The sequence below is a fragment of the Idiomarina sp. X4 genome (assembly GCF_002808045.1).
Classification (GTDB): Bacteria; Pseudomonadota; Gammaproteobacteria; order Enterobacterales; family Alteromonadaceae; genus Idiomarina.
The window spans coordinates 1,552,926-1,668,268 of sequence record NZ_CP025000.1; the positions used below are offsets into that span (position 1 = coordinate 1,552,926).

102 protein-coding genes, 1 tRNA gene and 1 pseudogene (2 of these 104 cut by a window edge) are annotated in these 115,343 nt (G+C 47.9%); 55 read left to right on the top strand and 49 right to left on the bottom strand.

The features are described 5' to 3' along the window. The 5 genes in view from CWC33_RS07430 to panP are tightly spaced (at most 8 nt apart) and all read left to right on the top strand, a layout consistent with a single transcriptional unit that may run on beyond the window. Window positions 1-49, top strand: partial view of a flavin prenyltransferase UbiX gene (locus tag CWC33_RS07430; protein ID WP_088767419.1) — the end only. 572 nt of this gene lie to the left of the window's left edge; 49 of the gene's 621 nt are visible here — the last part of the coding sequence; its start codon lies beyond the left edge, outside the window; the stop codon is at window positions 47-49. 8 nt (window positions 50-57) lie between these two features. After that, window positions 58-987, top strand: coding sequence for an ABC transporter ATP-binding protein (locus CWC33_RS07435; protein WP_100691424.1), 930 nt, complete (start codon window positions 58-60; stop codon window positions 985-987). Beyond that, window positions 984-1,760, top strand: a complete 777-nt coding sequence (locus tag CWC33_RS07440; protein ID WP_088767421.1) for an ABC transporter permease — start codon at window positions 984-986, stop codon at window positions 1,758-1,760. Before CWC33_RS07435 ends, CWC33_RS07440 begins: the two co-directional genes overlap by 4 nt. After that, the gene (gene trmB, locus CWC33_RS07445) at window positions 1,760-2,434 is read left to right on the top strand and encodes a tRNA (guanine(46)-N(7))-methyltransferase TrmB (protein WP_100691425.1); all 675 of its coding nucleotides are present in this window, start codon (window positions 1,760-1,762) and stop codon (window positions 2,432-2,434) included. Before CWC33_RS07440 ends, trmB begins: the two co-directional genes overlap by 1 nt. Beyond that, window positions 2,435-4,084: a pyridoxal-dependent aspartate 1-decarboxylase PanP gene (gene panP / locus CWC33_RS07450; RefSeq protein WP_100691426.1), complete on the top strand. Its 1,650-nt coding sequence runs from the start codon at window positions 2,435-2,437 to the stop codon at window positions 4,082-4,084. It begins immediately after the preceding gene. Between the two features lie 13 nt (window positions 4,085-4,097). Here panP and panC read toward each other — a convergent pair whose 3' ends face one another. The 7 genes from panC to sfsA all read right to left on the bottom strand — a co-directional run bounded on the left by panC (window position 4,098) and on the right by sfsA (window position 9,874). Next, on the bottom strand, window positions 4,098-4,943 hold the full coding sequence (gene panC, locus CWC33_RS07455; protein ID WP_100691427.1) for a pantoate--beta-alanine ligase: 846 nt from the start codon (window positions 4,941-4,943) through the stop codon (window positions 4,098-4,100). Continuing rightward, on the bottom strand, window positions 4,940-5,734 hold the full coding sequence (gene panB / locus CWC33_RS07460) for a 3-methyl-2-oxobutanoate hydroxymethyltransferase (protein ID WP_100691428.1): 795 nt from the start codon (window positions 5,732-5,734) through the stop codon (window positions 4,940-4,942). Before panB ends, panC begins: the two co-directional genes overlap by 4 nt. A 19-nt stretch (window positions 5,735-5,753) precedes the next feature. After that, a complete protein-coding gene (folK, locus tag CWC33_RS07465; protein ID WP_100691429.1) occupies window positions 5,754-6,260 on the bottom strand; it encodes a 2-amino-4-hydroxy-6-hydroxymethyldihydropteridine diphosphokinase in 507 nt (168 codons plus the stop codon). Continuing rightward, window positions 6,247-7,569, bottom strand: coding sequence for a polynucleotide adenylyltransferase PcnB (pcnB, locus tag CWC33_RS07470; protein WP_198511849.1), 1,323 nt, complete (start codon window positions 7,567-7,569; stop codon window positions 6,247-6,249). The genes folK and pcnB overlap by 14 nt, the downstream gene beginning before the upstream one ends. 148 nt (window positions 7,570-7,717) lie before the next feature. Continuing rightward, entirely contained in the window at window positions 7,718-8,569 is an 852-nt protein-coding gene (gene gluQRS / locus CWC33_RS07475; protein ID WP_100691430.1) for a tRNA glutamyl-Q(34) synthetase GluQRS, read from the bottom strand. Window positions 8,570-8,575: 6 nt separating this feature from the next. Beyond that, window positions 8,576-9,028, bottom strand: a complete 453-nt coding sequence (gene dksA, locus CWC33_RS07480; RefSeq protein ID WP_053953875.1) for an RNA polymerase-binding protein DksA — start codon at window positions 9,026-9,028, stop codon at window positions 8,576-8,578. A gap of 141 nt (window positions 9,029-9,169) precedes the next feature. Continuing rightward, on the bottom strand, window positions 9,170-9,874 hold the full coding sequence (sfsA, locus tag CWC33_RS07485; protein WP_100691431.1) for a DNA/RNA nuclease SfsA: 705 nt from the start codon (window positions 9,872-9,874) through the stop codon (window positions 9,170-9,172). A 55-nt stretch (window positions 9,875-9,929) separates the two neighbouring features. On the opposite strand from sfsA, the gene pepB reads away from it, so the two are divergent. From pepB to mrcB, 3 genes are read left to right on the top strand one after another with little or no spacing between them, the layout of a single operon-like run. After that, on the top strand, window positions 9,930-11,228 hold the full coding sequence (pepB, locus tag CWC33_RS07490; RefSeq protein WP_100691432.1) for an aminopeptidase PepB: 1,299 nt from the start codon (window positions 9,930-9,932) through the stop codon (window positions 11,226-11,228). A 6-nt stretch (window positions 11,229-11,234) separates the two neighbouring features. Continuing rightward, entirely contained in the window at window positions 11,235-13,703 is a 2,469-nt protein-coding gene (gene hrpB / locus CWC33_RS07495; protein WP_100692303.1) for an ATP-dependent helicase HrpB, read from the top strand. Beyond that, a complete protein-coding gene (mrcB, locus tag CWC33_RS07500) occupies window positions 13,700-15,961 on the top strand; it encodes a penicillin-binding protein 1B (protein WP_100691433.1) in 2,262 nt (753 codons plus the stop codon). The genes hrpB and mrcB overlap by 4 nt, the downstream gene beginning before the upstream one ends. Before the next feature lie 34 nt (window positions 15,962-15,995). Here mrcB and hemL read toward each other — a convergent pair whose 3' ends face one another. The 4 genes from hemL to CWC33_RS07520 form a co-directional block, all read right to left on the bottom strand. Continuing rightward, window positions 15,996-17,279 carry a glutamate-1-semialdehyde 2,1-aminomutase gene (gene hemL, locus CWC33_RS07505; protein WP_100691434.1) on the bottom strand — a complete coding sequence of 428 codons (1,284 nt, stop codon included), beginning with the start codon at window positions 17,277-17,279 and terminating at the stop codon, window positions 15,996-15,998. 15 nt (window positions 17,280-17,294) lie between these two features. Beyond that, window positions 17,295-18,308: an aspartate carbamoyltransferase gene (locus tag CWC33_RS07510; protein WP_100691435.1), complete on the bottom strand. Its 1,014-nt coding sequence runs from the start codon at window positions 18,306-18,308 to the stop codon at window positions 17,295-17,297. Window positions 18,309-18,378: 70 nt separating this feature from the next. After that, window positions 18,379-18,810 (bottom strand): protoporphyrinogen oxidase HemJ, encoded by a 432-nt coding sequence (hemJ, locus tag CWC33_RS07515; protein WP_088767434.1) that lies wholly within the window; start codon window positions 18,808-18,810, stop codon window positions 18,379-18,381. After that, complete coding sequence (locus tag CWC33_RS07520; RefSeq protein ID WP_100691436.1) at window positions 18,807-20,495, bottom strand: chloride channel protein; 1,689 nt, start codon at window positions 20,493-20,495, stop codon at window positions 18,807-18,809. Before CWC33_RS07520 ends, hemJ begins: the two co-directional genes overlap by 4 nt. Before the next feature lie 94 nt (window positions 20,496-20,589). On the opposite strand from CWC33_RS07520, the gene CWC33_RS07525 reads away from it, so the two are divergent. The 3 genes from CWC33_RS07525 to pepQ all read left to right on the top strand — a co-directional run bounded on the left by CWC33_RS07525 (window position 20,590) and on the right by pepQ (window position 23,143). Next, complete coding sequence (locus CWC33_RS07525; RefSeq protein WP_100691437.1) at window positions 20,590-21,336, top strand: DUF6776 family protein; 747 nt, start codon at window positions 20,590-20,592, stop codon at window positions 21,334-21,336. 55 nt (window positions 21,337-21,391) lie between these two features. Continuing rightward, a complete protein-coding gene (gene erpA / locus CWC33_RS07530; RefSeq protein WP_053953885.1) occupies window positions 21,392-21,742 on the top strand; it encodes an iron-sulfur cluster insertion protein ErpA in 351 nt (116 codons plus the stop codon). An 81-nt stretch (window positions 21,743-21,823) separates the two neighbouring features. Next, window positions 21,824-23,143 (top strand): Xaa-Pro dipeptidase, encoded by a 1,320-nt coding sequence (gene pepQ / locus CWC33_RS07535; RefSeq protein ID WP_100691438.1) that lies wholly within the window; start codon window positions 21,824-21,826, stop codon window positions 23,141-23,143. A 3-nt stretch (window positions 23,144-23,146) separates the two neighbouring features. Here the strand turns inward: pepQ and CWC33_RS07540 are convergent, their stop codons facing one another. Both CWC33_RS07540 and CWC33_RS07545 read right to left on the bottom strand, forming a co-directional pair. Then, a complete protein-coding gene (locus CWC33_RS07540; RefSeq protein ID WP_100691439.1) occupies window positions 23,147-24,253 on the bottom strand; it encodes an anhydro-N-acetylmuramic acid kinase in 1,107 nt (368 codons plus the stop codon). Beyond that, window positions 24,253-25,569: an OapA family protein gene (locus CWC33_RS07545; RefSeq protein WP_100691440.1), complete on the bottom strand. Its 1,317-nt coding sequence runs from the start codon at window positions 25,567-25,569 to the stop codon at window positions 24,253-24,255. Before CWC33_RS07545 ends, CWC33_RS07540 begins: the two co-directional genes overlap by 1 nt. A 203-nt stretch (window positions 25,570-25,772) precedes the next feature. Here CWC33_RS07545 and tyrS point away from each other — a divergent pair, with 203 nt between their 5' ends. Next, window positions 25,773-26,978 (top strand): tyrosine--tRNA ligase, encoded by a 1,206-nt coding sequence (tyrS, locus tag CWC33_RS07550; protein ID WP_100691441.1) that lies wholly within the window; start codon window positions 25,773-25,775, stop codon window positions 26,976-26,978. A gap of 76 nt (window positions 26,979-27,054) precedes the next feature. On the opposite strand, the gene CWC33_RS07555 is transcribed toward tyrS, so the two are convergent. The 7 genes from CWC33_RS07555 to lptD are packed head-to-tail and all read right to left on the bottom strand — an operon-like array spanning window position 27,055 to window position 35,685. Continuing rightward, a complete protein-coding gene (locus CWC33_RS07555; RefSeq protein WP_100691442.1) occupies window positions 27,055-29,055 on the bottom strand; it encodes a methyl-accepting chemotaxis protein in 2,001 nt (666 codons plus the stop codon). A gap of 38 nt (window positions 29,056-29,093) precedes the next feature. Further along, a complete protein-coding gene (locus tag CWC33_RS07560) occupies window positions 29,094-29,906 on the bottom strand; it encodes a symmetrical bis(5'-nucleosyl)-tetraphosphatase (protein WP_100691443.1) in 813 nt (270 codons plus the stop codon). Between the two features lie 2 nt (window positions 29,907-29,908). Then, the gene (gene apaG / locus CWC33_RS07565; RefSeq protein WP_088767444.1) at window positions 29,909-30,280 is read right to left on the bottom strand and encodes a Co2+/Mg2+ efflux protein ApaG; all 372 of its coding nucleotides are present in this window, start codon (window positions 30,278-30,280) and stop codon (window positions 29,909-29,911) included. 3 nt (window positions 30,281-30,283) lie between these two features. After that, the gene (gene rsmA, locus CWC33_RS07570) at window positions 30,284-31,102 is read right to left on the bottom strand and encodes a 16S rRNA (adenine(1518)-N(6)/adenine(1519)-N(6))-dimethyltransferase RsmA (protein ID WP_100691444.1); all 819 of its coding nucleotides are present in this window, start codon (window positions 31,100-31,102) and stop codon (window positions 30,284-30,286) included. Next, window positions 31,095-32,087 carry a 4-hydroxythreonine-4-phosphate dehydrogenase PdxA gene (gene pdxA, locus CWC33_RS07575; protein ID WP_088767446.1) on the bottom strand — a complete coding sequence of 331 codons (993 nt, stop codon included), beginning with the start codon at window positions 32,085-32,087 and terminating at the stop codon, window positions 31,095-31,097. The genes rsmA and pdxA overlap by 8 nt, the downstream gene beginning before the upstream one ends. Further along, on the bottom strand, window positions 32,084-33,382 hold the full coding sequence (gene surA, locus CWC33_RS07580) for a peptidylprolyl isomerase SurA (RefSeq protein WP_100691445.1): 1,299 nt from the start codon (window positions 33,380-33,382) through the stop codon (window positions 32,084-32,086). Before surA ends, pdxA begins: the two co-directional genes overlap by 4 nt. Before the next feature lie 11 nt (window positions 33,383-33,393). Continuing rightward, window positions 33,394-35,685, bottom strand: a complete 2,292-nt coding sequence (gene lptD, locus CWC33_RS07585; RefSeq protein ID WP_100691446.1) for an LPS assembly protein LptD — start codon at window positions 35,683-35,685, stop codon at window positions 33,394-33,396. On the opposite strand from lptD, the gene CWC33_RS07590 reads away from it, so the two are divergent. The 3 genes from CWC33_RS07590 to djlA are packed head-to-tail and all read left to right on the top strand — an operon-like array spanning window position 35,677 to window position 38,317. Beyond that, window positions 35,677-36,813 carry an aminoglycoside phosphotransferase family protein gene (locus tag CWC33_RS07590; protein WP_232709772.1) on the top strand — a complete coding sequence of 379 codons (1,137 nt, stop codon included), beginning with the start codon at window positions 35,677-35,679 and terminating at the stop codon, window positions 36,811-36,813. The two genes, lptD and CWC33_RS07590, sit on opposite strands and share 9 nt — an antisense overlap. After that, window positions 36,810-37,484 (top strand): N-acetylmuramate alpha-1-phosphate uridylyltransferase MurU, encoded by a 675-nt coding sequence (murU, locus tag CWC33_RS07595; RefSeq protein WP_100691447.1) that lies wholly within the window; start codon window positions 36,810-36,812, stop codon window positions 37,482-37,484. Before CWC33_RS07590 ends, murU begins: the two co-directional genes overlap by 4 nt. Then, the gene (gene djlA, locus CWC33_RS07600; RefSeq protein WP_100691448.1) at window positions 37,481-38,317 is read left to right on the top strand and encodes a co-chaperone DjlA; all 837 of its coding nucleotides are present in this window, start codon (window positions 37,481-37,483) and stop codon (window positions 38,315-38,317) included. Before murU ends, djlA begins: the two co-directional genes overlap by 4 nt. A 3-nt stretch (window positions 38,318-38,320) precedes the next feature. Here the strand turns inward: djlA and CWC33_RS07605 are convergent, their stop codons facing one another. From CWC33_RS07605 to rapA, 3 genes are read right to left on the bottom strand one after another with little or no spacing between them, the layout of a single operon-like run. Continuing rightward, a complete protein-coding gene (locus tag CWC33_RS07605; RefSeq protein WP_100691449.1) occupies window positions 38,321-39,112 on the bottom strand; it encodes a DUF3530 family protein in 792 nt (263 codons plus the stop codon). Window positions 39,113-39,158: 46 nt separating this feature from the next. Next, the gene (locus CWC33_RS07610; protein ID WP_100691450.1) at window positions 39,159-39,815 is read right to left on the bottom strand and encodes a pseudouridine synthase; all 657 of its coding nucleotides are present in this window, start codon (window positions 39,813-39,815) and stop codon (window positions 39,159-39,161) included. Then, complete coding sequence (rapA, locus tag CWC33_RS07615) at window positions 39,815-42,475, bottom strand: RNA polymerase-associated protein RapA (RefSeq protein ID WP_100691451.1); 2,661 nt, start codon at window positions 42,473-42,475, stop codon at window positions 39,815-39,817. Before rapA ends, CWC33_RS07610 begins: the two co-directional genes overlap by 1 nt. Before the next feature lie 147 nt (window positions 42,476-42,622). On the opposite strand from rapA, the gene CWC33_RS07620 reads away from it, so the two are divergent. Further along, on the top strand, window positions 42,623-44,011 hold the full coding sequence (locus CWC33_RS07620) for a PhoH family protein (protein ID WP_100691452.1): 1,389 nt from the start codon (window positions 42,623-42,625) through the stop codon (window positions 44,009-44,011). 12 nt (window positions 44,012-44,023) lie between these two features. Here the strand turns inward: CWC33_RS07620 and CWC33_RS07625 are convergent, their stop codons facing one another. From CWC33_RS07625 to CWC33_RS07650, 6 genes are all read right to left on the bottom strand, one after another. Beyond that, window positions 44,024-44,992: a hypothetical protein gene (locus CWC33_RS07625; RefSeq protein WP_232709773.1), complete on the bottom strand. Its 969-nt coding sequence runs from the start codon at window positions 44,990-44,992 to the stop codon at window positions 44,024-44,026. Window positions 44,993-45,012: 20 nt separating this feature from the next. Next, window positions 45,013-45,303, bottom strand: coding sequence for a hypothetical protein (locus CWC33_RS07630; protein WP_088767455.1), 291 nt, complete (start codon window positions 45,301-45,303; stop codon window positions 45,013-45,015). A 37-nt stretch (window positions 45,304-45,340) separates the two neighbouring features. After that, the gene (gene ruvX / locus CWC33_RS07635; RefSeq protein WP_100691453.1) at window positions 45,341-45,775 is read right to left on the bottom strand and encodes a Holliday junction resolvase RuvX; all 435 of its coding nucleotides are present in this window, start codon (window positions 45,773-45,775) and stop codon (window positions 45,341-45,343) included. After that, window positions 45,772-46,329, bottom strand: coding sequence for a YqgE/AlgH family protein (locus CWC33_RS07640; RefSeq protein ID WP_100691454.1), 558 nt, complete (start codon window positions 46,327-46,329; stop codon window positions 45,772-45,774). Before CWC33_RS07640 ends, ruvX begins: the two co-directional genes overlap by 4 nt. 61 nt (window positions 46,330-46,390) lie before the next feature. Further along, window positions 46,391-47,335 (bottom strand): glutathione synthase, encoded by a 945-nt coding sequence (gene gshB / locus CWC33_RS07645; RefSeq protein WP_100691455.1) that lies wholly within the window; start codon window positions 47,333-47,335, stop codon window positions 46,391-46,393. 10 nt (window positions 47,336-47,345) lie between these two features. Continuing rightward, window positions 47,346-48,077, bottom strand: a complete 732-nt coding sequence (locus CWC33_RS07650) for a 16S rRNA (uracil(1498)-N(3))-methyltransferase (RefSeq protein ID WP_100691456.1) — start codon at window positions 48,075-48,077, stop codon at window positions 47,346-47,348. Window positions 48,078-48,192: 115 nt separating this feature from the next. Between CWC33_RS07650 and metK the strand changes: the two genes are divergently transcribed. The 10 genes from metK to tgt all read left to right on the top strand — a co-directional run bounded on the left by metK (window position 48,193) and on the right by tgt (window position 59,971). Beyond that, on the top strand, window positions 48,193-49,338 hold the full coding sequence (gene metK, locus CWC33_RS07655; protein WP_088767460.1) for a methionine adenosyltransferase: 1,146 nt from the start codon (window positions 48,193-48,195) through the stop codon (window positions 49,336-49,338). Between the two features lie 90 nt (window positions 49,339-49,428). Next, window positions 49,429-51,429, top strand: coding sequence for a transketolase (gene tkt / locus CWC33_RS07660; protein WP_100691457.1), 2,001 nt, complete (start codon window positions 49,429-49,431; stop codon window positions 51,427-51,429). Further along, a complete protein-coding gene (gene epd, locus CWC33_RS07665) occupies window positions 51,430-52,449 on the top strand; it encodes an erythrose-4-phosphate dehydrogenase (RefSeq protein WP_100691458.1) in 1,020 nt (339 codons plus the stop codon). It begins immediately after the preceding gene. Between the two features lie 27 nt (window positions 52,450-52,476). After that, entirely contained in the window at window positions 52,477-53,658 is a 1,182-nt protein-coding gene (locus CWC33_RS07670) for a phosphoglycerate kinase (protein WP_100691459.1), read from the top strand. Between the two features lie 32 nt (window positions 53,659-53,690). Then, complete coding sequence (fba, locus tag CWC33_RS07675) at window positions 53,691-54,755, top strand: class II fructose-bisphosphate aldolase (RefSeq protein ID WP_100691460.1); 1,065 nt, start codon at window positions 53,691-53,693, stop codon at window positions 54,753-54,755. 11 nt (window positions 54,756-54,766) lie between these two features. Further along, complete coding sequence (locus tag CWC33_RS07680) at window positions 54,767-55,552, top strand: DUF481 domain-containing protein (RefSeq protein ID WP_100691461.1); 786 nt, start codon at window positions 54,767-54,769, stop codon at window positions 55,550-55,552. A gap of 146 nt (window positions 55,553-55,698) precedes the next feature. After that, on the top strand, window positions 55,699-56,379 hold the full coding sequence (locus tag CWC33_RS07685; RefSeq protein WP_088769333.1) for a TIGR00153 family protein: 681 nt from the start codon (window positions 55,699-55,701) through the stop codon (window positions 56,377-56,379). Window positions 56,380-56,393: 14 nt separating this feature from the next. Next, the gene (locus CWC33_RS07690; RefSeq protein ID WP_100691462.1) at window positions 56,394-57,665 is read left to right on the top strand and encodes an inorganic phosphate transporter; all 1,272 of its coding nucleotides are present in this window, start codon (window positions 56,394-56,396) and stop codon (window positions 57,663-57,665) included. A gap of 102 nt (window positions 57,666-57,767) precedes the next feature. Beyond that, window positions 57,768-58,823: a tRNA preQ1(34) S-adenosylmethionine ribosyltransferase-isomerase QueA gene (gene queA, locus CWC33_RS07695; protein ID WP_100691463.1), complete on the top strand. Its 1,056-nt coding sequence runs from the start codon at window positions 57,768-57,770 to the stop codon at window positions 58,821-58,823. 32 nt (window positions 58,824-58,855) lie between these two features. Further along, window positions 58,856-59,971, top strand: a complete 1,116-nt coding sequence (tgt, locus tag CWC33_RS07700; protein ID WP_100692306.1) for a tRNA guanosine(34) transglycosylase Tgt — start codon at window positions 58,856-58,858, stop codon at window positions 59,969-59,971. Here the strand turns inward: tgt and CWC33_RS07705 are convergent. After that, window positions 59,947-61,263 carry a serine/threonine-protein kinase gene (locus CWC33_RS07705; protein ID WP_157803484.1) on the bottom strand — a complete coding sequence of 439 codons (1,317 nt, stop codon included), beginning with the start codon at window positions 61,261-61,263 and terminating at the stop codon, window positions 59,947-59,949. The genes tgt and CWC33_RS07705 overlap by 25 nt on opposite strands. A 204-nt stretch (window positions 61,264-61,467) precedes the next feature. Here CWC33_RS07705 and CWC33_RS07710 point away from each other — a divergent pair, with 204 nt between their 5' ends. The 9 genes from CWC33_RS07710 to CWC33_RS07750 all read left to right on the top strand — a co-directional run bounded on the left by CWC33_RS07710 (window position 61,468) and on the right by CWC33_RS07750 (window position 69,867). Continuing rightward, the gene (locus CWC33_RS07710; protein ID WP_100691465.1) at window positions 61,468-62,202 is read left to right on the top strand and encodes a PilZ domain-containing protein; all 735 of its coding nucleotides are present in this window, start codon (window positions 61,468-61,470) and stop codon (window positions 62,200-62,202) included. 80 nt (window positions 62,203-62,282) lie between these two features. Beyond that, window positions 62,283-62,498, top strand: coding sequence for a 30S ribosomal protein S21 (gene rpsU / locus CWC33_RS07715; RefSeq protein ID WP_006954239.1), 216 nt, complete (start codon window positions 62,283-62,285; stop codon window positions 62,496-62,498). A gap of 114 nt (window positions 62,499-62,612) precedes the next feature. Continuing rightward, window positions 62,613-64,358 carry a DNA primase gene (gene dnaG, locus CWC33_RS07720; protein ID WP_100691466.1) on the top strand — a complete coding sequence of 582 codons (1,746 nt, stop codon included), beginning with the start codon at window positions 62,613-62,615 and terminating at the stop codon, window positions 64,356-64,358. Window positions 64,359-64,459: 101 nt separating this feature from the next. Then, on the top strand, window positions 64,460-66,292 hold the full coding sequence (rpoD, locus tag CWC33_RS07725) for an RNA polymerase sigma factor RpoD (protein ID WP_088767472.1): 1,833 nt from the start codon (window positions 64,460-64,462) through the stop codon (window positions 66,290-66,292). A gap of 25 nt (window positions 66,293-66,317) precedes the next feature. Next, window positions 66,318-67,106: an amidohydrolase family protein gene (locus CWC33_RS07730; protein ID WP_058577032.1), complete on the top strand. Its 789-nt coding sequence runs from the start codon at window positions 66,318-66,320 to the stop codon at window positions 67,104-67,106. 19 nt (window positions 67,107-67,125) lie between these two features. Further along, window positions 67,126-68,541, top strand: a complete 1,416-nt coding sequence (locus tag CWC33_RS07735; RefSeq protein WP_100691467.1) for a sensor histidine kinase — start codon at window positions 67,126-67,128, stop codon at window positions 68,539-68,541. A 46-nt stretch (window positions 68,542-68,587) separates the two neighbouring features. Continuing rightward, window positions 68,588-68,663: transfer RNA gene (locus tag CWC33_RS07740), tRNA-Ile, on the top strand. A gap of 128 nt (window positions 68,664-68,791) precedes the next feature. Next, window positions 68,792-69,361 carry a tellurite resistance methyltransferase TehB gene (tehB, locus tag CWC33_RS07745; RefSeq protein ID WP_100691468.1) on the top strand — a complete coding sequence of 190 codons (570 nt, stop codon included), beginning with the start codon at window positions 68,792-68,794 and terminating at the stop codon, window positions 69,359-69,361. A 38-nt stretch (window positions 69,362-69,399) separates the two neighbouring features. Next, window positions 69,400-69,867, top strand: coding sequence for a cytochrome c (locus tag CWC33_RS07750; RefSeq protein WP_100691469.1), 468 nt, complete (start codon window positions 69,400-69,402; stop codon window positions 69,865-69,867). An 85-nt stretch (window positions 69,868-69,952) separates the two neighbouring features. Here the strand turns inward: CWC33_RS07750 and CWC33_RS07755 are convergent. Continuing rightward, a pseudogene (locus CWC33_RS07755) lies at window positions 69,953-72,014 on the bottom strand (TonB-dependent receptor domain-containing protein). 185 nt (window positions 72,015-72,199) lie between these two features. Here CWC33_RS07755 and CWC33_RS07760 point away from each other — a divergent pair. Continuing rightward, window positions 72,200-73,375 carry an APC family permease gene (locus CWC33_RS07760; RefSeq protein ID WP_100691470.1) on the top strand — a complete coding sequence of 392 codons (1,176 nt, stop codon included), beginning with the start codon at window positions 72,200-72,202 and terminating at the stop codon, window positions 73,373-73,375. Here CWC33_RS07760 and CWC33_RS07765 read toward each other — a convergent pair. From CWC33_RS07765 to CWC33_RS07785, 5 genes are all read right to left on the bottom strand, one after another. Beyond that, window positions 73,365-75,557 (bottom strand): OsmC domain/YcaO domain-containing protein, encoded by a 2,193-nt coding sequence (locus tag CWC33_RS07765; RefSeq protein ID WP_100691471.1) that lies wholly within the window; start codon window positions 75,555-75,557, stop codon window positions 73,365-73,367. The two genes, CWC33_RS07760 and CWC33_RS07765, sit on opposite strands and share 11 nt — an antisense overlap. Before the next feature lie 64 nt (window positions 75,558-75,621). After that, window positions 75,622-76,167 carry a DUF3750 domain-containing protein gene (locus CWC33_RS07770; RefSeq protein ID WP_100691472.1) on the bottom strand — a complete coding sequence of 182 codons (546 nt, stop codon included), beginning with the start codon at window positions 76,165-76,167 and terminating at the stop codon, window positions 75,622-75,624. A 14-nt stretch (window positions 76,168-76,181) separates the two neighbouring features. Next, window positions 76,182-77,033, bottom strand: coding sequence for a glutathione-dependent disulfide-bond oxidoreductase (gene yghU / locus CWC33_RS07775; protein ID WP_100691473.1), 852 nt, complete (start codon window positions 77,031-77,033; stop codon window positions 76,182-76,184). Window positions 77,034-77,053: 20 nt separating this feature from the next. Then, a complete protein-coding gene (gene kynU, locus CWC33_RS07780) occupies window positions 77,054-78,295 on the bottom strand; it encodes a kynureninase (protein WP_100691474.1) in 1,242 nt (413 codons plus the stop codon). After that, window positions 78,292-79,122 carry an alpha/beta hydrolase gene (locus tag CWC33_RS07785; RefSeq protein ID WP_100691475.1) on the bottom strand — a complete coding sequence of 277 codons (831 nt, stop codon included), beginning with the start codon at window positions 79,120-79,122 and terminating at the stop codon, window positions 78,292-78,294. The genes kynU and CWC33_RS07785 overlap by 4 nt, the downstream gene beginning before the upstream one ends. Before the next feature lie 177 nt (window positions 79,123-79,299). On the opposite strand from CWC33_RS07785, the gene CWC33_RS07790 reads away from it, so the two are divergent. Next, a complete protein-coding gene (locus CWC33_RS07790; protein WP_157803485.1) occupies window positions 79,300-79,512 on the top strand; it encodes a hypothetical protein in 213 nt (70 codons plus the stop codon). A 52-nt stretch (window positions 79,513-79,564) separates the two neighbouring features. Here the strand turns inward: CWC33_RS07790 and CWC33_RS07795 are convergent, their stop codons facing one another. Continuing rightward, window positions 79,565-80,059 (bottom strand): Mpo1 family 2-hydroxy fatty acid dioxygenase, encoded by a 495-nt coding sequence (locus CWC33_RS07795; protein ID WP_100691477.1) that lies wholly within the window; start codon window positions 80,057-80,059, stop codon window positions 79,565-79,567. Window positions 80,060-80,080: 21 nt separating this feature from the next. Beyond that, entirely contained in the window at window positions 80,081-80,953 is an 873-nt protein-coding gene (locus CWC33_RS07800; protein WP_100691478.1) for an MBL fold metallo-hydrolase, read from the bottom strand. Window positions 80,954-81,119: 166 nt separating this feature from the next. Between CWC33_RS07800 and CWC33_RS07805 the strand changes: the two genes are divergently transcribed. Then, window positions 81,120-83,006: a hypothetical protein gene (locus tag CWC33_RS07805; RefSeq protein WP_100691479.1), complete on the top strand. Its 1,887-nt coding sequence runs from the start codon at window positions 81,120-81,122 to the stop codon at window positions 83,004-83,006. 10 nt (window positions 83,007-83,016) lie between these two features. Then, window positions 83,017-83,595: a gamma-glutamylcyclotransferase gene (locus CWC33_RS07810; protein ID WP_100691480.1), complete on the top strand. Its 579-nt coding sequence runs from the start codon at window positions 83,017-83,019 to the stop codon at window positions 83,593-83,595. On the opposite strand, the gene CWC33_RS07815 is transcribed toward CWC33_RS07810, so the two are convergent. Continuing rightward, the gene (locus tag CWC33_RS07815) at window positions 83,588-85,204 is read right to left on the bottom strand and encodes an EAL domain-containing protein (RefSeq protein ID WP_198511815.1); all 1,617 of its coding nucleotides are present in this window, start codon (window positions 85,202-85,204) and stop codon (window positions 83,588-83,590) included. The two genes, CWC33_RS07810 and CWC33_RS07815, sit on opposite strands and share 8 nt — an antisense overlap. A 171-nt stretch (window positions 85,205-85,375) precedes the next feature. Between CWC33_RS07815 and CWC33_RS07820 the strand changes: the two genes are divergently transcribed. Continuing rightward, entirely contained in the window at window positions 85,376-86,449 is a 1,074-nt protein-coding gene (locus CWC33_RS07820) for an AI-2E family transporter (RefSeq protein ID WP_100691482.1), read from the top strand. Here the strand turns inward: CWC33_RS07820 and cfa are convergent. The 3 genes from cfa to CWC33_RS07835 all read right to left on the bottom strand — a co-directional run bounded on the left by cfa (window position 86,446) and on the right by CWC33_RS07835 (window position 89,171). Beyond that, on the bottom strand, window positions 86,446-87,561 hold the full coding sequence (gene cfa, locus CWC33_RS07825) for a cyclopropane fatty acyl phospholipid synthase (RefSeq protein ID WP_100691483.1): 1,116 nt from the start codon (window positions 87,559-87,561) through the stop codon (window positions 86,446-86,448). The genes CWC33_RS07820 and cfa overlap by 4 nt on opposite strands. 71 nt (window positions 87,562-87,632) lie before the next feature. After that, window positions 87,633-88,820: an ammonium transporter gene (locus CWC33_RS07830; RefSeq protein ID WP_100691484.1), complete on the bottom strand. Its 1,188-nt coding sequence runs from the start codon at window positions 88,818-88,820 to the stop codon at window positions 87,633-87,635. A 12-nt stretch (window positions 88,821-88,832) separates the two neighbouring features. Continuing rightward, on the bottom strand, window positions 88,833-89,171 hold the full coding sequence (locus tag CWC33_RS07835; RefSeq protein ID WP_088767495.1) for a P-II family nitrogen regulator: 339 nt from the start codon (window positions 89,169-89,171) through the stop codon (window positions 88,833-88,835). Between the two features lie 215 nt (window positions 89,172-89,386). Here CWC33_RS07835 and CWC33_RS07840 point away from each other — a divergent pair, with 215 nt between their 5' ends. Beyond that, on the top strand, window positions 89,387-90,439 hold the full coding sequence (locus tag CWC33_RS07840; protein ID WP_100691485.1) for a cysteine synthase A: 1,053 nt from the start codon (window positions 89,387-89,389) through the stop codon (window positions 90,437-90,439). After that, window positions 90,432-91,463, top strand: coding sequence for a glycerophosphodiester phosphodiesterase (gene glpQ, locus CWC33_RS07845; RefSeq protein WP_100691486.1), 1,032 nt, complete (start codon window positions 90,432-90,434; stop codon window positions 91,461-91,463). Before CWC33_RS07840 ends, glpQ begins: the two co-directional genes overlap by 8 nt. On the opposite strand, the gene CWC33_RS07850 is transcribed toward glpQ, so the two are convergent. Further along, window positions 91,438-91,899 (bottom strand): GNAT family N-acetyltransferase, encoded by a 462-nt coding sequence (locus tag CWC33_RS07850; RefSeq protein ID WP_100691487.1) that lies wholly within the window; start codon window positions 91,897-91,899, stop codon window positions 91,438-91,440. The two genes, glpQ and CWC33_RS07850, sit on opposite strands and share 26 nt — an antisense overlap. Before the next feature lie 19 nt (window positions 91,900-91,918). Next, entirely contained in the window at window positions 91,919-93,382 is a 1,464-nt protein-coding gene (locus CWC33_RS07855) for a RimK family protein (protein WP_100691488.1), read from the bottom strand. A 130-nt stretch (window positions 93,383-93,512) separates the two neighbouring features. On the opposite strand from CWC33_RS07855, the gene CWC33_RS07860 reads away from it, so the two are divergent. After that, the gene (locus tag CWC33_RS07860; RefSeq protein ID WP_100691489.1) at window positions 93,513-94,019 is read left to right on the top strand and encodes a DUF2062 domain-containing protein; all 507 of its coding nucleotides are present in this window, start codon (window positions 93,513-93,515) and stop codon (window positions 94,017-94,019) included. Window positions 94,020-94,021: 2 nt separating this feature from the next. Then, window positions 94,022-95,773: a TIGR03545 family protein gene (locus tag CWC33_RS07865; protein WP_100691490.1), complete on the top strand. Its 1,752-nt coding sequence runs from the start codon at window positions 94,022-94,024 to the stop codon at window positions 95,771-95,773. A gap of 13 nt (window positions 95,774-95,786) precedes the next feature. Here CWC33_RS07865 and CWC33_RS07870 read toward each other — a convergent pair whose 3' ends face one another. From CWC33_RS07870 to CWC33_RS07880, 3 genes are read right to left on the bottom strand one after another with little or no spacing between them, the layout of a single operon-like run. Further along, window positions 95,787-96,965 carry an E22 family MetX-like putative esterase gene (locus CWC33_RS07870; RefSeq protein ID WP_100691491.1) on the bottom strand — a complete coding sequence of 393 codons (1,179 nt, stop codon included), beginning with the start codon at window positions 96,963-96,965 and terminating at the stop codon, window positions 95,787-95,789. Further along, window positions 96,962-98,590: a long-chain fatty acid--CoA ligase gene (locus CWC33_RS07875; protein WP_100691492.1), complete on the bottom strand. Its 1,629-nt coding sequence runs from the start codon at window positions 98,588-98,590 to the stop codon at window positions 96,962-96,964. The genes CWC33_RS07870 and CWC33_RS07875 overlap by 4 nt, the downstream gene beginning before the upstream one ends. Before the next feature lie 23 nt (window positions 98,591-98,613). Next, the gene (locus tag CWC33_RS07880; RefSeq protein WP_088767504.1) at window positions 98,614-99,906 is read right to left on the bottom strand and encodes a GntP family permease; all 1,293 of its coding nucleotides are present in this window, start codon (window positions 99,904-99,906) and stop codon (window positions 98,614-98,616) included. 215 nt (window positions 99,907-100,121) lie between these two features. Between CWC33_RS07880 and CWC33_RS07885 the strand changes: the two genes are divergently transcribed. Next, complete coding sequence (locus CWC33_RS07885; RefSeq protein ID WP_100691493.1) at window positions 100,122-102,332, top strand: TonB-dependent receptor; 2,211 nt, start codon at window positions 100,122-100,124, stop codon at window positions 102,330-102,332. A 99-nt stretch (window positions 102,333-102,431) separates the two neighbouring features. Continuing rightward, window positions 102,432-103,088, top strand: coding sequence for a response regulator (locus tag CWC33_RS07890; RefSeq protein ID WP_100692307.1), 657 nt, complete (start codon window positions 102,432-102,434; stop codon window positions 103,086-103,088). On the opposite strand, the gene CWC33_RS07895 is transcribed toward CWC33_RS07890, so the two are convergent. Further along, window positions 103,053-106,400: a PAS domain-containing hybrid sensor histidine kinase/response regulator gene (locus tag CWC33_RS07895; protein ID WP_100691494.1), complete on the bottom strand. Its 3,348-nt coding sequence runs from the start codon at window positions 106,398-106,400 to the stop codon at window positions 103,053-103,055. The two genes, CWC33_RS07890 and CWC33_RS07895, sit on opposite strands and share 36 nt — an antisense overlap. A 2-nt stretch (window positions 106,401-106,402) precedes the next feature. Further along, complete coding sequence (locus CWC33_RS07900; RefSeq protein ID WP_100691495.1) at window positions 106,403-107,020, bottom strand: trimeric intracellular cation channel family protein; 618 nt, start codon at window positions 107,018-107,020, stop codon at window positions 106,403-106,405. 108 nt (window positions 107,021-107,128) lie between these two features. Here CWC33_RS07900 and CWC33_RS07905 point away from each other — a divergent pair, with 108 nt between their 5' ends. The 9 genes from CWC33_RS07905 to ribH form a co-directional block, all read left to right on the top strand. Continuing rightward, window positions 107,129-108,643, top strand: a complete 1,515-nt coding sequence (locus CWC33_RS07905; protein WP_100691496.1) for a sigma-54-dependent transcriptional regulator — start codon at window positions 107,129-107,131, stop codon at window positions 108,641-108,643. Between the two features lie 139 nt (window positions 108,644-108,782). After that, entirely contained in the window at window positions 108,783-109,118 is a 336-nt protein-coding gene (gene yajC, locus CWC33_RS07910) for a preprotein translocase subunit YajC (protein WP_088767508.1), read from the top strand. A 30-nt stretch (window positions 109,119-109,148) separates the two neighbouring features. Next, window positions 109,149-110,993 carry a protein translocase subunit SecD gene (secD, locus tag CWC33_RS07915; protein ID WP_100691497.1) on the top strand — a complete coding sequence of 615 codons (1,845 nt, stop codon included), beginning with the start codon at window positions 109,149-109,151 and terminating at the stop codon, window positions 110,991-110,993. Between the two features lie 15 nt (window positions 110,994-111,008). Then, entirely contained in the window at window positions 111,009-111,947 is a 939-nt protein-coding gene (secF, locus tag CWC33_RS07920) for a protein translocase subunit SecF (RefSeq protein WP_100691498.1), read from the top strand. Window positions 111,948-111,982: 35 nt separating this feature from the next. Further along, entirely contained in the window at window positions 111,983-112,759 is a 777-nt protein-coding gene (gene yaaA / locus CWC33_RS07925) for a peroxide stress protein YaaA (protein WP_100691499.1), read from the top strand. Between the two features lie 11 nt (window positions 112,760-112,770). Then, a complete protein-coding gene (locus tag CWC33_RS07930) occupies window positions 112,771-113,640 on the top strand; it encodes a DUF3014 domain-containing protein (protein ID WP_100691500.1) in 870 nt (289 codons plus the stop codon). Between the two features lie 3 nt (window positions 113,641-113,643). After that, window positions 113,644-114,249: a lysophospholipid acyltransferase family protein gene (locus tag CWC33_RS07935; RefSeq protein WP_100691501.1), complete on the top strand. Its 606-nt coding sequence runs from the start codon at window positions 113,644-113,646 to the stop codon at window positions 114,247-114,249. Continuing rightward, window positions 114,243-114,890: a GNAT family N-acetyltransferase gene (locus tag CWC33_RS07940; RefSeq protein WP_232709774.1), complete on the top strand. Its 648-nt coding sequence runs from the start codon at window positions 114,243-114,245 to the stop codon at window positions 114,888-114,890. The genes CWC33_RS07935 and CWC33_RS07940 overlap by 7 nt, the downstream gene beginning before the upstream one ends. Before the next feature lie 70 nt (window positions 114,891-114,960). Next, on the top strand, window positions 114,961-115,343 hold the 5' portion of the coding sequence (gene ribH, locus CWC33_RS07945) for a 6,7-dimethyl-8-ribityllumazine synthase (RefSeq protein WP_053953707.1). It continues 82 nt past the right edge of the window; 383 of the gene's 465 nt are visible here — the first part of the coding sequence; it begins with the start codon at window positions 114,961-114,963; the stop codon falls past the right edge of the window.

The following is a 115,343-nucleotide window of genomic DNA, read 5'->3' on the forward strand; positions in this document are numbered from 1 at the left end:
ACTGGAACAGAAGCTGGTCGCGCGTTGGGGCTACTCAAAGGAGTCATAGTACAGAGTATGAAAGCGCTAGAAATTAAAGGGTTAAGAAAGGTCTATCGAGGCGGTTTTGAAGCACTCAAAGGTATCGACCTGTCAGTAGAAGAAGGTGATTTTTACGCATTGCTTGGGCCCAATGGTGCCGGTAAGTCGACCACTATTGGCATTATTTCTTCACTGGTGAATAAAACGTCAGGCAAGGTCAGCGTGTTTGGCTACGATCTGGATACTCAGCTAGCTGATTTGAAACGCCAAATTGGGCTAGTACCACAGGAATTCAATTTCAACCAGTTCGAAACAGTTCAGCAAATTGTGGTGAACCAAGCTGGCTACTATGGTGTGCCCAGGCAACTTGCCAAAGAGCGTTCGGAAAAATACTTGAAGCAATTGGGGTTATGGGACAAACGAAATGAGCCAGCGCGTTCTTTGTCAGGTGGCATGAAGCGCCGCTTAATGATTGCCCGGGCGTTATTACACGAGCCGAAGCTATTGATTTTGGATGAACCTACTGCCGGCGTTGATATTGAACTGCGTCGCTCAATGTGGGATTACCTGACCAAAATTAACGAGCAGGGCATTACCATTATTTTGACGACGCATTACCTTGAAGAGGCGGAAATGCTGTGTCGTAACATTGGCATTATCGATGCAGGGCAAATTGTTGAAGACACCTCTATCAAACGACTGCTGGCAACCTTAAGCCGGGAAACTTTCATTCTGGATGTTGAGCCGGGGCATAATGGTGCAACCATTGACGGCTTTAATCACCGTTGGACAGACGACCATACGATTGAAGTCGAGGTCGATAAGGACGCCGGTCTTAACCGCGTGTTTGAGCAACTGAGCGAGCAACAGGTAAAAGTATTATCCATGCGAAATAAAGCTAACCGACTTGAAGAGCTCTTTGTCTCAATGGTTGAACAGGGTCGTCAGAAGGAGACTGCGCAATGAGCCACTCAGCATCTAACTTTATCGCATTGAAGACTATTTGGATAAAAGAGTGCACCCGCTTTTTAAGAATTTGGGTGCAAACCCTGGTGCCACCAGCCATTACCATGACGTTGTACTTTGTTATTTTCGGTAGCATCGTTGGCGAACGTATTGGTGAAATGAGCGGCGTTGGTTACATGGAGTTTATTGTACCGGGTCTGATTATGATGTCGGTTATTACGAACTCTTACTCAAATGTCGCTTCTTCGTTTTTCAGCGCTAAATTCCAACGCAACATAGAAGAAATGTTGGTGTCGCCTGTACCTACCTCGGTTATTATTGCCGGTTACGTTGGCGGCGGCATGGCGCGCGCGATGATAGTGGCGGTTATTGTCACTTGTGTGTCGTTTTTATTTGCCGATATTCAAATAGCGCACGTGGGTTACGTTGTCTTAACGGTGGTACTAACCTCGACATTATTCTGCTTAGGCGGTTTGATTAACGCCGTTTATGGTAAAACTTTTGACGATATATCCATAGTGCCCACTTTTGTGCTGACGCCGCTGACTTACTTAGGTGGGGTATTCTACTCCGTCAGTTTACTGCCCGAGTTTTGGCAAAAAGTGTCTATGGCGAACCCTGTTCTCTACATGGTGAACGGTTTCCGCTATGGCTTTTTAGGTCAGTCGGATGTGGGTATTGGGGTTGCCGTGTCTGTGCTTGTTGGTTTTAACGTTCTGTTTTTTGGCGTTGCTTACTACATCCTTGAAAAAGGCATAGGAATTCGCTCGTAATGAATGAAGCAAGACCGGTTAGTAGTAACCAACATGGGCCGCACGAAGACACGGTAGCCGTGGTTGAGCGTCATTTAGGCAACACGTTCAAAAAGCCATTTCAGGAGCATAACCTCAGGGCATTTGAAGATATTAATGCGCAAGTTGAGGATTGGAATGGACCGATTATTTTGGACTCTTGCTGTGGTGTCGGAGAGAGCACGGCGAAACTGGCTGAGCAGCATCCCGATGCCATGGTTATTGGTATTGATAAGTCAGCACACCGGTTGGCGCGTCATAGTCATTACCAGAATAATGAAAAAGGCCAGCGCTACTGGGTCGTTCGGGCTGATCTTATCGACTTTTGGCGTCTGGCCAACCAGGCCAACTGGACGCTTGAAAAACATTGTATTTTATACCCAAATCCCTGGCCCAAAGCATCACACTTGTCTCGGCGCTGGCATGGTAGCCCGGTATGGAAAGACGTCGTTGAGCTTGGTGGGCACTTACATATGCGCTCCAATTGGAGCCTTTACTTGCTGGAAGTAACACAAGCGCTTATGGTGAGTGGTTGTCAGGCACAGGTATCACTTGTTAAAAACGACGAAGAGGTTATGACGCCGTTTGAGCGCAAGTATAAAATCAGTGGCCAGCCGTTGTGGCAGCTTGACGCAGATTTATCGAAGGAGACGTAATTGAGCTCTAAACCCGAAGTGGCTGAGGTTAGTGAAGAATCGCTTTATCGCATTTTCACCATTCCGGAAGCGCCCGACTCGACACTGAGTAAAATCGAAAAGCATTTGTCCGAGAACCTCATGGGGTTTTTGGGTGATCATATCGTTGCGCGCGAAAAGCCTCTGCAGGAAATTGAGCGAGACTTCGACCGGTCACAAATTCCAGAAGAACCGCAGTTTGTTTCTGACCATACTGAATTTCTGCTCGACAAATTGGTGGCTCACTCCGTACATACGGCCTCCCCACGCTTTATTGGTCACATGACGTCAGCATTACCCTATTTTTTATTGCCACTGGCGAAGCTGATGGTTGGCTTGAACCAGAACCTGGTGAAAATAGAAACATCAAAAGCATTTACGCCTCTGGAGCGTAATGTCATTGGTATGCTGCATCACTTGGTTTACCGCGAAGAAGCGACGTTTTATAACCGTTGGATGCACAGTGCACAGCACTCATTGGGCGCCTTTTGCTCAGGCGGGACTATCGCCAATATGACGGCATTGTGGGTAGCACGAAACCGACTATTACAAGCCGACGGTAATTTCGGGGGCATTGCTGCGGACGGTATTGCTGCTGGCTTGCAGCATTATGGCTATTCACGATTGACGGTGGTGGTTTCTGAACGCGGGCACTACTCGTTGAGCAAAGCTGCTGATGTTCTGGGTATTGGTCGGCGCAATTTAGTGGCAGTGCCCACAGACAGTAATAACCGGATTCGTATCGATAAGCTTCGTGAAACCTGTGAAGCGATATCTGCAGAGGGCGGCAAAGTACTGGCACTGGTTGGTGTGGCTGGTACCACGGAAACGGGACACATTGACCCGCTAGACGAGATGGCCGATGTCGCCGAAGATATTGGCGCGCATTTTCATATTGATGCTGCATGGGGTGGCGCAACCCTATTATCTGAGCAGCACCGGTCACTATTGCATGGTGTTGAGCGTGCCGACAGCATTACCATTGATGCCCACAAGCAAATGTACGTGCCGATGGGAGCTGGCTTGGTATTGTTTAAGAACCCATCATTGGTGAAATCGATAGAGCACCACGCCGAATACATTATTCGACAGGGTTCCAAAGATTTAGGCTCTCATACCATGGAAGGCTCCCGGGCGGGCATGGCCATGATGGTTTTTTCCGCTATGCACGTGATAGGGCGCCGGGGTTATGAGCTGCTAATTAACAACAGTATTGATAAAGCGCGTTACTTTTCGAAACTTATTAGTGAGCAGGATGACTTCGAGGTCATTACCGAGCCGGAGCTGTGTATATTGACTTATCGCTTTGTGCCACCAAGAGTCAAAAAGGCACTTGAAAGCGCAACACCGGAGCAGCTGGCGCGTTTAACCCCGCACTTAAATGCGCTAACGCGTTATATTCAAAAACGTCAGCGTGAAACCGGGCGTTCATTTGTGTCGCGGACCAAGCTGACACCAGCACAGTACCATCACGAGCCGACGGTTGTCTTCCGTGTTGTGCTGGCAAATCCGCTAACGACGCACGACATGCTCGAGGAAGTACTGGAAGAGCAGCGTGAAATCGCTTCTAAAGCCACGAGCCTTAGAGGAGCGTTGCATACCGAGATGCGTGAACTCGGTATGCTGAACTAAGCCGAAAAGTGAGTTAAGTGGCCGCTGGGTTATCAACCTGAAGGTTATCTATCAGGCGGGTTTTGCCGAGAAAAGCAGCGGCCAATATGACCCACTTTTCATCTTTTTCTGAGGCGGGCTGTAAGTCATCGGAATTGCGGATGCTAAAGTAGTCCACTTTAAAGCCTGCTTTTCCTAATTGTTGCACCGCCTGAGACTCTACTAGTTCAAAGTCTTCCTGACGTTCAAGCCCCGCCTTCGCATCTTGAAGGCTTTTGTAAAGAGCGGTTGCTTGAGTTTTCTCTTCCGCTGTTAAATAACCGTTGCGTGAGCTTAAAGCTAAACCACTGGCTTCTCGCTGTGTTGGCACGCCGACAACGTCTACCGGCAAGCTTAAATCCTGAGTCATTAGGCGAATAACTTGCAGCTGTTGGTAGTCTTTCTCACCAAAAACAGCGACTTGTGGTTGCACCATATTGAACAGTTTACAAACAATGGTCGCGACACCTTCAAAATGGCCCGGGCGGCTGGCGCCACAGAGAATATCGCTAATGCCGGGCACGCTAACCTTTGTTTGTTGCTCCAGTCCGCGCGGGTAAACATCGTTGACCGTCGGGGTAAAGACAGCACTAACCCCCAACGTTTCTAATGCGCTGCAGTCGGCCTCTAAGGTTCTGGGGTAGCTGTCGAGATCTTCGTTAGGGCCAAACTGCATTGGGTTTACAAAAATACTCACCACGACAGTGTCGCAATGTTGTAGCGCATTTTTTACCAGCTGTAAGTGCCCGTCATGTAAATTGCCCATGGTCGGAACGAGTGCAACCTGCTGCTGCGCACTACGCCACTCACGAAGCTCCTGTAAGCTTTTTAGTACCTTCATTTATAGCAGTGCTCCGGAGCCGGAAATTCGCCCGAGCGCACTTGCTCGGTGTATAAACGAAACGCGTCGGCAAGAGAGCCTCCCGGCGCCAGAAAGTCTTTGGCAAATTTAGGCAAATAGTCACTGTTCATGCCCAGCATGTCGTGCATTACCAATATCTGGCCGTCGGTGTCAGGGCCTGCGCCAATACCAATGGTTGGAATGTTTAAAGCATCGGTAATACGTTTGCCTAAACTGGATGGAATACATTCCAGAACCAACAGTTGAGCACCTGCCGCTTCAAGCGCTTTTGCCTGACGCAGCGTATTTTCTGCCTGTTGCTCTTCTTTGCCTTGTACTTTGTAGCCGCCTAATACATTGACGGACTGCGGCAGCAAACCAAGGTGTGCACAAACCGGGATACCACGGGTATGTAGACCTTTAATGGTCTCTTCCAGCCACTCACCGCCTTCCAGTTTCACCATATTGGCGCCGGCTTGCATAAGTACTGCGGCATTATCGTAAGTTTGCTCCGGTGTTGAGTAGGTCATGAACGACATATCGCTAATCACGAAGGCATCGGGTGCACCGCGGCGCACGCACTCTGTATGGTAGACCATGTCGCCGAGTGTGACAGGCACGGTCGAATTGCGACCCTGAACAACATTACCTAAAGAGTCGCCGACAAGCATAAAGTCGACACCTTGTTCGGTCATTAATTTTGCGAAGCTGGAGTCGTAGGCGGTTAACGAACTAATTTTAACGCCTTCGCGCTTCATTTTTTGCAATGTAGCAATACTGGTTGTAGCCATTATGCGACCTTTAGCAACGTTATAAAGAAATAGATGACTGGTAGACTAGCACGTCAAGGCCATTTTCGGTAAGTGCCTTGGTTTGTTCAGTCACTGTTTTTCCATTGGGCAAGACAAGTGACGGTGCTATTTCAAGCAGAGGATACAAGACAAAGCTGCGCTCATACAGGCCCGGGTGAGGAACCGTCAAGTCTGAGTTTTGGTGCGTCTCGTCATCGAATAATAACAAGTCGAGATCTAATGTACGCTCCCCCCAGTGACGAACTCGTTTGCGGCCGAATTCATCTTCAATAGCATGAAGTGACTGCAGTAAATCGTAGGCGGGCAGGTTTGTACTTAACTGACAGACTGCATTGACGTAGTCTGGCTGATCTTGCGGTCCCATGGGCTTGCTGCCGTACAGTGACGAATAGCTGACAAGGCGCCAGCTATTGGACCGATTTAATCGTGAAAGCGCACTGAGTAAGTTATTGAGTGGGTCGTTTAAATTACTCCCCAGTGCGACATAGGCTTTATGCTGAGCCATTATCTGGATTGTTTTGTGGCTTCTTCTTACGCGGCCCGCGACGACGGCGTCTGGGCTTGCCGGTAGGTGCGCCGGACTTGCCAGTTTTCAGCTTCGCCGGATTATTCTGAGCTTCTGTCCAGAACTGTGCCAGTTCAGCCAGCTTTTTCTCATCTGGCTGGGCGTGGGCACGTAGCAGCATAAAGTCATAAGCGGCACGGAAGCGTTTGTGCTCAAGCGCTTTCATGGCACGACCACCTTTTGTGACTTGCAAACGTCTTTGCAGCTGCCAAATTTCACGAGCGGGTAGACTGAAGCGTTTAGGAATCGAAACACGCTGAGACTGCCTGTGTACCACATCGGCAGCTGCAATGTTTATTGCATCCATCGGTGGCAGGCCGCCTTCATTTTCCAGCTGCTCTTTGCGAGCCAGAAGCGGCCACCATAACAGTACAGCAATGAGGTATGCCGGCGTTACGCGTTTGTCTTCAGCAATACGTTTATCCGTATCCTTAAAGGCTTTCAACAGCATTTGATACGCCGGTGACTGAGCATCACTTAAATGCCCTTTGAGTATTGGGAATAGCTGTTGGAAGAGCCCTAGCTCCATCATCAGTGAAAAGTTTGCTGTGGCTTTACCTGACATAAACATTTTCAAAAATTCATCAAACAGGCGTGCAGGCGGAATGTTCGCTAACAACGAAGCCAACTCATTAATCGGTTCGCGGACTGCGTTATCCATTTGCATGTTGAGCTTGGTCGCAAAACGCACCGCACGCAGCATTCTAACCGGATCTTCGCGGTAGCGTGTCTCCGCATCGCCAATTAATCGCAAAACACCCTTATTGATGTCGTCGACGCCGTTAGCAAAGTCATAAATGGCAAAGTCGGCAATGTTGTAATACAGCGCATTTGCAGTGAAGTCGCGGCGCTCGGCATCTTCTTCTATGGTGCCATAGACGTTATCGCGCACTAACTGGCCATGCTCATCACTGTGTGCGTGCTGGTTTTTCTTGGCCGTTTTTGAATCAGGTTCGTCCGCGTGGTGTCCGCGGAACGTAGCGACTTCAATAATCTCTTTGCCAAACACGACATGCGCCAGGCGAAAGCGACGACCAATAAGACGGCAGTTTCTAAATAGCGACTTCACCTGCTCGGGCGTTGCGTTGGTGGTTACATCAAAGTCTTTCGGTTGAATACCTAACAAAATATCACGCACACAGCCGCCCACTAAGTAAGCGTCAAAGCCGCTGTTATGTAAGCGGTACAAGACTTTAAGTGCGTTTTTGCTAATGTCGTTCCGGGATACGGGGTGTTTATCTCTTGGGATAACTTTCAACGCCGGTAAACGACTGTTGCTGGAGGTATCCTTGCTGGAGAAAGCGCGTTTTGCTAACTCTTTTATTCGCTTAATAATGGTGGTCTCTCCCTTACCATTGTCATTGTTGTTTATTTTCAATTGGTCGCATATTGTACCGTCAAGCGGGCGTAATGTGCCACTTTTTGCGCCACTTTTGCACCGCAAAGGCCAGTATCTCACCAATGGCCCGTGTTTCGCTGACCTCGTGTGTTTCAATACCCAGGTAATTCAGCGCCGTTAACAAATTATTAGGTGCGTGTTGGCTGTTTATTGCCGGCGCGTGATTCTGCTTGCTGAGCTTGCGGCCATCGTCGGATGTGACTAACGGCAAATGCATCATTCTGGGCTGGGCGCTAGTAATATGCTGCCATAAAGTAAGCTGCCAAAAGCTCGGTACAACTAGGTCGCTGCCGCGCACAATATCGCTAATGCCTTGCTCAATATCATCAACCACCACCGCTAACTGGTATGCGTAAAATGCATCACGACGTTTGACGACGAAATCTTCTGCGCAGGTATTTGTATCGCCGTGCTGTACCCCGAGCGCGCGGTCATTGAATTGGTTAACAGGGGCGCTGTTAATATAACGAAGTGCGTAGGGTGTAGGACGTGGTTGACGAGTGCGGCAGTAACCATCATAAACACCGCCGCGTTCACGAATGGCTTTACGTGAACAATCACATTGATAAATAAAACCTGTGGAGGTTAATGAGTCGATGCAGCTTTGGTAAACCTCGTCACGTTCGCTTTGGAAAATAACGTCGCCGTCCCAGGTGAGTCCGTGAGCTTCAAGTTGACCGAGGATAATATCAGCCGCACCGGGAACGGCGCGAGGTTTGTCGACATCCTCAATGCGAACAAGCCACTGGCCATGGTGTGCATGAGCGTCTAGGTAGCTACCAACAGCTGCTACTAACGAGCCCAAATGTAAAGGCCCCGACGGGGTCGGGGCAAATCGGCCTCGGTACATGAGCCCTTAGGCTCCTGTCATCTGTTTCTCTTTCATTTCTGCGAGAGTTTTGCAGTCAACGCAGAGGTCCGCTGTTGGGCGTGCTTCTAAGCGGCGGATACCAATTTCTATGCCGCATGAATCGCAAAAACCGAAGTCGTCGTCTTCAATTTTTTGCAGCGTTTTCTCTATTTTCTTAATCAGTTTACGCTCGCGGTCACGAGTACGCAGCTCAATGCTGAACTCTTCTTCTTGTGCTGCGCGATCAACAGGATCAGGAAAGTTCGCCGCTTCATCTTTCATATGATGCACGGTGCGGTCAACTTCCTGACGTAACTGACGACGCCACTCTTCCAGAATACGACGAAAATGCGCACGCTGCGCGTCATTCATGTACTCTTCGCCCTGCTTCTCCTGATAAGGCTCCAGGCCGGCTAGTGCCAGAATGCCATGGGTTTTCTTTTCCTTGCCTTGAGGCATTTTGGATCTCCTAATTCTCTAAAACTAGAGTGCTCTAAAAGCGTGCGTTTAAAAAAGGACGCTACATATACCAGAAAGGGATCAGGTTGGCAACGCTATTCCAACGACTCTTTTGCTCAAAATTTAACTCAATACCGCGAGTTATAAGCGAACCGCAACTGGTCTCTCCAGTCGAATTTCTTTTTCGTTTATGGCGCATTTAACCGCGTAAAATTCGACACCGTGTTCCGCCGCTTTAATACAGAGTTCTGCGTATTTTGGATCGATATGTTTAGCTGGACTGACCGATTCAATACCGGTGTGCATGACCATATAGAGCTGGATGGCTCGGTCTCCTTGTCCGACAACTCGCATGAGCTCATTCAAATGCTTATGTGCGCGCTGGCTGACGGCATCCGGGAAATAGCCTCTTTCTTTCTCGGCAAGTGTCACACTTTTTACCTCGACAAAGCACTCTTTGTGGTCGGTATCTACGCCCCACCAGTCGATACGACTACTTTCCTGACCGTACTTCTTTTCAGCCCTTAGTTCGGACCAGCCGCTAAGCTCCGGTATGAGTTCGCTGTTTAACAGCTCTCCGGCGAGCGTATTCGCACAGCCGGTATTCACCGCAATAAACTCTCCTTCTTTAGTTCGTGATAATTCCCAGGTATGTGAGTACTTACGTTTCTTGTTGTCAGAAAGACTGCAATAAGCGTCGAAACCAGGCTCAGCACAGCCTGTCATTGCGCCTGTGTTCGGACAATGAACCGTTGTTATTTGACCATCGCCAAAATCGATATCGGCCAGAAAGCGCTTATAGCGTTTTTGTAAAACTCCCCGGCGAAGGGGCTTGTTAAATTGCATCAGAGACCTCATAACTCTAAAGTAACTGAAAGCAAATTATCGAGAGAGGTTGAGAATGTCCAGCGCACTAACGGTTTACTTAACGAATGAAGCACCAGCAGCTCATTGGAACCCGAAGTCAAATGTCGTCTTTGACGGCGATGCCGCCAAAATAGTTTTGGTGGATGACGAGTCTGAGAATTTGCGGCGTATTCAAAAAGCCGGGCGAACCCTCGACAACAACGGCGTCATAAAGATTGCAGTGTCTGGTGACGACTGGGATATGGAACGCCAATGGGCACTTTATCAGGGTTTTACATCAACGCTTTCGAAAAATGATGTGGTATGGCACACAGACGACAAAGAAGCGGCGAAACACCTTGATGCGATGCGTGATGCAACACGATTTAGTCGTGAGCTCACCAACTTACCGGCCGAAGATATCTATCCTGAAAGTCTGGCAGAGCGTGTCATTGAGCATTTCAAAGGACTAGCACCCGATGCGATCAGTGCAGAGTTTATTAAAGGTGAAGCGCTGAAAGACGCGGGCTGGATGGGTATTTATACGGTGGGTCGTGCCAGCCAGCATGCACCGGGCATGTTGGTACTCGATTACAACCCAACGGGTGATGAAAATGCACCGGTCGACACCGCACTGATTGGTAAAGGGATTACTTATGACAGCGGTGGTTACAGCATTAAGCCAAGTGAAGGCATGCTGTCAATGAAGTGCGACATGGGTGGTGCAGCAACGGTCACTGGTGCATTGTCGTTAGCGATTCGTCGTGGTTTGAATAAACGCGTGAAGCTGATTCTCTGTTGCGCAGAAAACATGATTGATGGTCGAGCGTACAAGTTAGGCGACATTATCCGTTATAAGAACGGTTTGACCGTAGAAGTGGTGAATACTGACGCTGAAGGTCGATTGGTGTTAGCTGACGGGTTACAGGCCGCTGGCGAATTTGGCGCGAAAAATATTATTGATGCCGCTACCTTAACCGGTGCCGCTCAAATGGCCGTCGGTAATGAATACAATGCGCTGTTCAGTATTGATAACAGCGCCGCCGAGCGCGCATTGAAAAACGCCGATAAAGAACACGAACTACTGTGGCGCTTGCCGTTAGCACCTTGGCACTCAGAGAATTGCCCGTCAGCTTTTGCTGACACAGCGAACAGTCGTCCGCAAAAAGGTGGTGGTGCAGGCGGCGCCAGTAACGCGGCAGGCTTCCTGTTACGGTTTGCACCAGAGCAAGGTAAGGGCTGGCTTCACTTTGATTTGGCTGGTGCTTATCAGAAGTCAGCGACAGGTATGTGGGCAACAGGTGCGACAGCATTAGGCGTCAGAACCATTGCCGCCACCGTCCAAGGTGACTGATTGGGTATGACCTTGCCCGTTGAAAACGTGCTGCCGGCGTTAGCGCAATGCTTCCCGGCAGCGCGTGTGGTTTTAGAGGCACCGCCGGGTGCCGGAAAGTCCACCTATTTACCCCTTTATTTGCTTCGAGAACAGTTGGGCACAAGCGGTATTACCGTTATGTTGCAGCCGCGGCGGGTTGCTGCTGTTAACGTGGCTAATTACCTGGCCAGGCAGTTAAATGAGCCGGTTGGCGAAACCGTTGGCTATATTGTTCGCGGTGAGACGAAACGCACGAAGAACACCAAGCTTCTGGTCGTTACTGAAGGCGTATTAGTACGCTGGTTACAGGAAGACCCTGAGCTTAGTGGTATCTCCACACTGATATTCGACGAATTTCATGAGCGCAATTTACACAGTGATTTAAGTCTGGCGTTAGTCATGGATGCGCTGCCATTACGTGACGATTTAAACCTGTTGGTGATGTCAGCGACACTGCCGGCCGAAGCTATTTCTGAGTGGTTGTCCGGGTATTGTGAAGGAGTAACAACGCTTAGAAGTGAAGGGCGTAGCTTTCCTATAGACATTCAATACCGAGCACCCAAAAAGCGAAGTGAGTGGTTACTGCAGTTGCCCACTGTCATTGTGGAGGCTTTAGGAAACGCTGACAAAGGCGTATTAGTTTTTCTGCCGGGTATCTACGAAATTGAACGAGTGCAACAAGCATTGAGCTCTCTGTTGGCAACTGATGTCGACGTTTATACCTTGCATAGCCGGCTGTCACTTAAAGCGCAGCAGCACGCGTTAAAAGCCAGTGATGGTAAGCGAATTATCCTTGCGACTAACATAGCTGAAACCAGTTTAACCATAGAGGGCATTGATGTGGTAGTGGACAGCGGACGTGAACGTCGAGCAAACTTTTTGCCGGGTTATGGCATGAACCAGCTGACCACGCACTTTGTATCCCGAGCGTCAGCAACGCAGCGAGCCGGTCGGGCCGGTCGCTTACAACCCGGAACCTGCTATCGGGCTTGGTCTAAAGCAGATGAGCATGGTCAACCTGAGTATGCGAAGGCTGACATAGAAACACAGGACGTAACGTCGGTGGTATTGGAAGCCCTGAAATGGGGGAGCTCAGTGAGTGAACTTGCCTGGTTTACTCCACCTAATCCGGTGCACTGTCGTGTTGCTGAACAATTTTTATCGTTAACCGGACTTTTGCACGACAAGCAACTGACGGGTAAGGCAATGTCATTGGATACGGGGACTGATGTACGGCTTGCCCTCATCTGTGCCGCCGCAAACGAGACTGGTGATAAGGAGGCCAATAATAAGGTGAAGGCGGCTTGTGCCCGCGCTCTGGCGACGTTAGAAGAGCCGTCACCACAGATTAAAACGGTCAACATTCTTGAAAGTGCTAAGCAACATTATCAGCAGCGCCAGTCATTGAGCCGATGGCGAAGACGCTGGCAGTATTGGTTGCAACGTTTGCGGGTGACGGAAAATACGGAAGCGAATGAGAAAGGCGCAGAGCCGCTGCTAATAGCGGGCTTTCCAGACAGGTTGGCAAAGTACACTGAGACGAAAAGAAGCTTTCAGCTGGTGACCGGTGGGCGTCTGGCTCCCGTTGCCGAGTTATTGAGCCAGCCTCAATGGGCGATTATTTTCGAGGCCACCTTTCAAGAAGGCAACAGCACAGGAAAAGTGCGGAGTTATGTTGAAGTATCCGACATCTCTGACGCGATAGACGCTGCCGGGTTAGCTGTGTCTGAAACCCATTCAGCTGACTGGCTCGGTAATCAACAAACCCTGACTCGTGTTAGGCGCCAGGTCATCGGTGCATTGACACTCTCTGAAGAAAAGCTAGACGGAAGCGTGAGCCATGAAGAATGTTGCCAGGCATTTTCGGAGTATCTTAATAAAAAAGGTCTTGAAACACTAAATTGGTCCCGAAAGGCAAATCAACTGTTGGCACGCATGCGTTTGTTACAGTCAGCTACCGGAGAGCTAAGTGACTACTCACTATCGACTGAGGGCTTGCTGTTTCAACTAGATGCTTGGGCTTACCCCTATTGGGATTCAGTAAAATCATTGTCGCAGTTGCAAGCCTGGGATCCCTATGAGGCGCTAACCTATTGGCTTAACTACGAGAAAGAACGACTGGACAACGCCTGCCCTGAGCACTGGCAAACACCGACACAACGTAAAATCTTTATAAATTATCTGGACGGAACCCCGCGAGTTGAGGTGAAATTGCAGGAAATGTTTGGCGTAAAAGACTCGCCACGAATTATTGATGGCCAGCAGGTAGTATCGGTAGATTTACTCTCTCCGGCGGGCAGACTGCTGCAACGAACCAATGACTTACATAGCTTTTGGGATAACGCGTATCAGGAAGTCCGCAAAGAAATGCGAGGGCGTTATCCGAAACACCCATGGCCGGAAGACCCGATAAACGCCGAGGCAACTTATAAAACCAAAAGGCAAATGCAGTGATAAAACGTCAATGGTTAAGTTATTTATTCTGGACCAGCGTCAAGATTGGCGTGGCGGTCGCGGCGATTGTTGCTGTGTATGCGATATACCTTGATGCTAGTCTGTCTAAGCATTTTAAAACGGAGCGCTATCAAGCCCCGGCGCTTGTCTATGCTGGCGAGTTGCGTTTATACCCCGGTTACCCAATACAGCAATCGGCACTCGTTAAAACGCTCGAACGCATTGGCTATAACCGCAGTAACGATACCGAGCAGTCCGGCTATTATTCGGTGAGTAATAGCAGCGTTATGGTGCACCGTCGGCCGTTTGATTTCTCAGACGGTCCACAAATGTCTAAGCGGGTTCAGGTTCACTTTGTGAATGACCGAGTTGCATCTATTACCTCATGGCCCAGTGGGAGAGAGCTGGAGAGCTTTCGTTTGGAGCCTGAGCTCATCGGTCGAATTAGCACGTTAAGCAAAGAAGACCGGTTATTGGTTGGTTTGGAAGTGGTACCTAACCTACTCATTGAGACGCTACTTCAGGTGGAAGATCGCAACTTCTATCATCATAAGGGGGTTTCTCCCTGGGCTATTCTAAGAGCGTTAGTCGCGAACTTAAAAGCGGGCAGAACGGTTCAGGGGGGCTCGACGCTAACTCAGCAGTTGGTTAAAAACTTGTACCTCACCCGCGAACAAACCTTGTGGCGAAAATTTCATGAAGCCATGATGTCGCTGGTTATCGACTACCGTTTTGATAAAAATACTATTCTGGAAACCTATTTAAACGAAGTGTATTTCGGTCAGGACGGCCGCAACGCGATTCACGGCATAGGGCTTGCCAGCCAGTTTTACTTCGGTAAACAAGTTCAGGAGCTGTCAGTTGATGAGGTTGCGTTGCTCATTGGCATGATAAAAGGCCCTTCTTATTACGACCCCAGACGTTTTCCTGAGCGTGCGCAGGAGCGAAGGGACACCGTGTTAAAGGTGATGTTTGATCAGGATCTTATCGCTAAACCGACTTATGTCGCTGCGGTACAACGACAATTAGATGTTAGAGAAAGCCGGCGTTTAGTGGAGCATCCGTACCCTCATTACATGGATATTATTAAGCGTGAAATGAAAACGCTGGCGCTGCCAGATGACTGGCAGGATACGGGCTTAAAGATATACACCCATATGGATGTTAACGCCCAGGAAGCGGTGCAAAAGTCGTTGGCGGGCAAGCTTAAAGAGGATGACAGTGCGCTGGAAGGGGCTATGGTGGTTGCTAATTACCGTCAAGGGACGGTAACGGCTTTAGCGGGAGGACGTTTGAGTCAAACCGTTGGGTATAACCGCGCAATAATGGCGCTGAGGCCCATCGGCTCGCTTATTAAGCCAGTGATATACGCAACCGCAATGCAGGAGTCTGGTATTGGTTTGCATACTCCGGTGGTCGATGAGGCCATTACACTTGAGGACAAGCAAGGTAAGCAGTGGCAACCGCAAAACTACGACAAGGAATTCAAAGGTAGTTTGTTGCTTTATGAGGCGTTGGTTGAGTCACGTAATATTCCGGCGGTGAGAGTGGGCGTAGAAGTCGGCGTGGATACCGTCGTTGACTACATGAGACGACTAGGCGTTGTCACTCCTTTGGAGGCCTATCCGTCGTTGACGTTGGGCTCTGCGTCGCTGACGCCGTTTGCAGTCACACGAATGTACAGTGCGCTGATGAACGATGGACGCTTTCAGCCGCTCTCTGCGATTTCGTCTATTACCACGCATCAGGGCGATGTTTTATATCGGGCCTCTGAGAAAAATGCTGAACAAGTGTTTGACGCCAAAGTCGCTTATCTGACGAAGTTTGGTTTGCACGGCGTTGTTTCTGAAGGCACGGCGAGTGCTTTGCAAAGAGTACTGGCGGGGCAAAAAGTTGGCGGAAAAACCGGTACGACGAATGATTACCGGGACAGTTGGTTTGTCGCTGTTGACGGCGAGCAGGTAGTGACCGCCTGGCTGGGACGGGATGATAACCAACCGACAGGCCTGACAGGTAGCAGCGGCGCCTTAAGAGTCGTTGCTGATTACTACGAACGTAAACCGCCGTTAAGTATGGCGTTGAATGTACCCGAACCGCTGAAGATGCAGCGCTTTCATGAACGGACAGGGCAGCGCATACCGAATGATTGTGGAAATGGCGAATTGTTGCCTGCAGAAGAAATACGCTTGCCGGATAACATAACCTGTGAGGGGAATATCGAGGAGAAAAGTTGGTGGGACCGCCTGTTTGGAGGCTAGTCCCACCGGGTTATTCGTTAAGAGTGCTGTAGTTTTACTTCAGTTGGGTAAAGGCTTTTTCCGCCGCTTGTAAGGTCTTCTCAATGTCATCTTCAGTGTGTGCCGCTGACATGAAACCGCCTTCAAACGCAGAAGGCGCAAGGTATACCCCTTCATTCAGCATAGCGTGGTAGAACGTTTTGAAATGCTCCATATTGCACTGAGTTGCCTGCGTATACGACGTCACTTCCGGCTCTTCAGTAAAGAAGAAACCAAACATGGAGCCGGCACGATTCGTTGTCATTGGCACGCCCGCTCTATTGGCGCGTTCTTGTAGACCATCCACTAACGCATCAACGCGTTGGTACAACTGGTCATAAAGGCCTGGAGTAGAGAGCTGTTGCAAAGCAGCCAAGCCTGCGGACATTGCGACAGGGTTCCCCGATAGTGTACCGGCCTGATACACAGGCCCCACCGGCGCAATGTAGTCCATGACTTCTTTCTTACCGCCAAAGGCACCCACCGGCATACCACCACCAATCACTTTTCCTAAGGTGGTTAAGTCGGGAGTAATGCCATAGCGCTCCTGAGCGCCTCCCGGAGCAACTCGGAACCCAGTCATGACTTCGTCAAAAATCAGAACCGAACCGTACTCGTCACAAACGTCACGTAGGCCTTCTAAAAAGCCGGGAACAGGCGGGATACAGTTCATATTGCCGGCAACCGGCTCAACGATAATACAAGCAATATCGTCGCCGAACTCTTTAAATGCCTCTTTAACTGAATCGATGTCGTTGTAGTTAACAGTTAGCGTGTGCTTGGCTAAGTCTTCCGGAATGCCCGGAGAATTTGGAACACCCAAAGTCAGCGCGCCAGAGCCTGCTTTCACCAACAACGAGTCAGCATGACCATGATAGTTGCCTTCAAACTTCAGAATTTTGTCACGGCCGGTGTAGCCACGCGCTAGGCGGATAGCCGTCATGGTGGCTTCGGTGCCGGAGTTCACCATACGAACCTTTTCAATCGACGGTACGATTTTGCGAATGGTTTCCGCCATAGTGATTTCAATTTCCGTTGGCGTACCAAAGCTTAAACCACGTTTTGCAGCCGCTAAGGTTGCTTCTAAAACGGAAGGGTGGTTGTGCCCGAGAATCATTGGCCCCCATGAGCCAACGTAGTCAATGTAACGTTTACCGTCGGCATCAATCATATAAGCGCCTTCTGCGCTTTCAAAAAATATCGGTGTGCCACCAACGCCGCTAAAGGCTCGAACCGGCGAGTTAACGCCGCCGGGAATGCTAACTTGTGCTTGCTTGAATAAATCTTCTGAACGACTCATGCCGCAGTTACCTCTTTATAGTTGGCTTTTTTCGCTGTACCAGATGACATCACATTCGTGTTTGTCGACCTGGTCAACCACGCCTAATGTCAGTGCAAATAGCGCCATACGAATGAGCACTCCGTTGTCCGCCTGTCTGAAAATAGCCAGGTTTGGGTTCTGGTTGAGATCATTGTCGAGCTCGTTCGCTTCTGCTCGTGAATCTCTGGGCAACGGGTGCATAATGACGGTATTGGGCTTGTAATGCTTAGTGTAAATATCCTGATTTAAACGGAATTTACCGCGATATTGATCAGCGTCTTCGGGACTGGCGAAACGCTCTTGCTGGATGCGAGTCTGGTACACAATGTCGGCATCAACAATGCCGTCGACTTTTTCCGTGATAGTCACCTGATGACCGGCGCTATCCAGGGTGGTTAATACCGACTCAGGCATCGACAGTTCACGCGGAGAAATCAGCGTGAACTTAATGTTTTTATACATGGACAGCAGTGTCGATAATGAGTGAACCGTACGTCCGTACTTTAAGTCACCAATCATGCATATGTGCATGTTATCAATGCTCTGTTGGTGATAAGCCAGTTCTTTTTCGATGGTGTACAGGTCGAGAAGTGCCTGAGTCGGATGCTCATTAGCACCGTCACCACCATTAATGACCGGTACCCGGCTACCACTGGCAAACTCTTTCACCGAACCCGATTTCGGGTGGCGCATAGCAATAACATCGCTATAGCTGCTCAGCACGCGGGCCGTGTCGTAGAGAGACTCGCCTTTGGCAATCGCTGAGCTTTCCATGCCTGTGGTTTCACGAACCTCACCGCCGAGCAAATTAAAAGCGGTGCCGAAGCTTACCCGGGTACGTGTTGAAGGCTCGAAGAATAAGTTGCCGAGAATAGCTCCGTCCAATACTCGGGTTCGTTTTTTACGACGAGCATAGGGTTGCATTTTATCAGCAACGGAAAAGATATAATCGATACTGTCTCGGTCGAACTGGTTGACTGAGAGAATGTTGGAACCGGTGAAATTCATCAATAGGTGCGCCTCTGCCGCCGAATGTCACTGGACGCACACTATAGCAAAGTCAGCACCGTTTTAGAATCTAATACGGCTTCACCACGGCTAAAATAATAATCGCGAAAAGCGCCAGAACCGGCAGTTCATTAAAGACTCGATAAAAGCGATGACTTTTCGTATTTTTACCGTTCTTAAAGTCCCTCAATAATTTGAAGCAGTAACCATGGTACGCGTATAAAAGCGTGACTAAAACCAATTTGGTATGCATCCAGCCACTGGCGGCAAACCAAGCAGAACCGTAGGCAAAAATGAGCACCAGTCCAAAAACCAGAGTTAAAATAGCAAAAGGTGTGACGAAGAACAGTAAACGTCTTTCCATTACGCAAAACTGTTCGTGTACCGCGGGTTTAGCATTCATGGCGTGATACACAAACAGCCGGGGTAAGTAAAAAATACCCGCAAACCAGGCCACCATAAAGGCAATATGCAATGCTTTAACCCATAAAATCCACGTCATGCTAACTCTCTTTGTAATGCTTTACGGACGGTTTCCCACGTCACTATGCCACACGGGTGTTCACCGTTTGATTCATAAATATACACCGCACCACGGCGCTGTTGTCCAATTTCATCGTACACTTCAGCCAGTGTTGAGGTGATACGCAAACCTTTAATAGGTGTATAGCTCAAACTGGGGCTGTCTCCAGCGGTAATATCATAGGATACAAGACGGTACAGAGGCTGGTTGTCTTCATCCACGGACATGACGATAACCGTTTTTGCCTGGGCGGATTCCAGGGAGTCGACCAACTCATTCTGGGTGGGTTCGAGCAAGAGTTTAAAGTCCGTCTCCATGACGTTTTCGACGCCGGTCTTCTGCAGCGCTACGTGCACAGGAGCCAGTTGGTAGGGCAAATCCTGCAACTCCAACTGAGCGATAAAAATTGATTTTGATTTAAACAGCTGACTGGATATCAGATAGGCCGGGACAATCACCATCATTGCCGGAATAATAATTTCGACACTGCGAGATAACTCGACGATAGCCAGAAGCGCCGCCATAGGCGCGTGAATGCACGCCGCCAAAATACCGGCCATGCCAAGTAGAATGAAACTGTCAAAAGACAAGGCTTGTTGAATGCCTAATACATCCACCGCGCCAACGAAAACTGCTGCAATAATGGCTCCAATACCAAACACCGCACCAATTAAGCCACCCGGAATGCCCATACCAAGTGCAATGGCGGCGGCAAATAGCTTGGCAAGCAATAGCGTGGTGAGCAATGACATTTCGCCTTGGTGATTAATGACCTGCTCGATAGCCGTCAAACCCGGCCCCAGGCTGGTTGGAATAATAACCGCTAATGACGCGGTAATAATGCCCGCGAACAGAAGCCGAGTCAGTAAGGACATGTCTTTGACTGTATCCATAACATCCAGCATGAGTTTTTTGAAAATCACACCAACGACGCCCAGCACTACGCCAAGAATGACGACCCAGGGCAACTGGGTGGTTGGAATGTCCTGCGCCGACAACATGGCAAGTTCAGAAGCGACGCCAAAGATTTCTTCTGTTATTAATGACCCTGCGACCGCTGACAACATGACCGGAATGAACACGTGAACTTTGTATTCGCGCAGAACCACTTCCATGACCAGTACCATGGCCGCAAGAGGTGTATTAAACGATGCTGCAATAGCGGCCGCAATACCGCAGGCGGCTAGTGTTCGCAAGGCGTTTTTGGGTGCATCGACATGGAAGCCGAGCCAAGTCGAAGCGGCTGCGCCTAAGTGAACCGCTGGGCCTTCGCGACCAACACTGTAGCCGGCAATAAGAGCAATAATACCGCCAAAAAACTGGTTAACGGTGCTGCGCCACGGGAGCATCCCGTAATGCTGTTTCATACGATGGATGACATAAGGGATGCCCATGCGTACATAGCGCGAACCCGATAAGCGAAAAATACCGTAAATAAGTAACGCTGCGGCAATGGGTATGATAAAACGGAGCGTTGTTGGCAACGGTTCCTGCCAGTAGGTGTCGTTACCAATAAGATGAGCGCCGTATTCAATCGCAAAGCGGAAACCGGCAATCATTAATGCGGCGAGCACGCCCCCGGCTAACCCCAACAAACAGATAGCAATTGTTGTTGACGGCATGGCCAACTGCTTGCGTAATTGCTGTCTTAATAAAGGCGCCATTTAATGTTGTTCCTTACACTAAACCAAGGCTCAAGGCTTGCATATTTATCAATAACATATCAGCATAAGCGGCTAATGGAAATGAGCGAGTATTATGAAGCTGTATTTTAATCTCAAATATTGGCAAAAGCGTATCGGCAGGCTGCCAACTTTTTTGGCGGTGGCTGGTTTAATCGTACTTTTTGCCTATTTAGCTTACCTTGCCGGCGTTTGGCATGCGAACTCGTTGAAAGAAACGGTCAGGGAGCAGTCCAATCAACTGGACGATATGTATAAACGTCTGGAGCAGATGGAATATCAACGCCACGTAATGCAAGTGGAACTGGATATTGAGCGCTCATCGAATCAAAGCTTGCAGGACGAATTAACGGCATTACAAAATGATAACTATGCCTTACGCAGGGATCTTGCGTTTTACCAGAAAATAATGGCACCTGAGTTACAGCAAGGTGGGGTTACTATCGACTCCATCACGGTGACACCGAACCAGGCCGAAAAACATTTCCATTTCTCGTTGGCGGTTCTCCAGATTGAGCAACGTCGGCGTTTCGTGGAAGGGCGGGTCGCTATTGATTTAGTGGGGCGAGTTAACGGCGAAAAGCGCCGCTTTGACCTGATGAAGTTAGCCAACATTGGTGCCGATGAACGTAACTTCACCATGCGTTATTTCTCAGTATACGAAGGTGATTTTTTCATGCCTGAAGGGCTTGTACCTGAGCGTATTGATGTGTCGGTTACATTAACCGACGGAGGACGTGGCACGTTAAATCGTTCGTTCTTTTGGAAAGACATTCGAAAAGGTCAGCCGGCAACGAATGTCAGGACTGACGGCGATACTTGACCAAAATAGTCAGGTAAGAGAAAATGCCCACAGAGTTCAACGAGGGTGAAACACTATGAGCAGTTCTGCGGAAACAGCGGTACCTATTGAGTTTACCGAACAAGCCGCAAAGAAAGTGAGCCAGCTGATTGCGGAAGAAGAAAATCCGAACTTGAAGCTGCGCGTCTATGTGACGGGCGGCGGTTGTTCAGGTTTTCAATACGGCTTTACCTTTGATGAAACCCCCAACCCGGGCGATATGCAGGTCGAAAAAGAAGGTGTGACTTTATTGGTTGATCCAATGAGCCTCCAGTATCTTATGGGTGGCATTGTTAGCTATGAAGAAGGCTTGCAAGGTTCGCGCTTTTTCGTTGACAACCCTAATGCCACTACTACCTGCGGTTGTGGTTCAAGTTTCTCTATCTAGGCTATCCAAAACACTCGCTGAAGCTGAAACCAGCACGCATTTGCGCTAAAATAACCTCACCATTTGTTGTGAGGTTTTTTTATGAGTGCATACGCTGAACACATTAAAACCGTTTGTGAGCGCTTCGATAAGGCACTGGCAGATACTGGTTTTGAATCAACTCTGATTTACTCAGGTCAACCACGCGTTGATTTCCTTGATGACAACGCACCTCCGTATCGAGTCAACCCATTGTTTAAATACTGGGTACCCGTCACAGAAAGCCCGAAAAGTGCGATTTTTTATCGCAAAGGCAGCCAGCGCCCAACCGTGTATCTATTTCAGGCAAAAGACTTCTGGCACGCACCGGTCAATGTACCGGAAGAAGAATGGCAGCAGTATGTCGATTTAAAAATTATCGATGACCTTAGCGTTATGACTGACGATATCGGTAGCGATCTTGCCAGTGCCGCCTTTATCGGTGAAGACTTCGCAGAGCCTGTTCACAGCTGGAATGTAAAAGCTCGTAACCCACAGAACTTAATTGATCACTTGCACTTTCACAGAGCCATAAAAACGGAGTGGGAAGTAGAGAATTTGCGCGAAGCCAATAAGCTGGCCGCAAAAGCGCATGTTGCTGCAAAAGAAGCCTTCTATGCTGAGAAAAGTGAGTTGGAAATTCATCATGCCTATTTAGCGGCAATTGATTTTCGTGAATCACAAGTACCTTATAACAGCATTGTCGCTCTGAATAGCCACTCAGCAATTTTGCATTACGATGTTTATGATACTGAGCCACCTAAGCAGTTTCGTTCTTTCCTGATTGATGCGGGCGCACGTTATCGTGGCTACTGTGCTGACATCACGCGTTCTTATGCGTACGAAGAAGGCTTTTATGCGGACTTAGTTAAGGCTATGGATAACGCCCAGAGAGACTTACTGAGTGAAATTAAGCCCGGTGTTAACTATTATGACTTACACGTCTCGATGCACTTGAAGGTGGCTCAGATTCTGAGTGACTTTGGTTTTATCAATGGCGATGCACAAAGTATTTACGACAAAGGTTACACCAGTGCCTTTATGCCTCACGGTCTGGGTCACTTTATTGGCTTGCAGGTTCACGACGTCGGGGGCTTCCTGAAGTCTGATGATGGCAGCAGTTACGAGCGTAGTAAGCGTCATCCGTTCTTGCGTTTGCTACGTGATGTTGAAGAAGGTCAGGTGTTTACCATTGAGCCAGGTCTCTATGTTGTTGACCAGTTGCTCGAAGAGCACAAAGACAGCGACGACATTAACTGGGATAAGGTTGACGAGTTACGACCTTATGGCGGTGTTCGTATTGAAGACAGCATTGTTGTCGGTAAAGACGGAAACAACGAGAACCTGACTCGTGACGCTTTTAAAGCCCTGGGGGCTGAGTAAAGTTTAAGAAAATAACGTTTTAGAACCGAGTACAACCGGGGCCGCTGCACCTGTGACTGCAGGGTGGTTCCCCGGTTTTTTATGCTCATAGCACCAACCTAACCAGGCAAACGCCATTGCCTCAACCCATTGAGGGTCAACTCCAAGCTCTTGCGTCGTTCCACATATCGTTGAACCGAGGCGCTGGGTGATTTCTGTTATGAGCAGCTCATTGTTGGTACCGCCGCCGCAAAAGTAAACCTGCTCAGGCTTCGTGGGTAAACCATTAATTTCGTTACTTAGCGTTTCGGCAGTAAGTGCGAGCAAGGTTCTTTGAACATCTTCAGGTGTGTAGTTCGCTTTGAGAAGCCGCTTTAAATACGCCAGGTTAAACTCTTCACGGCCAGTACTCTTTGGCGCTTTGCGGGAAAAGAATGGATGTTGTAGTAACACATTTAACAGCTCTTCTATAACCTTGCCCTGACTCGCTAAGTGACCATTCTCATCGTAGCTTTTGTTTGCATTGCAGTGTTGTATCCACTGGTCCATCAAGGTATTGGCAGGGCCTGTATCAAAGCCAAGTAGCTGTTGCTGAGGGCCTAACCACGTGATGTTGGCAATGCCACCTAAGTTAACAATAGCGACGCTTTTCTCTGGTTGGGCGAAAATGTGCCTGTGAAACGCCGGGACTAATGGCGCGCCTTGACCGCCAGCTGCGACGTCTTTGCGGCGAAAGTCATGTATGACGTCTATTTGGGTGTTAAATGCCAGCCTGGAAGGATCACCTAACTGCAGCGTGTAAGGCGAACGATGACCGGGTTTGTGACGAACGGTTTGACCATGACTGGCTATGGCTGTGACATTTTCAGCCGGCACTTGAACTTTACTCAATAACTCCTTTACGGCAGCAGCAGATTGCTCAGAAAAAAGTACATCCAACTCAGCGAACTCATCGGCACGCCATTGGTCACTCACGCTAAGCTGTAAGAGCCGATTACGCAGTTCAATTGGAATAGGGAAGCTAAGGGATGCATTTAGAGCAGGCTTTCCGTCAGCGTCTATCTGAACCAGCACGGCGTCAATCGCGTCCATGCTGGTTCCTGACATTAAGCCAACATAAAGCTCGGACATTATCTCATTGCCAAATAAACACGTTTATTGTCGTTTAATACTGCAATAATTTGGTCGGCTTGCTGGCGGAATGCTGGCAGCTCTGACTCGGCCAGAGATTTCGCCTGTGGTAGCTCTACTGTGCGAGGGTTTCTGTGAACGCCATCAACCAGGAATTCGTAATGTAAGTGAGCACCGGTTACCCGGCCTGTTGCGCCGACACGACCAATTACCTGGCCTTGTTTAACGCGATCGCCCGTTCTGACGTGCTTGCGACTTAAATGTAAGTATTTCGTCGTGTAGCGTTCGCCGTGCTGCACAAAAATGTAATTACCATTTAAATGGTTATAGCCAGCCTGAACCACTTTACCGTCACCAGAAGACATAACCGGTGTGCCGGTTGATGCTGCGTAGTCAATGCCGTTGTGCGGGCGCACGCGGCCGGTCACCGGATGCAGGCGACGTGGGTTAAAACTGGAGCTTATATAAGTAAAATTAACCGGCGAGCGTAAAAATGTTTTACGCATTGCACGCCCATTTGGCGTGTAATACTGGCCATTGTCATGCAATATGGCCTGGAAGTGTTCGCCCCGGTTGACGAACTCGGCGGCCAGTATTTTTCCGTAGCCAACAAACTCACCGTCGACGTAATGCGTTTCAAATAACACACTGAACTCATCGTTTTTGCGTAAGTCGAGGGCGAAGTCGATATCCCAACCGAAGATGTTGGCGATACGCATAATTTGGTTGTCGGTCAGTCCGGAACTAATACCAGCATTCCAAAAACTCGAGTCAATTACCGCATGTGCAAACTCGGTACGCACTTCAACGTCTTTAACTTCAACTTCCGCGACAAAGCTGTCTTTTTGACGAGTGATGATGAGTGTGTCGGTGCCGTTAATGTCGTGCGTTAATTGAACTAACTTCTCATTTGAGTCTGTCGCGAAGCGCAGCAGATCGCCAGGATGTACTTTGCGCAGCAGCTTGGCCTCTTCACCTGACTCAGTGACGCGATAAAGCTCTTGTGCGCTAAAACCTAGCTTGCTAAAAATGTCGGCTAAATTATCGCCAGACTTGATTTGATAAGTTTGCCAGTGAAGCTCTTGAGTGGCGCTTTCTTCATTATTGGCGTTATTATCAAAGGCCAGTTCCAGCTGGTAGCGCTTACCCGGAACAAGTTGGTCAACGGAGGTTGTATTTTTAGATGCCGTTGCTGGCTCTGAAGGAATCACCAACAAAATTAATAGAGCAATACTAATCGCGCTGATTAGTATTTTATGAGAATGCGGAAGTTGCAGGAACATCCGCTGCATTTGAGAAACTACTTTCAATGTCATATTTAGCGCACTTTAGAACAAACTTTCTTTATTATGGTTACCCCTGTAAGCGATACACAGGGTGTCTCGTTTACGACCTCAGAATAACCTTATGGTTTCGAGGATAATACGAAAAAACGCAGAATACCAGTTTCTGAGCTTAAAACAGTGTTAAGAATGGCGTAAAATACTCGGTTTGACCGGGTAATCGATGGAGAGGTTTGATGAAAACAGAAGTGGCAGAGGCTATTGCTGAAATTACACGTGGTGCCGAGGAGGTGCTGCTGGAACAAGAGCTGGCAGAGAAGCTGGAAAGCGGCAAGCCTCTGGTTGTTAAAGCTGGTTTTGACCCTACTGCTCCTGATTTGCATTTAGGTCACACCGTGCTTATCAATAAATTGCGGGTGTTACAGGACTTTGGCCATAAAATTGTTTTCCTCATTGGTGACTTTACCGGCATGATTGGTGACCCAACGGGTAAGAATGTGACTCGTAAACCCCTAACACCGGAAGAAGTGGCTGCTAACGCTGAAACCTATAAAGAGCAAGTGTTTAAGATTCTGGACCCGGAAAAGACAGAGATTCGCTTTAACTCGGAGTGGATGTCGAAAATGGGCGCTGCCGATATGATTAAATTGGCTGCCCGTCAAACCGTTGCTCGTATGCTTGAACGTGATGACTTCAAAAAGCGCTACCAAAACAACCAGTCGATTGCGATTCACGAATTTCTGTACCCACTAGTGCAGGGCTGGGATTCTGTAGAACTGAAAGCAGACATCGAACTCGGTGGCACCGATCAGCGTTTCAATCTGCTAATGGGTCGCGAGCTGCAAAAAGAAGAAGGGCTGCGCCCCCAGACCGTCATGATGACGCCGCTGCTGGAAGGCCTGGATGGCGTGCAAAAAATGTCGAAGTCGCTGAATAACTACATTGGTATAACTGAGTCACCCAACGATATGTTTGGCAAAATCATGTCGGTTTCTGATGAGTTAATGTGGCGTTACTTTGACCTTTTAAGTTTCCGCTCCATTGCTGAAATTGATGGTTTAAAAGCGGATGTAGCGGCGGGTAAAAACCCACGTGATGTCAAAGTACTGCTGGCGAAAGAGATTATTGCGCGTTTTCATTCAGACGACGCGGCTGACAAAGCTGAGCAGGACTTTATTCAGCGCTTTCAGAAAAACGCCCTGCCAGATGAGATTGAAGAAAAAACGATAGCCGTCGGTGCTGAAGGCATGGGCATTGCTAATGTGCTAAAAGAAGCGGGGTTAGTTCAATCCACATCGGAAGCATTGCGAATGCTCAAGCAAAATGCTGTGAAGCTGGATGGTGAGCGTTTCACCGACAAGAACTACGTATGCACAGACAAGGACTCGGGTGTCTACCAGGTCGGTAAACGTCGTTTTGCGAAGCTGACGCTGACAGCTTAAGCAGACACTCCCCGAATAAAAAAACGCCGGTTACATCAGTAGCCGGCGTTTTTTATACTTGATGGTTAGATTCGAATTACACTCTGAAGCTCTTAATGGAGTCTTGTAACTCGTCAGCAAGCTTAGCCACTTCATTTGAAGCCTGGGCTGTTTGTTTAGAGCCTGAAGCGGTTTGCTCGGCAATAGAAACAATTGACTCAAGTCGCTCACTGATGTCGTGCGCAGTGCGGCTTTGCTCTTGTGCTGCGTTAGCAATGTGGTTACTGCTGTCAGAGGCTTGATGCACCGATTCAGTAATTGATTGTAGTGCCTGGGCTGCTTCGTCTGACTGTTGAACGCTCAGCTCCGCCTGTTCGCGACCCCGGTTCATAACCTCTACTGCGCGCTTCGAGTCAGTCTGTAAGCTCTCAATCATGTCCTGAATTTCTTCAGTAGACTCTTGAGTGCGACTTGCCAGCGTTCTCACTTCATCCGCAACTACCGCGAAGCCCCGGCCTTGCTCACCGGCACGTGCGGCCTCAATAGCTGCGTTTAGTGCCAGTAAGTTGGTTTGGTCAGCAATACCGCGGATAACGTCCAGAATGCCACCGATGTTACTGCTGTTTTCAGACAGCTGATCGATAACCTGAGAGGCGCCCTGAATTTCGTGAGCCAACTGCTCAATGGTAGAGCGGTTCTTATCTGAAATTTGACGAACACGCTTAGCTTCGTCATCAGAGTGCTGAATTTCACGAAGAGCTTGATCCGCGCCGTCAGCCATTTCACTGGCGGTATTGTTCATCTCTTGGGTTGCCGTCGCAACCTGCTCAATTTGACGACGTTGCTCATCAATGGCGTTAGTGGTTTCGTCTGACACATTTGACGACTGCTCAGCTGCAGTTGCCAATTGCGTGGCGCGATTGGCGATGCCTTCAATCAGCTTACGCAAGTTAACCGTCAGTTTATTCGTATTGGTGGCAAGCTCACCGAACTCATCCTGAGCATCATAATCAACACGCTCAGTTAAGTTACCTTCAGCCATAATATTCAGCATATGGTTAACGCGGGACAGCGGACGACTGATGCTGCGCACAGTCAGCCAGGAAATAAGTACTGCCAGCGCAATAGAGATAACCGTGATAATGCTGTTTATCCAACTGCTGGTCGAAATTGAATCCGCGGCTGAATTACGGCTGTCTTCAGCGATATTACGGACGCTAGTCTGAAGCTCATCGGTTTGCGTCATTAACGTATCTGACTGCTGCTGCGCTTGTTCGAGAGCTCGACCTGCATCGACACGGCGTTGTTGGCGCAAAATAACATTGTTTGGATAAGAACCTGGACCTTGCAGTTTATCAATTGCGTTACGAACAGTTGTTACCGCATCGTCTACCATTTGTTCTGCGCTACCGGTTGATTCATTGTCTAACGCTTCAAGACGCGGGCGAATGCTGTCTATATTGATGTCAATTTCGCTTTTAATAACATTTGCTGAGTCGAGGTTACCGGCTTTGTTTAAGTCATACATTAAGGTAATTAAACTTGATAATGATGACTCTATGTTGCTGGCTTCACGCGAAACCACTTCGTTATTCGACATGTCCATTGTGTCGAGCAGCATGATAGCGGCATCGTCGATGTTAAAAGCAATTTCGTCAAGCTGTTCAGAAGTGGTGCCGCGAAGCTCTAAGTATTCACGCTGATAGTTAAAGAGTTGGTCAATGAGGTCAACGTACTGAGTGACTGACGCTTCTGTACCGTTTATGAGCGCACTTTGACCTTCGCCTTTAATTAATTGCTGAAGATCATTCAGGGAGCTTACCAGTGACTCACGCGACGCATCAAATTCACCGCGATAGGAATCAATAGCTGATAAGGACTCTGCGTAATAGGCTTCAAGTTGCAGACTGGCAAGTTCGAGTGTATCGACCTTAATGGCAGCAACTTCGTTCAGCGCTGGCATGGCTTTGTCGTTAACGTTGTCGACGGATGAGCCTATACTGTTGATGTTAAACAGTGAACTCAAACTGATGACGAGTAAGAGCAGGGTGATGATGGCAAAGCCACCAATTACTCGCATAGCAACCGTTATTTTCATGAAATTTACCTCAGCACAGCAATGATTATATTTGTCTTCTAAGCCTTAAACGCATTTTGATAATAAAAGTTATCACTATTAAGGTCATACAGCGTCATATATTGTCCCCAAACACATCCAGTATCTAACGCAACAATGTCCTGGCGATGGGTTTTGCCCATTAATGCAGCCCAATGTCCGAATAATAGCCGATAGTTGTTGCTTGACCAAAAGTTAAACCACGGCTGTAAGTCATCCTGCGACGAATGTTGATTCGGATCATCCTTGCGAGTTAAATCAAGTTCACCATTTGGGTGACAATAACGCATACGCGTAAATGCGTTCACTATAAAACGGTATCGGTCGAATCCGCTAAGACTTGAGTCCCATTTTGAAGGCTTATTACTAAACATGCTTTTAATAAAGTGTTCAAAGTCAGTGCTTTTCAACGCATCGGAGACCTCGTCAGCGTGAACTTGAGCTTCATCGATAGACCACCAGGGGTAAATACCCGCGTGTGAAATCACATTGGATTCACTTAATTGATGCATCAACGGTTGGTTTCGCAGCCAGTCTACCCAGTCTAACTTCTCGGATGCGGTTAAAATGCCGTTGAGCTTGTCATTACGCTTCGCTTCTCTATGGCCCAAAAGAACAGCGACCAAGTTGAGATCGTGATTGCCCAGTACTGAGTGAACCGAGTGCTCATTCTTGTAGAAAAACCGCAGTGCATCAGCTGAGTCCGGGCCTCTTGCAACGATATCACCAACACACCAAAGCTGGTCTGTGTTATGACTGAAACCGACGGTTTCCAGTAACGCCATGAGCTCGCGATAACAGCCTTGAATGTCACCGACTACGTAAGTTGCCATAATTAGTGAATAATATTGGGGATTGCGAGACGGAAAGACGGGATATCCGCCTTAAACTGGTCGCCGTTTTCATCGAGCATTAAATAATGACCTTCCATGGTACCAATGGGCGTCGCTAAAACGGTACCACTGGTGTAGCTGAAAGACTCACCAGCCTTTAAGATCGGTTGCTGCCCGACAACACCGTCACCAGCGACTCGGGTAATCTTATTCTCAGCATCGGTAATGCGCCATTCTCTTGCCAACAATTGCACTTGTTGAGCTGTCGAGTTCGTAATGGTGATGGTATAGGAAAACACATATTGCTCAGACTCGGGCGAAGACTGTGCCGATAAGTAGTGCGTATTGACTTCAATCTCGATAATGCCTGCCATAAATTACTCAGCCTGCTCGGTTAACCAATCTGAAAGTTTGCAATAGTCCTGGACTGACAGCGTTTCTGGTCTAGCTGATGGGTCAATGCCCAACGACTCTAACTGCTCAGCGGGTATCAGCCCTTTGAGGTTATTTCTTATTGTTTTACGACGTTGGTTAAACGCTGTCAAACACAAACTGTGCAATTGTTTGCGGTCTTTAACCTGGTAGGGACTGGTCTTATAAGGCGTTAAGCGAACCACCGCTGACTCTACTTTCGGCGGTGGGGTAAACGCCGAGGGTGGCACATAGACAACCGGAGTTACCTCACATGCTTGCTGCACACCGACGCTAATGCGGCCGTAGTTTTTTGAGCCTGGCTCCGCCGCTAACCGGTCAACCACTTCTTTTTGCAGCATAAAATGCATATCTTCAATGCTGTCTGCAAAAGACAGTAAATGAAAGATAAGTGGCGTCGAGATATTGTAGGGCAAGTTGCCAAATACACGAGCTGGTTTTTCATCGGTAAATTGACGAAAGTCCGTTTTAAGCGCATCCGCTTCTATAACGTCCAGTTTTTGATTTAAAAACGGGTGCGTACGCAAGCGCTCAACCAAGTCTCGGTCAATTTCGACAACTTTCAAATAACCGCTACGATCAGCCACCGGCTCGGTCAAAGCGGCCAGGCCTGGGCCAATTTCAATCAAGTTTTCACCGGGCTCCGGATTAATGGCATCAACAATTTCTTCAATAATGCTTTCGTCATTTAAGAAATTCTGACCGAAGCGTTTACGGGCGCGGTGTCCCAAGTGAGTTTGGGAGTGGTTTTGGTGTTTACTCATAATAACTTGCGTTTGCCATATCAATAGCGGTTTGTATTGCCAAGCGGCAGCTACCGTCGTTTATATTGCCTGTGCCCGCTAAATCGAGCGCGGTACCGTGGTCAACTGAGGTTCGAATGTAGGGCAGGCCGAGCGTAATATTGACCGCTTGTCCGAAGCCTTTGTACTTTAAAACCGGCAGCCCCTGATCATGATACATAGCGACAACGGCGCTGGCGTCGTCTAAGTATTTGGGCTGAAAAATAGTATCTGCGGGATAAGGGCCGTGTAAGTTCATGCCACCAGCATTGAGCGTTTCGATAACCGGAGCAATGGTTTCAATTTCCTCATGGCCTAAATGACCGGACTCACCGGCATGTGGGTTTAAGCCGCAGACTAAAATTTTAGGCTGAGTCTCGCCGAATTTTTGGGTTAAGTCGTTGTGCAATATCGTCAGGATGTTTGTCAGTCGTTCCTTTGTAATTGCTTTAGAAACGTACGCTAACGGTATGTGAGTAGTTACTAATGCGACGCGTAGCCCCTCGGTCGCCAGCATCATAACAACGTCGTTGCAATCTGCTTCGTGAGCTAAAAACTCAGTGTGCCCGGAAAAGGCGACGCCTGCCTGATTAATCACCCCTTTATGAACAGGGCCGGTCACGATGGCATCAAATTCACCCGATAAATTGCCATCGGATGCACGTTTTAAACAATCGACCACATAATGGCCATTGGCTACGGTCAGCTCGCCAGCCGTCACAGGCTCACACACAGGTAAATGCTCAACCCATAAATGACCGGCCTCGTGCTTAGGCACTTTCTGGCCTTTTTGGTACTTATGGAATGTCACTGGCAAGTTCAGAAGCTCTGCTCGCTCGCGCAGCATATTTTTATCAGCGCAAACGACAACAGCAGCCTCCAGGGGCTGCTGCGCCACTTTCAATATTAAATCCGGGCCAATGCCGGCAGGCTCACCCGGAGTAAATATCAGCGTTGGATAACTCACTCAGCAACCCGTCTTATGTAGGCTTGATCGCGCATTTCCTGTTGCCAGTTGTCCAATTCTTCACGGAACTTACGGCTAAACAACATCTGATAAGCACGTTCTTGTTTGCTTTCGTTGGTTGCGTCGGTCGTACGTCTGTCTGTCACTTCCACTATATGCCAGCCAAACTGAGTCTTGAACGGCTCACTAATGGTATTCGCTGGAATGGTTTTAACTTTTTCTTTGAATTCAGGTGCGTACTTGTCCGGGCGTGCCCAGCCTAAATCGCCACCACGCGAAGCCGAACCAGGATCTGACGAGTGTTCCTTCGCTAATTCTTCAAACGTTTTGTCTCCGGCAGCTATTTGCTCACGGAACGAATTCAGCATTTCTTTTGCCTTATTGTCGGACAAAATAACAGACGGCTGAATCAGAATATGACGTGCTTTGACTTCTTCAACTTCAACGGTTTGCTCGCCGCGTTTGTCCTGAACTTTCAGAATGTGGAAACCAACACCACTGCGAATAGGACCAACGACATCTCCGGCTGATTTTCCTTCAACGGCTTCAGCGAACAACGTTGGCATACTATTAATTGTCATCCAGCCCATGTCACCGCCGTCTAATGCCGCCGAGCCTGACGACGAACGTATTGCCAAGTCAGAAAAATCGCTTCCTTCGTCCAGCAGTCGTAACACGGTCTCAGCACGATCTTTCGCTTTTTCTAGCTCGCTTTGCGATGAGTTAGAGTCTGCAGAGATAAGAATATGGCCTAAACGGTATTCGGTTTGAGTGCTTTGGTTACTGTCTATTAGTTTAACCAGGTTATTGATTTCTTGCGGAGTAATCGAGACACGCTGCTGTACAGCCGCTCGTTGAACCTGCTGAATGGTAATTTCGTTGCGAACATTTTCGCGGTAGCTCGCCCAGCTAATACCATTGTCAGCCATTTTCTGGCGCAGCTCATCTACGGTCAGGTTTTGCTCTTGAGCAATGCCGTTAATGGTTTGCTCGAGTTGTGCATCACTCACTTCGATACCCATGCGGTCGGCCATTTGTAGCTGAATTTCCTGCAATATCAGTCGCTCAATCGCTTGGGTTTCCAATACTTCGTCGGAGGGGGCATTAGCAGAGTTGAAGTTGTTACCTGCTTTTACCTGTTGCACCAGTTGGTCAATTTGACTTTGTAATACAACACCATCGTCAACGACAACAACAACCCGATCCAGAAGCTGCTGTGCGTGAGTTGTGTTACTGACCAGCAATGGCGTTGCCAAAAGCATTGCCGTTGCAAAAAAAGCTACCAATTTTTTCATTCTACCTACCACTAGTTACTGAGATAAAAAGGACGGCGATAACCGTACGTACTTTTCTCGAGCATATCTATCAGCCCCCGATTGTCAGAGGCTAAACCGCTAATAATAAATTGTATGCTAATACCGTTGTCAAACTCGGTGTCAGCGTTAATCGTCGCATTGTTAAAGGCCGGTTCAAGATCACGATTTATTCTTCGATAAGCACTGACGCGAACAGCCCAGCAGCAATTGCTGTATTGGACGCCTACCATAGCATCATTTACCCGATCGTGTGTTAAGTCGTAAAATACATTTGCTGCGACTTGCCATTGTTTACTGGCAGCAAATACGGCCTGAGTACCAATTTGTTCAATGTCGTTATTTAAAATATTAGTCGCTTTACGGTGACTGACCTGCACTAAGTTGCTGCTGTTTTTTCGATACTCCAGTGCGGTCTGACTCTTACGTGTGCTATTAAGTTCCGTATCGTACTGGATAGAACTCTTTAGTGACCATTCGTCGGTCATTGTCCAGTTTATATCGGCAACCCATTCACTGTTGCTGGAAGTGAATGTCGGCTCTTTCGTTTCATCAATAAGAAGCTCTGTTCTACTGTCTTCGATGTTATATATTTGGCCGAGGCTGGCTCTTAACACTTCGCGCTCGCTATCCGTGAATAGACTGGTTGTGAGTCCGTATGTTACCTGATTCGCTTCCGCAATCCGGTCAAGCCCCGAAAAACGGCGGCTGCGAAATAGACCGTAATAGTCGTCTTGTAATAATGCCGTGTCGTAAATGCCGATGTTCTGTTGGTTTTCGTAAGGCACATACAAATACTGAATTTGCGGTGACAGCGTTTGACGGTATCCGTCGCTGGTTTCTCGCTCTAAATGCAGCTGAGCTTGTAAACGTAATCTCGGTAATGCCCGTGTGACATCGTCGTCTAGTCGGGCATCGTCGCTTTGCTGGCGATAACGAGTAAATAGGTAAGACAGCTCTGCTTCAGTGTCAAAAGCGGGTTTTTCATAGCGATATTTAACGCTGGGCTCAACGTGGGCACGAGTCGCATAATTACTGGCCTTGTCTTGGTTCTGAAAGTAGGTCAGTTCAGTGTATAAGTTAGTACTAAAACCCGTGAATTTGTTTTGTTCATAACTCAGACTGATTTGCGGTAGTGTTCTATATGGACTGAGATAATCACCCAAAATCTCGTAGTCTTCGGTTCGGACCTGAGCTGTCCAGTTTTCGTTGATGTAATCAAGCTGAGCCACTCGGTATAGGTGAGTATCTGCGCGTCCGGCGAAGTCGCTGCCAAAATCATTTAAGTAGTTATCGTCACTGATTTGCGTACCATCCAGGTACAGGCTTAATTGCTCATTAAATTGCGTCTTGTGCTGAACATGCCAAAGGTAGCGGCTTTCTTCGGTTGCGATAGCACGGTCATTATTTAAGTATTCCAGATTTAATTGGCCTGCGCTCTCTTCAAATAAATAGCGATACTCTCCGGAAAACATCGTGCCGCGTTCCGACATATAGATGGGCGCTATCGTGGCGTCCATATTCGGCGCTATATTCCAGTAATAAGGTACTTCAACCTCGAAGCCATTATTAGAAGACGAGTCGAAAGTTGGGTACAGGAACCCTGTTTTGCGTGCGTCGCTTATTGGAAAGTTGAAGTAGGGCAAATAAAGAATAGGAACGTCAAAGAGTTCAAAACGTGCGTGCCAGGCCTCACCAAAGTCACTGTTCTCGTCTATTTCAATCCGTTCTGCGCGTAGCTGCCATGCGGGAGTTTCGCCGGGGCAGGTGGTGAAGCTGGAGTCTTGCAGCAGCACGTTTTGCTGCGATAAAGAAAGCAGCTCAGCGTGCCCACGAGCGTTTACGTTGGTCAGCCTGTAGTCACTGGAGTAAAGCCGAGCCTCATTACTGTTTAAGTCTAAAAACAACGATTCGCCACTGACATTTAAGTAGCCATCGCTGAAGTTAATGCCATTGCTGGCCTCAATTTGACCTTTTTGCTGATCGAGAGTTGCTGCCTGAGTAGATAGCCACTGCCCGTTGTGCTGGATAATGACGTTACCCTCAAAGTAAGCTTTGTCATTTGATAAAATGCGCGCAGATTTAGACTCGACACCGATTGCGCCCGCTTGTATTGCTTGCAGCTGCATGGATTTATCGGCAATGCTTTCAACAGGCGTCACCTGACATACCAACGGTTGAGATACTGAATTTTGTGGCGTTGCTGATGCCAAACCTGAAAGAAATAGCAACAGGACAGGGAGCAGCGACGTTACTGTGGTAAGTCTAAGCAACAAATGAGTCATCCGTTTTGGTCGTTGTTAGCATTATTGTATCTACGTAAAGGGCAATATAATAAAGCAATTTTGTTTGTTTCGCTATTTGATACACTGCAAGTTTTACGCGAAGAAAGTATATTTCTGGAGGGCATTTTGGAAGATAAACGTGAACTGGCTCTGCAAGCTTGGTGTGAGTTGCAGACTGGCGTAACACAACCAACGTTGGAAGTGGTCTCTGGAGACGCTAGTTTCCGCCGGTATTTTCGCGCAACCAATGGACGGGAAAGCCTTATTGCCGTTGACTGCCCTCCTGATAAAGAGCCGATGGAACCCTTTTTAGCGGTCGCAGAAGCCTATCGCGATGCCGGCGTGACGGTTCCGGAAGTGGTGGCCGCTGACACTGAGCATGGCTTTATGTTGCAGTCGGACTTTGGTCAAATTCTGTTGCTAAGTAAGCTGCATGAGCGCAATGCACGGCAGTTTTATGGTGATGCGCTAGCTGCGCTGCCTCATATTATGGACGTGACTAAAACTCGGTTAGGTACTTTGCCGAAGTTTGACCAGGCGTTACTTGAGCGCGAATTGGGACTTTTCAAAGACTGGTTGTTGGGAACTCATTTGAATGTTGAATGGCAGCCCGATGATGAACGAATTTGGACTCGTTTTTGCGACATAATGATAAATAATGCGCTGGCGCAGCCTCAGGTTGGCGTGCATCGCGACTACCACTCCAGAAATTTAATGCTGCTGAATGATGATCGAATTGGCATTATTGATTTCCAGGATGCGGTAGTTGGTCCTATTACCTATGACGCAGTATCACTGCTACGTGACTGCTACATTGAGTGGCCGGATGAATTGGTCGATGAATTAAGTAATACCTTGCGTCAGCGTTTGATAGACAGCAACCGATTAGCGGCACAAACTGACGAAGCTCAGTGGCAACAGTGGTTTGATTTAATGGGTATGCAACGGCACACCAAGGCGGCAGGAATATTTGCCCGCTTAGCACATCGTGACAAGAAGCCGGGATACCTGCAGGACGTACCCAGAACTCTGGGGTACCTGGAGCGAATTAGCCAGCGTTACACTGACCTGAATGAATACAACGCCTGGTTGAATGAACGAGTACTACCGGCGTGGGAGCAACAATGAAAGCGATGATTTTAGCGGCTGGTCGCGGGCAGCGCATGCGACCACTCACCGATAATCAACCGAAACCGTTGTTGTCCGTTGCAGGAAAACCTTTGCTGACCTATCACTTAGAAAAACTTGCCAGCGCTGGTGTTCGTGAAGTGGTGATTAATCATGCCTGGAAAGGAGAACAAATTGAGCAATTCGTTGGTGACGGCTCAGAGTGGAAGCTACAGGTGTCGTTTTCTCCAGAACCAGAGGGCGGTCTTGAGACCGCTGGCGGCATTATTCAAGCGTTGCCGTTACTGGGGGATGAACCGTTTTGGGTGATCAATGGCGATATCTGGACGGACTGGGATTATTCTGAACTGCCGAAAGGCCTACCGGATGACATGCTGGCGCATCTGGTCATGGTTGATAATCCGCCGCATAACGCGGATGGCGACTTTGGCGTTAAGGATGGCTACCTGACAGAAAAAACGCAGGATTCGAAAACTTTTGCCGGCATTGGTCTGTACCGAAAAACGTTGTTAGAGCCATACCCTGAAGGGAAGCACCCATTAAAACCATTTTTTGAAAAAGCGATGGCTGAGCGAAAAGTTCTGGCGTCTGTTATGGGCGGCTTGTGGACCGACGTGGGCACTCCCGAACGGCTGGAGCAACTGAATCAACAAGTAGGAAAACAGCAATGATTTGGGGAAAAGTAATAGGCGCGTTGGCTGGGTTTGCTTTTATGAAATGGCCGGGCGCAATTTTAGGTGCGTTGGTCGGGCATTGGTTTGACCGTGGTATGGCTCAGGACTTTTCTAAGCGAGGTGCCTGGGGGCGTTTTTTATATGGTGCAGAGAAAGCGGCCGGCGATGCGAATTTCATTTATACCCTATTTGCGGTGATGGGGCATGTCGCCAAAGCAAAAGGGCGAGTGACCGAGCGCGATATTGCACAAGCGCAGTATTTAATGCAACAGCTAAAACTGGGCACCGATGCGACCAAAGAAGCACAAGATGCCTTTCGTGAAGGCAAAGAAGCTACCTTCCCGTTGCAACAAGTAATGAAAGATTTCAGCGCATCATTTTATGGCAACCGAGATGTGCTTCAGCTCTTTATGGAACAGCTGATTGGCCTTGCTCTGAATGATGGCGTACTGGAAAAGGCCGAACATGAAGTACTGGTGGATGTGGCAAAAGCGCTGGGGTTCACGCGCTTCCAGCTTGACCAATGGTTGATCATGGAAAAGGCGGCGTTTCGTTTTCATCAGCAGCGTCAGCGCAGTCATGCGGGAAGTGGCGGGCGTCAGTCGTCGACGAAAAGTGATTTAGCAGACGCTTACCAAATATTGGGTGTGACTGAGAAAAACAGCAACGCAGAAATTAAAAAGGCGTACCGGAAGTTAATGGCGCGACACCACCCCGATAAGTTAGCGTCGCAGGGGCTTCCCGAAGAGGTGATGAAACAAGCACAGCAAAAAGCGAGAGATATTCAAGCGGCTTATGAGCAGATAAAAGAGCACAGAAATATTCGCTAATTATCAGTACCCATGAAACTCCAGCCAGCCTTTAACCGTGGAGCGTAACTCAGCTTGACCAGCGTTGCCGGACGTCAGTAGCTGACGTTGCCGGTACGAAACGTGCTGGTATTTGGTGGCGAGCTTTTTGCGCAGTGACCATTGTGCCTCCAGCCAGCGGTTACTCTCTGCGGCTCGAATGTCCAGAATAGGCAACGGTGACTTGGCAATTCGCTCTGAGAGTGCTTTGTTGAAATGATACTGAGGAATGTAAGCATTCACTATCACCAGTGCATCCGGCATCATTGATGGTGTTTTTTCGAGTAGTCGCAGCGTTATATCCGCAGTTATCCCCTCTACTACCCAAACGGCAAAGCCAGGCTGGCTGAGTGTTTCTTCCTGCAATAAGGCGATGCGCTTTTCTAAAGCGATAACTAGCGGTTCGAATACGCTATCGTCTGCGTGCTCGGGAAAATGCGTGCGCGTCGCCGGTGTTTGCAAATTGTCGGTGCGAATGGTGTTATCGGGCGGTGTTAACGCCCAAGTTGTCCAACCAAAGTCGGGAGCCACTTCATACAAATAACTGACGTAAAATGATTGCAAAGGATGATAGTGCCAGTCGGGAATTAGCGTCATTTGTCCACTTTCGAACGCCTGTAAATACTCCTTTTTTAGCACTAAAAAGCGCGCAGCGTCACCATCCATCAACCAATGCAATTGGTCCTCGGGAAGGTAACGCTGCAAATCGTCCTGTGCATTCAACACAGGAGCAGTGACGAAAAACAGCAAAAAGGTGATTAGAAAATGACGTTTCATAGTTCCAGTATCGGCTTCAGAAACCGGAACTTGATAATAAAAAGACCTAAAAAGGCAGTTGGCTGGTGAAAGTAACGGTTTGCTCGCTTAAAGGGTGGGTAATGGTCAATGAGTGGGCGTGCAAATGCAGTCGGTCGGTCATATTAAACGCGTCAGCGTGAGCGTAAAACTTGTCGCCTAAAATGGGGCAACCTAGCGCCTGCATGTGTACGCGAAGCTGGTGAGAACGCCCGGTGTGCGGATAGAGTTCAACCCGTGAATAATTTTCATGGGTTGCTAACACGCGGTAACCCGTTGTGCTGTCTTTGCCGGTAACGAAATCCATGTGCTGGCGGGGACGGTTCGGCCAGTCACATGACAGTGGTAACTCTACCATACCTTGCTGTGCCGGCATTTGTCCCCACACATCTGCAATGTAGGTTTTTTGTGTGGTGCGTTGCTGGAACTGACGACTAATCTGGCTTTGTGCGAGCCGGGTTTTCGCCAGCAGAATAACGCCCGAGGTCGCCATGTCGAGTCGGTGAACAACCCGAATTTCAGGGAGCACACGCTGCGCTCTTGTGTATACTGAATCGCGATGTTCAATATGCTTACCGGGCACGCTGAGCAGGCCACTTGGCTTATCAACCACCAATAATTCAGAGTCCTCGTAAATGACGGCTAAATAAGGCTCTAACGGTGGCTGATAATGCAATAAAGCCATCAGTGATTATTCACCAATATACGAATGGCTGTAAGCGATAATTGTGGTTGCTCGGTTGCTGTCAGTAGGGTCGTCTCGCGCTCTTTTAGCGCCTCAATCTCCGACTCGCGAACGGACGGATTAACGTCTTTCAGTGCTTCCAGGCGTGTGAGCTCTCGTTGCAGTGTGTCACTGATTTTCGCACGCTGATCGCTTATCAGGCCTTCCTGCCAGCGACGCGCTTGCTCCTGAGCACCGTGTATCAAGTCTTGTGCCGGTCCGCGTAACTGCTTAAGAATTTGGCGAGCGGTTTTTTTATCAAGGAAACTGGCTTGCTGATCAAGTAACTCTCTGGAGACCTTATCGGATAGCTCTCTGCCTTGGCTATCTAATAGCAGACGTAGGTTACCTTGCGGGCAAAACTCCTGCACCGCCGTTTTAGCAGGCGCTACTACTGTATTGGTAAAGTCCAGCTCAAGAAACCAGGCGCCCGCTGGAATAGCCGTGTTTTTCATTTGCGCAACGCAGGTACTTCCAAAGTCGTCTGAAGACAGAAGCTCTAAAGCGGCCTGAACCATCGGATGATCCCAGCTGAGAAAGTCGACATCTTCAAAATTTAATGCAGTAACACGATCGAAAGTGACCGTGATGCCATCTTCCGGCAGGCCAGGGAGTCCTGGAATACGCATGTGTTCGCTGGCGCGAATGAACCAACGGTTCTCGTCCAGAACTTCGTTGTTCACACCAAAGCGGTCCCAAAATGCGAGCATAAAGTCCGCAACGGTATCAACGTCTGAGTCTGCATTGATATGTTCAATAATGCGCTCAGCTTGTTCAGGCCGACAGGCGTTCATTGCTTGTAGCTTGTCGTGGCCCTGCTTATTCAGTTCGCGCCAGGCTTCACTAAGCTCTTGCGTTTGCTGAATGATGTCATCCGACAAGGGCTGATGCTTTTCAAGGGCTGTTTCAATGAAGTTACCAAAGGCGTCATAGAGTTTACGACCAATGGCATTGCACTGACGAAAGGCGTTCATGCCTTGCTCATACCAGGGCAGTAAAATAGCTTCGTTAGAGCCGGCGTTGTAGGGCAGGTAAATATCAATTGTATTTTGTTGCCCAATGCGATCTAAACGACCAATGCGCTGCTCAAGTAAGTCCGGGTTGGTGGGCAAGTCGAACAGAACAAGCTGGCTGACGAACTGAAAGTTACGCCCCTCACTGCCTATTTCAGAGCACAACAATATCGGGCTGCCATCTTCTTCACTGGCAAAAAAGGCGGCAGAGCGGTCTCGCTCCGTTAATGTCATGCCTTCGTGGAAGGTCGCTGCTTGAACGCCCGCGAGGACACGCAATGCTTCCGATAAATCCAGTACCTGTTCCGCCGTTTTGCAGATTAATAAAGCTTTGCTGTTGCGATTCTCTTTAATGTGGTTAATGAGCCAATCGACCCGCGGGTCATCCATCCACCAGGGCATGTCTGCGTCCGGCGTAAATTCAGGCAACTCGATGGCGTGAAAACGACGCTCAGGGAAGCCGCCTATATCGGCACGGCGGTTGCGGAACATAACCCGGCCGGTACCGTATTTGTCGAGAAGCTCATCAAGCTTTTTATCATCGGTCACAGACTCAGCCTGCTCCGCGAGTTCTTTGTAGTGTTCCTGCTCTTTCAAAAAGGCGTCATAGTCACTGAAACGATCAGGATCAAGCAGCTGCAAACGCAAGAAATGGCCTTCGGAGCCTTCTTGCTCAGGCGTTGCGGTTAACAGCAATAAACCCGGAATGGATTCGCACAGCGCTTTGACCTGTGCAAACTCGTCAGCGTCCGGCTGCAAGTGGTGCGCTTCGTCAATGACAAGTAAATCGAAATCAGCGTCCGAAAGTGCGCTTTGCCATTTGGGCTCTTTAATAAAGTCACTACTGACAATAATGTGCTGTTCAGTCAGAAACGGATTGTCGGTATCCTCCGCGGCTTGCTCACAGCGTTCTTCGTCGAACAGGGTAAAGCTTAAAGCGAAGCGGCGGCGCATCTCGATAAGCCATTGGTGCATGAGCGATTCAGGCACCACGACAAGAACGCGTTGAGATCGATCCGTCATCAGCCGACGTTTTATGATCATACCGGCTTCAATGGTTTTACCTAAGCCCACTTCATCGGCCAGCAACACCCGCGGGTGGTAGCGATCGGCCACCGTTTTAGCAATATAAAGCTGGTGCGGCAGTAATTGGGTACGCACGCCCAACAGCCCGGCAACTTCGCTGTTTTGGTAAGCTGCGAGATGCTGATTCGCTTCGCAGCGTAACTGATACATATCTAAACGGTCAGATTGCCCGGCTAACAAACGCGTCAATGCCGGATTGTTGTCAATTTGATAGGACAACTGGGGTTCAGGAACGGTAACCTGTTCCTGCGTGTCTTCGCGTTTGCCATGGTAAGTGACAATACCGGCCGCTTCAGACAACTCTTCAATAATGAAGGTCCAGCCGTCAGCGTGCTTTCCTTGCTGTCCGTCCTGCAACAGGTAACGGACTAATGGTGCCTCTTGTGCAGCGTATAAGCGCACTTCACCATTAGCAGGAAACATGACGGTTATATGGCGTCCCTCTGCTTGTGTGATAAGGCCAAGCCCCATTTCTGTTTCGGTTTCACTGAGATACCGTTGGCCGACTCTAAATTCACTCACTGCAGAACTCCCAATCGCTTTATTTAAGGGCGGCAATGGTACTGAATTCGCCGAAAAATTCCGAGAAAAAATTTCTCTCTGTCACTATTTTGTCATTAATTTTAGACTAAGCTGTAATTAAACAATAACGACAAAAGGTAAACGCCTATGTCTGAAAATAAAGCGGGTAAATATTTCATCCTCGATACCAACATTCTGCTGCATGACCCCCTTGCTTTCCTTAACTTTGAAGAACACAGCGTCATTATTCCCATGGTGGTTCTCGAAGAGCTCGACAAAATTAAAGACCGAAATAAAGACGTTAGCCGAGAGGCCCGGGTTGCCATTCGTTCTTTAGAGGAAGCGTTAAAAGAGGCTCGGCCGGATGAAATTATTGATGGGGTAAAACTCAGTCGCATGCACGGAGAGCACAACGCTCAAGGAACGTTGGCAATATTCCCGGACTATCAGCTCGAGCAAAATGAATCGGTGCTGTCTTTGTCCGAGAACGATCACCGCATTATTCAGGCGGCGCTGGAAATTCAGAAGGATAAAGCACCGGCGGCGGTGGTGTTGGTCACCAAAGACATCAATATGCGACTGAAAGCCAAAGGCGCAGGCATGAAGTATGTTGAAGATTACCGCACTGACCAGCTTATTGACGATATACGCCTGTTGACCAAAGGCTTTTACAAATTCGAGGGGGACTTCTGGTCGCAGGTTGGTGAAGTTGAAACGCATCAGGAAGGTCGTGACGCTTATCACACGGTGGGACGGGAGTTGCTGCCGCAGATATTTGCTAACGAATACATTATTGACGAGACCAATCATTTTGCCGCACGGGTGGATAGTTACGACAATGACTCCGTGACGCTGATGGACTTGGGCGTTGAGCGCCTGATGTCTTACGACGCCTGGGGAGTACGTCCCAAAAATATTTATCAGGCAATGGCGCTGCACGCGTTGCTTGATACGCACATGGATATGGTCGTGCTGACCGGTCCGGCAGGCAGTGGTAAGACGTTTTTAGCGCTTTCTGCGGCGCTACAAATGGTGGTAGAGCAGGGCATTTATGAAAAGATTATCGTGACCCGTAATACGCCGGAAATAGCTGAGTCGATAGGTTACTTGCCGGGTACGGAAGAAGAAAAAATGGCGCCCTGGCTGTCGGCGATTACAGACTCGCTGGAAGCTCTGCATAAGCATGACGAAAGTATGGAATCGAGCCTGAGCTACATTATGAAAAAAGCGAACATTCAGTTTAAGTCGTTGAATTTTATGCGTGGCCGCAGTATTCAAAATGCCATTGTCATTTTGGATGAAGCACAAAACTTAACTGCTTCACAGCTTAAAACACTAATCACTCGCTGTGGGGAGAACACTAAATTGATTGTATCGGGAAACCTGGCGCAAATAGACAGCTATTACCTAACGGCGGTGACGTCGGGACTTACGTACATTGTGGAGCGTTTTAAAGACTACCCGGGCAGTGCCACCATTAATCTAAATGGCGTTGTTCGTAGTTCACTTGCGCAATTTGCAGAAGAGCATTTATAGCCCAGAAAAACTTTAGTTGACCGGTTTTACGGTGTACTGACCGGTATGAATGTGAAATTCGGTTTCCTCACTGACGGTTCCCGCTGGCATAGCGGCGGGGCCGGTTACATCAACCAAAACGTATTGAATACCATCGTGCTCAATGGTGGTGTCACTGTCACGTTTACTCATATTAATGCCAAAAACGGCGTGGTCGGGCAGGTAAATAATGGCCATCTGAGCGTTGTTAATGATGTTGCGCATAATGGCTGTCATTAACGTGACTTTGCTGTCACAGTCGCCCTGATTGTAGTAAATCAGTTGGTTCGGTGGCACGAAACCATCGCCTCGGCTATCAAGTTTGCTGCTTAAGTCATTATATGGAATATGCTGTAAAAAGCTGGTTACGTAGTTGATGTAGTTGCGTTGGGTGTTGTTACCCAATTGCTCGCCAATCGCATTGATGAGCGGCTTAATAACGGACGCCATTTCACCGGCTATAGCGGCATGATCAGGAATAATTCCCTGTTGTCCGGGCGGTAGGGAGATAGTTTCGTAGAAATTGGAGTCCAGATAATCTACCCAACGTTCATTGTAATATTCGCGCAGCCGCTGCTTGTATTGCTCAAGCTGAGCTTGTTGCTCCCGACTTCTGGCTTTACTGGTTATCAGCTCAACACTTTGCTGGCGGGGTGTTAATTTGGCTTGAATGCCACGCCATTGTTGCTGACGAATGTATCGGTTGAGCTGTCGGCTTAATTCGCGCTGGCTTCGTTCAAGATTAAATCCTCGATAACGCTTTAATGGAGCCAGAAAGTCGTTCTTATCGGCGGAGAACTCGATAGTGTTTTGATTGCCGTCGAAGTCGTCCCAGTGATACGAAAAGTGAAGCTGATTGTCTTGTTCATTGAGTTGAAAAAAAGACTGGGCAAAGCTGCTAATGGGGAATAGCAGCAGAAATACAAAAGAAAGCCAGACAAACGCATCATTATGAGGTGTCACGCTGGCTTTCCTATTAACCCTTAAAACTTCATTTCCGTAATGGGGCTTTCTTCGAATTTAAGGTCGATTTGGTACTCGACACCGCCCGCACGGACAAAAAAGTAGGTTTTTTCTTTCTTAAAGACTTCTAATAAAGAGACCAGCCGGAGTCCAGGGCGACGCTCTGGCGGCAAATCAGTAAACTCAACACCGCTGCGTGATACGAGAATGTTGTCGTATTTCGCGCCGGTGATTAAGAGAAGTTTTTTATTTTCGTCTTTTAAGAGAATTGTATTGCCCGTAACTGAATACGGTTCTTCGTTACCAAACAAGGTCAGCTCCTGTCACATCAACTGATTACTGAGCACACTATAACGAATTATCGCTTGTTGGCAAAGAATTGCTCAAGAAATCCTCGACAATTAGCAGTGCGGCTTGACTATCGACAAGTCCTTTATCGAGTTTCTTAAACCCTCCTGCGTTGAATAATTCTTCGCGCGCGGCGGTAGAAGTGAGTCGCTCGTCCTGAAAGGCGACCGGCAAACCAAAACGCCCATGTAATCGATTGCCAAACTTTTTCGCGCGTTGGGTGAGTGGCTGCTCTGTTCCGTCCATATTTAATGGCAGGCCGACAACCAATTGCTCGGGCTGCCACTCTTTAAATAGCTGCTCAATAGCGTCCCAATTGGGAATGCCATCTTTTGCCTTTAATGCGCTAAGCGGTGAGGCAGTACCAGTAATACGTTGGCCGACGGCGACACCAATGCTTTTGGTGCCAAAGTCAAAGCCGATAACCGTACTCATGCGTGGCCTACATCAGGTGCCAGCTTCCAAACATCAAAGCCGAGTTGTTCTGTGGCCTTTTGCCAACGCTCGCTAACAGGCGTATTGAACAGGAGTTCCGGGTCGGCCGGTATGGCTAACCAGGAGTTGTCTTCCATTTCTTCTTCCAGCTGACCCGCTTCCCAGCCAGCATACCCCAATGTCAGTAAAAAATGCTGTGGCGCGGCCGATGAGCCTAATGCCTCTAAAATATCGCGCGAGGTCGTGACCATAATATCGTCGCTCATTTTCATGCTGGCGCGCCAGTTGTCTTGTGGCGGGTGAATGACGAAACCACGCTCACGACCGACAGGGCCGCCTTGATAAACCTGACCTTGCAGATACTCGTTATTCTCCGGGTAAACAATTTCCAGCTTATCCAGCAGCGAGGTCACACTAAGTTCGGCAGGTTGATTAATGACAAGCCCCATAGCGCCATCTTCGTTGTGCTCACAAATGTAAGTCACGGTTCGCTTAAATGCTGGATCATTCAGCATAGGGGTTGCTATCAAAAAATGGTTTTGTAAGCTGTTCATCCGATTCACCGACTCCTTAACGATAATCTCTACTTCCGATATGGGGCCATCACGTCGAAATTCAATTCAATTTTGACTCGACTGCCTCAAAAACAAGCTCGGCAATATTAATGTCGTAAGCGTTTTCAATTTCCCGCATGCAGGTTGGGCTAGTCACGTTTATTTCTGTTATACGGTCGCCGATGACATCCAGACCAACCAGAATCAGGCCTTTTTTCTTAAGTTCCGGGCCGACTTTGCGTGCTAGTGCCCAGTCGCTATCAGACAAGGGTTGGGCACGGCCAGTGCCGCCAGCCGCTAGATTACCGCGCGTTTCGCCGGCACTGGGAATGCGGGCTAATGAGTACGGAACCGGTTCACCATCAATAATGAGAATGCGTTTATCGCCATCTTTTATCTCCGGTAAATACTTCTGCGCCATCGCATAACGCCGACCTTTTTCTGTCAGTGTTTCTATAATAACGCCGAGGTTGTTACCGTCAGCCGTCACCTTAAATATCGATGCGCCGCCCATACCGTCGAGTGGCTTTAAAATGACATCGCCGTGCTCTTTGTGAAACGCCTTTATGACGTCAGCGCGAGCACTCACCACCGTGTCAGCAATGGCGTCAGCAAACCACGACGTAAATAGCTTTTCGTTGCAGTCACGGAGGCTTTGTGGTTTGTTCACGACCAAACTGCCGCGATGTTCGGCCAGCTCTAATATGTGCGTGGCATAAAGAAACTCACTGTCAAACGGCGGGTCTTTGCGCATCATAATGACGTCGAAGCTATCCAGTGGCAGATACTCACTGTCTTTCAGGCTGTAAAAGTCGGTTTTCTGGTCGCGTACCGTGACTTCCTGGACAAACGCCATCGGGTTACCGTTGTCGATGACTAAGTCGCCCAGTTCCAGATAAAAGCACTGATAACCGCGTGCCTGTGCTTCCAGCAATAAGCGGAAGCTCGTATCTTTTTCGGTTTTCACATCGGCGATAGGATCCATCACCATGGCTAACTTCTTCATATAAACTCCTTTAGCGTAAATCGCCAAACTGATACTGCACCGCGGTTAAAGCAGACAGTGCTGCGGTTTCGGTTCTTAGTATTCTTGGGCCTAACTTCATGGGTTTAAAGCCCTGCTGTTCGGCCTCAAGGACTTCCTCGTCGGTGAAGCCACCCTCGGGGCCAATCAATAGCTGAATGCCTTTATCGGCTTGCGTGTAAGAAGACAGTGGCTGCTCGGCGGTTGGGTCTAGTGTCAGTCGTAGCCCGTCAAAGCTGTTATTGATAAAGTCTTCCAGAGTCTGTGCCGGTTTAACGTTCGGTACGATACTGCGGCCGCACTGTTCACAAGCCGAGCGCACTATTTTCTGCCATTGCTGCTGCTTTTTTTCGAGCCGGTCACCGCTGAGCTTGACGCCGCAGCGCTCGCTAAAGAGCGGCGTAATCTCGCTCACCCCAAGCTCTACCGATTTTTGCAATACGAAGTCCATACGATCGCCCCGTGAGATGACTTGTCCTAAATGCACTGGAACCGGGGATTCGGTGTCATTATCTTCCACGGCTGCTACCTTAAAAGACGCAGACTTTTTAGTCACCTGGGTAATGGTTGCTGAGTAATTCTTACCGTCCCCATTGAATAAGACAATGGGGTCATTTACGTTTAAACGCAGCACTTTTATCAGGTGTTGGAAACCGTCCGCACTCAGTTCGGTTTCAACGTTTATATCGATGGGATCAGGGTGAAAGATCCGCGGTACTCGCATGCTATTCGCCTTATTCGGACTTTTAGACGTCCAGAAGTAGAAAAAAAAAGAGTGATCGGTTACATTATGCAACCAGTATTGAGTGATTTCATCAAAATAAAGGAATAGTGGGCATATGTCACGTCACCTGTTTACCTCAGAGTCAGTGTCCGAAGGGCATCCGGACAAAATTGCCGATCAGATATCTGATGCAGTTTTAGACGCTATTTTAGCGAAAGATCCTAAGGCCCGTGTTGCTTGTGAAACGTATGTAAAAACCGGGATGGTATTGGTTGGCGGAGAAATTTCAACCAAGGCCTGGGTTGACGTTGAAGACCTTGCACGTCAAACCGTCAAAGACATTGGTTATCGACATTCCGATATGGGTTTTGACGGCGCGTCTTGTGCAGTATTAAACGCCATTGGTAAGCAAAGCGGTGACATCAATCAGGGCGTTGACCGCGACAAACCTGAAGAGCAGGGGGCAGGTGACCAGGGCTTAATGTTTGGTTATGCCTCGAATGAAACGTCGGTACTTATGCCGGCTCCAATTACTTATGCACACCGCGTTATGCAGCGCCAATCGGAAGTGCGTACTAACGGTACGTTAGATTGGTTACGCCCGGACGCCAAAAGTCAGCTAACGTTTGTTTATGAGAACGGCAAACCTGTCGCTATTGATACCGTGGTTCTGTCAACTCAGCACAGAGAAGATATTACCCAGGAAACGCTGCGCGAAGCGGTGATGGAAGAGATCATTAAACCGGTATTGCCGGAGCAGTGGGTTTCCAAAGACACGCAATTCCATATTAATCCTACCGGTCGTTTTGTGGTGGGTGGCCCGATGGGCGACTGCGGCTTGACGGGTCGTAAGATCATTGTAGATACCTATGGCGGCATGGCACGTCACGGTGGCGGAGCTTTCTCGGGTAAAGACCCGTCAAAAGTTGACCGCAGTGCGGCTTATGCGGCGCGTTATGTTGCTAAGAACTTGGTCGCCGCCGGTTTGGCAGAGCGTTGTGAACTGCAAATCTCTTACGCCATTGGTGTTGCGGAGCCAACCTCCATCAGCATTGATACCTTCGGTACATCTAAGTACTCAGAAGAGCAACTCATTGCATTAGTGCGTCGTCACTTCGACTTACGCCCTTATGGTTTAATTAAGATGCTCGACCTGGAACGTCCTATTTATAAGCAAACCGCCGCATACGGGCACTTTGGTCGTGATGGCTTACCGTGGGAGCAAACGGATAAAGCGGCTGATTTACAGGCTGATATTTAGTCAGAAATTAACCAATAAATTTGCTTGTACCCCCTGAAATGTGGAGAATACGCGCATCGCAAGTTGCTCTTCATCCTCAGGGGGTTTTTAATGTCAGAACGTCAATATCTCGCCAATGCCATCCGTGCGCTTAGCATGGACGCTGTTCAAAAAGCCAAGTCGGGACACCCCGGTGCGCCAATGGGCATGGCAGATATCGCAGAAGTGTTATGGCGTGACTACCTAAAACATAACCCTGATAACCCTGACTGGGCCGACCGTGACCGCTTTGTGTTGTCCAATGGTCACGGCTCTATGTTGATTTACTCTCTGCTACACCTTACTGGTTATGACCTCAGCATTGACGACTTAAAGCAGTTTCGCCAATTAGATTCAAAAACCCCTGGTCACCCGGAATACGGATACACTCCGGGGGTTGAAACGACAACGGGTCCTTTAGGTCAGGGCGTTGCGAACGCTGTCGGAATGGCTTTAGCAGAAAAAGTGCTGGCGGCACAGTTTAATCGTGATAATCACAACATTATTGATCACCACACTTATGCTTTTTTAGGTGACGGTTGCTTAATGGAAGGCATTTCTCACGAGGTTTGCTCCTTGGCAGGTACGTTGGGTCTTGGCAAGCTGATTGCGTTTTATGACGATAACGGTATTTCGATTGACGGTGAAGTAGAAGGTTGGTTTACCGACAACACGGCCAAGCGTTTTGAGTCTTATGGTTGGCAAGTGATTGAAGCGGTCGATGGTCATGACTCAGAAGCAATTACGCAGGCGATAGAAGCCGCGCGCTCAGAAACTAATAAGCCGACATTGATTATCTGTAAAACCGTTATCGGCTTTGGCTCGCCGAATAAACAAGGCTCTGAAAGCTGTCACGGCGCTCCGCTGGGCGATGATGAAATAGCCGCTACGCGCAAGCAGTTGAACTGGTCGCACGATGCATTTGAAATCCCTGCCGACGTTTACCAGCAATGGTCAGCAAAAGACAAAGGCGCTGCGGTGGAGTCATCGTGGAATAAGCGTTGGGTAGCCTATGAACAAGAGCACCCGGAACTTGCGCAAGAGCTGAAACGCCGACTGAATGGCGAACTTCCGGAAGACTTCTCGACAACAGTCTTCAATTACGCACAGAAACTACAGAATGCGCCGGAAGCAATCGCAACCCGTAAAGCATCACTGAATGTATTAAACGAACTAGGACCGAAACTGCCAGAACTGTTAGGTGGCTCTGCTGACTTAGCGGGTTCTAACTTAACGTTGTGGGACGGGGCCAAGGGCGTCACCGCAGACGACGCTAGCGGTAATTACGTTTACTACGGTGTCCGCGAATTTGGTATGTCGGCTATTATGAATGGTGTGACACTGCATGGTGGCTTCAAAGCTTATGGTGCTACCTTCCTGATGTTTATGGAATATGCCCGTAACGCCGTGCGTATGGCGGCACTAATGAAACAGCCAAGCATTTTTGTCTACACCCATGACTCTATTGGCCTGGGAGAAGACGGTCCAACACACCAACCAGTTGAGCAGTTAGCCAACTTGCGTCAAACACCAAACCTGCAATGCTGGCGCCCATGTGACCCTGTGGAAACGGCGGTAGCCTGGGGCGCGGCAATACAGAGCAGCAAAACGCCGTCGGCACTGGTGTTTAGCCGTCAGGGAATGCAACAACAAGAGCGAGACGAAGAGCAGTTAGCGAGTATTGCCCGCGGTGGTTATATTCTGAAAGATTGCGACGGCGAACCTGAGGTTATTTTCATTGCGACAGGCTCTGAAGTTGACTTGGCCGTTGAAGCCTATCAGCAACTGTCGGAAGAAGGCCACAAGGTGCGCGTTGTCTCTATGCCATCGACCAATGTGTTTGATATTCAAAGTGCTGAATACAAAGAGTCGGTGTTGCCGGCGAATGTGACGCGCCGTGTGGCTATTGAAGCCGGTATTACTGATTTTTGGTTGAAATACGTTGGCCTTAATGGCGAGGTAGTTGGTATGACAACCTTTGGTGAGTCAGCCCCTGCTGGTGATTTATACAAGCACTTTGGCATTACCGCTGAAAATGCTGTGTCCGCTGCCAAACGTTTATTGGAAGCGTAAATGAGCAAAGCCGTTCGTATAGCAATTAATGGTTTCGGTCGCATCGGCCGAAGCTTTTTGCGTGCGCTTTATGAGAATAAGTACCGGGACAACATTCAAGTTGTGCTGATTAACGAGCCAGCCGCGTCTGAAGCTATCGCTCATTTACTGAAATATGATTCCAGTCATGGCCGTTTTGGTTTCAAAGTGGCGCAGTCACAGGACGAGCTAACGGTTGCCGGAGACGACATTGCGCTTGAACATGAAACTGGCATTGAAGCCATTGATTGGGCGTCCTATGAGGTCGACTTTGTGGTCGACTGTACCGGCGTCTATGGCAGTCAGAGCGATGGTCAGCGTTATTTGGCACAAGGTGTGAAACGGGTCTTGTTTTCGCATCCGGGTAAGCCAGATGTCGACTTTACCGCCATTTATGGCGTGAATGAAAATGAATTGTTGCCCGAGCATAAAGTCATTTCGAATGGCTCGTGTACGACGAACTGTATTGTACCGGTCATTAAAGTACTGGACGACACATTTGGCATAGACTCAGGCGCTATCACCACCATTCACTCGGCAATGCATGATCAGCAAGTTATCGACGCTTATCACCCCGATTTACGGCGTACCCGGGCTGCCGGGCGTTCAATTATTCCGGTTGATACGAAGTTAGCTCGCGGTATTGAGCGTATATTGCCGCATTTAGAAGGTCGTTTTGAAGCCATTGCGGTGCGAGTCCCGACGACCAATGTTACCGCAATGGACTTAAGCGTTACGCTCAATAGCGACGCGACGCTGGAAACGGTGAACAAAGTGTTGAAAGAGCATAGCGCTGGTGCGCTGCAGGGCATCCTGGACTATACCGAAGAGCCGCTGGTTTCCATCGACTTTAACCATGACCCTCACTCAGCCATTGTTGATGGCACTCAAACGCGCGTCAGTCATAAGCGACTGGTGAAGCTATTGTGCTGGTGCGACAACGAATGGGGCTTTGCGAATCGTTTACTCGATACGACGCGCAAAATGGCTGAACAGCTTTAATCTGAATTTACAGAAGAGAGGTTTTACATGTCTGTCGTTGCAATGACTGATTTGGATTTATCGAATAAACGCGTCCTGATTCGCGAAGACCTGAATGTGCCGGTTAAAGATGGCAAAGTGGCATCAGACGCTCGCCTGAAAGCCGCTATTCCTAGCATTAAAGCAGCCTTAGACGGCGGCGCAAAGGTGATGGTGATGTCGCATTTGGGTCGCCCCACCGAAGGCGAATATGACGCGCAGTTTTCTATGCAGCCGGTTGTGGATTACTTGGCAAACGCACTCGACTGCCCGGTTCGTTTATGCAAAGACTATCTTAATGGCGTTGAGATTGACTCGGGCGAATTGGTTATTTTTGAAAATGTTCGATTCAACGTTGGTGAAAAGAAAAACGACGACGAATTAGCTAAGAAGTTGGCTGCTTTATGTGACGTGTATGTTATGGACGCATTTGGCACGGCTCACCGCGCTCAGGCATCGACACATGGCGTTGCTAAATATGCGCCAGTCGCGTGTGCCGGTCCGCTGTTGGCAGCCGAGTTAGAAGCCCTTGGCAAAGCATTGGAAAACCCGAAACGCCCATTAGTGGCTATTGTTGGTGGCTCTAAAGTTTCAACTAAGCTGACGGTGTTGGAGTCGTTGAGCGGCGTTGTTGATCAACTGATTGTGGGCGGTGGTATTGCGAACACTTTTGTTGCGGCGGCTGGTCATAATGTGGGTAAGTCTTTGTACGAAGCCGATCTGACTGACGAGGCAAACCGCCTGGTTGAGCAAGCGCAAGCGAAAGGCGGCGACATTCCATTACCCGTTGATGTTGTCACAGGCAAAGAATTTAGCGCGGAAGCAAAGGCGGAAACGAAAGCGGTAAATAAGGTGGCCGATGATGACATGATTTTCGATATTGGCCCCAAAACCGCAGAACAACTCGCTGCTATGCTCAAGAACGCGGGCACGATTGTTTGGAACGGTCCTGTCGGCGTATTTGAATTTGAGCAATTTGGAAATGGTACAAAAGCCATTGCTGATGCCATTGCAAATAGTGATGCATTTTCAATTGCAGGTGGTGGAGACACCCTTGCAGCCATTGATCAATATGGTATCGCTGATAAGATAAGCTATATTTCAACAGGTGGCGGAGCATTTTTGGAGTTTCTGGAAGGTAAAACCTTACCCGCAGTAGCCGTTTTAGAAGAGCGCGCAAACGACGCCTGAACACAAGTTTTATAATTTAAAGGAGTATTTTTATGGCCTTGGTGTCATTACGACAGTTATTGGATCACGCCGCCGAGCACGACTATGGTGTACCGGCGTTTAACGTAAATAACCTAGAGCAAATGCGCGCCATCATGCAGGCAGCTGACGCAACCGACAGCCCGGTGATCGTTCAAGCGTCAGCCGGCGCTCGTAAATACGCAGGGGCTCCTTTCTTGCGTCATCTAATTCAAGCTGCCGTTGAAGAGTGGCCACATATTCCTGTGGTGGTTCACCAGGATCACGGTACGTCACCTGCGGTGTGTCAGCGCTCAATCCAATTAGGCTTTAGTTCCGTCATGATGGACGGCTCTTTGCTGGAAGACGGCAAAACGCCGGCGGACTACGACTACAATGTTCGTGTTACTAAGCAAACGGTTGAAATGGCGCATGCGTGTGGTGTTTCGGTTGAAGGGGAACTTGGCTGCCTGGGGTCGTTAGAAACAGGCGAAGCGGGCGAAGAAGATGGCGTTGGCGCTGAAGGCAAATTGTCACACGATCAGCTACTGACTGATCCTGAAGAAGCGGCAGAATTCGTTAAGGCAACGAACGTTGATGCTTTGGCTATCGCTTGTGGTACGTCTCATGGTGCCTACAAATTCACACGCCCACCAACAGGCGATATTTTGTCCATTGACCGCATTAAAGAGATTCATCGTCGCATTCCGGGTACGCATTTGGTGATGCATGGTTCATCGTCTGTACCTCAGGAGTGGCTGAAAGTGATTAATGAATTTGGTGGCGAAATTCCTGAAACTTACGGTGTTCCGGTTGAGCAAATTCAGGAAGGCATCAAAAACGGTGTTCGCAAAGTCAACATTGATACTGACTTGCGTTTAGCATCAACCGGTGCAATCCGTCGTCACTTGGCAGAGAATCCATCAAACTTTGACCCGCGTAAATTCTTAGCGGCAGCAACGACAGCGATGGAAGAAATCTGTAAAGCACGTTATGAAGCCTTCGGCTGTGCAGGCATGGCAAGTAAAATAAAACCAATAACGTTAGAAACCATGTTCCAGCGCTACGGAAGTGGTGAATTAAACGCAATTGTGAAATAAAAGGGGTTAATGTGCGTTTTTCAGTATTATTTGCAAGTTTATTTTTGTCGGTATCGGCCAATGCTCAAACCTTCATGTTTGATGACGCTGACGATATGGATACCGAAACGGTTGAAGAGTGGGAAGCAAGTGCTGAGTTTGGCCTGCTTTACACGTCGGGTAATACCGAGACTGAAAGCTTAAAAGGCAAGCTTAATATATCGCGAGACGTCCAAAATTGGCGTCATAAAGGTGTTATTGACTACTACACGGCTGAACAGGAAGACCAGTCAACAGGTGAGTCAATTGAAACCGCTGATCGTATGTTTGTGTCGGCTCAGAGCAACTACAAGTTTTCACCGGACAGTCGCTCTTCATTATTTGTTTTCGGTTCTTATGAGGAAGACGAGTTTAGTGGTTACGAGTATCAGGCAACGGTAGCAACCGGTTATGGTGCGCGTTATCGCTATGATGAAGACATTTACGCCGACTATGAAATTGGTCCTGGTTATTCTCGAACCAAGCCAATTCAAATTGAAGGTGAGCCCCCTGTTGAATCTGAAGGGCAAATGATTCTTCGTTTAGCGGGAAGTCTGGACTGGAAGATCTCCGAAAACTCTAAGTTCAATGCGCTCGTGTCTTCAGAACTTGGTGAAGATAATACCAAGAGCAAGGCTGAGCTGTCGTTGTCCTCTAACATCAACAGCTCACTGGCGATGAAGTTTTCTGTCAGCGGAACCCATAACTCAACCGTTGCAGACGAAAGCATTGAGAAGTTAGATACTGAAACCGCAGTGACGTTAGTGTATACCTTCTAAAAACGATTGAAGCGTACATGACTTAAAAGGCCGCAGTGACTAGAGCATTGCGGCCTTTTAATTAATCAAACACCATGGTTCCATTTACAGAAACTTTTCGCTACCATTCGCGCAGCTAACAACAGCTGAAAAAATTGGAACTGGTTATGTCAATGAACTCATTCCTTGGGGTATTTGCAAAGTCCCCGATTAAACCAATGATCGAGCACATGGACGAAGTGCACCGCTGTGCTGAAGCACTGAAAGAGTTTTTTAAAGCGGTATACGCTAAGGACTGGGCGTCGGCAGAAACTGCGCGTAGCAAAATCGTTACGCACGAGCAAAAGGCGGATGAACTCAAACGTAAAATTCGCTTAAACCTTCCAAGTGGCTTATTTATGCCGGTTGAGCGTACTGACTTACTTGAGTTGGTATCTCAGCAAGACCGTATTGCCAATAAAGCCAAAGACATTTCAGGTCTTATGACCGGCCGTGAATTAACCATTCCTGAGCCGTTGGTGACAGACTTTGATGCCTACCTAAACCGCTGTATAGATGCCGCTGCTAAAGCCAGAGAAACCATTGGCGAGTTTGACGACCTGCTGGAAACTGGTTTCAAAGGTCGTGAGCGCGACTTAGTTGATGACTTCATTGCAGAACTTGATGCAATTGAAGCAGACACCGATAAACTGCAAATCCAGTTACGCAAAGACTTGCGCAAAATAGAGCTGGATATGAACCCACTGGATGCCATGTTCCTATATCGAATCCTGGACTGGGTGGGTGACTTAGCTGACTTGTCTGAACGAGTTGGTGCACGTTTCGAATTGATGCTGGCGCGAGTCTAAGCGGAGTCTAATTTATGGATATTATTTCAAGTTACAGCATGCTGCTTATCGGCATGGCGGCTATCTTCGGCTTTTTTATGGCCTGGGGGATCGGTGCTAATGACGTTGCCAACGCCATGGGAACCTCGGTCGGTTCAAAAGCATTAACGATTAAGCAAGCCATTATCATTGCAATGGTATTTGAGTTCGCTGGTGCCTATCTGGCAGGTGGCGAGGTTACCTCAACCATCCGTAAAGGTATTATCGATTCAGCCTACTTTGTGGATCAGCCTGAGCTGCTTGTCTTTGGTATGATCTCGGCACTTCTGGCTGCTGGCTTCTGGTTGCTTATCGCGTCTTATCTTGGCTGGCCGGTATCCACAACACACTCAATTATTGGTGCCATTGTTGGTTTCTCCGCGGTCGGCGTCAGTATGGAGTCTGTGCAATGGGCGAAAGTAGGCGGTGTTGTTGGTAGTTGGGTTATTACACCAGCGATATCCGGTTTTATTGCTTATCTCATATTTATGAGTGCTCAGAAGCTTATTTTTGACCGTTCCAACCCATTGAAAATGGCTCAGCGATACGTGCCTATGTATATGGGCCTGGCCGGTTTTGTCTTATCCTTGGTGACCATTAAAAAGGGCTTGAAACACGTTGGTTTAAACCTAGGCACTCTTGAAGGCTATTTATGGGCCATTGGTGTCGCTATTTTGGTGTTTGTTGTTGGTAAGTTTGCTATCGGTCGTTTGAAGTTTAACCCGTCCGACGACAAAGACATGCACTACACCAACGTCGAGAAAGTATTTGCTGTGCTGATGGTGGTGACCGCCTGTGCTATGGCATTTGCCCATGGCTCTAATGATGTGGCTAACGCCATTGGACCACTTGCTGCGGTTGTCAGTGTTGTTACCAGTGGTGGTGAAATTGGTAGTAAAGCGCAGCTAGCGTGGTGGATATTGCCGCTAGGTGGTGTTGGTATTGTTGCCGGCTTGGCGATGTTAGGTAAACGCGTCATTGCAACAATTGGTAAAGGTATTACTCATTTAACGCCAAGCCGTGGTTTCGCTGCAGAATTAGCCGCAGCGTCAACGGTTGTTTTGGCGTCAGGTACTGGTTTGCCTATCTCTACCACACAAACTCTGGTAGGTGCTGTACTTGGTGTGGGTATGGCTCGCGGTATTGCAGCTCTTAACTTAGGGGTTGTGCGCAATATTGTCGTGTCATGGGTTGTTACTCTGCCGGCCGGCGCTATCATGTCGATTACGTTCTTCTATATTCTGAAGGCCATATTCGGCGTTGCATAAGTTTGCATTAAGAAACCTTGAAAAGGCAGTCTGTTTCAGTGACAGGCTGCCCACTTTCCAGTAAAATCCGCGCTTTATAAAGTGTTTCCGAAAAGCGCAGGTATGTCAGAAAATAACCCTTCTTCATTAAGAGTCAGTGACTTCTCGTTCGATTTGCCTGACGAGCTTATTGCCCGCTATCCGCAAGAGCAGCGTAGTGCGAGTCGCTTGTTGCAGGTCAATGCTGAGTCAAAATCGATTGAGCATAAGCAGTTTACTGACATTGTCGACGCCTTAAATCCAGGCGATCTTTTGGTATTCAATGACACTCGCGTTATTCCGGCTCGCCTGCTGGGCGAAAAAGTATCCGGCGGAAAAGTAGAGGTTTTGATAGAACGGTTGCTGGATGACCACAGAGTGTTGGCTCACGTACGCTCAAACCGGTCACCAAAAGCGGGCGCCGAATTGCTGCTGGAAGGCGCTGTCAAAGTGACTATGCTGGCGCGACACGACGCTTTATTTGAGCTCAGATTTGACCATGAAGAACCGGTATTGGATATTCTTGAGGAATATGGCCACATGCCGTTACCTCCTTACATTGATCGCCCGGATGAAAGCTCGGACAAAGAACGTTATCAAACCGTTTATAACCGAGAGCCAGGCGCGGTAGCGGCACCGACCGCAGGCTTGCATTTTGACGACGATATTTTAGAAAAACTAAAAGGCAAAGGCGTTAATTTTGCTTATGTAACGTTGCATGTTGGTGCGGGGACGTTTCAGCCGGTGCGCGTGGACAATATCAATGATCACGTCATGCACAGTGAATACGCCAAGGTGGGTGAAGAGACTTGCAATGCTATAAAGCAGACGAAAGCCAATGGCGGGCGAGTCGTTGCTGTCGGCACAACGTCGGTTCGCTCGCTCGAGTCCGCTGCCAATGCGTCAAACTCTGATGAGATTGAGCCGTTTTTTGACGACACCGATATTTTTATTTATCCCGGGTACGAGTTTAAGGTCGTCGACAGCTTAATTACTAATTTTCATTTACCGGAATCGACACTCATTATGTTGGTCTCAGCATTTGCTGGTCGTGAGCTGATAATGGAAGCTTATCAACAAGCCATTAATGAGAAGTACCGATTCTTTAGCTACGGCGACGCCATGCTGTTGCAGCGATAAACAGACAATTTTTGAAGTGATACATTATGACAATGAAATTTGAACTTGATAAAACTATTGGTCGTGCCCGTCGCGGACGTATGCAATTTGAGCGTGGTACCGTAGAAACGCCGGCCTTCATGCCGGTTGGTACACTAGGTACCGTGAAAGGAATGACGCCGGAAGAGGTAAAGGACACTGGGGCGCAAATCTGTCTTGGTAATACCTTTCATTTGATGCTGCGTCCCGGCACGCAAATTATTCAGCAACACGGCGATCTGCATGATTTTATGAACTGGGATAAGCCTATTCTGACAGACTCTGGCGGCTTTCAGGTGTTCAGTCTTGGTGAGTTAAGAAAAATTACCGAAGAAGGCGTGACTTTTCGTTCACCAATTAACGGTGAGAAAATTTTACTGACACCGGAAAAGTCGATGCAGGTTCAACGTGAACTGGGCTCTGACATTGTAATGATTTTTGACGAGTGCACGCCATTCCCGGCGACTCAGGCGGAAGCCCGTAGCTCGATGGAACTGTCCTTACGTTGGGCTGAACGCTCGAAAAAAGCTCACGAAGGAAATAAGTCAGCGCTTTTTGGCATTATTCAGGGCGGTATGTACGAAGAGCTTCGTGACATTTCTTTGAAAGGCTTAACCGACATAGAATTTGATGGCTATGCGATTGGCGGCTTGTCGGTGGGTGAGCCAAAAGAAGACATGATGCGCATTCTGGAGCATACCGCGCCGCAAATGCCCGAGCAGAAGCCTCGTTACTTAATGGGCGTGGGCAAGCCGGAAGACTTAGTAGAAGCGGTGCGTCGTGGTATTGATATGTTCGATTGTGTTATGCCAACCCGTAACGCACGTAATGGACACCTGTTCATCAGCTCAGGGGTGGTGAAGATACGCAACGCTGTGCACAGAACAGACACCGGTCCACTGGATGAAAACTGCGACTGCTACACCTGTAAAAACTACTCGCGGGCCTACCTGCACCACTTAGACAAAACGAATGAAATGTTGGGTGGGCGCTTAAACACCATTCACAATCTGCGCTTTTATCAAAAAGTCATGAGCGACATGCGCGATGCGCTTGATGCCGATACGTTCGATGAATTTGTTGAGTCGTTTTATCAGCAGCGCGGTCAGTCAGTACCGCCGCTGGACTGAAGCTTTTCCAGCATTTTTTGGGTGGGTAAATAATGCTCAGCAGAGGACAGCTTTTGTGCTGAGCTTAATGCCCCCCAAGCCTGCTTGATCCAACGTTGTTTCAGGTGTGCTTGCTGCTTATTGACCCTGGCTAGCGCTAAATAGCTCTTGGCTTGAACATGATACGCACTGTCTGGCTTGTCATACTTGGCCGGATCTCCCATGTTATTAAGAGCGTTTAGTAGTCGAGTGGTGTACTCGGTATCTGAAAAAAGCGGTTCAAGTGTCAGCAGAAACTCAATACGCTCACTATGGTGCTTTAAATCTTCAGGATGCTCGCTAATCGCATTATCAAAATGCGACAGCGCTAATTCGGCCGTTTCAAAGGCTTTGCTTAAATTACCTTCTTCGATTAAATGCCCCGTATAATGAGCAAATACTTGTCCGTGTGAGTGTTCGTGTACCGACGTACTGTATATGCTCTCGTAAATGTGCAGCTTATTAAATGCCGTAAAGGCAAGGCCACCAAGTATTAAAATAGAGGCCGTAAGCGCGGTAGCCCAACCTAAACGCCTCCGTTGTTTATAGGAACCCGCACGCCATTTGGTCAATGCGTTAGCAAGTTCAGGCATGTCATTAAAAGAAGAGTAGGAGTCAACGACTAACGCCTTCTTAATGATGTCGGCCAGTCCTGCGGGTAAGCGACGTTTGTCGGCCACCGGTTGCATTAAGAAAACGTCCGGTGTGGTGTTGGCGAGTAACAGTAGCAGCAGCTCGCCAACCTGATAGATATCACGCTGCTGTGATGCTTTCGAAAAGCGCTCAGCAATACTTAAGTCGACTAATATCGGCGCTTTACGTTTATCACTTTGGGGCAAGATAACGTTATGCGCTGTCACATCGTTGTGAGCATAGCCTGCTTTATGCAGTGCACTTAAGGCATCAGCGAGTTGATAACCAATTTCGACGGCCTCAGTTATTGATAAATGTTGTTTGAGTTTATCCAGTCGAGTTCCATCGACATATTCCATGACTAAGAATAGAGACGAAGAAGCTACCTCTGGCTCACCAATATCATAAACGCGACACAGTGATGGATGTGAAACGCTGGAGAGAAGGCGAGCTTCATGAACCAGGCGATTGCGGCTCACGAGTGACGGTGAACGTGCGAACTTTATCGCAACGGTTCTTTCAAGTCGTTGATCGTAAGCTTTGTAAACTAAACCGCTACCGCCATAGCCCAGCATTCCTTGGCACTGGTAACGCTCGGGGATTGGATATGGAAATGTGTCTCTGGAATAACTAATAGCCAAATTCGCATCCTTACTGTCTGAGCTAGGTCAGAGTCTAGCGAGCATAGCCGAGAAACAACAGGTTCTAGGGACGCCAACGCCGTCACCTTATTAATTGACGTCAATTGACATTGAATTATAAATATTCAGCAATTACTTAAAAAATAGCAGATATTCGCTATTATGAATGCTTAATAAAATAATAATAAAAAAAGGACAACACTAATGCACAGCGGCAAAGGGGTGTTGGCAAATAACCGCTTTCGGCAACCTGCTCAAATTACACTGAAGTCAAACGACGGGTACCAGACGTTGAACATAACGTTAGTTGGACAGCAGTACCCGGACTATTTGATTCTGGAGCTTTCCCGACAGTATCGTTGGCAAGATATTCTGCCTCAGTTAAAAGCCAACAAAACATTTGCTTTTACAACGGTGGCTGCCTCGGGTGAACAAGTGACCGGAACGGTCGACTTATTGAGTATGGCGCAATTTCCGCAAAAGTTGCTGTTTGTCAGCTATCCTCGAGAAGCGAACATTCAGTCATTGCGTGCGTCCCCCCGTATTCCTGTTAATTGTAATGCCGAGCTTCAGTTACATCACGGGTACGGTAAGGGAAACCGACTCGCAGGAACAATTGTTGACGTATCGGGGAAAGGGGTCGGCTTTCAATACAAGGGCACTCAGCCGGCGTGTATTGACGATACAGACGACTTGCTTGCCAGTGTCACGGTGATGAGTTCTGAGTCCGATTTTTCGCTCGGACCTATGCATGTAAAAAGCCTGGACGTAGCAGGGCCTGAGGTTTGGCAATTCGGTTTAGCCTTTAAAAATAAGCCCGACGACCTGCAAAATTTGTTAGGCAAACTACTGATGGCATCCTCGGAAGTGAAAGCGTTATTAAGCGATAACGATATTGGTTTTGAAACATCGGATAACACTTTACAAGCCGAATCTTAGTCGGTACAATTCAGCACCAATTTAAGCCAGTAGCGGCTAATTTTTAATCAAATAGATAATTTATCCGAGGTGATGTTTTAATGCCAGTCGTAAAAGTGAAAGAAAACGAGCCGTTTGACGTAGCATTGCGTCGTTTCAAGCGCTCTTGTGAAAAAGCAGGTGTTCTGTCAGAAGTTCGTCGTCGTGAACACTACGAAAAGCCTACTGCAGAGCGCAAGCGCAAGAAAGCCGCGGCCGTAAAACGTCACGCTAAAAAGCTGGCTCGTGAAAACGCTCGTCGTACTCGTTTATACTAAGAGCGTTTAACGACAATTTGAGTGTTCACTTTTTCGTAAAGTGCTGGAAGCCGTGACTTGTTGTCGCGGCTTTCGTGTTTCTGTTGATTCTTTAACTCTGAGACTGAGACGGCAATGGCAGGCTTGATCCCTAAAAGCTTTATTCACGATTTACTCGAAAGAGCAGACATTGTTGAAGTCGTTGACAGCCGTGTTCCGTTGAAAAAAGCGGGCAAGAATCACCAGGCCTGCTGTCCCTTCCATAACGAGAAAACGCCGTCGTTTACGGTTAGCCAGGACAAACAGTTTTACCATTGCTTTGGCTGCGGTGCTCATGGCAACGCTATCGACTTTTTGATGGAGTTTGATGGATTGCAATTCCCGGATGCTGTCGAAGAGCTTGCTGGCTTAATGGGAGTTCAGGTGCCCAGAGAGGAACCGGAAAACCCGCAGGCGGCGCAACAAAAACAGCAACAAACCCAAGACGATACGGCACTTATGAGCCAGGCGGCGCGATTTTATCAGCATCAACTGAAACATCACGCACGCTCAGATCAGGTTATTGGTTATCTTAAGAAGCGTGGCCTGAGTGGAGAAACAGTTAAGCGTTTTCAAATAGGCTACGCGCCAGACGATTGGGACAGCTTGCTGAAAACGTTTGGGCAAGGCGCGAAACAACGCCAACAGCTACTTGAGCTGAAGCTCATTAATCGTAATGACAAAGGTCGACATTATGATTTTTTCCGTGACCGGGTGATGTTTCCTATTCACGATCGGCGTGGCCGGGTGGTCGGCTTTGGTGGGCGAATTATCGAAGGTGACGGACCAAAATATTTGAACTCCCCAGAGACTCGGCTGTTTCATAAAGGCAGTGAGCTGTATGGGTACTGGCACATGCAGCAAGCAGCACGCCGGCCTGAACAAGTGGTGGTTGTTGAGGGTTATATGGATGTGGTTGCTTTGTCTCAGGCGGGTATCAATTACGCCGTCGCTTCGCTAGGCACAGCAACAACAACTGAACAGTTACAGCGTTTATTTCGTACCTCGCCGCGCGTCGTTTGTTGCTACGATGGCGACCGAGCGGGGCGAGACGCCGCCTGGCGAGCCTTGGAAAATGCGCTGCCGTTATTAAAGGACGGTCTGGATATGGCTTTCTTATTCCTGCCTGAAGGGGAAGATCCAGACTCCGTTGTTAGAGATAAAGGCAAAGAAGCGTTTGAGCAGGCTTTAACTCAAGCAAAACCCTTTACTGATTACTTTTTCGAGCACCTTCAAGAGGGTATCGATGTCAGTACAGATGCCGGTCGATCGCAGTTGCTAAGCACAGCTAAACCTCTTATTGAAAAAATAGCCAGCGGTTATTATCGCGACTCATTAATGCAGAGACTTGCCGAAGTATTACGTCGCGAAACGTCTCAGTTAGAACGTCACTTTGATAAGCCGAGTTATAAGCGACCAGCCTCAGAAGCTATTAAGATGACGCCTATCAGAAAAGCAATTTCTTTATTGCTTCAGTATCCGCAGTTGGGCACTACGATTTCGGTAAAAGAAGAGCTACAAGGACTGCAACTGAGCGGTATTGACCTGTTTATTGAGCTCCATAAGCAGTGTGCGAGTAGAGCAATGACGACAGCGCAAGTGCTGGAAAGCTGGCGTGACAGTAATTATTATTCAGCACTACAAAAGCTCGCATTGTGGGAGCATCAGCTTGATGACGAAAATATCGAACAAGAATTCTCTGATATTTTCGTTTATTTGATTGATCAATACTTCGAGCAAAGAGCAAACGCCCTCTTGAAAAAATCGCAAGAGGCCGCATTAACTAAGGTAGAACGGCAAGAATACCAAACAATTTTGCAGTATTTAAACAAGGCAAAATAACACACGATAATCAGCCTTTTCTAGCGTAAAAGACTGAATTCTGTTATACTGTTTGGTCATTTTGGGTATTCTACATTCACAGTCATGGGTGGAAAGTCTGTATGCAGCAGAGTCGGCAATCGCAACTGAAAGTACTTATTGCGAAAGGCAAAGAGCAAGGTTTTTTAACTTTTGCAGAGGTTAACGATCACTTACCTCAAGAAATTGTAGATTCCGATCAGGTTGAAGATATTATTCGCATGATCAATGACATGGGTATCCGTGTGTTTGAAAGTGCGCCCGATGCCGATGACTTGATGATGGCCGAAAGTGCTGCCGATGAAGATGCTGCGGAAGAAGCTGCGCAAGCCCTGGCGTCTGTAGACAGTGAAATAGGCCGAACGACTGACCCAGTGCGTATGTACATGCGCGAAATGGGAACCGTAGAGCTGCTGACTCGTGAGGGCGAAATTGATATCGCTAAACGCATTGAAGAAGGTATTAACCAAGTTCAATGTTCCGTGGCGGAATACCCCGAAGCCATTAATTTCCTGTTAGATCAGTGGGACTCTTACGAGGCTGAAGAGCTGCGTTTAACTGACATTATTTCAGGTTTTATCGATCCGGAAGAGGTCGATGAAGCGCCTGTTGCTGCTACTCACGTTGGTTCTGAGCTACCAGACGAAGAGCTGGAAGACGAAGATGACGACGGAGATGATGACGAAGAAGAAGAGTCAGATACTGGTATTGACCCGGAATTTGCGCGTGCCAAATTTACTGAGCTGCGTGAACAATACGAAGCGACTCGCCAGGCAATCGCCAAACACGGTCGTGACGGTGCGGACGCTCGTGTTGAAATTGATAAGCTGAGCGATCTGTTCAAGCAGTTCCGCCTAGTGCCTAAGCAGTTCGATCGTTTAGTAAAAGATATGCGCTCAATGATGCAGCGCGTGCGTGTGCAAGAACGTATTATTATGAAGTTAAGCGTTGAACAAGGCGGCATGCCTAAACGTGACTTCATGAAAGCCTTTGCCGGCAATGAAAACAGCATGGCGTGGGTTGATGCGCAAATCGGTTCGGGCGAAAGCTATGCCGGAACAATGAAAGAAACACGCGACGAAATTGAGCGTTGTGTGAATAAGCTGGTCGATGTTGAAAAAGAGACCGGCTTAACCATCGGTAAAGTTAAAGAAATTAACCGCCGTATGTCTATTGGTGAGGCGAAAGCCCGCCGTGCGAAAAAAGAGATGGTGGAAGCCAACCTGCGTTTGGTTATTTCAATTGCGAAGAAATACACCAACCGTGGCCTGCAATTCCTAGACTTAATTCAGGAAGGTAACATCGGCTTGATGAAAGCGGTGGATAAGTTCGAATATCGCCGTGGTTACAAGTTCTCTACCTATGCTACGTGGTGGATCCGCCAGGCAATTACTCGTTCAATTGCGGACCAGGCTCGTACGATTCGTATCCCGGTTCACATGATTGAAACCATCAATAAATTGAACCGTATTTCGCGTCAAATGTTGCAGGAAATGGGCCGAGAGCCGCAGCCGGAAGAACTGGCTGAGCGCATGATGATGCCGGAAGACAAAATTCGCAAAGTTCTCAAAATTGCAAAAGAACCGATTTCAATGGAAACCCCTATTGGTGACGACGAAGATTCGCACTTGGGTGATTTCATTGAAGACAACACGCTGGACTTACCTATCGATTCGGCGACGTCTGAGAGCTTGCGTAACTCAGTGCGCGAAGTGCTCGGCGGCCTTACCGCTCGAGAAGCGAAAGTCTTGCGTATGCGTTTTGGTATTGATATGAATACTGACCATACTTTGGAAGAAGTTGGTAAACAGTTTGATGTAACTCGTGAACGAATTCGTCAAATTGAAGCCAAAGCATTAAGAAAGCTTCGTCATCCAAGCCGCTCTGAGCAGCTTAAATCGTTCTTGGATGAGTAAGATATTCTCTGACACAGGAGGCAGCATGGGTAATAACCGTGACAATTGGCCGAAACGTATTATTGACTCGCATTTGCATATTTACGATGACGAGTTTCCGCTAATTGAAAACCAAGGTCATATCCCTGAGCCTTTTTATATTGATGATTATCGGAATTTAACACGTGGCCTGCCTATTGAAGGCGGTGTTATTGTGTCGGGTTCATTCCAGGGCTTTGAGCAGCGTTATTTGAAAGCCGCACTGGAAAATTTGGGTGACAACTTTGTAGGCGTGACCCAACTACCAGGCTCTGTGAGTGATGAAAAGATTCAGCAACTGAACGAGCACCGCATTCGTGGCGTTCGTGTGAACCTGAAGCGTGGTGTTCACCGCGACATTGAAGGTATTGTTGAATTTGGTAAGCGTATTTGGGATTTAGCGGGTTGGCATTTGGAAATTTACGTCGACAGCCGCGAGCTTGACGACATGGTGCCTACGCTGCTGAAGTTACCAAAACTTAGCGTTGACCACTTAGGTATGGCTAAGTCGGGCTTGTCGCAAGTGCGTCGTTTAGCCGAAGGTGGCGTAAAAATTAAAGCCAGTGGTTTTGGTCGCACAGAAGTCAATGTGGCTGATGCTGTTAAAGCGCTATATAAAACTAACCCAGATGCTTTAATGTTTGGCACCGACTTACCAGGTACCCGCAGTAACCGTTCGTTTGAGCCTTCGGACATTACAACCATTGTGAATGCGTTGGAAAGTGCCGACGGTGGTGCAGATGCTGTTGATAAAGTGTTTTATCAAAATGCACGCGACTTCTACCAACTTCCTTAATAAGAGCGAGTGACGCAACGTGCAGTCACTCGCAAGCCACACCCGTACTAATCGCTGGTTCGCTATCGCTATTATTGCGATAGCGATAGGTGGTCTGCTGCTGACTTATTGGCAGTCATCCGGTCAATTAATCAGTCGAACGACAAGTAGCCTTGAGCAAACCTGCGCGGCTGTTCAGCGAACTGTTAGTAACCTCTATCCCTCTTCTGAAAGTAAGCAGCAAGCGGTTAGTAACCCCGAGCTTTTGTATCAGGCTATTAGCGAGTCTATTCGCAATAAGGAACACACGCTTGGCGGCTTTTGGCACATTGAAAATGGATTCATGGGCTACGCGGTAGCCTCTTCACGTGGTAACTCGCAAGACAGCCAGTTAGCCGGAGCTGTCCAACTGGCTATAAGCTCCGCAGCCCGAAAGGCAATTGCTGATAATAAAGCTGCTGCAAATGTCACTGAGCAGCTGCCTATACGTGTCGTGGTGGCATGTCCGGAAAAACAGCACGCTGGGCTTGCCATATGGCTTAGTCATCCCATACAGCCGGTACAGAATTATTTTAGTGTCACTGCAAGCGTGCTATTTGTGTTGCTGGCATTAATTGGTGTTGCCATTATTGTGCGAGAGTCAGCGTTTAATCGGCGTTGGCACAAAGAGCGTGATCGCATTGTGAATGACGCTGAAGATACTAGTAAAGCCGTTTCTGTGACCTCTGAAATAGGTGAAATACAGCCTTTCCTTCTTTTGTTGTATCAAGCACGCCAGCAAGTACAGGCTGCTGAGCGAGAACTCGAGAAAGAAGCTGACAAGCTTCGCCTTGCCTCTGAAAAAACCTTAGCCGGTCGCATGGCACGTTCAATGGCGGCATTAGCTTTGAGTAATTTGGAAAATATCGAGAAACGGTTAAGGGACAGTGATAGCGCTGAATTGAAATCTAAAGTACAAGAGCTTGTGAGCTTGTTTGAAGCCTTCTCACAGCTGTCGCCAGACATGCAGGGGCTTGATAAAAGCGACCTCGAGTTAGAGGCCTGGCTGCAGGATATTGCGGATTATCATGAAAGCTTTTCAGGTGAGAAGAACATTACCGTAACTTCTATTGTCGACGATAATATTCGTGTCACGATAAGCCCATTAGTGTTTCGTTTTGTTTTTGACTTCCTGCTTCGGCATGTCGTGAGGTTTATACCGGTTAACTCCGAAGTGCTGATACAGGCAAATATTGAAGGCGACTTTGTGAATGTGTCCGTGTGCGACGAAAGTAACGGCGTAGCCAAGAAAAACTTAGGTGCTATGTTCGATACCGATGACGTAAACCCGGACGCTTACGGCGTTGGCTTAAAAGTGATCAAAGACGCAATAAAAAGTCAGGGCGGCGACATAAATTACGAAAAACTTGAAAAAACATCGCGATTTAACGTGCTGATACCCATGACAAAAGGGTAAAAAGTTCGTATAATCTGCGCCGCTTTCAAGCATTCCAACCAGAAATGGCCCCTTAGCTCAGTGGTTAGAGCACCCGACTCATAATCGGTTGGTCCGCAGTTCAAATCTGCGAGGGGCCACCACTCTGTTTATTCTCTATCTAAATGCCCTAACATTGACCAAAGTCACTTATACTGCCAGTTATGCCGATTAAACAGTGCATCAAAAGTTGTACCATGCCTGCACATCATTAAGAATTTAGGTCAGTATCATGTCAGTTGATATCAATAATCGTTACGGGCTAAACCCTGCGCACAGTGAAGTTATAGAAGCATGTAATGCGATAAAGCCTTGTAAAGCGCTCGATATGGGCTGTTCAAATGGGCGTAATGCGTTGTACCTGAGTCAACTCGGTTTTGATGTAACCGCAGTAGATAATAACCCTGACGCCATCAATATGTTGCGGCAAATTGCCAGTGAAGAGAACCTCGATAATATCGACGCCCGCATCTACGATATTAATGATGCGAAGCTAACTGACGAGTATGGATTGATAGCCTGCACGGTAACGCTCATGTTCGTTAACCCGGCAAACGTGGATGAGGTTATTAAAAATATGCAATCTCATACTCAGCCAGGCGGCTACAATTTAATTGTTTGTGCGATGGATACCACTGAGTACCCATGCCCGGTTCCGTTTCCTTTTACCTTTCAAACAGGGCAGTTGCGCAGCGCATACGAGGAGTGGGAATTACTCAAGTACAATGAAGATGTCGGCACTATGCATAATGGTGCAACACTTCAGTTTGCAACGATGCTGGCGCGCAAACCGGCCGAATAAACGTGTTTAGACACGACAAACTAGGTAAGGAGCTATTTATGAAATACCGTCAGAAAGTTGGTTATATCAGTTTAGCGTTGGCGACAATTGGTCTGTCTTTAAGTACATTAGCTGCGGATCCTGTTACTCCGAATCTTACCGATAAGCTAAGCCGACTATTAAAACAAGAAATGCGCTCGGTTCAGTCTGCAATGGCCACTATCCATGTTTCTATGGTGACCGGTGACCATGAACAGGTCGCAACTCAGGCTCAACAGATACATGACAGCTTCATACTGAAGCAATCTCTGACGAAGCAGGATAAAAAAGACCTAATGTCGGCCGTTCCGAAGGGCTTTGTGAAGCTGGATAAAGACTTTCACCGACTAGCAGCAGGGCTGGCTGAGGCGGCGAAAGACAAAGATACTCAAAAACAATATGAACTTTATAACGAAATGACGGGTAGCTGTATTGCTTGTCATAGCAAATATGTATCTGATCGCTTTGATGGCTTAGCAGAGCAGTAACTCTTGTGAGTATTCCGGTGGCCAACATACTTTGGGCCACCGGTCAGTAAGGGCTCTGCTATCGCTTTTCCCGCATCAGTGAGATCTAAAAGTCATAGCTTAACGACAAGCGGATGTCACGGCCGGCTTCATAAGGACCAACGACGGTAGGGAATACCTCGCTGTAATCACCAACACTTGAATGGTCAATGTAGAGCTCGTCTAATAAGTTCGTCACTGCTAGGTTAACCGACAAGTCGTTAGTAATATTCCAGTTACCGTAAATATCAAGTACGGTATAACTGGGTTTATTCAGCGTATATAACGAGTCGGCCCAGCCATTTTCGAGAGCTTGGTGCAGAGTCTCGATACGAATATCATTCACGTGCGTTACGTTAAAACCAATGCTCACATCACGGTCAAGAAAGTAATCGGCACCAAGTACCAAGGTACTACCCCGAGTATTACCTAAACCATTAAACTCATATCCGTTTAAATCAACAGAGCCGTAGTTGCGACTATAGATTTTCACGTGGTTTGAGCTCGGCGTCTGCATTGGAGAATCCCAAATACATATCAAGGCTGTCCCACCGGTAGGCCATATTGAATTCAACACCGGTTGATTCGACATCACCAATATTGTTGTAAATTGATGCGCCGCCAAAACCACTGAAGATCACGTCGTGAATGGTTGACTGATAAACACTCAGCTTGGCGTTTAAGCGACTCGCACTGTATTCAATTGACGTCTCGATATTTTCAACGGTTTCTGGCACTACATTACTAACAACGACAGGCACGTCAGACCCGTCGTAAAGGTATTCATCTAACGTAAAGCCGTCACCAATTTCCTTTCCACGAGCGGCTTCAGCGTAGCTTAACCCCAGCTTCCAGGCGTCATTGATTTGGTATGAAAGGCCTGCGTTCAGGCTTAACTCACTGTCATCTAATCCGGCTGCAGAGTCAGTTACTGGCTCGCCATAGTACTCATCAATAAGAATGCGCTGTTGAAAATCATAATTGTCGTAACGCACACCATAACTTAGCAAAAGGTCGGCTGTGATATTACTGTGTGCTTGCGCATAAATGCCCATTACGCTGCTTTCTTCCGCGTTTTCTGCCGGGCCGTTTGCGGGGCCGCTTTCGACGTCGTCTTTACGGTAGTCGACGCCATAAGTGAAGCTATGATAAAGCGTGTCTGTGGTGTTTCGGACGTCGAAACCTTGCGTGTCGATGTCAGCAAGCCAGTCAAAGCGCCCGCCACGAAATGACGAGCTGGTTTGATAAGCCGTGGCCTCTAAATAAATCCATTCGCTATGGTCAAACCGATAATTTGCAACGTAGGTGTCGCGTTTTGCTGCACTGGGATACAGCGGCGTGCCCTCTGGAACAAACCAATTGGGCCGAGCGGAAAATTGACCTTCTTCATCGCGTTGTTCGAAGCTTAACGACACATAATGTTTATCTGTTACTTCGCCGCTGGCTTTGAGAAAAGCGAGATCTTGGTCTGCGGCGGTACCGTAAATTTTATTACCGTTGCCGTCTTCCATGGTGTTGCGATCAACCGTGCTGTAATAGCCTAAAAGACCAAAAGACGGGTTCAGTTTACCGTATAAGGTGCCACTGTATCGAGTTCCGTCATTGGAGAAGTAACTCGCCTTTAAGCGGCCGCCGAACTGCTCGTTTTCATTTAATAGATCTTGTGCATCTTTTGTTTTAAAGCGAATAGCACCACCAATAGCACCAGGCCCACTGGTGGCTTCACCAGCGCCTGCCTGCACATCAATTTGTTTTAGTAAGTCGGGGTCTAAGGTGACACGACCAATATGGTGAAAAAGGGTAGAGGTTTGTTGGGCTCCGTCGACGGTGACATTCAGATAGGCGTCTTCAAGGCCGCGTATATAAATTTTCTGGGCAACGCCCACTGAGCCACCTACGCTAACTGAGGGCGATTCGCGAAAAATATCAGCAAGATCGTTTGCCTGGAATTGTTCGATATCTTCTGCAGTAACACTAAAGTTGGTTGCGGCGCCCACCACCGAAATTCGTTCAATAGCACTTTTGTCTGGCTGCTTTTGCTCTTCCGTGCTATTGGTTTCAGCCGCTTTTACAAAGCCTGTACCACTCATCATGACGCATGCCACGCCAGTTAAAACGAACTTATTCATTATTCCTGCCTTCCTTGTCCTTTCCGATAGCGAATAGCTATGTTGTTTAAGTTAGAAAACATATTAATGATAATGGTTCGTATTTGCAATTTGTTTTGGTCACTTCCTTCGTGTCATTAAACTGCAATGAAAACCCGTCTAAAATGTAACAATCCCAAATGAATGAACCTTAACTAGGTGTGAACATGGCAAACCAATTGGTTAGAGAGACAGGTTTAGGTGGTGCATTAATCATTGGTCTGGGCTCTATTCTGGGAACTGGCGCTTACGTCAGTGTTGGTCTAAGTGCGACCATAGCCGGTGACATGCTGGTTTGGGCCATTATATTAGCGGCATTAACCGCGTTGTTTAATGGGTTGTCTTCTGCACAGCTGGCAGCAGCACACCCTGTCAGCGGTGGTACGTATGAGTATGGCTATCAATTTTTGAACCCAGCCAGTGGTATTATTGCCGGTGGACTCTTCATTGTGGCGAAAAGCGCTTCGGCGGCGACCGCTGCGTTGGCGGTGGCGTGGTATATCAGTGCCTGTTTTGATGTGTCTGAGACAGTAGTCAAAGCGGTTGCTCTGGGTCTTTTGTTGCTCTTTACGGTATTCGTATTGTCCGGAGTGCGCAGAACCAACTGGCTGAATATGCTCTTGGTTACCGTCAGTATTATTGGCTTAATTGTATTTATTGGCGTCGCTTTAGGAAGTGACTCAGCATTACCTGAAACAACGAACGAGTTTGCTTCAACCAGCCATTTGTCGCTTTTCCACGCGGCGGCTTTAATGTTCGTTGCATTTACCGGCTACGGACGCATAGCCACAATGGGGGAAGAAATAACCGACCCCAGACGCAATATTCCCAGGGCGGTGGTCTTGACGTTAGCGGTGGTTAGTGCGTTATACATTGCTGTTGGTTTGGCTATTCTGCATGTAGGGGGCCTTAATACATTTGAAGAGAGCCACTTCAATATCGCTAACCTAATCAGTGACTCTCCGTGGCAGTGGGTGGTCATTGTCGGCGGAATACTAGCTATGGGCGGTGTCGTTTTAAATCTTTTACTTGGTGTCTCGCGTGTCATTTTAGCTATGGGGCGCCGCGGCGACTTGCCTCGCTTTTTAGGTGGCCTTGATAAAACCAATAAATCGGCACCTGCAGCAACCTGGGTAACCTTTCTTATTATGGGCATTATCGCCGCCCTCGGAGGCATCGAATCCGCCTGGACATTAAGTGCGTTCACCGTACTTATTTACTACGGCATCACGAACATAGCGGCTCTGAAAGTCAAGAAAGAGCAGCGTTTTATTCCTAAATTTGTGTCGGTGTTCGGACTAATAAGCTGTTTTGGGCTGGTCGGGTTAGCGGCTATTGCTTAGCCGCTCTTTCAGCCCGAGCACTATGTAGCTTTTTATAGCTGTCCAGCAGTTTCAGGTGACGGTCGATGCCTTCCAGTTGCATATTGGTTGGCGTCAGGCCGTAAAAGTGTGTGGTGCCTTGTACAGAACCTATTACTGCCTCAATGACGTCTTCACCGTACATACGCCCTAAATTATAGCGGTAATCGCCCAGCTCTAATTCGTCGTCGAGGGTGATTTCCAGCACGGCTTCCACAGCCCGATAGAACAGCACCCGCTCTGGTGTGTTGTCATTATACTGCAGGAACATTTCAACGTATTCTTGCGCGTCTTCATGACGTTGCAATGCTAAATAAATGAGCAATTTAAGCTCTAAAATAGTGAGCTGCCCCCACTCGGTATTTTCATCAAACTCAATACCGATAAGAGTAATAATGTCCATGTAATTGTCGAGCTGGCTGTCTTCCAGGCGCTCGACGAGATCTTCCAGTTGCTCGTCTGACAGGCGGTGTAGGTTCAGAATATCCTCGCGGTATTGCAACGCGATATTGGTGTTATCCCAGACGAGATCTTCAACTGGATACACTTCAGAATAATCGGGCACCAAAATCCGGCACACTGGCGCACCTAAGTCTTCGTGCACCATGATGTAGGCTTCTTTGTCGAGTTCGTTCAGAATGCCAAACAATAGGTTGGCTTCCTCTTCGTTGGTCGGAGCTGCAAAGTCCCACTCGACAAATTCAATGTCTGACTTGGCACTAAAGAAGCGCCAGGAAACGACACCCGATGAGTCAATAAAGTGTTCGACGTAGTTGTTTGGCTCGGACACCGCCATCGAGTTAAAGGTTGGTGGTGGTAAGTCGTTCAGCCCTTCGAAGCTGCGACCTTGCAACAGCTCGGTAAGGCTGCGTTCTAACGCGACTTCAAAGCTTGGATGCGCACCAAAAGAGGCAAAGACACCGCCGGTACGCGGGTTCATCAGCGTCACACACATGACCGGGAATTGTCCGCCAAGCGAGGCGTCTTTCACCAACACCGGGTAGCCTTGCTCTTCAAGCGCATTAATGCCTGCGACGATACCTGGGTACTTATTCAGCACCTCTTGCGGCACGTCGGGCAGAGTAATTTCTTCTTCAATAATTTGTTTCTTAACAGCCCGCTCAAAAATTTCTGACAAGCACTGTACTTTGGCTTCGGCCAATGTATTGCCGGCGCTCATACCGTTACTTAAGTACAGGTTTTCAATAAGGTTTGACGGAAAATAAACCGTTTCGCCATCGGAATGGCGCACAAACGGCAGTGACACAATGCCTCGATCGACACGTCCTGAATTGGTGTCAATTAAGTGAGAGCCGCGTAGTTCGCCTTCAGGATCATAAAACTCGCGCGTACGCTCATCGAGTATCTCGGCCGGCAGTTCGTCATTTGGCCCGGGTTGAAACCATTTTTCTTGCGGGTAATGAACAAAGTCGGCGTTAGCAATCTCTTCGCCAAAATACTGGTCATTGTAGAAAAAGTTGCAGCTTAAGCGCTCAATAAATTCACCCAGTGCCGAGCACAAAGCACTTTCTTTGCTGGCGCCTTTGCCATTGGTAAAGCACATGTGTGACGCGGCGTCACGAATATGCAGTGACCAAACGTTTGGCACAATGTTGCGCCAGGACGCCACTTCTATTTTCATGCCCAAGTCAGCCAGCAGCTTGGTCATGTTATGAATGGTGTCTTCTAGGGGCAGGTCTTTGCCTTCAATGTAGGTTTTTTCGTCACCGCTGGGGTCAATGGTGAGAAGTGCCTGAGCGTCCTGCGTTATGCTGTCCACAGCTTCAACGTCAAATGCCAGTTCGTTCTCTATCACTCGCTTAACCGCGCAGCGTTCAGCGGCACGAATAATGCCTTTGCGATCTTTCTCGTCGATGTCCGCCGGCAGCTCAACCTGAATTTTAAACAGCTGTTGATAGCGGTTTTCAGGGTCGACAACATTGTTCTGGGAAATGCGAATGTTCTCGGTTGGAATGTCGCGCGCATCGCAATAAAGACGAATAAAATGCGCCGCGCACATGACCGATGACGCTAAGAAATAGTCAAACGGACCGGGTGCTGAACCATCACCTTTATAACGAATGGGTTGGTCAGAAATGACGGTGAAGTCATCAAACTTCGCCTCAAGGCGCATGTTTTCGAGAAAACGAACATTGATTTCCATAGAGAGGGACTTTCGCTTGTAAATAGAAGAGCTGAGAAAGTGCGGGATTATCCCACACTTTCAGTCATTGATCATTATCGGCGTAGCCACTGCCATAAGCACTAAAGGGAAGCTCCAGCCCTAATTCTGGTATCTGCAAGCCTATCCAAGCCGGAAAGGTGTTGCTGTTGGGACCAGGCAAAACTTTGTATTGGTTCGCCCAGGGATAAGCACTCGATAGCTCTTTAATGCGTGGGATTATTTCGGCGGCTTGCGGACCCTTAACCGATAACAGCTTTTCAGGCTTAGCGCCGTACCAGTAACGGTCAGGGGTTTTGGTTTGATAAACCCGCAGAGCAGGGCGGCCATGTTCGACACCCCAGCCGACCACTTCATACACGGTATATTCAGCGGCTCCGGCCGGCTTCACCGCTAACCAAGTATGTACTGCAAACCAACCGCGCCACCCGAAGGCATCGGCGGCGTACGCCTCAATAACGGCCTCTTGCTCTACCGCTGGGTTGGGTGCAATGCCTGCTGGCTCACGCGACGCATCCCGCCAGTCGCCCGACGAGCAGCCAGCGACCAGCACAACCGAAAGGGCCAATAGAAACTGTGTTAGAAAACGCATCCTGAATGTAACCTCTACTCAAAATCGCTGGCGCTGTGGCGCTCGCGTAATTGTTCGCTTTCTTCGCCCCAAACTTTGTTCACACGACGACCACGTTTTACAGCCGGACGCTCGTTGATGCGCTTCGCCCAGGCCACCACGTTTTTGTACTCATGCGCTTGTAAAAATTCAGCAGCCTCGTAGACCTCGTTTAACACAAGCGCACCGTACCAGGGGAAAATTGCCATGTCGGCAATGGTGTAATCGTTGCCGGCAATATAGTCGTTGTCAGCCAGTTGCTTGTCGAGCACATCAAGCTGACGTTTTACTTCCATTGTGTAGCGATTGATGGGGTACTCCAGTTTTTCCGGTGCATAGGCATAAAAATGGCCAAAACCACCACCTAACATAGGTGCGCTGCCCATCTGCCAGAAGAGCCAGTTTAGGCACTCGGTACGCTTGGCAGGCTCGTTGGGTAAAAATTCTCCAAACTTTTCCGCTAAATAGAGCAGTATTGAGCCTGACTCGAATAGGCGGGTTGCTGGCGTTGTGGAATTGTCGAGCAGTGCCGGAATTTTAGAGTTTGGATTGATCTCTACAAAACCACTGCTGAACTGTTCGCCCTCAGTAATATCAATAATATAGGCGTCGTATTCGGCGGCGCTTATGCCTTTTTCCAACAGCTCTTCAAATAGGATAGTGACTTTTTGTCCGTTCGGCGTTGCCAGCGAATACAATTGCTGCGGATGCTCACCGACGGGTAACTCTTTGTCGTGGGTCGCACCGGCTTCCGGGCGATTAATATTGGCAAATTTTCCGCCGCTTTCCTGATCCCACTTCCACACTTTAGGTGGCTGATAGCCGTTTTCTGATGCTGTGTTTCCCATACTACCTCCAGAATAGTCGCTTAAGTGACCGCTTGGCGCTGTGCATAGCGGTTATCTTTATAGGCCCCGGAACGAAGCACGTCACGTATTTGCTCAACCGCATTCCAGACATCTTTATAGCTGTTATAAAGTGGGGCAAAGCCAAAGCGAATAAAGTGCGGAGCTCGGTAGTCCGCAATAACGCCTCTGTCTATTAACGCCTGACAAAGCTCGTAAGCAAAGTCGAACGAGTAACTCAATTGACTGCCACGCTCTTCAGCTGACGCAGGAGAAAGCCGTTGTAGCTGGTCACTTAAACCGTATTGATTGATTAAGTCGTCAAACAAGGTCGTTAATGCTACTGACTTTTTACGTACGGTTTGCAAATCTAGATTATCAAACAGCTCTAATGCAACGTCGATTGCGGACATTGAAATAATCGATGGCGTACCGGCAAGAAATTGTTTGATACCGCTGTCAGGTTGGTACGCCGGGTTAAATTCAAACGGGTTTTGATGACCAAACCACCCCGCGATGGGTTGTTGTAGCTTGCCTTTCAGCGCTTTATTGACGTACACGAAAGCCGGAGCGCCGGGGCCGCCGTTGAGGTATTTATAAGTGCAGCCAACGGCCATATCCACTTGACAGTCATCCAGGTAAACAGGCATAGCACCGGCGCTGTGTGCCAGGTCAACAATAATAAGAGCACCATGCTGATGAGCCCTTTCGGTTAACGACTTAATGTCCAGTCGCTTACCGCTGCGAAAGTTCACTTCGGTGACCATAATGACAGCGGTCGAGTCGTCAATACTGTTCAATAGCTGATCTTCCTGAATGTCGACGAACTGGCAGCGAGCTTCACCTAAAAGCCCTTGTAAACCTTGCGCTATATACAAGTCTGTCGGGAAGTTGTCATGGCTTGAAATGACTTTATTGCGGTGGGTTGTGCCGTTAAAGCTAAGCGCAGCACTTAACAGTTTGAATAAGTTCACAGAAATGGAGTCGCAGCATATAACCTGGCCTTCTGCCGCCCCGATAATGGGCGCAATCTTCTCGCCAACTTGTTGTGGCAAATTGACCCAGTCGTGTCGGTTCCAGCTGCTAATTAAATCGTTTCCCCATTGTTGTTCAGTCACTTCTCTGACTCTTTGTTTTACTCGTTTTGGCAGTGCACCGAGTGAGTTTCCGTCTAAATAAATGGTGTTTTCAGGAAGGTGAAACTCATCACGATATTTGGCCAACGGGTCATTGTTATCTAAGACTTCTACATCAGTTACATTCATGGTTTCAGTTCTTTGTTCAGCTGCTGAATAATGACTGTCCAGGCATCGGTTTTAGGGTGAATCATGTCGAAGTGGCCTGCTTCATCTATTATCAAGGTGTTTACGTTATCGTTATCTACGCCGAATACTTCCGCTTGGCTCATTGGTACTATGTTATCGGCAGAGCCCTGCAGTAACCAGGTATTATGATGCAGCGGCTGTTGTTTGGGGTCGGCTTCGGCGAATTTGAAGTCACTTTGTGCGGTATCGATAAGCGTCTTCGCTGCTTGGTTACAACTGCCATCTTCAGCTATGTAGGCCTGCATATCCGTTATTGCGGCTAAACCCATAACGGCATCAACTTGCTCAGCATATTGACGCTCATTTGATGTTGCCAGCAGCGCCAAATGCCCGCCTGCGGAATGACCCATCACCACCGTTGGCTTGCCGTTGGTCTGGCGAAGTATCTTCTCAATGGCGTTTGACACATCGTTGAGACTGGCAGGCCACTCTGCATTCTTTTCACCTAAGCGACGGTACTCGACGGACCAAAGGTTGAAACCTTCTTTCGTCAGGGCGGTGCTTAACGGATAACTGTGTCTAATGCCGTAGTCTTTAAGCCAACAGCCGGCGTGAATGAAAATGACATTGGCGGCTTTCATTGTGTTGTTTTTCGCTGGCCAGTACTGATAAAACTGCGACGGTTGTGAACCGTACTGATAGGTTTGAGTTGGGGGATCAGAAGGCAGCTCAAGTACGTCATTAAACGTGACTTGCCTTAACGGATCTGCGCAGACGCTGAAGGTTAAAGCCATAATTAAACAAGCGGTGAAAATGAGTCGTTTCATTTGGGTGTACCAGTACTGTCGTTGTGTAAGCTTTCAGGTGTTCAGGGAACCATACAAGCATAGAAAATTAAGGGCAACAAAATAGTTGATTGATTACTAAAGATATTTAGTTGAGGTAAAAACGTGAGCAAATTCTATACTGAGTAATGAGCGGTTCAGATGGTTCTGGAGGTTCTTATGCGTATTGGATTTGTTGGTCTCGGTGCTGCCGCACTTTTTCTCACTGGTTGTAGCAGTCAACCTGAAAACATGAGTCAGTCGCGCTATGAAGTTGATAGTGAGTATATGAGTAAAGTAGAACACCAAGCCCGAATGGGTCGTAATCACGTTACAGTGTATTGGATAAACCCACCGAGAAAAGAGAAAAGCTCCGAAGGCGAGGAAAAGTAAGTTCTGAATGAATACATAAGGCTGACTTTAACTAAAGCCAGCCTTGGCGGTTTTATTGTTCTAATTTACGCTCAACGTCGGCTTTTAACTCTTTTCGCAAACCCAGCATAAATACAACTTCGGTCACGACAAACAGGGGACCGACGGCTAAGCCCATAATGTCGTCAACAAAAGCCGGTTTGCGACCTTCGAAGTAATGGCCAATAAACTGGAATACCCAACCGACAACGAACAAGCCAATGGCCCAACTAAGCCAGAGTTCTGTTGGCATGGCGGCAAAATAGCGCCCGGCAGCTAGTGCAAGCCAAAGCAACGCGGTCATCAGCAGACCTAATGGAATATCCAGCCGGATATAAAAAATGATCGACAGAAAAACAGCGATGCTGGCCGGTGTAATAATCAAAAACTCCATGGGCAGCACTGGGCGCGAAAGCAGTGTTAAAATACCCACAACGATCATTGGAATGCCAATTAAATGCGTTGCCACATTCTTACGATTGCGGTGATAGGCGGCGTATTGTGACAAATGCTCGACGATGGTTTTCATAAGTGTTGTGCCATAGGGTGATTAAAAAAGATTCAAAGGGATTTTAAGATACGTCTGACCGTTACCTTCAGCGGGCGGCATGTTGCCTGCGCGCATGTTGACTTGTACCGAAGGTAAAATCAGTCGAGGCATATCTAGCGTCTTGTCGCGCTCAGTGCGCATTTTCACAAACTCGTCTTCAGTCGTGTTGCCGCCGACGTGCACGTTGTTGCGTTTTTCTTCACCCACAGTGGTTTCAAAAGCATAGTGTTCACGGTTCGGGGCTTTATAGTCGTGGCACAAAAATATCCGTGTGTCGTCCGCAAGTGAAAATATCTTTTGAATTGAGTGATACAAGGTTCTGGCATCGCCACCAGGGAAGTCGCAACGTGCCGTCCCGTAGTCCGGCATAAATAGCGTATCGCCGACAAAAGCGGCATCGCCAATGACATAGGTCAGGCAGGCCGGTGTATGGCCTGGAGTATGTAACACGTGGGCTTCAAGGTGACCAATAGAAAAGGTGTCACCGTCAGCAAATAGGCGGTCAAATTGACTGCCGTCTCGCGCAAACTCTGTCCCTGCATTAAAGGCCTTACCGAAGGTTTCCTGGACTGTTTTAATGTGCTCTCCAATGCCCAGCTTGGTGCCTGTTTTCTGTTGTAAATAAGGTGCTGCTGACAAATGGTCGGCATGAACGTGAGTTTCTAAAATCCACTCGACGGTAAGCTGCTTTTCTTTCACAAACGCAAGGATCGCCTCAGCAGATTCCGTTCTAGTACGTCCTGCCGCGTAGTCAAAGTCCAACACAGAGTCGATAATAGCGCAGTGCTTAGAGTCAGGGTCTTGCACGACGTAACTGTAGGTGTTTGTTGGCTCATCGAAGAAATGCTGAACGAGCGGAACTAGCTGTGACATAAAACAACCTTTTGTTTGAAAAAAATAAGCGATGGTTGTGGTTTGTTTATAACTGACTTAGTGCTCGGTGTGAAGTGCTAAGCCGTTAATTTTTATTGCTCAAAAGTTAACTAATAGTTAACCTTTAGCTGTTATTTTTATTTCATAATTAAATAGGGGAATTTAAGTGGCTTTTGATTACGGCTCCATAGACTTAGGGCTTAAAAACCCGTTTAAAACAGAGGGACTTGTCACCACCTTGCGTGGCGGTATACAGCTAGTCGCGGCTGTATTTTTGCTGGTATCGGCGGCGGGCTCAGTCAAAGAAGACGCGCTTACCGGTTGGGTTCTGGCTATATTCGGTGTACTGCTGCTGATTGCAGGTATAAAAGTTATCAGTGCCGGCATTATGGCCATGCTTCGTTACTTTGTGGGGCGTAACCACCCAACGTCCCTGGCTCGAAACTTTAGTAAGTCGGAGCGCAGTACCTCACAAGAAGAAATGCCTTATGTTGGCTATACCGATCGGGGCTTGGAAGAAATGCTTATGGGTCGTAAAAATGCGACCTTTGTGGAGCCGGAAGGACTGTTGGCGCGCATTGCCCATACATTTTTTCCTAAGCTTCTATTTATGCCATACCCCGTGCGTAATATGGCGCAGCGTTTGCTTGGCGCCTGGGTTCGTACTCTTATCGCCATGATAGCGTTCGGTTTTGCTGCGTTTGTATCTTTGGCAGGTTTCGCTGGAGAGGCTGGGGAGCTCGCCTTTCCTGTTTATACCGTATTGCTGACGCTTTATTTAATTCAAGTATGGCGCAAAGCGGGAACATCCATTTCCCGAAATGCAGAGCAGTCCATTGACTCAATGGGCGCAGGAGCTTTAGCGAAAACGGTTGTTTTCTCACTGTTACTGCCGGTTATTGTGGGGCTCGTATTTTCCTGGTGGATGTCTTCTGAAAGCGTGACAGCCTCAGAAGTAGAGGTTTGGTTTTCCGCGTTGCCTTCGTTTCATGCGGGGCTTTATCTAACAGGCATCGCATTGGGTGCATTAATATCTACTGCTATTTCAATTTTGCTACTTAAAAAGCGCCTTGCAAAAGCCAACCCGGTATCAGAAGTATCAGAGCTTCGTGAAAACTGGCAGGAGTCAGTGCATCCGAAAGAAATATTTATCAATCTCGACAATCTGGTCATGGCGAATCGCCGTTACAAAGAAGTGCCTAACCGCGTATATCGTGAGTTAAACCCTAGCTTGCAAGAGCAAGTAGACGGTAAGGGTGCATTTAATGGTGAGATGATCCAGGAAATACAGCCAAAAGTGAAAGACATGGAATTGGGTGGATCGTTTGGTCAGTTCCGTTTTATAAGTCTGTTGCTGGGCAATTTGCTGTTTGTTGGCGGTATTATTGCAACCTTTCTCTTGGCTTATGAAGTGGCAGAAGTTGCTGCCTTCTTACGAGGCATTGACTACCAAGTGAATACATCTGCTGAGCTTTTAGCATTTGCGACTGTGGCGGTTGGCGCCATTCATGTCTTTTTAATTGGTTATTTGTTGAAGGCGTTTGCCCACTTGCTGGCGAATGTAGCACATTTATTCTTCGCCGAGATCCAGTTTGAGTCGTTACTTATTTATTTTAAATGTGAAGGTACATTCACCGAGTCTAAAATATCAACCGGAACCGGTATTCACGACAGCACACGCTCTGAAAATACGCTGGTTAGAAGCAGTATTACCCCTTGGGTTATTGTTTCCAGATTAGTAACGACGACCTTTGCTGCTACCGGTATGAGAAATCTGGAGCACCCGCGGCATATTCTGGAAATGCACAGAGCCGATGCGGAGCTCGAGAGTATACGAAGCGATGTGATAGACTTTTTGAAAGACAGAGAGTCAATAGCGTCGCTGACCAGCAAGCGTGATTTGGGTAATGCCTCGCAAATTCATCAGCTTAATGAGCAGACTCGTGCGATTCCGGGCTCTCAAGAACGTTTAGATGAGAAGCAGCAAACGTCTGATGAGGAAGCCGCCGGTTACCTCCGGCAGGAAGAAGACTTAAATAACGACAAGCCGTAACGGGAGAAGTATGTCGCAAAATACCATAGCCGAAAACAAAAAACGTCAGGACTTAAGTGGCCACAGTGAGGTTTGGCTTTTCGGCTATGGGTCGTTGATTTACAAAGTCGACTTTCCATACTTAGAGCGTGCGCCGGCTTATATTGAAGGCTGGTCACGACGCTTTTGGCAGGGTTCTCATGATCATCGAGGTACGCCGGAAGCACCGGGGCGCGTGTTGACTTTAATTGAGACTCCGGGAGAGAAATGTACAGGGATGGCCTACAAAGTAACGCCGGATGTGTTTGAGCACTTAGATCACCGCGAGAAGAACGGCTATTTGCGTTTTACGACACCCATGACCTTTCGAGACGGCAGTCAGCAGGAAGGGTTGGTTTATATTGCGACCGAAGACAATCAGGCATTCTTGGGTCCCGCCAGCAGTGAAGAGTTGGCTAAGCATATAGGTAGCGCCTCAGGACCCAGTGGACCAAACAGTGAGTACTTAGTGAAACTGCAGCTGGCGCTTGAACAGCTAAATGTCCACGACCCGCATGTTTACGACATTTATCAACAAATTTGCCATCAAAAGCCGCAGGATATTATTTAATTCGCTCCCATGGAAGCGCTTTTTTGGGAACTGGTGGTGTCAAAACAGAGCCTTGCAGCTCTTCACAGCCTATGTGTTTCAACAGCAATAATTGTTGTTTACTGTTGACGCCTGTCGCAATGGTTCGAAGGCCTTTAGCATGAGCTATTTTGACAATAGAAGCGAGCTGGCGTTTAGCGTCGCTGTTTGATCCGGCTGAGTGTATCAATTCGTCGGATAGTTTTATGGCATCCACCGGCAGTTTAAAGAGCGATTGAATGGTGGAGAATCCCTCGCCAAAATGGTCCGCGATAATATTACAGCCAATATTATGCAGCTTTTCTAAATAAGTTCGTGTTTTAGGGGGAAGGTTCATTAATGCCGAGTCCAGAACTTCTACGCAAATACGAGTGGGCGGGTAATCCGTTGTTTGTATTTTATTCGCCAGTGCGTATAAAACATTGGGCTCCACGTCTTCGCCCAGAGAAATATCGATAGAGACCTTAGGTTGCCGTTGCTGCTGAGCAAATTGACTTAAGTCCGCAAAACACGACTCAATCATCCACATTAAATAATCTTTAGTTAACTGGTTTTCTTTAATCATTGAGGCAAACTCGCTAAAAATAATGTCGCCTCTGGTTGGATGGAGCCATCGACTCGATACCTCTAACGTCTCAAAATGCCCGGTGACGGTGCTTAATCGTGGCTGATAAAGTAACGATATTTCATTATTGATCAGGGCATCTTTAAACTGCTTTGAAAAACTTGACTGTTGTTGAGCTGGTTCGCTTTCATCAAAAAATGACAGGATATCGCCGGTGTCTTTTACCCGATAGGCGCGGTCGCGTGAACGCTTGAGTACCTCTTGAGAACTTTCTGTTAATTGTCGCTTATTCACCCGCAGAATACTGGCGCTGGGAGCGAGTTGGTAGGACGTACCATCTTCCGCCTGAACTTCTTTTTGCAGATACTCTTTCAGGTTATCCTGAACGTTGTGGTTTTCTTTTTCTGCAGCATGCTGCACGCCGATAAGTTCATTGTCGGAAGCTTGTCCAAAGTGAACCTGATTACCTAACAATTCACTCAATTGCTTGGCCATCAACTTGACCAGCCTGTGAGCTTTCTCGGTGCCTATTTTTTGTTGAATGTCGTCGAAGTTTTTTAGGCGAATGTCAATAATATCAAACAGGGATTCATCACTTAAACGGGGGTTTTTAGACAAGCTTTTAAAATATCCTAGCAATGCTTTGATATTCGGCAGTCCCGTTTCTTGATGGCGGAACTTAGCGTGTTGTTCTCGGCGGAGAGTGGTTTTTAATGTGCTTGAGACCAAACCGGTGATAACCGGAACAAAGGTGCAACTCATCAGCAAAAAGACCCACCCAGTTGACACTAAGTTATCGCTGATGAATGGAGAGGAAAGGGCAAAAGGCCCCATGACTATCGCGACAATGGCCCCAAACAACAGCCCCACTCTAAAACCGAATAATAAACCGACGATAGCCAGCGGAATATAAATGAGTGAACTATAAATACTAGGTAACCCACCAGAGCTGATAACCAACCGTACTATCGTAGCGCTTAAAACCAGTAAAACGAAGCTAACGATAAAAACGCTTTCCGTTTGCATTCGTAATGCCTTAATCAGTACCGTCTGAAAAAATCGGCTTACTTTTGAAAAGGTTACCATTATTCCTACTTATAATATCGTGTTATGTTAATCGGTTATTATCTCGCATTAGAGTGTGTTTAATGTTATCTACTGTCAAGTAGAGCTATTTTAGTCCCGATGGAGGGTATCGTGAGAGAGTCACTGGAAAGACGCTCATTTGTGCTAGCGCTGGCATTGGTAAGTGTTGCGTTCGCGCTAGTGTTGCAGCCGTTTTGGGGCGCCATCTTTTGGGCCTGCGCGGTCGCTGTTATTTTTTTCCCGTTGCAGGAAAAGCTCAAAAGTGTGTTTGGCGACAAGCCGAACCGGGCGGCGTTAAGCACATTAATGGTCGCCTTGTTCATTGTTGTGTTGCCGGTTTTAGGCATTGCCTATTCATTTGTGCAGGAAGGCTTAAGTTTTTACCAAAAGTTAGACTCCGGTAAGGTCAACCCGGGTGAGTTTTTCGAGGAAATAAGAACGGCGTTTCCGTTTATTAATGACCTGCTTGCTCAGTTTGATATTACGCCAGCCGACGTTAGAGAGCGCCTGTCATCATTTGCTGTGACGGCAAGCCGAATGTTGGCGGAGCAAGCACTCAGCATTGGGCAAAACACCTTCGCTTTTATTATGAGCGTCGCACTAATGCTGTATTTGACCTTCTTTTTGCTTCGCGACGGTAAGCAAATTTTGCAAGTGTTAATGAAGGCGTTACCACTGGGTGACGAGCGTGAGCGGAAGCTCTTTCAAAAGTTCGCGGAGGTCACCCGAGCCACCGTAAAAGGCAATATTGTTGTCGCTATGGTTCAGGGCGCATTAGGTGGGCTGATATTCTGGCTGCTTGGTATTCCCGGCCCTATTTTATGGGGCGTAGTGATGGCGTTCTTGTCATTAATACCGGCGGTAGGCGCGAGTTTGGTTTGGTTGCCGGTGTCGGTTTACTTGTTTGCAACCGGAAGCTGGATTGCGGGCGCTATTTTGGTGGCGTACGGTGCAATTGTTATTGGGTTGGCGGACAACGTGCTGCGCCCTCTGTTGGTTGGTCGTGACACTAAGTTACCCGACTATTTGGTCCTGTTCTCAACGCTGGGCGGCATTGCGCTGTTCGGTATCACCGGCTTTGTGCTGGGACCACTTATTGCTGCGCTATTCCTGGTGTTTTGGCAGCTGTTTATGACTGAGTTTAATACCACCGATGTCTATGAAGACGATAAGCCGCAGCGTTAAAGCTGCGGTCTTAAATAACCGTCGAGCTGACCTTTAGGCGACAGTACCCACTGCCAAAGCTGAATGTCGCGGGCGCGAAAAGCGCCTGCACAGGAAAGCAGATAATATTTCCACATACGATAAAACTCGTCGTCAAACTGTGCTTTCAGTTGAGGCCATGAGGCATCGAAGTTCTCAAACCAGGCCATAAGGGTTTTGTCATAATAAGCGCCAAAATTATGAAGATCTTCGCAGACAAACTTTTGTTCCAACGCTTGCCCAATTTGAGAAATAGACGGAATTTCTCCATTGGGAAAAATGTACTTACTAATCCATGGGTCGGCGGCGGTATCGCTGACATTTTTGCCAATGGTATGTAGTAGGAAAAGGCCGTCCGGTTTGGTGCAGCGCAGAGCGACGTCCATATAGTCGTCGTAGTTTTTCTGGCCAACGTGTTCAAACATACCCAGGCTAATCACCCGGTCAAATTGCTCGTTTAAGTCACGATAGTCCTGTAAACGGAACTCGACAGGTAGTCCTTCACAGCGTTTCTCGCCCAGTGCGACTTGCTCTTTGGATATAGTCACGCCAACGCATTTTACGCCGTAATTTTCGGCGGCGTACTTCATAAAGCTGCCCCAACCACAGCCTATGTCTAGCACCGTCATGCCAGGCTTAAGCCCAAGCTTTTGACAGCAAAGCTCTAGCTTGTGACGTTGGGCATCGTCGACATTGTCGGCTTTTTCCCAATAACCGCAGGTGTAGACCATATTCTCATCAAGCATTGCCTGATACAGATCGTTGCCCATGTCATAGTGGTGCTGGCCCACTTTCCATGCGCGTGATTTGTCCTGCAAATTAAACAAACGACTTTTTAGTGAGTGAAAAATAAGGCGAGCCGGGTTTACTTCGTCCTGAATGCCGGAACGCAGTAGTTTAAAAAAGAACTGATCAAGAGACTCGGCGTCCCACAGGCGAGCCATGTAAGACTCGCCGAGTCCTAGGTTCCCACGAGACAAAGCCTCATCAAAAACAGACTCGTCATGAACTTGCATATCCCAGGCCCGGTTTCCGTTAATGCGAATATCGGCCTTGGCTAATAATTCCTCAACATACGCTTTGGACGTTGCCATAACATTTGGTCCATTCTTTACAGAAATGTCGCATTAACTTAACAGGAAGCTATAACCCTGACAATGACTACTCATTGTCCTTCGGGAGAGCGAATAAATTCCGGGTAAGCCTCTACACCGCAGTCAACTTTGTCGAGCCCGGCATATTCCTCCTCTTTCGTCACCCTGATACCCAGAGTCACTTTCAGTAAGCCCCAAACTAAGAGACTGGTCAGAAAACCCCAGGCGAGAATGATCGATAGACCGATAAACTGTGTCAGGAATACGGCACTTGAATCACTCAGCGGCACCACAAGCGTACCGAATATACCGATAACGCCATGAACAGATATCGCCCCAACGGGATCATCAATGTGCAGTTTATCTAAGACGATAATGGACAGAACAACGATAATGCCGGCGACGAGACCAATCGTTGCCGCTAACCAACTCGGCGGTGTTACTGGCTGCGCCGTAATGGCGACCAACCCAGCCAGTGCGCCGTTTAAAATCATGGTCAGGTCAGCTTTTTTAAAAAATACTTTGGTAAACGCGTAGGCTGCGACGGTTCCGCCGGCAGCGGATAGGTTGGTGTTGACGAAAGCTGAGGCAATAGCGTTGGCGTCATCGGCCGAACTTAACGCTAACTGGGAACCTCCATTAAAGCCAAACCAGCCGAACCATAAAATCAACGTACCTAACGTGGCTAAAGGCATATTCGCGCCAGGTATCGCCATGACCGCGCCGCTTCGAGAGTATTTGCCAAGTCTCGGGCCAAGCAGCAGAACCGCAGCAAAAGCGGCAGATGCGCCGGTTAAGTGGACAATACTTGATCCCGCAAAGTCGACAAAACCAAGCTCTGCTAGGAAACCGCCACCCCAACTCCAGGCGCCCTGTACAGGGTATATTAGAGCGCTTAATGCAATACAAAAAATTAAGAAGCTATTGAGTTTCATACGCTCTGCTACAACGCCTGAAACAATAGACATTGCAGTGGCAACAAACACCATTTGAAAAAAGAAACCGGCATCGGCTGAATGGGCAGTAGGCGCTGCATCCGGGTACATGACCGAGTAACCAATAAATAGGTAACTAAGGCAGGCTAATGCATACAAGGTGATGTTTTTGGTGAGTATTTCTGTCGTGTTTTTCGCTCTTACCAGGCCGGCTTCGAGCATTGAAAAGCCGGCTGCCATCCACATAACCAAGGCACCGGAGATGAGCAAAAAGAAGGTATCTAAAACAAAGGGAAGCTGAGCCAGTTGCTGCTGATAATCCATAATAGGTTCCTCTTATAAAGCGTGTTCGTCAGTTTCACCCGTTCGGATGCGTATACATTGCTCCAGCGGTGTGACAAAAATTTTCCCGTCACCAATAGTTCCGGTCTGGGCGGCGGCTTGAATCACTTCTAATGCACGATCGAGCTGGGCTTCGCTGACCGCAATTTCGATACGAATTTTAGGCAGGAAATCAACGGTGTATTCGGCACCGCGGTAAAGTTCGGTATGCCCCTTTTGGCGACCGACGCCTCTGACTTCAGACACGGTCAACCCTCGGCATCCTATTTCGAATAGGGACTCTTTAACGTCGTCTAGTTTATAAGGCTTAATGAGTGCAATGATCATTTTCATGAGCTTTACCTTGTTAAATAAATGTTGTTACCTCCTATTCACGAACCATGCCAAAAGTTAAGTTGTTGATAATGTTAAATAATTTTATTTTTATGATCGTTTCCGACCGGGAATGTGCACTATGCCAGTGCACTGCACCAAAAAGTTCTGTTGATGCAGTGCGCTCAGAAGAGATACTATTTACCAACACTATTGAATGATTACAGGGTTTAGCCATGCTGGTAGGTGAACGTCAAAGTGACTTAATTGGACAGACCGATCTGTTGCGTATTCCGTCGTTATCCGACTTGACCGGTTGCGATATATTCGTGAAATGCGAATTTCAAAACCCGGGTGGTTCGATTAAGGATCGCGCAGCTAAGCAACTTATCGAAGATGCCATGGAGCGGGGCGAACTCAAGCCTGGTATGACGGTGGTTGAGGGAACTGCGGGAAATACTGGCATTGGCCTGGCGGTGGTTGCCAAAGCATACGGCTTAAATATGCTGGCGGTGATGCCGAATGACCAGACGCCGGAAAAAGAGCGAATGATTCGCTTGCACGGTGGTGAGTTGATGGCGGTTGACCCTGTTCCGTTTAAAAATGAAAACCACTTTTACCACACCGCTCGTCGATTAGCCGAAGAGCGTGATGACTGTTGGTGGGCGAATCAGTTTGAGAACACCAGTAATGCAAGAGCGCACTACTTGCATACCGCGCCTGAAATTTGGGAACAAATGAACGGCAATATCGACGTTTTTGTATCGGTTGCGGGTACCGGCGGAACCATTGGTGGCAACTCCAAATTTTTCAAAGAGCATGACTCAACCATTGACGTGTGGCTAGCAGACCCTGACGGCTCGGGCATTTATGAGTTTTTGAAAACCGGCGAGTATGTGTCACACGGCGGGTCGATGACCGAAGGTATTGGTATTATGCGTTTGGTTGAAAACTTTAAGCAGGCCAAAATAGATCATGCGGTCAACTTACCGGACCAGGATTTAGTGACTATTTCCCGTTATGTGCGGGACAAAGACGGTATTGTGCTCGGCAGCAGCTCTGCGTTGAACGTGGCGGCCGCTCTGGCGGCGGCGCTTAGAAAAGGAGCGGGGCAGCGCATTGTCACCTTCGCTTGTGACTTAGGAGAGCGATCGGCCAGTAAGCTTTATAACCCTGAATACTTGCGTGGTCGGGAATTAAACCCGGAACCTGAAGCAATAGAAACACTGTTTGAGCGTTACCGCTCGCTGGGAGATAAGGTGTTAGATGTGAGTTGGAACAATGACTAAAAATATCGCTCTAGCGGCAGCACTGTTCAGTGTCGTGATACTGCCGTTAAAGGCAGAGGAAATACCGCAAGAAGGTTCATTGTCGAACCTTAAAGTTCCACAGTTTCTCGACATAGCGCACCGGGGGGCGTCAGGATATGTGCCTGAGCATTCGCAAGCCAGTACAGTGATGGCTCATGCAATGGGTGCAGATTATATCGAACAAGACATACAATTGACCCGAGACAGTGTTCCCGTCGTTTTGCATGACGAAGTGTTGGATTATATTACCGATGTCTCTCAAGTCTTTCCGGAAAAACACCGACCGGACGGACATTACTATGTGGTGGATTTTTCGCTTGAAGAATTAAAGCAGTTGTCAATAACGCCTCGTCATAAAGACTATGAACTGGTTTACCCGAACCGCTTCTCTAATAACGATGTTCGCTTTCCGGTTCAAACGTTAGACGAGCAATTGAAACTCATTCATGAACTGAACCGTACACGCGGCAAGAGTACCGGCGTCTATGTTGAAATAAAATCGCCACGCTGGTATCTACAACAGGGGTACGACTCAACAGCCGCCGTTATGTCAGTATTGGCACAAAACGGTTATCACGACACCATGGCGACGCCCATCTATTTACAGTCGTTTGATCCGGAAGTGCTACGCCGTTTGAAACGAGAATATAACTGGGAGCAACCGCTCATACAGCTTATTGGCGATAACGAATGGGGCATGAGTGATGTCGATTATAGCTCGATGCGCACCAGTGCCGGTCTGGAAGCGGTGAAATCTTATGCCGAAGGAATTGGTCTTTGGTTGAATCATGTGCTGGAAGGCGTTAACCAAGGACAACCAGAAGGACAGCCAAAGTGGTCGTCGGTTTTAGATACTGCGGATAATAAAGGCCTGGACGTGCACGTGTATACGTTGCGCGCGGACGACTTACCTGAGGGGGTCGAGTCTCACTCACAATTACGTCAATGGCTAAAAACGGCGGGTGCAGAAGGCGTTTTTACGGACTTCCCGGATCAAAAGTAAAACGCATTTTTAAGCCATCGGAGCCATCGTCGTAATAGCTCGCAAGCACATCAACCGTTTCAAAGCCGCAATCCTGATACCAGGCAATAGCGGCTTTATTGTCAGACTTGACCTCCAGTGAAACGGCTTTCGCTTTGGTTTTTCGTGCGCACGCAATCAACTCATTCATGAGCTTTTGACCAATGCCTTTGCCTCGTGCGTTGGGTGCAACAGCAATGGAGTAAAGCCGCCAAACCGGGCTATTCTTACGCGTAAGTACTAATGCATACCCGAGCAGTTTTTCACCATCCCGCACCACCCAACAGTGAGCCGTTGCTGAGTCAATTAAATGCTTAAAGCTGCGGCGACTGATGCAGCTGTAGTCAAAAGTCGCGCGCTCCAACCGAACTAATTCATCGAGGTCTGAAGGCTTAGCCAACTCAACGTATACATTCACTGTGGGTTACCTGTTACGCTTATTTGCGTTCGTCCAATCTGCGGTTGAAGTCGGCCATAATGAGGCGATAAAGCTCGTACCCCAGGTGCAAATCTTCCACGCCGTATTCAATGGACGGATTATCGTTAATTTCGATAACCACAGGTCCCCGGTCAGTTTGCTTGATATCGACGCCGTAAAGGCCATCACCAATCAACCGGGTCGCCTGCAATGCCAGACGAACCACGTCTTTAGGCGCATGGTGGACGCCAAGCGTTGTAAAAGAGCCGCTTTTCGCGCGAGAAGAGGACTCTTTATGGTTGTATATTTGCCAGTGATTACGTGCCATAAAGTACTGACAGGCATAGATAGGCCGATTATTTAGCACGCCAATACGCCAGTCGTATTCTGTTTTAATAAACTCTTGTGCCAGCAAAATAGTGGACTGTTCGAATAAGCCTTCAGCGATAGACTGCAATTGCTCAAGGTTCTCTGCTTTTTCAACACCCACTGAAAATGACCCGTCAGGAATTTTGAGCACGACGGGGTAACCGAGGTTGTCACCAATCGCTTTGTAATCAATGGCTGACTGACTGAGCAACAGCTTGGTTTTTGGTGTGGCGACGTTGTGTTTGTCTAGCAACTCTTTCAGAAACACTTTATTCGCACACTGAACAATGTCACCCGGATGGTCAATGACCACCATGCCATTGGCTTCCGCCTTTTTGGCGAAGTGGTAGGTGTAATGGTTAATCCGCGTCGTTTCACGTATAAACAAGGCGTCAAATTCCAGCAAGCGGTTAAAATCGTCTGCGGTAATTAACTCAGCATCGATATCGGCTTCTTTCGCCGCCTTAATGAATTGACTCAGAGCGCGCTTGTCGGAAGTGGGAATAGCCTCTTCCGGATTATGCAATATTGCCAAGTCAAAACGCAGCTCTTTGCGTGAACGCGCTTTACGCCAAACACGTTTACTGAACTGGTCTAACGCATTGCCAAAGAAGCTTTGTTCTTCGTCATTGAGCTCGTTCAACGCTCCGGCCTGCAAGGCCGAAATGTACCAACGGCCATTAAACTCAAGCTGGATTCGCAAGATGGGGCATGGGTAGCGCTCGAAAATTTGCCGGGCAAAATTCCGCAATGCTTTTTCTTCACACATACCAAAGCAAATAAGCAGTGACAAAGACTGCTTGTCAGATTGTTGCAGGTAACGCAGTAGTGATCGGTCAGTGGCATTAATGAGTAACTGATAATGTGAAAAGTTATTCACATCGTTAATGGTAGCCACCGACGGAATGACCTTTTGACCACGGGCTTCTGCCAGCAAACTGACGTAGTAGCCAGTCGACAAGTAAGACAGGTCGTTACAAAGGTTTAAAATACTTTGACGCGAATTAGAGTGAGTCGTTTGCAAGTACTCACTTGCGCTAAGTAAGCTTTGGCTAGGGTAATATGGTTGCCAATCGACCATGTCGTCAATAATGACGTGAGCCTGAGTTTGCATGATATCCTGATATAAAAAGTGTAAAACCCACGAGTTTATTTGCTTATTAAAAGCAACTGACACTATATTAGAAAGATAACGGATAACAAGCAGATTTTATTGTTTTTTTGCTTTGAAAGGAGTCAGATAAATGCTGACAATTTTGGCGAAGCTGCTGAAGGCGCTGAACTCGGAAACGAGCCCATGGGCGCTGGCTTTAGCAGTGGTTTTAGGAATGTTCATTGGTCTGACGCCGCTGTGGCGGATCCATAACCTCATTATTATTCTTGCCGCCCTTATTTTCCGGGTGAACTTAAGTTTGTTTCTGGTTTCTTTCGGTGTGTTTTCCGGTATTGCCTACCTGTTGGATCCGGTTTTCCACGACATGGGACTGAGTATTCTTAATGCATCGAGCTGGCAAGGCATATACGAAGCCGCATATGCGAGTGCTGTAGGGCGTTTGTCGATGTTTAACCACACCATAACGATGGGAAGTGTGGTCTTCAGTTTACTGGCCGCTCCTTTCGTTGCTGCGATTAGCTACTTTATTGTCGCCAACTATCGTAAGCGCATTCAAAAAGCCTTTATGAAACTGCGAGTTGTGCAAATTATTAAAGGCAGTCGGTTCTGGCAAATTTACTCGAGTCTTAGGGGGTAATTATGAAGCGGGGTATTATTCGTTGGCCCGGACTGGCCGTATTTGCCGGGTTTGTGCTGCTGTTGGTGGCTATTTCGTGGTTATTTCTGGACGCCATTATTAAGGTTACTTTAGAGCACACGCTGGGGCGTTTGAATGGCGCTGAAGTGAATATTGAACGGGTCGAGCACAACTGGTCACCGTTGGCGCTGCGCATAAAGGGTGTGCAAGTAACTAACCCCCAGCAACCGACACATAACCGGGTGCAGGTGGGGGAAGCGTCTGCTGACATTAGTCCAACCGAGCTGATTTTGGGACGTACCTTAATTGAACAACTAACAATGACTGGCATTCGTGTTAACCAGGAACGCGACAGTGAGGGGGAAGTTTACGTTCTGCCGTCAGAAGAAGACATGAAGCAATGGGCTGGACAGTCCTGGGAAAACTTAAAAATGTCATTGCCTTCAACTGACGAAATTGTCGCTCAGGTTGACTTGCGGACTGACAAAGTCATTGAAGAGTCGAAGCAAACGTATGAACAGCAGAAGCAGCAGGTGCTGGCTGCAAAAGAGGCTCTGCCGAGTGAAGATAAAATAAAGGAGTATGAGCAAAAACTGAAAGAAATAACGGACAGTGATACCTCTGGGCTTGGTGACATTGCTGCACGGAAAAAGGCGCTCGATGAACTGAAGGAATCGATTCGTAAAGACAAAGAGGCGGTCACAAACTTCCGTGACAGAGTGTCAGAAGCGAAAGACGTGCTGCAAACACAAGTGGCAGAGCTGAAAAATGCCCCCGGTAATGACATTGACAGAATCAAGTCGTTTTTTAGTATGGATGGTCAGGGCTTACAGAACGTAACTGGCTTGCTGCTGGGTGAGCAAGCAAAGCAGTGGAGCCAATACCTGTTGCTGGCCTATGAGCAGTTGGGACCGATGCTGGCGCGCTCAGACAACTCCGGAACCGTTGAGCCGGTGCGAGGTGAGGGACAACGTATTTCTTTTGCTGAACAAGATGCGCCACCAGAATTTTTAATTAAAAAGGCGCGTACCGAGTTTATGGTCGCCGGCACCGTTATTGATGTCGACTGGCAAAATATTACCCACCAGCACAATTTGCTTGGACAACCCACGACGTACCAGGCGCGTGCTGATAACAGTGAATTATGGAAAGCGTTTAACTTAAATGGTGAGTTGTCACTAACAGACTTGGGTATTGATGCCAAACAGCAATGGCAGCTAAAAGGCGCACAACTGCAAAATCTCGGGTTAAGCCAGAGTGCTGAGCTAAGTGCCCAAATTGTCTCTTCATTGCTCGACAGTGACGGCACTATTTTAGTCAGAGAAAACAAGCTTGATGGTACTGCGATGGTCAGAATGCTGAACCTCGATATGGATGCCAGCGGCTCCAGCAAACTGACAAATGCGATTGCCAGCGCACTGGAACAATTACAACGTCTGGATATTGCTACCAACATTGCCGGCGATATTCAAAGTCCATCGTTGAGTTTCGATTCCGACTTAGATGACCAGCTGGGTAGCTTATTAGCCGATACTGCCATGGCGGAGGCGGATGGTAAGTTGGCCGACATAAAAGCCGACTTAACGGCGAAAGTGTCTGAACAGCTTGGTAGCCAGGAAGAGCTGTTACAAAGCCTGACGCAGTGGAACAGCGAGTCAGGTGAAAAAGGTCAGAAGTTGGAAGAGTTACTCAAGTCTAAACTTGAAGACAGCCTGAAAGACAAACTTAAGGGTCGCCTTTTCGGCGACTCTTAAGCTAAGGTAAAAATTACTCAGTGGCTAAGAATTCGCTGAGTAATTCGGCTTTTTGTTGAATCGAGAAGAGCCCGTTTAAGTGTCCCCAGGGACCACTGATTTCTTCGTACTGAACGTCTTTACCCAATTCTCTAAGTTGCTCAGCCGTGTTTTCTGCCATGTACGGCATTAACAGTAGGTCGTTACTGGATGGTAAAAACAACGTTTTTGCGGAAATGTTTTTTAGTCCATCTTTTAACGTCTCCTGATGCCCGGCAACAAACAGCTGATTTGCGCGCACCAGATAGAGAATATGGTTTGCATCGGCCAGTGGCGCGCGTGCTCGGCTCGCACTGTATAGCCACTCTACGGCAGGCAACTCATTCGTAACAGATGCCATTCCTTTTTCAGGCAGGGTCTCCTGTTTTGGAGCAGCTTGATTAATGTAATCGGGGTGCATGGCGCCATGGGTGATCATGGCTTGTGCCATAGTGACACCGTCTAAAGGTGCGTCGCCGTTGTAGTAGTCACCACCGTTCCAGTTAGGGTCCAGCTTAATGACTTTTGCCCACTGCTCCAGTCCCATGATGGTCCAGGCGTCTAACGAACCGGCACCAATAACCGACACCATACGTTCAACCCAGCCTGGGTAAGCAGAAGCCCACTCAATGGCCTGCAGCGACCCCATTGAAGCCCCGACTACTGCATGCAATTTATTAATACCTAAACCTTCCAGAAGCGCCTTTTGAACGTTAACAAAATCGCGAATGGTTACGACGGGAAACTCTAAGCCATAAGGCTTGCCAGTATCCGGATTAATGCTGGCAGGACCGGTAGTAATGACAGTAGGAAGGTTAGGGTAAGCGTTTACTAACGAATCAACGCTAATGACATAGTACTTTTCGGTATCAATAGCTTTACCGGGGCCAATAATTGAGTCCCAGTAGCCAGCCTGCTGATCATCCTCACTGTATTTACCTGCGGCGTGACTATTACCTGAGAAAAAGTGAGTAATAAGCACGACATTATCTTTTGCTTCATTGAGCGTGCCGTAGGACTCCCAGCCCACTTTTACGTCTTTAATGGTTTCACCGCCGTGGGTGGTATAACTGTCCATACTAAAGGTCTTTTTCTCGACCCATTGTTCGGCTGTTATCGGTAAGCTAATCAGCAATACCGCAACGCTAATAACCGCTGTCCATAATCGTGTCATGACACATTCTCCTGTAAGTAATTTTGGTATTGCTCGCGCAATTTGTTTTTAACCAGTTTACCCGTGCCGGTATGGGGTAACTCATCAACAAAGACGATGTCATCAGGCATCCACCAACGAGCAATTTTGCCGGTTAAAAAGTCTTTAATGTCTTGTTTGGATAGCTGGTGACCTTTATTCAGCACCACCAGCAATAGCGGGCGCTCGTCCCATTTCGGATGTTTAACACCAATGACACAGGACTCGTTAACCGCTTCGTTCTGGCTGACAATGTTTTCGATATCCAGAGAGCTTATCCATTCGCCACCGCTTTTAATCACATCTTTCTTGCGGTCAACGACTTTCATAAAGCCTTCGGGGTCAATAACCGCGATGTCACCCGTAGCCAGCCACCCATCCGGAAAGCTACTTAAGTCATCATTGCGAAAATACTGTGAAGCAATCCAGTGCCCGCGAACCTGCAACTCGCCCCGGGTTTCGCCATCGTTCGGCAGAGGATTATCGTCGGCGTCAACAATGCGGTGTTCAATACCGAAAACAGGACGTCCTGCGGTTGTCTGTAGTTGATATTGTTCGTCTTTAGGCCGGCTAATAATGTCTGCCTGCGGCGGTACTGAATGCACCAACGGCCCTGTTTCTGTCATACCCCATATTGGCTGCCAGTAAACGTCGTACTCTTGATCATAGGTTTTAACCAGCCCCATAGGTGAAGCGGCGCCGCCAACGCAAACGCGTTGCAGCGATGGGATATCCAGCTTATTGTCATTCAAATAATTGTGCAAAGTGAGCCAGATGGTGGGTACGCCTAAGCCCACCGCGACACTTTCTGTGCGTATCATCTCTGCCATAGCCTGCCCCGAGGTACCGTCGCCAGTAAACACTAACTTACAACCGGATAAAGGACCTGCGTAGGGTGCGCCCCAAGCAGCTACATGGTACATAGTCACCATAGGCATTAAGACGGTGTCGCTGCGTAAATCGAGCATGTCGGCACTGACAGTCGCCTGGGCGTGTAAGACCATGGCGCGATGTGAGGCCAGTACCCCTTTAGGGTTGCCTGTCGTGCCGGAGGTATAACAAAGCAGGGCGGCACTGTCTTCGTCAACGTCTGGCCAGTCAAAGTCTTGAGACTCTGATTCCAGAAGTTCTTCATAACAAAGCACGTTATTGAGTTTGTTGTCCGGCATGTGACTTTTGTCAGTCATTACCACAAAACCTTTAACGTTGGGCAGTTCGTCTTCAATGGATTCCAGTAATTCGACAAAACTAAGGTCGACAAAGACCCAACCGCTTTCAGCATGGTTGAGAATCCAGGCAATTTGTTCACCAAATAAGCGAGGGTTTACCGTATGCATAACAGCGCCACTGCCACTGACCGCATAGTAAAGCTCCATGTGCCGGTACGTATTCCAGGCCAGACTGGCCACGCGTTCGCCGGATTGTACTCCCAGCTTTTTTAAAGCGTTAGCTAATTGTCCGGTACGTTGCCAGCAGTCAGCATAGCTATATCGGTGGATATCACCCTCCAGACGGCGAGTAACAATTTCCTGCCGTGCGTGTCGGCTGGCTGCAAACTTCAGTAGGTCAATAATTTGCAGTGGCCGCTTCATCATATTTCCTAACATGGTTACTTTCCCTTACTGCTGGGTTACAACATGAACAAGCCAATGGCCACGGCCAGGCCCATTAACGGCACAACAACGGTTACGGCAGCGACAGCCCAGTAAGCGGCACTGTGCTTCTCGTTACAAATAGCGCGAATTGTAGTAACCACATAACCATTGTGTGGCAACGAATCCAGAGCACCGGAAGAAATGGAAACAATACGATGCAGTTGCTCTGGGTTGACGCCGGCGGCCATGTAATGCGGTCCGACTTCAGGTAATGCAATCGCCTGTCCACCGGAGGCAGACCCCGTTAAGCCTGCAATAACGCTGACCGCAACAGCCGCGCCGACTAACTCATTACCGGGTAAATTGGTCATGGCAGTCACGGCTGCATCAAAAGCCGGAGTTATCTTGGCAATGCTGCCAAATCCAACAACGGCAGCGGTGTTACCTATGGCAACCAAAGCACCGGTTGTGGCTTCATGAATAGCGGTTTGAGGTTTATGGAAATGTTTAAAGTTAATGACTGCAATGGCAATAACGCCACCAAGTAAGGCCACAATTAAAGCGTTTTGCTGCAAGGTGTCATGGAAGGTAAAGGACAGCCCAAGTACCACCAACAGCGGGATCAGCCCACTTATAGGAGACGGTAGCTCGCGGTCTAAAAGTATTGGGTCGCCTTCACGCGCTTCAAATTGTTCGCCATTTGCTACGGCACGATTAATGATTTTTTTGAGCCACCAGTAACCGAAAGTTGCCATTAACACTGCGACCACCAGGCTAACCTCCCAGGCAGCGTAAGGCGAGGTACCTAAGTATTTTACCGGTATCCAGTTTTGAATTTCTGGTGAGCCAGCGGAGGTCATGGTAAAAGTGACCGAGCCAAAGGCTAACGCAGCAGGAATAAAGCGGCGAGGCAGGTTGGCATCTTTAAACAAGCTGAGCGCCATTGGATATACCGAGAAGGCGACAACGAAAACGCTGACACCGCCATAAGTTAGAATGGCGCAGGCTAATACCACAGCAAGAACCGCCTGCTTGCGGCCCAGCTTATTGATAATAAAACGAGCAACGCTGTCTGCGGCGCCAGTGTCTTCCATAAATTTACCGAACATTGAGCCCAGTAAGAACATAAAGAACCAGGCTGCCACAAAGCTGGCAAAGCCATCCATGTAGGCACTGACAAAGTTCACGTCACCCGTAAATAAAGGGACGCCACTGCATAAAGCCACAATAACGGCGCAAAGAGGGGCACTGATGAATAGGTTCATCCCCCGTAGTGTGAGTATGATAAGCAGCACCAAGCCGCCAATCAGGCCAATCATACTTAACATGAGTTACCTCGCAACGAATGAAAAACGGACCATGCTCTGAATCGTTGCATGGAAGTATTCTGCGTTATTAAGGAAATTGACCATATAGTACTATGGTACAGATCACAATTTTAACAATTTGCGCTAGTTTAATGGGCAACCATAGCTCTGAACCGTTAAATTGCTGTAAACGGAAATAATAAATACAAACGACATTATCTGTCAGGGGAACAACCATGAAACAGCCCAAATTTCAGAAATCAATGATTGCAGCAGCGGTAGCAACGTTGCTGGGGAGTCCGATGGCTTTAGCGCAGCAAAGCGAAGAAGCTGAGGTCGATGAAGGAAAGCTAGAGCGTATTGAAGTAACCGCGCGCCGGACAAACGAAAGTTTGCAAGAAGTGCCGGTGGCAGTATCTGCTTTTGGTGAGGGTGATTTGGAGCGTGATGGCATCGAGGACATTACCGAGCTGCAGTACAAAATGCCGAATACCACATTCCAGGTGAGCCGCGGTACTAACTCAACTTTAACCGCTTATATTCGAGGTGTTGGCCAGCAGGATCCTCTCTGGGGTTTTGAACCGGGGGTTGGTATTTACATCGATGATGTTTATGTGGCTCGCCCGCAAGGTGCCGTTTTAGAAGTACTTGACGTTCAACGCGTTGAGGTGCTGAGAGGCCCGCAGGGGACGCTTTATGGCAAAAACACTATTGGTGGTGCCATGAAGTATGTGACGCGTGAGTTGACTGGCTATAACGAGTTTGAATTAAAAGGTACGGTTGGTACGTACAACCAAAGAGACCTGAAAGTGTCAGGGCAAACTGCACTGGCAGATAATTTCTACGTAGGTGGAGCCTTCGCCACGCTTAATCGAGATGGCTTCGGCGAATTCGTTAATACAGGCGATGAAAATTACAACAAAGAATTAATGACCGGGCGCTTCAACGCCAAATGGCTCGTCAATAAAGACATTAACGTGAAGTTCGCCGCCGATTGGACAAAAGACGACTCGAACGCACGCGGTGGTCATCGTGAGCAAGAATCCTTGTTGAGTGATGAACCACGTTTAACGGACGTTTATGATTCGTATACGGCCATGCCAACCTGGAACGAAGTTGAGACCGAAGGTTACTCAATGACCGTTGACTGGGCGATCAACAACGACTGGATGTTTAAGTCGATTACGGCTTACCGGGAAGGTTACACCAACACCAATATCGACTTTGACTCCACGGTAAATCCGGTTCTTTTGGTGCCAGCTGTTTATGAAGATGATCAAACCACCCAGGAATTCCAGTTCATGTACCGCGATGACAGACTGGATTTCGTGGGTGGTTTGTACTTTTATGAAGGTGAAGCCTGTGGTGAGTTCGGGACAGTCTTAGGTTTACTGGGGCTCTCTATCGATACCGGCGGTTGTGTTGATACGTCAAGCGAAGCGCTGTTTGGTCAGGCAACTTACCAGTTGGATGATCAATGGTCAGTGACTTTGGGCGGGCGTTATACACGTGATGATAAGAATGCTGACGTCTTTAGATACACTTATGCTGGCGTTAAGTTCCTGGACCGCGGCGATTACTCGGCGGACCCTATTGTCGTGAATTCAGATTTCACAACGCAGGCTGACTGGAGTAAGTTCAGCCCACACGCAAGCGTCAGTTATCAAGTTGATCCTGCAGTTATGCTTTATGCGAGCTACAGTAACGGCTTCAAGTCTGGCGGTGTTGATATGCGAGCGGATGTATCACTGAACCCAGATGCTGCCAACCCTTATGACCCGGAAACGGTTGATACTGTTGAGTTTGGTGTCAAAAGTGAGCTGCTAGATGGTCGTATGCGGGTGAACGCGGCAACCTTCTTCTCCGACTACCAAGATATGCAGGTCACTGTGCAGCGTGCTATCGAAGGCGGAGGCGTTGCGTCTCAAGTTTTGAACGCAGCCGATTCAACCGTTCAAGGTTTTGAGATTGAGTCCACCTTTGCAGCGACTCCAACATTAAACTTTAACGGCTCACTGGGCTACATCGATGCGGAATTTGACTCGGTGGCGTTCTTTAACCCGGAAACGCAACAAGTGGAAGACGTTTCTGACTTATGGTCTTTCCAAAACACTCCGAAAGTAACGGCAAACCTAGGTTTTACCAAAGAATTTGAACTCGAGAGTGGTTCAATGGTTTGGTCAACAACCGTTTCTTATCGTGACGACACTCAAATCTTTGAAGTGCCTTCGCCTTTAGATGAAGAGGCATACAGTCTGACGAATACCAGCCTCGTTTGGTACTCAAACTCAGGTCAGTGGACCGTAGGTCTTCACGCGAAGAATGTTTTCGATGAAGAGTATCGAGTATCTGGATACAACTTCGGTTCAACCTTTGGAGAAAATATCGTAACGGGTTATTACGGTGACCCGCGTACCGTATCGCTTTCGGTCGGTTATCGTTTTTAACTCCCGCTCGCCAGTATTGCCGGTTATCCGGTAATACTGGCTTTTTTCCTCTAAGTCGATAGCATGGTCATGAAAAATACATCACATAATAATAAGAATATGGCCAGAGCAATCATCGCTGATGACCACCCGCTGTTTCGGGCGGCAATGAAGCAGGCTTTAAGCGAGAGCCTGGAAAGTGACATCATTGAAGTTTCTAGCTTTGAGCAGTTAGAACAGTTGTTAGAACAACAACCCCAAGTCGAAATCGTGTTTTTAGACCTCTCCATGCCTGGCAATAAAGGGTTAACAGGGCTTACTGTACTGCGAAGCCAGTACCCCGATATCCTCGTTGTTATTGTTTCTGCAAATGAAGATACCAAAGTTATTCGTCAAGCAATGGCGCTCGGGGCGAGTGGTTACATACCAAAATCCGTGCCTTTACCACAATGGCAAGTAGCGGTATCAACGGTTTTAGCCGGATATAATTGGCTGCCGGAAAGCATGAGTAACATTGACTTGTCGGCTAGTGAAGACATGACTGAGTTTGCTAACAAGCTTGAGCAGTTAACACCACAGCAGTTTAAAGTATTGCAATGCATCGCTGACGGCTTGCTTAACAAACAGATAGCCTATGAGCTTGGCGTGCAAGAAACCACTATCAAGCAGCATGCATCCGCTATTTTACGCAAGTTGGGCTGTGTTAACCGAACCCAGGCAGGCATTCTATTCCGCGAGATGTTAGATACCCCGGATGCGACGAATGAGACGTTTTAAGGCTCCGGTTTTTAACGGCTTGGGGATAAAGTAAGCATTAACTTCCAGTGCCTCTTCCCGCAGTGACTCATTAGGGTCAGCAGAGTTGATTATGGCTGGAGTTTGGGTGCTCCAACGGGCTCGAAGTTGCTTAACAACATTGATGCCTGTCAGTCCTTCATCAAGATGGTAGTCCGCCAAAATTAAGTCACACTTGACGGAGTGCTGTATGTCATCGATGCCGTTAGCTGACTCAACATTAGCGCCCCAGTCCTCCATCAGCTGCGAGGTTGCTTCTAAAACTTGTTTATCGTTATCAATAACCAAAACCGTCATTCCATAAAGCGGTTTTGAATTCTCTACGGCTTCGTGAGGTTTAACGGTTATAGGGCTTGATGCCCATCGTATTACCGGTAAAGAGAGCTTAAATGCAGTACCTTGATCAGGTGCTGAGCGCAAATCGAGCCTAATAGTCAGCAGCTCACACATACGCTTTACAATAGATAGACCCAGCCCCAGCCCCGGGTTATCGCCAGTTGACGGAAGCTGGTGGAACTCTTTAAAAATTTCCGATTGTTTGTGTTCGGGAATGCCGGTGCCAGTGTCAATAACCCAAATATCGATTGAAGTCTTATGACGTCTGGTTCCAATCACTATGCGACCAGACTCAGTGTATCTCACTGCGTTCGATAATAGGTTCTGCAGTATTCGCGTTAGCAGTTTGCGGTCGCTGCGTATAACAGCCGAGGTTGGGTGATACGTAAATTGAAGGGATTTCTCTTCAGCGACAAACTGATAGCGCTCGGCCAAAGGTTTTATAATTGAATTGAGGTCTACCTCTTGGTAGTCAGGTTGCAAATTTCCGGAATCTAGCTTGGTCATATCCAGCAGCATAGTGAGTAACTCTTCTGCGTGCTCGAGAGAGCGTTGGATATTTTCCGCTAAAGGTTGCTGATCTTGAGATACACGCGACTGCAACATTTCACAAAACAGGCTGGCGGCATTAAAAGGCTGCATCAGATCATGGCTTACTGCCGCAAAAAATCGTGATTTGCTTTTATGAGCTTCCTCTTCAGCAAGCTTGGCCTTCAATAACTGTTTAGTTCGTTCGTCAACACGCTCCTCAAGCTCTTGGTTGATTCGTTGAAGTTGCTTTTGAGCTTCGATACGTTCGGTTATATCGCTGTACGTAGTGACAAAGCCGCCCCCCGGCATGGGGTTGCCTTGCAATTCAATGGTCAACTTACCTTGCTGGCGCTGGTACCGGTATGCGCTACCGGCTTGCAAGTAATCGAGCCGCTTTTCAATTTCTTCGCTGGTACTGGCGCCGTCGGAGCAGCTGAGCATGCCCCGTTGGGCATTAAACCGTAAAAGCTCTTCAACCGGCATTCCAGCTTTAACCAATCCATCTGGATAATCAAAAATTTCCAGATACCGACGGTTCCACGCAACCAACCGAAGCTCCTGGTCAACAACACTTATTCCCTGAGGAATGTTTTCAACGGATGACTGCAGCAACTCGCGGTTAAACTGGTACAGTTTTGACGCTTCCGTTGCCCATTCCACCATGCTCGATACCGGAGCATCATTTTGTTTTGACACCGTGTCCAGCAACAGTCTGCTGGCGGACGTGCCTATAATGGCTGAAAGTTCTCGTTCTATACGAATAAGCGCTGGCGCAGGAACCACGGCATTGCTATTCGTTGTGTGATTATCGACGTTTAGCCTTGTATGAATTGCTTGTAATTGTTGCTCGTTATAAAAGCGAGTTAACAGTGAGTTTACGGTTCCCCAGCTAATGACCGGTTGGTTAATGTATTCACTGTTACCACTTGCTGGATAATGATCCCCTATGCTTCGTTTGGAGAGCAATGAAAAAGCGGCAAAACACAATAGATTGAGACTGAGACTGAGTAGTACGCCATTGGCAATCTCGATATCGGTCAGTCCCGAGTCTCTTCCTATCGATGGAATAAGCAGTAGTGCCAACCACACGCAGGTGCCGACGAAGAGTCCGCTGAAAACACCAGCTTGAGAAGCGCGCTTCCATAAAACCGTCGCTAGTATGCCAGGAGCTAGCTGTGCTAGCAGGGCGAGAGATAAAAGCCCGGAGTTAACCAGCGGCATTGAGTCAATGGTGACCTGATAATAGAGGTAGGCCATCAACATGACAATGACGATGGTGACTCTGCGTATTCTCAAAATTCGTTTCGGGGTGAAACTAAATTGCCGTAACCGGCTTTTCGTTAAACGCAGCCAAATAGGCATTACGACATCATTAGAAATCATAATACTGAGCGCTAATAAGGCAATAATCACCATGCTGGTGGCCGCAGATAAGCCGCCAATAAAAGCGACCAGAGTAATGTCCGGACGCTCGCTTATCAGTGGAACACTCAATAAGAATGTGTCATTTGCAGCTTGCTCTGGAGCCAAATGGAGTGCGCCAAGCGCAATGGGTAAAATAAAAAAATTAATACCGAATAAATACAATGGAAATGCCCAGCGGGCCACTTTTAATTCATCGGGGTGCGTGTTTTCTACGTAACTGACATGAAACTGCCGTGGTAGACAGAACATGGATAATGCACCCAATAATATATGCACACTAAATACGTAGGCGCCGCCTTTTTCTCCGGTCAATACGTCACGAGTGAGCGGGTTTTCGAAGCTGCTTTTTAGCAGATCACTCAGCCCGTCAAAAACACTGTAGCTAACGAACAGACCAACGATAACAAAAGCAACGAGTTTGACGATGGATTCGAAGGCAATAGCATCCATTAGCCCAGAATGTTGCTCTGCGAGGCTCAGCTTGCGGGTTCCGAATAAAAAACCGAACCCAACCATGAACAAAGCAACCAGAAACGATAGATCGGAAAGCCAAAGCGGACTGTTGTCGAAGCCTGTGACTGCTGCAAAACTGGATGTCACCGCTCGTAGTTGTAAGGATATATAAGGCACAACAGCGACAAATGCAGTTAGCGCAACCGCTGCGGCTAAAATAGGCGACTTACTGTAACGAGTGCCTATTAAGTCAGCGATAGAGGTTATGTTTTTCTGTTTACAATAATTCAGAAGTTTAAGCTGGATACCATGCAGCAGTAAAAAGACGATAATGGCACCAATGTAGGTTGGGGCAAACGCCCAACCGTAATAAGCAGATTGAGTTACCGTGCCAAAGAATGCCCATGATGTGCAGTGAACCCCTTGAGCCAGTGAGTAACGGTAAGGCTTAACGGTGTTCGTTGACGACTTATCGCCTCTGTATGCAATAAAAAACAGAACAGCGAGGTACGTAATAGCTGCAAATACCGTTAGCTCAATGCTCAGCATGTCTAGTAGTGATCCTGATGGTCACGAAATACTGTAAGCGACCATTGATACTTAATCGCCCCCAAGCGCATGACTAATGTTGCTGACATACCTGCCGCAAGGGCAATAAGCGGTTGAAATGGCACTAATAAAACGTAAACCGTCGCGCCAACCAGACAAGTGGTAGCGTAAAGCTCACCTTTGAGAACCATAGGTATATCGCGTGCCAAAACATCACGAAGCATGCCGCCAAAACACGCCGATATCGTGCCCATAATGACGGCAATAAAAGGCGAGAACCCAGCCGTCAGTGTTTTTTCCGCGCCCATAGCGGCGAAGAAGGCGAGACCGAAAGCATCGGCTATTTGTAGTGTTGTCATGGGTATGTAGGCTTTGAACCTCAACCATACAATCGTCAATAGCGCCGCCGTTAAAATGGTGTACAGATAGACTTCATCGTGCGTCCAGAAAACCGGCAAGCCGAGTATAAGGTCCCGGATGGTACCGCCGCCAATAGCGGTTGCGGAGGCGAGAACGATGACGCCGAAGCCGTCCATTTTCTTACGAAACGCTAATAATGTGCCAGCTATCGCAAAAACAGCGACACCAGCCTGATCTGTCCAGTAGAATATATGTTCCATGTGCGGTATAAAAGATCAAAATGTTAAGGCTTAGTTTGTCATTAACTTTTGATGATGCCCAGTACAAATTATGCCGCCTCATAACAGTACAGCTAAGGATTAGCGCCAATGAGTGTTACCCAGTGCACTACAAAGCATGCAGTTGATGAACTGGTAGAATCATATCAGCGAGTGCCTATGCTCATTATAGCGACGCACCCGAACCGCGACCGTATTGGTGAACGAGCAGCTTTGCTCGATTTGCATTTGTCCGGAACCGACTATTTAAGTCGCGTAAAACCCGAGTTCGCCAAAAATGGTCATGCGGGGCGAGCGTTGCTTGACGAATATGTGAGTCGCTCCCCCATTATTTTTGAATCCACCGATAATGGCGGCATTAAATTGCGAGCACACAGTACAAAAACAGTGCTCACTATAGCCGGACGACGCCCTCAGGATGAGTACTTGATAAGTGAGGACGAGCTCGACAATGGCGTTGTGCTAGGACTTAATCACCGCATTGTATTGTTGCTCAAGTGTCTTCCATTAAAAGATACGACGGTCGACGATAACCATACACTAATGGGGCTAAGCGCAGACATCCAGGCAATACGACAACGGGTTTCGCATCTAGCGACCCTGTCTGTTCCTGTGATTATTCGAGGGGCCATTGGCGTTGGTAAGCAGCAAGCGGCGCATGCTATTCATAAAGCACAGTTTGGTGATGACAAGCCCTTTATTTCCGTAAATTTAGCCGCAATTCACGATGCGGTCGCTGAAATCGAATTATTTGGGGTCGTCCGAAACGGTAAGCATCAGGCGGGTTATTTTGAACAAGCTGCCGGTGGAACGATTGTATTGGAGGATATTGAGGATGCCTCCGATAATATCCACAAATTGTTGAACAGGGCTTTGCAGAGCCAAAGTGTCATGCCGAAAGATGGCGCACACGCATTACCTATTGAATGCCGTATTATTATAACCAGTCATCAGGAGAGCAGCGCCGTCGATGAATCGTCTATGGTTTCAATGCTGTTTGAAAAGCTGGCCCCCTATCAGTTGTTTATGCCACCTTTAGTGCAGCGCAGAGAAGATATTGGCCTACTCTTTAACGCGTTTGTGCGTGAACAATGGTGCAAACTCTATCCGGAAACAACAGACCAATTTGTCATACCGGGCGAATTGATGAAGCAACTTATGACCTTCACCTGGCCGGGCAATGTGCGTCAGCTTAGAAATGTCGCAAGGCAGGTGGTTATAGACAGCCGAAATCAAGAACAAATGTATTTAGATCCTCAGTTATTGTCCTTATTGAAACCGCCGTCCTCTAAAGTGGGCCCGGCCGAGCCAGAGTCTAAACAACGTCGCCCCAACAGTGTGAGTCGGGGGGAATTAATCGGCGCACTTGAGAGCTGCCGCTTCGAGCTTCAAGCCGTTGCTAAAAGACTGAACATATCCCGGGCGTCTGTTTATCAGCTAATCCAGCGTTTTGATGGTCTTCATACAGCGCAGGATCTCAGTGAGTCGGATATTAAAGATTGTTACGCGAAACATCGGGGCGACACCGAAGCAATGATGTGGGAATTACGGGTCTCGCAGATAGGCTTGAGACGCCGTTTAAAAAGCTTAGGTTATGACATTTGATTCTACTGAGAGTGGAAGAACTTTCTGTTAAGATACATTGTCTGTAAATTGCGAATTGTATTTTGGTTCCTGTGTCCCCATATCTTCGGGGAAGCAACTAAAACGAATAATAATTTAACCATTAATTTGAGGGAAACTTATGGACTTTTTTATTAGCCCGGCATATGCCCAGGAAGCTGGTGGACAAAGCGGTGGCGGTATGGAACTCATTTTCATGCTGGTCATGTTCGCGTTGATTTTCTATTTCATGATTTACCGCCCACAAGCGAAACGCGTGAAAAAACATAAAGAACTGATGGGCTCTTTAAGTAAAGGTGATGAAGTACTGACTCAAGGCGGGTTAGTTGGAAAAATCACTAAAGTAAGCGATGAAAAAGATTTTCTTGTTATCGCATTAACTGACGAGTTAGAAGTGACCATTCAAAAAGGTGCTGTGACTTCTGTTCTTCCTAAAGGAACCATGAAATCACTGTAAAGTGATTAAAGAAATAATCAGGGGCACGACGTGTTAAATAAATACCCGTTGTGGAAAAACCTGCTGATTATCTTTGTTGTATTAGTGGCAGCGCTTTATGCGCTGCCAAATATTTATGGCGAAGACCCAGCAGTGCAAATTTCCGCAGACAGAAACGCAACGATTGATGCAAGCACGATGGATCGCGTGCGCAATGCGCTTGACAGTGTTGATATAGAGCCGAAAAGCGTATCATTAGAGAATGAACAACTGTTGGTTCGTTTGAACTCAGACAACGAGCAGTTAAAGGCCAGAGAGACTATTCTCGACAGCCTGGGCGACAATTACATTGTCGCGCTTAACCTGGCACCAGCAACGCCGGAATGGTTAAAAAGTTTAGGTGCACAACCTATGAAGCTGGGTCTGGATCTGCGAGGTGGTGTTCACTTCTTAATGGAAATCGATATGGGCGAAGCAATGTCCAAAATTATCGATGGCATGAAAGACACCGTTAGAGCCGAGCTGCGCGAAGAACGCATTCGATACAGTGCTGTCCGTGTGGATGGTACTGCGGTCGAGATCGAACTTCGAAATGACGAAGCGTTTCAAGAGGCTGCGCAATACTTAGATAACCGTTATCAGGGTTATGTGTTGGCCGAAAATGAAGAGACTCGCACTTTGCGCTTGGAAATGACCGAGCAGAAAATTGCGGAGACACGCGACTACGCGGTTGATCAGAACATCACTATCATGCGCAACCGTGTGAATGAATTGGGTGTTGCGGAGCCGGTCATTCAGCGTCAGGGCTCTAACCGTATTGTGGTTGAATTACCCGGCGTACAAGACACTGCTCGCGCTAAGGAAATTCTGGGCGCAACAGCGACGTTGGAATTCCGTATGGTCGACAGCGAAAATGATGTCCGTGACGCCATGAACGGCCGAGTCCCGTTTGGCAGTGAACTCTTACCTATGCGCGATGGCCCTCAGCAGCTGCTGAAAGAAGACGTTATTTTAACGGGGGACCACATCGTTAACGCTGGGGTTGGCTACGACGAATATAACCGTCCACAGGTAAATATCACGCTAGACGGCGTTGGTGGTAACAAAATGTCGTTGGCAACAAAAGATAATGTCGGTAAACCAATGGCAACCGTCTTTATCGAATACGAAGCGACGGATGAACGTGATGAAGAAGGTAACTTACAATTCACCAAAAGTGCTGAAGTTATCAACGTTGCAACGATACAGTCGCGTCTGGGCAGTAATTTCCGCATTACCGGCGTAGGGGCGCAAGAAGCACAAAACCTTGCGCTGTTATTGCGCGCCGGTGCGTTGATTGCGCCAATTCAAATTGTTGAAGAACGCACGGTTGGTCCAAGCCTCGGCCAGCAAAATATCGATTCAGGTACACAGGCTATTTTCTGGGGCTTCGTTTTAGTTCTGGCGTTTATGGTTGTGTACTACAAGAAGTTTGGTCTAGTCGCTAATGCGGCGTTGGCAACCAACTTAATTTTAATTATTGGTGTCATGTCGATGATACCAGGCGCAACACTAACCTTGCCGGGTATGGCGGGTATTGTTCTGACCGTTGGTATGGCAGTCGATGCAAACGTGCTTATTTTTGAGCGTATACGCGAAGAAATAAAAGACAAGCGCAGTCCGCAGCAAGCTATTCATCATGGTTATGACAGCGCGTTATCAACCATTGCCGACGCCAACGTCACCACATTAATTGCCGCGCTTATTCTGTTTGCTATTGGTAATGGGCCTATTAAAGGCTTCGCTATTACTCTGGCAATCGGCATTATTACATCCATGTTCACCGCTATTGTCGGTACGCGTGCCATTGTTAACTCCGTTTGGGGTGGCAAGCGCTTATCGAAGCTGTCGATATAAGGGAGGTACAGGAAAATGATGAATTCAGAAGAACGACTTCCCTTCATGCGCTTCCGGGGTATTGCCGGAATTATCAGTGCATTATTGGTTATTGCCTCTATCGTGTCGTTGTCGGTTAACAAGCTGAACTTTGGTCTCGATTTTACGGGCGGTACGTTGTTAGAAATAGGCTTTCAGGAGCCGGCTGATCTGAACCGAGTACGCAGTTCTTTAGAAAGTGAAGGTTTTGGAGACGCCGTTGTTCAAAACTACGGGACTCAGGAAGATATTTTGATTCGCCTTGAGCCTCGTACTGATGTTAAAGCTGAAGAGCTAGGCTCGAATATCCTTGAAGCACTGCGTGCAGAGTTCGATAAAACAGTTGAAATGCGCCGTATTGAATTTGTCGGTCCCAATGTGGGTGACGAGTTCATTGAGCAGGGTGGCCTGGCTATGCTTACTGCTCTCATTTGTATATTGCTCTATATTGCAATGCGTTTTGAGTGGCGCTTGGCCGTCGGTGCAGTAGCCGCATTGGCACATGACGTGATACTAACGTTGGGGCTATTCTCTTTCTTGCAATTAGAGTTCGACTTAACGGTACTGGCTGCTCTTTTAGCCGTAATCGGTTACTCCATTAACGATACCGTTGTGGTGTGTGACCGAATTCGGGAAACGTTCCGTAAGTTCGCTAAGCTGACTCCGTTGCAAACGGTTAACCGAGCACTGACGGATACATTAAGCCGTACTTTAGTCACGTCAATTACCACTATTTTGGTGTTATTGACCTTGTTCTTCTTAGGCGGCCCGTTAATTCACGGTTTCGCAACGGCACTGTTATTTGGTGTGGTTATTGGTACTTACTCGTCGATTTATATTGCGAGTACCGTCGCGTTAGCCTTTGGTGTAAGCCGAGAAGACTTAATGCCGCCGGAAGTTGAAAAAGAAGGTGCAGATCAGGACCCTCTTCAATAAGAGGGTTCTGAGTTATCATTACAGGAGATAAGAGCATGTTAGCCGTTGTTTCACCTGCTAAAAATCTAGACTATGAAAGTGACTTACCGAAGTTAGACGTCACCCAGCCAAGAATGCTGGACCAGGCAGAGGCCTTGGTTAAAGTCTGTCGCAAACTCAGTCCGCAAGATTTAGGGTCGCTCATGAAAATTAGCGACAAGCTAGCGGGCTTAAATGCGGCGCGATTTGAAGAGTGGCAACGGCCGTTCACAGAAGATAATGCTCGCCCGGCAATGTACGCGTTTAACGGCGATGTATATGCTGGGTTAGATGCCGATACGTTAGACGCTTCTGCCGTGAAAAACGCTCAGCGGCACCTGCGTATCTTGTCAGGTTTGTATGGTGTTTTAAGACCTCTTGATTTAATGCAGCCTTACCGATTAGAAATGGGTACCAAGTTGCAAACCGAGAACGGCAAAAACCTTTACGAATTCTGGGGTGAGTCAATAACTGAACAGTTAAATCAGGACTTGGAAGCTATCGGCAGCTCAATGTTAGTTAACTTGGCGTCGAATGAGTATTTCTCTGCGGTAAAACCGAAAGCCCTTAATGCCGACATTATAACGCCGGTGTTTAAAGATGAAAAAAATGGCCAATATAAAGTCATTAGTTTTTACGCTAAAAAAGCAAGAGGCATGATGGCGCGCTTTATAGTGAACCAAACGCCACAATCTGTGTCTGATCTTAAAGAGTTTGACGCGGCTGGGTACAGCTACAACGGCGACCTGTCAAAAGGTAATGAGCTGGTATTCTGTCGGGCAGAGCAAAAATAAAGGAGCCCTGAATGAGTGACGACAAAGTAGAAAATTCTCCGGCAACGGAAGACGCTAGCCGGAAAACAACTTGGGCCGTTGTTATTGTCATTGTGGTTGCGGTCATAGCTGCTGTTGTTTGGTGGTGGTTACCATCAGAAAAGCCGCAGCAGCAAGAAAAAGTGAAGGTAGAGCAATCGACCTCAACTGAAGTGGAAACCGAGCCTTATCAGCCTGAAGAGCCCGAAGAAGAACCTGAGCCTTTACCTGAGCCGGTAGAGCCTGAACCGGTTAAACAAACCGAAGAAGCCCCCGAGCCTGAACAAATAGCACTGCCGGAGCTGAACAACAGTACGCCAACGGTTTTACAGGAACTGGACTCAAGCGATATTAACATTCGTCCGCTGAAAAGCTCTCAGCTTATCCGTGACGCAGTTGTACTAGCCGACAACATCAGTAACGGCAGTATCGTCCGAGACCGTACTATTGTGCAGCGTCCTGATGGCCGTTTTAGCGTGATAGAAGTGGATGGCGAGCTATATATTGACGAAAGTTCTTACCGTCGCTATGACGCTTTGGTCGACTGGTTTGTCAGTCTCGATGCTTACGCGTTAGCCGACAACTACGAGCTGTTTAAACCTTTAGTTCAGGAAGCCTACGCGGAAATTGGCTACCCAGATTCAGACTTTGATAGCACCTTAATTGAAGCGATTGATGTGCTGTTGTCAACGCCAGTACCTGAAGGTTTGGTGGAAGTAAAAGCCGACAGTGTTATGTATACCTACGCTGATGATGCTTATGAAGCGTTACCGGCTGCACAGAAGCAATTACTGCGCATGGGACCAGACAACATTGAGCGTATTAAACAGAAATTAAGAGAAATACAGAAGGCATTGCAGTAATTTATGAAAAATAACGATCAGCTTCCTGAGTTTGTGAAAGGCGAATTTCCGGTGAGAGACAACCGTTTCTTGCGCTGGGTTGGTCGCGTTGGAATGCGTCTCATGGGAGGCTGGAAAATTAACGGCAGTATGCCTGCGGTAAAAAAGGCTATTCTGCCGGTCGCACCGCATACGTCAAATTGGGATTTTCCGGTTGGCGCATTTGTTATGTTGGCGATGGGTCTAAAACTGAATTACTTAGGTAAGAACAGCTTGTTCCGGTTTCCTATCAAAACGCTGATGACCAAGTTAGGCGGTATTCCGGTTGATAGAAGTGCTGCGAACGGTGTGGTTGGTAGTATGGTTGAGCAGTTTCGCAGTAAAGATGAGCTCATTTTGGTCATTACTCCAGAAGGCACGCGCAAAAAGGTGACCGAATGGAAGAAAGGTTTTTTGCACATGGCGAAGCAGGCAAAAGTGCCGGTCATACCGGTCGCTTTCGATTTTGCCCGTAAAGCCATCGATATAGGCCCGGCACTTATGATCACCGACGAAATCGAAAAAGAATTGCTTCGTGTGAAGTCATTTTTTGCACATGCGCAGGGCAAACGGAGTGAAGCATCGTGCTGAGAAGTTTGGCTGCTGTCATTATGTGTTTTCTTGCACTGGCCGCAATGCCGGCTAAGGCGGGCGACTTTTGGCAGCAGCAATGGACCGTTCCCGGCGAAGCTGAAAGTAATAATTTAATTATTCGGCCTATACGGGAGTCTGATAAAGCGCGCTTTTTTCACTCTTACATGACGTCACAAAAATGGTTATATAAGAAACTCGGCTGGGCTTGGCCTTCTGAGAAGAGTACGCTGGAACAAAACAGTACAATGGTGGACTACCACCTGGAACAAGCCGAACAAAAGACCGCGTTCACTTATGTGGTACTGGATAAATCCGACAATTCTATTATTGGTGCGGTTTATATGGTGCCTGTGGCGTCGGAACGTCAGGAAAACAGTGGTATTTCAAAAAGCGCCTATAACGCAGAAGTTAGCTGGTGGTTGTTAGAAAGTGCTGTCGATAATAACCTCCATAACGATCTCTTCGCTTTACTAACGCGTTGGCTTGGGGAAAGCTGGCCGTGGCGGCAGGTTATGTTTCCTGTCTCTGAAAATAACGCAACAGCTCTGCAACTGTTAGAAAGCAGTAAAGCACGCTACATCGGCAGAAACCTCGATACACGGGAAAAGTATTTCTCTTACGCAATTTCACGCAAATAATTCCTCTTTGTGCTATGATCGCGCGCAATTTGCGATTTAGTACTAACGACAGGTCAATTAAGGAAAACTTATGCAGGTAATTGAAGGCGGTATTAATGCGGCTGGCAAAAAATTTGCCATTATCGTATCTCGCTTCAACCATTTCGTTGTTGAAAGTTTACTGGACGGTGCGGTTCAAACATTGAAGCACTATGGCGAAGTAGCAGACGACGACATCACTGTGGTACGTGTTCCTGGTGCTTACGAAATTCCGGTTACCGCAAAGCGTTTAGCCCAATCTGGGAAATACGATGCAATTATTGCTGTCGGTGCGGTCATTCGTGGTGGCACGCCTCACTTTGAATTTGTTGCTGGTGAATGCAATAGCGGGCTAGGTCGTGTTGCAACCGAATTTGGGCTGCCTGTCGCTTTTGGGGTTATTACCACAGACTCACTGGAGCAAGCGATTGAACG

What these genes read in the sequence shown, in the direction of transcription:
- CWC33_RS07435 (WP_100691424.1), top strand. Translation starts at nt 58, where the DNA reads ATGAAAGCGCTAGAAATTAAAGGGTTAAGAAAGGTCTATCGAGGCGGT.
- CWC33_RS07440 (WP_088767421.1), top strand. Translation starts at nt 984, where the DNA reads ATGAGCCACTCAGCATCTAACTTTATCGCATTGAAGACTATTTGGATA.
- trmB (WP_100691425.1), top strand. Translation starts at nt 1,760, where the DNA reads ATGAATGAAGCAAGACCGGTTAGTAGTAACCAACATGGGCCGCACGAA.
- panC (WP_100691427.1), bottom strand. Translation starts at nt 4,943, where the DNA reads ATGAAGGTACTAAAAAGCTTACAGGAGCTTCGTGAGTGGCGTAGTGCG.
- panB (WP_100691428.1), bottom strand. Translation starts at nt 5,734, where the DNA reads ATGGCTACAACCAGTATTGCTACATTGCAAAAAATGAAGCGCGAAGGC.
- folK (WP_100691429.1), bottom strand. Translation starts at nt 6,260, where the DNA reads ATGGCTCAGCATAAAGCCTATGTCGCACTGGGGAGTAATTTAAACGAC.
- gluQRS (WP_100691430.1), bottom strand. Translation starts at nt 8,569, where the DNA reads ATGTACCGAGGCCGATTTGCCCCGACCCCGTCGGGGCCTTTACATTTG.
- dksA (WP_053953875.1), bottom strand. Translation starts at nt 9,028, where the DNA reads ATGCCTCAAGGCAAGGAAAAGAAAACCCATGGCATTCTGGCACTAGCC.
- sfsA (WP_100691431.1), bottom strand. Translation starts at nt 9,874, where the DNA reads ATGCAATTTAACAAGCCCCTTCGCCGGGGAGTTTTACAAAAACGCTAT.
- pepB (WP_100691432.1), top strand. Translation starts at nt 9,930, where the DNA reads ATGTCCAGCGCACTAACGGTTTACTTAACGAATGAAGCACCAGCAGCT.
- hrpB (WP_100692303.1), top strand. Translation starts at nt 11,235, where the DNA reads ATGACCTTGCCCGTTGAAAACGTGCTGCCGGCGTTAGCGCAATGCTTC.
- hemL (WP_100691434.1), bottom strand. Translation starts at nt 17,279, where the DNA reads ATGAGTCGTTCAGAAGATTTATTCAAGCAAGCACAAGTTAGCATTCCC.
- CWC33_RS07510 (WP_100691435.1), bottom strand. Translation starts at nt 18,308, where the DNA reads ATGAATTTCACCGGTTCCAACATTCTCTCAGTCAACCAGTTCGACCGA.
- hemJ (WP_088767434.1), bottom strand. Translation starts at nt 18,810, where the DNA reads ATGACGTGGATTTTATGGGTTAAAGCATTGCATATTGCCTTTATGGTG.
- CWC33_RS07520 (WP_100691436.1), bottom strand. Translation starts at nt 20,495, where the DNA reads ATGGCGCCTTTATTAAGACAGCAATTACGCAAGCAGTTGGCCATGCCG.
- CWC33_RS07525 (WP_100691437.1), top strand. Translation starts at nt 20,590, where the DNA reads ATGAAGCTGTATTTTAATCTCAAATATTGGCAAAAGCGTATCGGCAGG.
- erpA (WP_053953885.1), top strand. Translation starts at nt 21,392, where the DNA reads ATGAGCAGTTCTGCGGAAACAGCGGTACCTATTGAGTTTACCGAACAA.
- pepQ (WP_100691438.1), top strand. Translation starts at nt 21,824, where the DNA reads ATGAGTGCATACGCTGAACACATTAAAACCGTTTGTGAGCGCTTCGAT.
- CWC33_RS07540 (WP_100691439.1), bottom strand. Translation starts at nt 24,253, where the DNA reads ATGTCCGAGCTTTATGTTGGCTTAATGTCAGGAACCAGCATGGACGCG.
- CWC33_RS07545 (WP_100691440.1), bottom strand. Translation starts at nt 25,569, where the DNA reads ATGACATTGAAAGTAGTTTCTCAAATGCAGCGGATGTTCCTGCAACTT.
- tyrS (WP_100691441.1), top strand. Translation starts at nt 25,773, where the DNA reads ATGAAAACAGAAGTGGCAGAGGCTATTGCTGAAATTACACGTGGTGCC.
- CWC33_RS07555 (WP_100691442.1), bottom strand. Translation starts at nt 29,055, where the DNA reads ATGAAAATAACGGTTGCTATGCGAGTAATTGGTGGCTTTGCCATCATC.
- CWC33_RS07560 (WP_100691443.1), bottom strand. Translation starts at nt 29,906, where the DNA reads ATGGCAACTTACGTAGTCGGTGACATTCAAGGCTGTTATCGCGAGCTC.
- apaG (WP_088767444.1), bottom strand. Translation starts at nt 30,280, where the DNA reads ATGGCAGGCATTATCGAGATTGAAGTCAATACGCACTACTTATCGGCA.
- rsmA (WP_100691444.1), bottom strand. Translation starts at nt 31,102, where the DNA reads ATGAGTAAACACCAAAACCACTCCCAAACTCACTTGGGACACCGCGCC.
- surA (WP_100691445.1), bottom strand. Translation starts at nt 33,382, where the DNA reads ATGAAAAAATTGGTAGCTTTTTTTGCAACGGCAATGCTTTTGGCAACG.
- CWC33_RS07590 (WP_232709772.1), top strand. Translation starts at nt 35,677, where the DNA reads ATGAGTCATCCGTTTTGGTCGTTGTTAGCATTATTGTATCTACGTAAA.
- lptD (WP_100691446.1), bottom strand. Translation starts at nt 35,685, where the DNA reads ATGACTCATTTGTTGCTTAGACTTACCACAGTAACGTCGCTGCTCCCT.
- murU (WP_100691447.1), top strand. Translation starts at nt 36,810, where the DNA reads ATGAAAGCGATGATTTTAGCGGCTGGTCGCGGGCAGCGCATGCGACCA.
- djlA (WP_100691448.1), top strand. Translation starts at nt 37,481, where the DNA reads ATGATTTGGGGAAAAGTAATAGGCGCGTTGGCTGGGTTTGCTTTTATG.
- CWC33_RS07605 (WP_100691449.1), bottom strand. Translation starts at nt 39,112, where the DNA reads ATGAAACGTCATTTTCTAATCACCTTTTTGCTGTTTTTCGTCACTGCT.
- CWC33_RS07610 (WP_100691450.1), bottom strand. Translation starts at nt 39,815, where the DNA reads ATGGCTTTATTGCATTATCAGCCACCGTTAGAGCCTTATTTAGCCGTC.
- CWC33_RS07620 (WP_100691452.1), top strand. Translation starts at nt 42,623, where the DNA reads ATGTCTGAAAATAAAGCGGGTAAATATTTCATCCTCGATACCAACATT.
- ruvX (WP_100691453.1), bottom strand. Translation starts at nt 45,775, where the DNA reads ATGAGTACGGTTATCGGCTTTGACTTTGGCACCAAAAGCATTGGTGTC.
- CWC33_RS07640 (WP_100691454.1), bottom strand. Translation starts at nt 46,329, where the DNA reads ATGAACAGCTTACAAAACCATTTTTTGATAGCAACCCCTATGCTGAAT.
- gshB (WP_100691455.1), bottom strand. Translation starts at nt 47,335, where the DNA reads ATGAAGAAGTTAGCCATGGTGATGGATCCTATCGCCGATGTGAAAACC.
- CWC33_RS07650 (WP_100691456.1), bottom strand. Translation starts at nt 48,077, where the DNA reads ATGCGAGTACCGCGGATCTTTCACCCTGATCCCATCGATATAAACGTT.
- metK (WP_088767460.1), top strand. Translation starts at nt 48,193, where the DNA reads ATGTCACGTCACCTGTTTACCTCAGAGTCAGTGTCCGAAGGGCATCCG.
- tkt (WP_100691457.1), top strand. Translation starts at nt 49,429, where the DNA reads ATGTCAGAACGTCAATATCTCGCCAATGCCATCCGTGCGCTTAGCATG.
- epd (WP_100691458.1), top strand. Translation starts at nt 51,430, where the DNA reads ATGAGCAAAGCCGTTCGTATAGCAATTAATGGTTTCGGTCGCATCGGC.
- CWC33_RS07670 (WP_100691459.1), top strand. Translation starts at nt 52,477, where the DNA reads ATGTCTGTCGTTGCAATGACTGATTTGGATTTATCGAATAAACGCGTC.
- fba (WP_100691460.1), top strand. Translation starts at nt 53,691, where the DNA reads ATGGCCTTGGTGTCATTACGACAGTTATTGGATCACGCCGCCGAGCAC.
- CWC33_RS07685 (WP_088769333.1), top strand. Translation starts at nt 55,699, where the DNA reads ATGTCAATGAACTCATTCCTTGGGGTATTTGCAAAGTCCCCGATTAAA.
- CWC33_RS07690 (WP_100691462.1), top strand. Translation starts at nt 56,394, where the DNA reads ATGGATATTATTTCAAGTTACAGCATGCTGCTTATCGGCATGGCGGCT.
- queA (WP_100691463.1), top strand. Translation starts at nt 57,768, where the DNA reads ATGTCAGAAAATAACCCTTCTTCATTAAGAGTCAGTGACTTCTCGTTC.
- tgt (WP_100692306.1), top strand. Translation starts at nt 58,856, where the DNA reads ATGAAATTTGAACTTGATAAAACTATTGGTCGTGCCCGTCGCGGACGT.
- CWC33_RS07710 (WP_100691465.1), top strand. Translation starts at nt 61,468, where the DNA reads ATGCACAGCGGCAAAGGGGTGTTGGCAAATAACCGCTTTCGGCAACCT.
- rpsU (WP_006954239.1), top strand. Translation starts at nt 62,283, where the DNA reads ATGCCAGTCGTAAAAGTGAAAGAAAACGAGCCGTTTGACGTAGCATTG.
- dnaG (WP_100691466.1), top strand. Translation starts at nt 62,613, where the DNA reads ATGGCAGGCTTGATCCCTAAAAGCTTTATTCACGATTTACTCGAAAGA.
- rpoD (WP_088767472.1), top strand. Translation starts at nt 64,460, where the DNA reads ATGCAGCAGAGTCGGCAATCGCAACTGAAAGTACTTATTGCGAAAGGC.
- CWC33_RS07730 (WP_058577032.1), top strand. Translation starts at nt 66,318, where the DNA reads ATGGGTAATAACCGTGACAATTGGCCGAAACGTATTATTGACTCGCAT.
- tehB (WP_100691468.1), top strand. Translation starts at nt 68,792, where the DNA reads ATGTCAGTTGATATCAATAATCGTTACGGGCTAAACCCTGCGCACAGT.
- CWC33_RS07750 (WP_100691469.1), top strand. Translation starts at nt 69,400, where the DNA reads ATGAAATACCGTCAGAAAGTTGGTTATATCAGTTTAGCGTTGGCGACA.
- CWC33_RS07760 (WP_100691470.1), top strand. Translation starts at nt 72,200, where the DNA reads ATGGCAAACCAATTGGTTAGAGAGACAGGTTTAGGTGGTGCATTAATC.
- CWC33_RS07765 (WP_100691471.1), bottom strand. Translation starts at nt 75,557, where the DNA reads ATGGAAATCAATGTTCGTTTTCTCGAAAACATGCGCCTTGAGGCGAAG.
- CWC33_RS07770 (WP_100691472.1), bottom strand. Translation starts at nt 76,167, where the DNA reads ATGCGTTTTCTAACACAGTTTCTATTGGCCCTTTCGGTTGTGCTGGTC.
- yghU (WP_100691473.1), bottom strand. Translation starts at nt 77,033, where the DNA reads ATGGGAAACACAGCATCAGAAAACGGCTATCAGCCACCTAAAGTGTGG.
- kynU (WP_100691474.1), bottom strand. Translation starts at nt 78,295, where the DNA reads ATGAATGTAACTGATGTAGAAGTCTTAGATAACAATGACCCGTTGGCC.
- CWC33_RS07785 (WP_100691475.1), bottom strand. Translation starts at nt 79,122, where the DNA reads ATGAAACGACTCATTTTCACCGCTTGTTTAATTATGGCTTTAACCTTC.
- CWC33_RS07790 (WP_157803485.1), top strand. Translation starts at nt 79,300, where the DNA reads ATGCGTATTGGATTTGTTGGTCTCGGTGCTGCCGCACTTTTTCTCACT.
- CWC33_RS07795 (WP_100691477.1), bottom strand. Translation starts at nt 80,059, where the DNA reads ATGAAAACCATCGTCGAGCATTTGTCACAATACGCCGCCTATCACCGC.
- CWC33_RS07800 (WP_100691478.1), bottom strand. Translation starts at nt 80,953, where the DNA reads ATGTCACAGCTAGTTCCGCTCGTTCAGCATTTCTTCGATGAGCCAACA.
- CWC33_RS07810 (WP_100691480.1), top strand. Translation starts at nt 83,017, where the DNA reads ATGTCGCAAAATACCATAGCCGAAAACAAAAAACGTCAGGACTTAAGT.
- CWC33_RS07815 (WP_198511815.1), bottom strand. Translation starts at nt 85,204, where the DNA reads ATGCAAACGGAAAGCGTTTTTATCGTTAGCTTCGTTTTACTGGTTTTA.
- cfa (WP_100691483.1), bottom strand. Translation starts at nt 87,561, where the DNA reads ATGGCAACGTCCAAAGCGTATGTTGAGGAATTATTAGCCAAGGCCGAT.
- CWC33_RS07830 (WP_100691484.1), bottom strand. Translation starts at nt 88,820, where the DNA reads ATGGATTATCAGCAGCAACTGGCTCAGCTTCCCTTTGTTTTAGATACC.
- CWC33_RS07835 (WP_088767495.1), bottom strand. Translation starts at nt 89,171, where the DNA reads ATGAAAATGATCATTGCACTCATTAAGCCTTATAAACTAGACGACGTT.
- CWC33_RS07840 (WP_100691485.1), top strand. Translation starts at nt 89,387, where the DNA reads ATGCTGGTAGGTGAACGTCAAAGTGACTTAATTGGACAGACCGATCTG.
- glpQ (WP_100691486.1), top strand. Translation starts at nt 90,432, where the DNA reads ATGACTAAAAATATCGCTCTAGCGGCAGCACTGTTCAGTGTCGTGATA.
- CWC33_RS07855 (WP_100691488.1), bottom strand. Translation starts at nt 93,382, where the DNA reads ATGCAAACTCAGGCTCACGTCATTATTGACGACATGGTCGATTGGCAA.
- CWC33_RS07860 (WP_100691489.1), top strand. Translation starts at nt 93,513, where the DNA reads ATGCTGACAATTTTGGCGAAGCTGCTGAAGGCGCTGAACTCGGAAACG.
- CWC33_RS07865 (WP_100691490.1), top strand. Translation starts at nt 94,022, where the DNA reads ATGAAGCGGGGTATTATTCGTTGGCCCGGACTGGCCGTATTTGCCGGG.
- CWC33_RS07870 (WP_100691491.1), bottom strand. Translation starts at nt 96,965, where the DNA reads ATGACACGATTATGGACAGCGGTTATTAGCGTTGCGGTATTGCTGATT.
- CWC33_RS07875 (WP_100691492.1), bottom strand. Translation starts at nt 98,590, where the DNA reads ATGTTAGGAAATATGATGAAGCGGCCACTGCAAATTATTGACCTACTG.
- CWC33_RS07880 (WP_088767504.1), bottom strand. Translation starts at nt 99,906, where the DNA reads ATGTTAAGTATGATTGGCCTGATTGGCGGCTTGGTGCTGCTTATCATA.
- CWC33_RS07885 (WP_100691493.1), top strand. Translation starts at nt 100,122, where the DNA reads ATGAAACAGCCCAAATTTCAGAAATCAATGATTGCAGCAGCGGTAGCA.
- CWC33_RS07890 (WP_100692307.1), top strand. Translation starts at nt 102,432, where the DNA reads ATGGCCAGAGCAATCATCGCTGATGACCACCCGCTGTTTCGGGCGGCA.
- CWC33_RS07895 (WP_100691494.1), bottom strand. Translation starts at nt 106,400, where the DNA reads ATGCTGAGCATTGAGCTAACGGTATTTGCAGCTATTACGTACCTCGCT.
- CWC33_RS07900 (WP_100691495.1), bottom strand. Translation starts at nt 107,020, where the DNA reads ATGGAACATATATTCTACTGGACAGATCAGGCTGGTGTCGCTGTTTTT.
- CWC33_RS07905 (WP_100691496.1), top strand. Translation starts at nt 107,129, where the DNA reads ATGAGTGTTACCCAGTGCACTACAAAGCATGCAGTTGATGAACTGGTA.
- yajC (WP_088767508.1), top strand. Translation starts at nt 108,783, where the DNA reads ATGGACTTTTTTATTAGCCCGGCATATGCCCAGGAAGCTGGTGGACAA.
- secF (WP_100691498.1), top strand. Translation starts at nt 111,009, where the DNA reads ATGATGAATTCAGAAGAACGACTTCCCTTCATGCGCTTCCGGGGTATT.
- yaaA (WP_100691499.1), top strand. Translation starts at nt 111,983, where the DNA reads ATGTTAGCCGTTGTTTCACCTGCTAAAAATCTAGACTATGAAAGTGAC.
- CWC33_RS07930 (WP_100691500.1), top strand. Translation starts at nt 112,771, where the DNA reads ATGAGTGACGACAAAGTAGAAAATTCTCCGGCAACGGAAGACGCTAGC.
- CWC33_RS07935 (WP_100691501.1), top strand. Translation starts at nt 113,644, where the DNA reads ATGAAAAATAACGATCAGCTTCCTGAGTTTGTGAAAGGCGAATTTCCG.